The organism is Pseudomonas sp. FP818 (assembly GCF_030687335.1).
Classification (GTDB): domain Bacteria; phylum Pseudomonadota; class Gammaproteobacteria; order Pseudomonadales; family Pseudomonadaceae; genus Aquipseudomonas; species Aquipseudomonas shahriarae.
Genome location: NZ_CP117427.1, coordinates 2505150 through 2620492, shown reverse-complemented (window position 1 = coordinate 2620492; position 115343 = coordinate 2505150). Strand labels below are relative to the sequence as shown.

General features: G+C 60.4%; 98 protein-coding genes, 1 tRNA gene and 12 pseudogenes (2 of these 111 cut by a window edge). 47 read left to right on the top strand and 64 right to left on the bottom strand.

All coding sequences use genetic code 11. The annotated features are described in order from the left end of the window. Positions 1-54: the 5' portion of a hypothetical protein gene (locus tag PSH80_RS11710; RefSeq protein WP_057959584.1), read on the bottom strand. It extends 258 nt beyond the left edge of the window; only the first 54 of its 312 coding nucleotides appear in the window; the start codon lies at positions 52-54; its stop codon lies off the left edge, out of view. Positions 55-166: 112 nt separating this feature from the next. Between PSH80_RS11710 and PSH80_RS11705 the strand changes: the two genes are divergently transcribed. Continuing rightward, the gene (locus PSH80_RS11705) at positions 167-976 is read left to right on the top strand and encodes a helix-turn-helix domain-containing protein (RefSeq protein ID WP_252117815.1); all 810 of its coding nucleotides are present in this window, start codon (positions 167-169) and stop codon (positions 974-976) included. 10 nt (positions 977-986) lie between these two features. Here the strand turns inward: PSH80_RS11705 and PSH80_RS11700 are convergent. The 6 genes and pseudogenes from PSH80_RS11700 to eutH form a co-directional block, all read right to left on the bottom strand. Then, positions 987-3828 (bottom strand): annotated as a pseudogene (locus PSH80_RS11700) (TonB-dependent receptor domain-containing protein). 98 nt (positions 3829-3926) lie between these two features. Next, complete coding sequence (locus PSH80_RS11695; protein WP_057440020.1) at positions 3927-4892, bottom strand: FecR domain-containing protein; 966 nt, start codon at positions 4890-4892, stop codon at positions 3927-3929. After that, positions 4889-5395 carry a sigma-70 family RNA polymerase sigma factor gene (locus PSH80_RS11690; RefSeq protein WP_057959580.1) on the bottom strand — a complete coding sequence of 169 codons (507 nt, stop codon included), beginning with the start codon at positions 5393-5395 and terminating at the stop codon, positions 4889-4891. Before PSH80_RS11690 ends, PSH80_RS11695 begins: the two co-directional genes overlap by 4 nt. 271 nt (positions 5396-5666) lie before the next feature. After that, entirely contained in the window at positions 5667-6512 is an 846-nt protein-coding gene (locus PSH80_RS11685; protein ID WP_057959579.1) for a DUF1989 domain-containing protein, read from the bottom strand. A 191-nt stretch (positions 6513-6703) separates the two neighbouring features. Next, positions 6704-7060: a DUF1937 family protein gene (locus tag PSH80_RS11680; protein ID WP_057959578.1), complete on the bottom strand. Its 357-nt coding sequence runs from the start codon at positions 7058-7060 to the stop codon at positions 6704-6706. Positions 7061-7116: 56 nt separating this feature from the next. Further along, entirely contained in the window at positions 7117-8361 is a 1245-nt protein-coding gene (gene eutH, locus PSH80_RS11675; RefSeq protein ID WP_057440016.1) for an ethanolamine utilization protein EutH, read from the bottom strand. Positions 8362-8747: 386 nt separating this feature from the next. Here eutH and PSH80_RS11670 point away from each other — a divergent pair, with 386 nt between their 5' ends. After that, positions 8748-9527 (top strand): DeoR/GlpR family DNA-binding transcription regulator, encoded by a 780-nt coding sequence (locus PSH80_RS11670; protein WP_057959577.1) that lies wholly within the window; start codon positions 8748-8750, stop codon positions 9525-9527. A 4-nt stretch (positions 9528-9531) separates the two neighbouring features. Here the strand turns inward: PSH80_RS11670 and PSH80_RS11665 are convergent, their stop codons facing one another. The 3 genes from PSH80_RS11665 to PSH80_RS11655 are packed head-to-tail and all read right to left on the bottom strand — an operon-like array spanning position 9532 to position 13607. Then, on the bottom strand, positions 9532-10947 hold the full coding sequence (locus tag PSH80_RS11665; RefSeq protein ID WP_305420288.1) for an FGGY family carbohydrate kinase: 1416 nt from the start codon (positions 10945-10947) through the stop codon (positions 9532-9534). A 25-nt stretch (positions 10948-10972) separates the two neighbouring features. Further along, complete coding sequence (locus PSH80_RS11660) at positions 10973-12211, bottom strand: NAD(P)/FAD-dependent oxidoreductase (RefSeq protein WP_120732853.1); 1239 nt, start codon at positions 12209-12211, stop codon at positions 10973-10975. Then, positions 12198-13607, bottom strand: coding sequence for an NAD(P)/FAD-dependent oxidoreductase (locus tag PSH80_RS11655; RefSeq protein ID WP_305420285.1), 1410 nt, complete (start codon positions 13605-13607; stop codon positions 12198-12200). Before PSH80_RS11655 ends, PSH80_RS11660 begins: the two co-directional genes overlap by 14 nt. Before the next feature lie 811 nt (positions 13608-14418). Here PSH80_RS11655 and PSH80_RS11650 point away from each other — a divergent pair. Continuing rightward, complete coding sequence (locus tag PSH80_RS11650; protein ID WP_305420283.1) at positions 14419-19395, top strand: glycosyltransferase family 32 protein; 4977 nt, start codon at positions 14419-14421, stop codon at positions 19393-19395. 19 nt (positions 19396-19414) lie between these two features. Here PSH80_RS11650 and PSH80_RS11645 read toward each other — a convergent pair whose 3' ends face one another. Next, entirely contained in the window at positions 19415-20737 is a 1323-nt protein-coding gene (locus PSH80_RS11645) for a PLP-dependent aminotransferase family protein (protein ID WP_169960866.1), read from the bottom strand. A 92-nt stretch (positions 20738-20829) separates the two neighbouring features. Between PSH80_RS11645 and PSH80_RS11640 the strand changes: the two genes are divergently transcribed. The 3 genes from PSH80_RS11640 to yghX are packed head-to-tail and all read left to right on the top strand — an operon-like array spanning position 20830 to position 23200. Beyond that, positions 20830-21720, top strand: coding sequence for a DMT family transporter (locus tag PSH80_RS11640; protein ID WP_198792554.1), 891 nt, complete (start codon positions 20830-20832; stop codon positions 21718-21720). 51 nt (positions 21721-21771) lie between these two features. Further along, the gene (locus PSH80_RS11635; protein ID WP_057959571.1) at positions 21772-22266 is read left to right on the top strand and encodes a PaaI family thioesterase; all 495 of its coding nucleotides are present in this window, start codon (positions 21772-21774) and stop codon (positions 22264-22266) included. 46 nt (positions 22267-22312) lie between these two features. Continuing rightward, the gene (gene yghX, locus PSH80_RS11630) at positions 22313-23200 is read left to right on the top strand and encodes a YghX family hydrolase (protein WP_057959570.1); all 888 of its coding nucleotides are present in this window, start codon (positions 22313-22315) and stop codon (positions 23198-23200) included. Between the two features lie 291 nt (positions 23201-23491). Here the strand turns inward: yghX and PSH80_RS11625 are convergent, their stop codons facing one another. Then, entirely contained in the window at positions 23492-24370 is an 879-nt protein-coding gene (locus PSH80_RS11625; RefSeq protein ID WP_057439722.1) for a LysR family transcriptional regulator, read from the bottom strand. A gap of 132 nt (positions 24371-24502) precedes the next feature. Here PSH80_RS11625 and ampC point away from each other — a divergent pair, with 132 nt between their 5' ends. After that, a complete protein-coding gene (gene ampC / locus PSH80_RS11620) occupies positions 24503-25645 on the top strand; it encodes a class C beta-lactamase (RefSeq protein ID WP_169990238.1) in 1143 nt (380 codons plus the stop codon). Positions 25646-25872: 227 nt separating this feature from the next. On the opposite strand, the gene PSH80_RS11615 is transcribed toward ampC, so the two are convergent. From PSH80_RS11615 to norR, 7 genes and pseudogenes are all read right to left on the bottom strand, one after another. Further along, positions 25873-26340, bottom strand: coding sequence for an SCP2 domain-containing protein (locus PSH80_RS11615; protein WP_057439724.1), 468 nt, complete (start codon positions 26338-26340; stop codon positions 25873-25875). Then, positions 26334-27224: a U32 family peptidase gene (locus PSH80_RS11610; RefSeq protein WP_120732840.1), complete on the bottom strand. Its 891-nt coding sequence runs from the start codon at positions 27222-27224 to the stop codon at positions 26334-26336. Before PSH80_RS11610 ends, PSH80_RS11615 begins: the two co-directional genes overlap by 7 nt. A 10-nt stretch (positions 27225-27234) precedes the next feature. After that, positions 27235-28230, bottom strand: coding sequence for a peptidase U32 family protein (locus PSH80_RS11605; protein ID WP_057959567.1), 996 nt, complete (start codon positions 28228-28230; stop codon positions 27235-27237). 64 nt (positions 28231-28294) lie between these two features. Continuing rightward, a pseudogene (gene glp / locus PSH80_RS11600) lies at positions 28295-29531 on the bottom strand (gephyrin-like molybdotransferase Glp). Continuing rightward, a complete protein-coding gene (gene moaB, locus PSH80_RS11595) occupies positions 29528-30082 on the bottom strand; it encodes a molybdenum cofactor biosynthesis protein B (protein WP_057444821.1) in 555 nt (184 codons plus the stop codon). The pseudogene glp and the gene moaB overlap by 4 nt, the downstream one beginning before the upstream one ends. Before the next feature lie 92 nt (positions 30083-30174). Continuing rightward, positions 30175-30822 (bottom strand): pyridoxamine 5'-phosphate oxidase, encoded by a 648-nt coding sequence (gene pdxH, locus PSH80_RS11590; protein ID WP_057439727.1) that lies wholly within the window; start codon positions 30820-30822, stop codon positions 30175-30177. A gap of 99 nt (positions 30823-30921) precedes the next feature. Next, positions 30922-32439: a nitric oxide reductase transcriptional regulator NorR gene (norR, locus tag PSH80_RS11585; protein WP_186626247.1), complete on the bottom strand. Its 1518-nt coding sequence runs from the start codon at positions 32437-32439 to the stop codon at positions 30922-30924. A gap of 178 nt (positions 32440-32617) precedes the next feature. On the opposite strand from norR, the pseudogene PSH80_RS11580 reads away from it, so the two are divergent. Then, positions 32618-33067: pseudogene (locus PSH80_RS11580) on the top strand (hemerythrin domain-containing protein); the annotation flags it as partial. A 40-nt stretch (positions 33068-33107) separates the two neighbouring features. Here the strand turns inward: PSH80_RS11580 and PSH80_RS11575 are convergent. Both PSH80_RS11575 and PSH80_RS11570 read right to left on the bottom strand, forming a co-directional pair. Continuing rightward, a complete protein-coding gene (locus tag PSH80_RS11575; protein WP_057959566.1) occupies positions 33108-33539 on the bottom strand; it encodes a hypothetical protein in 432 nt (143 codons plus the stop codon). 10 nt (positions 33540-33549) lie between these two features. Then, a complete protein-coding gene (locus tag PSH80_RS11570) occupies positions 33550-34737 on the bottom strand; it encodes an NnrS family protein (RefSeq protein ID WP_057959565.1) in 1188 nt (395 codons plus the stop codon). Between the two features lie 513 nt (positions 34738-35250). On the opposite strand from PSH80_RS11570, the gene PSH80_RS11565 reads away from it, so the two are divergent. Continuing rightward, complete coding sequence (locus tag PSH80_RS11565) at positions 35251-35970, top strand: Crp/Fnr family transcriptional regulator (protein WP_120732832.1); 720 nt, start codon at positions 35251-35253, stop codon at positions 35968-35970. Continuing rightward, the gene (locus PSH80_RS11560; RefSeq protein ID WP_198849369.1) at positions 35967-36167 is read left to right on the top strand and encodes a protein DnrP; all 201 of its coding nucleotides are present in this window, start codon (positions 35967-35969) and stop codon (positions 36165-36167) included. The genes PSH80_RS11565 and PSH80_RS11560 overlap by 4 nt, the downstream gene beginning before the upstream one ends. Here PSH80_RS11560 and PSH80_RS11555 read toward each other — a convergent pair. The 3 genes from PSH80_RS11555 to PSH80_RS11545 form a co-directional block, all read right to left on the bottom strand. After that, a complete protein-coding gene (locus PSH80_RS11555; RefSeq protein ID WP_200657143.1) occupies positions 36161-38002 on the bottom strand; it encodes a nitric oxide reductase activation protein NorD in 1842 nt (613 codons plus the stop codon). The genes PSH80_RS11560 and PSH80_RS11555 overlap by 7 nt on opposite strands. A 72-nt stretch (positions 38003-38074) precedes the next feature. Next, positions 38075-39496 carry a cbb3-type cytochrome c oxidase subunit I gene (locus PSH80_RS11550; RefSeq protein ID WP_057959561.1) on the bottom strand — a complete coding sequence of 474 codons (1422 nt, stop codon included), beginning with the start codon at positions 39494-39496 and terminating at the stop codon, positions 38075-38077. 3 nt (positions 39497-39499) lie between these two features. Next, positions 39500-39940, bottom strand: coding sequence for a cytochrome c (locus tag PSH80_RS11545; protein WP_057439734.1), 441 nt, complete (start codon positions 39938-39940; stop codon positions 39500-39502). An 890-nt stretch (positions 39941-40830) separates the two neighbouring features. Here PSH80_RS11545 and PSH80_RS11540 point away from each other — a divergent pair. Next, a protein-coding gene (locus PSH80_RS11540) for an IS3 family transposase (protein ID WP_370693699.1) occupies positions 40831-42359 on the top strand; the annotation gives its coding sequence in 2 pieces (ribosomal slippage) (positions 40831-41272 and positions 41272-42359; 1530 coding nt in all). Between the two features lie 255 nt (positions 42360-42614). On the opposite strand, the gene PSH80_RS11535 is transcribed toward PSH80_RS11540, so the two are convergent. Continuing rightward, positions 42615-43082, bottom strand: coding sequence for a GNAT family N-acetyltransferase (locus PSH80_RS11535; RefSeq protein WP_057439736.1), 468 nt, complete (start codon positions 43080-43082; stop codon positions 42615-42617). A 224-nt stretch (positions 43083-43306) separates the two neighbouring features. Between PSH80_RS11535 and PSH80_RS11530 the strand changes: the two genes are divergently transcribed. Then, positions 43307-44557 (top strand): ribonucleotide-diphosphate reductase subunit beta, encoded by a 1251-nt coding sequence (locus tag PSH80_RS11530; RefSeq protein WP_170045163.1) that lies wholly within the window; start codon positions 43307-43309, stop codon positions 44555-44557. A 52-nt stretch (positions 44558-44609) separates the two neighbouring features. Here PSH80_RS11530 and PSH80_RS11525 read toward each other — a convergent pair whose 3' ends face one another. Together PSH80_RS11525 and PSH80_RS11520 are read right to left on the bottom strand one after the other, a co-directional pair. Continuing rightward, positions 44610-44909: a putative quinol monooxygenase gene (locus PSH80_RS11525; protein WP_057441906.1), complete on the bottom strand. Its 300-nt coding sequence runs from the start codon at positions 44907-44909 to the stop codon at positions 44610-44612. Between the two features lie 83 nt (positions 44910-44992). Further along, positions 44993-46003, bottom strand: a complete 1011-nt coding sequence (locus PSH80_RS11520; RefSeq protein ID WP_282405774.1) for a zinc-binding alcohol dehydrogenase family protein — start codon at positions 46001-46003, stop codon at positions 44993-44995. 112 nt (positions 46004-46115) lie between these two features. Between PSH80_RS11520 and PSH80_RS11515 the strand changes: the two genes are divergently transcribed. Further along, complete coding sequence (locus PSH80_RS11515) at positions 46116-47006, top strand: LysR substrate-binding domain-containing protein (protein WP_057959539.1); 891 nt, start codon at positions 46116-46118, stop codon at positions 47004-47006. 36 nt (positions 47007-47042) lie between these two features. Continuing rightward, positions 47043-47531, top strand: a complete 489-nt coding sequence (locus PSH80_RS11510; RefSeq protein WP_057441896.1) for a DUF1289 domain-containing protein — start codon at positions 47043-47045, stop codon at positions 47529-47531. A gap of 148 nt (positions 47532-47679) precedes the next feature. Here PSH80_RS11510 and mdeB read toward each other — a convergent pair whose 3' ends face one another. After that, the gene (gene mdeB / locus PSH80_RS11505) at positions 47680-50358 is read right to left on the bottom strand and encodes an alpha-ketoglutarate dehydrogenase (RefSeq protein ID WP_057959538.1); all 2679 of its coding nucleotides are present in this window, start codon (positions 50356-50358) and stop codon (positions 47680-47682) included. Between the two features lie 192 nt (positions 50359-50550). On the opposite strand from mdeB, the gene PSH80_RS11500 reads away from it, so the two are divergent. Next, the gene (locus tag PSH80_RS11500) at positions 50551-51489 is read left to right on the top strand and encodes a class I SAM-dependent methyltransferase (RefSeq protein ID WP_305420267.1); all 939 of its coding nucleotides are present in this window, start codon (positions 50551-50553) and stop codon (positions 51487-51489) included. A gap of 150 nt (positions 51490-51639) precedes the next feature. Continuing rightward, positions 51640-52362: a phosphatidylcholine synthase gene (pcsA, locus tag PSH80_RS11495; protein ID WP_057441892.1), complete on the top strand. Its 723-nt coding sequence runs from the start codon at positions 51640-51642 to the stop codon at positions 52360-52362. Between the two features lie 58 nt (positions 52363-52420). Here pcsA and PSH80_RS11490 read toward each other — a convergent pair whose 3' ends face one another. After that, positions 52421-53206 (bottom strand): sulfite exporter TauE/SafE family protein, encoded by a 786-nt coding sequence (locus tag PSH80_RS11490; protein WP_057441891.1) that lies wholly within the window; start codon positions 53204-53206, stop codon positions 52421-52423. Between the two features lie 203 nt (positions 53207-53409). Between PSH80_RS11490 and PSH80_RS11485 the strand changes: the two genes are divergently transcribed. The 6 genes and pseudogenes from PSH80_RS11485 to PSH80_RS11460 all read left to right on the top strand — a co-directional run bounded on the left by PSH80_RS11485 (position 53410) and on the right by PSH80_RS11460 (position 57689). Continuing rightward, complete coding sequence (locus PSH80_RS11485) at positions 53410-53931, top strand: DUF3455 domain-containing protein (protein WP_057959536.1); 522 nt, start codon at positions 53410-53412, stop codon at positions 53929-53931. Positions 53932-54022: 91 nt separating this feature from the next. Then, the gene (locus PSH80_RS11480; RefSeq protein ID WP_120732819.1) at positions 54023-54562 is read left to right on the top strand and encodes a sigma-70 family RNA polymerase sigma factor; all 540 of its coding nucleotides are present in this window, start codon (positions 54023-54025) and stop codon (positions 54560-54562) included. Beyond that, entirely contained in the window at positions 54559-55251 is a 693-nt protein-coding gene (locus PSH80_RS11475) for an anti-sigma factor domain-containing protein (protein WP_057959534.1), read from the top strand. Before PSH80_RS11480 ends, PSH80_RS11475 begins: the two co-directional genes overlap by 4 nt. Before the next feature lie 84 nt (positions 55252-55335). Continuing rightward, positions 55336-55893, top strand: coding sequence for a UPF0149 family protein (locus tag PSH80_RS11470; protein ID WP_057441885.1), 558 nt, complete (start codon positions 55336-55338; stop codon positions 55891-55893). 102 nt (positions 55894-55995) lie between these two features. Further along, a pseudogene (gene aroA / locus PSH80_RS11465) lies at positions 55996-57255 on the top strand (3-phosphoshikimate 1-carboxyvinyltransferase). Positions 57256-57287: 32 nt separating this feature from the next. Beyond that, positions 57288-57689 (top strand): hypothetical protein, encoded by a 402-nt coding sequence (locus PSH80_RS11460; protein WP_057959531.1) that lies wholly within the window; start codon positions 57288-57290, stop codon positions 57687-57689. Between the two features lie 41 nt (positions 57690-57730). On the opposite strand, the gene PSH80_RS11455 is transcribed toward PSH80_RS11460, so the two are convergent. Both PSH80_RS11455 and PSH80_RS11450 read right to left on the bottom strand, forming a co-directional pair. After that, entirely contained in the window at positions 57731-58411 is a 681-nt protein-coding gene (locus PSH80_RS11455; RefSeq protein WP_198831197.1) for a GNAT family N-acetyltransferase, read from the bottom strand. Between the two features lie 27 nt (positions 58412-58438). Beyond that, positions 58439-59344: a LysR family transcriptional regulator gene (locus PSH80_RS11450; RefSeq protein ID WP_057441905.1), complete on the bottom strand. Its 906-nt coding sequence runs from the start codon at positions 59342-59344 to the stop codon at positions 58439-58441. A 119-nt stretch (positions 59345-59463) separates the two neighbouring features. Here PSH80_RS11450 and PSH80_RS11445 point away from each other — a divergent pair, with 119 nt between their 5' ends. The 6 genes from PSH80_RS11445 (at position 59464) to PSH80_RS11420 (ending at position 67399) form a co-directional block, all read left to right on the top strand. Then, entirely contained in the window at positions 59464-60684 is a 1221-nt protein-coding gene (locus tag PSH80_RS11445) for an MFS transporter (RefSeq protein WP_057959529.1), read from the top strand. 54 nt (positions 60685-60738) lie between these two features. After that, positions 60739-61449 carry a FadR/GntR family transcriptional regulator gene (locus tag PSH80_RS11440; RefSeq protein WP_057959528.1) on the top strand — a complete coding sequence of 237 codons (711 nt, stop codon included), beginning with the start codon at positions 60739-60741 and terminating at the stop codon, positions 61447-61449. Between the two features lie 109 nt (positions 61450-61558). Continuing rightward, positions 61559-62752, top strand: a complete 1194-nt coding sequence (gene lhgO, locus PSH80_RS11435) for an L-2-hydroxyglutarate oxidase (protein ID WP_128593569.1) — start codon at positions 61559-61561, stop codon at positions 62750-62752. Between the two features lie 172 nt (positions 62753-62924). Then, positions 62925-64253 carry an MFS transporter gene (locus tag PSH80_RS11430; RefSeq protein WP_169990555.1) on the top strand — a complete coding sequence of 443 codons (1329 nt, stop codon included), beginning with the start codon at positions 62925-62927 and terminating at the stop codon, positions 64251-64253. Between the two features lie 80 nt (positions 64254-64333). After that, a complete protein-coding gene (locus PSH80_RS11425; RefSeq protein WP_186626179.1) occupies positions 64334-65185 on the top strand; it encodes a CAP domain-containing protein in 852 nt (283 codons plus the stop codon). 27 nt (positions 65186-65212) lie between these two features. Then, a complete protein-coding gene (locus PSH80_RS11420) occupies positions 65213-67399 on the top strand; it encodes a response regulator (RefSeq protein ID WP_200661283.1) in 2187 nt (728 codons plus the stop codon). Positions 67400-67402: 3 nt separating this feature from the next. Here the strand turns inward: PSH80_RS11420 and PSH80_RS11415 are convergent, their stop codons facing one another. The 5 genes from PSH80_RS11415 to PSH80_RS11395 all read right to left on the bottom strand — a co-directional run bounded on the left by PSH80_RS11415 (position 67403) and on the right by PSH80_RS11395 (position 73337). After that, positions 67403-68530: a GGDEF domain-containing protein gene (locus PSH80_RS11415; RefSeq protein ID WP_200661285.1), complete on the bottom strand. Its 1128-nt coding sequence runs from the start codon at positions 68528-68530 to the stop codon at positions 67403-67405. A 191-nt stretch (positions 68531-68721) separates the two neighbouring features. Continuing rightward, positions 68722-69285 carry a nucleotidyltransferase family protein gene (locus PSH80_RS11410; RefSeq protein ID WP_186626181.1) on the bottom strand — a complete coding sequence of 188 codons (564 nt, stop codon included), beginning with the start codon at positions 69283-69285 and terminating at the stop codon, positions 68722-68724. A 54-nt stretch (positions 69286-69339) separates the two neighbouring features. Beyond that, on the bottom strand, positions 69340-69819 hold the full coding sequence (locus PSH80_RS11405; protein WP_169961157.1) for a VOC family protein: 480 nt from the start codon (positions 69817-69819) through the stop codon (positions 69340-69342). Between the two features lie 80 nt (positions 69820-69899). Beyond that, positions 69900-71114 carry an EAL domain-containing protein gene (locus PSH80_RS11400; RefSeq protein ID WP_115128063.1) on the bottom strand — a complete coding sequence of 405 codons (1215 nt, stop codon included), beginning with the start codon at positions 71112-71114 and terminating at the stop codon, positions 69900-69902. A gap of 168 nt (positions 71115-71282) precedes the next feature. Then, positions 71283-73337 carry a TonB-dependent receptor gene (locus tag PSH80_RS11395; RefSeq protein WP_057959522.1) on the bottom strand — a complete coding sequence of 685 codons (2055 nt, stop codon included), beginning with the start codon at positions 73335-73337 and terminating at the stop codon, positions 71283-71285. A gap of 252 nt (positions 73338-73589) precedes the next feature. Between PSH80_RS11395 and PSH80_RS11390 the strand changes: the two genes are divergently transcribed. The 3 genes from PSH80_RS11390 (at position 73590) to PSH80_RS11380 (ending at position 75876) form a co-directional block, all read left to right on the top strand. Beyond that, the gene (locus PSH80_RS11390; protein ID WP_120732799.1) at positions 73590-74810 is read left to right on the top strand and encodes a multidrug effflux MFS transporter; all 1221 of its coding nucleotides are present in this window, start codon (positions 73590-73592) and stop codon (positions 74808-74810) included. Positions 74811-74825: 15 nt separating this feature from the next. After that, positions 74826-75437, top strand: coding sequence for a TetR/AcrR family transcriptional regulator (locus tag PSH80_RS11385; RefSeq protein WP_057959520.1), 612 nt, complete (start codon positions 74826-74828; stop codon positions 75435-75437). 352 nt (positions 75438-75789) lie between these two features. After that, positions 75790-75876 (top strand) — tRNA-Leu (locus tag PSH80_RS11380). Positions 75877-76056: 180 nt separating this feature from the next. Here PSH80_RS11380 and PSH80_RS11375 read toward each other — a convergent pair. Further along, positions 76057-76707 (bottom strand): NAD(P)H-dependent oxidoreductase, encoded by a 651-nt coding sequence (locus tag PSH80_RS11375; RefSeq protein WP_057959519.1) that lies wholly within the window; start codon positions 76705-76707, stop codon positions 76057-76059. Positions 76708-76800: 93 nt separating this feature from the next. Between PSH80_RS11375 and PSH80_RS11370 the strand changes: the two genes are divergently transcribed. Continuing rightward, complete coding sequence (locus tag PSH80_RS11370; protein ID WP_057959518.1) at positions 76801-77430, top strand: TetR/AcrR family transcriptional regulator; 630 nt, start codon at positions 76801-76803, stop codon at positions 77428-77430. Positions 77431-77785: 355 nt separating this feature from the next. On the opposite strand, the pseudogene PSH80_RS11365 reads toward PSH80_RS11370, so the two are convergent. Next, positions 77786-77935 (bottom strand): annotated as a pseudogene (locus PSH80_RS11365) (phage holin family protein); the annotation flags it as partial. Positions 77936-78096: 161 nt separating this feature from the next. Between PSH80_RS11365 and PSH80_RS11360 the strand changes: the two are divergent. After that, positions 78097-78438 (top strand): hypothetical protein, encoded by a 342-nt coding sequence (locus PSH80_RS11360; RefSeq protein ID WP_186626183.1) that lies wholly within the window; start codon positions 78097-78099, stop codon positions 78436-78438. Positions 78439-78561: 123 nt separating this feature from the next. Here PSH80_RS11360 and PSH80_RS11355 read toward each other — a convergent pair whose 3' ends face one another. Next, positions 78562-79083, bottom strand: coding sequence for a hypothetical protein (locus PSH80_RS11355; RefSeq protein WP_305420252.1), 522 nt, complete (start codon positions 79081-79083; stop codon positions 78562-78564). Further along, positions 79080-79205: pseudogene (locus PSH80_RS11350) on the bottom strand (recombination protein NinG); the annotation flags it as partial. The gene PSH80_RS11355 and the pseudogene PSH80_RS11350, both read right to left, overlap by 4 nt. A gap of 499 nt (positions 79206-79704) precedes the next feature. Between PSH80_RS11350 and PSH80_RS11345 the strand changes: the two are divergent. Next, the gene (locus PSH80_RS11345; RefSeq protein ID WP_057959515.1) at positions 79705-80268 is read left to right on the top strand and encodes an isochorismatase family protein; all 564 of its coding nucleotides are present in this window, start codon (positions 79705-79707) and stop codon (positions 80266-80268) included. Between the two features lie 595 nt (positions 80269-80863). Here PSH80_RS11345 and PSH80_RS11340 read toward each other — a convergent pair. From PSH80_RS11340 to PSH80_RS11305, 8 genes and pseudogenes are all read right to left on the bottom strand, one after another. Continuing rightward, a complete protein-coding gene (locus PSH80_RS11340; RefSeq protein WP_120732791.1) occupies positions 80864-82693 on the bottom strand; it encodes a hybrid-cluster NAD(P)-dependent oxidoreductase in 1830 nt (609 codons plus the stop codon). A gap of 36 nt (positions 82694-82729) precedes the next feature. Continuing rightward, positions 82730-83491: a chitin disaccharide deacetylase gene (gene chbG, locus PSH80_RS11335; protein ID WP_305420250.1), complete on the bottom strand. Its 762-nt coding sequence runs from the start codon at positions 83489-83491 to the stop codon at positions 82730-82732. Between the two features lie 200 nt (positions 83492-83691). Beyond that, positions 83692-85398 (bottom strand): N-acetylglucosamine-specific PTS transporter subunit IIBC, encoded by a 1707-nt coding sequence (gene nagE, locus PSH80_RS11330; protein WP_305420248.1) that lies wholly within the window; start codon positions 85396-85398, stop codon positions 83692-83694. Between the two features lie 25 nt (positions 85399-85423). Next, positions 85424-87937 carry a phosphoenolpyruvate--protein phosphotransferase gene (ptsP, locus tag PSH80_RS11325; RefSeq protein WP_305420246.1) on the bottom strand — a complete coding sequence of 838 codons (2514 nt, stop codon included), beginning with the start codon at positions 87935-87937 and terminating at the stop codon, positions 85424-85426. Positions 87938-87973: 36 nt separating this feature from the next. After that, positions 87974-88996 carry an SIS domain-containing protein gene (locus PSH80_RS11320; RefSeq protein ID WP_115127493.1) on the bottom strand — a complete coding sequence of 341 codons (1023 nt, stop codon included), beginning with the start codon at positions 88994-88996 and terminating at the stop codon, positions 87974-87976. A gap of 44 nt (positions 88997-89040) precedes the next feature. Next, positions 89041-89112 (bottom strand): annotated as a pseudogene (locus tag PSH80_RS11315) (hypothetical protein); the annotation flags it as partial. A gap of 140 nt (positions 89113-89252) precedes the next feature. Continuing rightward, positions 89253-89375, bottom strand: a pseudogene (locus PSH80_RS11310) (type VI secretion system contractile sheath small subunit); the annotation flags it as partial. Between the two features lie 397 nt (positions 89376-89772). After that, positions 89773-89985 (bottom strand): annotated as a pseudogene (locus PSH80_RS11305) (DUF4113 domain-containing protein); the annotation flags it as partial. A gap of 272 nt (positions 89986-90257) precedes the next feature. Between PSH80_RS11305 and PSH80_RS11300 the strand changes: the two are divergent. Next, positions 90258-90773 (top strand): hypothetical protein, encoded by a 516-nt coding sequence (locus PSH80_RS11300; protein ID WP_169990572.1) that lies wholly within the window; start codon positions 90258-90260, stop codon positions 90771-90773. 21 nt (positions 90774-90794) lie between these two features. Here the strand turns inward: PSH80_RS11300 and PSH80_RS11295 are convergent, their stop codons facing one another. The 3 genes from PSH80_RS11295 to PSH80_RS11285 form a co-directional block, all read right to left on the bottom strand. Then, positions 90795-90962: a hypothetical protein gene (locus PSH80_RS11295; RefSeq protein ID WP_164844858.1), complete on the bottom strand. Its 168-nt coding sequence runs from the start codon at positions 90960-90962 to the stop codon at positions 90795-90797. Positions 90963-91079: 117 nt separating this feature from the next. Beyond that, the gene (locus PSH80_RS11290) at positions 91080-92399 is read right to left on the bottom strand and encodes a HAMP domain-containing sensor histidine kinase (protein WP_120732785.1); all 1320 of its coding nucleotides are present in this window, start codon (positions 92397-92399) and stop codon (positions 91080-91082) included. After that, a complete protein-coding gene (locus PSH80_RS11285) occupies positions 92392-93066 on the bottom strand; it encodes a response regulator transcription factor (RefSeq protein WP_057441969.1) in 675 nt (224 codons plus the stop codon). The genes PSH80_RS11290 and PSH80_RS11285 overlap by 8 nt, the downstream gene beginning before the upstream one ends. Before the next feature lie 171 nt (positions 93067-93237). Here PSH80_RS11285 and PSH80_RS11280 point away from each other — a divergent pair, with 171 nt between their 5' ends. After that, positions 93238-93381 carry a hypothetical protein gene (locus tag PSH80_RS11280; RefSeq protein ID WP_162947681.1) on the top strand — a complete coding sequence of 48 codons (144 nt, stop codon included), beginning with the start codon at positions 93238-93240 and terminating at the stop codon, positions 93379-93381. Next, positions 93368-93967: a hypothetical protein gene (locus tag PSH80_RS11275; protein ID WP_233096897.1), complete on the top strand. Its 600-nt coding sequence runs from the start codon at positions 93368-93370 to the stop codon at positions 93965-93967. The genes PSH80_RS11280 and PSH80_RS11275 overlap by 14 nt, the downstream gene beginning before the upstream one ends. 27 nt (positions 93968-93994) lie before the next feature. On the opposite strand, the gene PSH80_RS11270 is transcribed toward PSH80_RS11275, so the two are convergent. Next, entirely contained in the window at positions 93995-94603 is a 609-nt protein-coding gene (locus PSH80_RS11270; RefSeq protein WP_057959778.1) for a LysE family translocator, read from the bottom strand. Between the two features lie 202 nt (positions 94604-94805). Beyond that, complete coding sequence (locus PSH80_RS11265) at positions 94806-95201, bottom strand: MerR family transcriptional regulator (protein WP_057959779.1); 396 nt, start codon at positions 95199-95201, stop codon at positions 94806-94808. A gap of 73 nt (positions 95202-95274) precedes the next feature. Between PSH80_RS11265 and PSH80_RS11260 the strand changes: the two genes are divergently transcribed. Both PSH80_RS11260 and PSH80_RS11255 read left to right on the top strand, forming a co-directional pair. Further along, complete coding sequence (locus tag PSH80_RS11260; RefSeq protein WP_305420238.1) at positions 95275-96339, top strand: SDR family oxidoreductase; 1065 nt, start codon at positions 95275-95277, stop codon at positions 96337-96339. A gap of 95 nt (positions 96340-96434) precedes the next feature. Further along, the gene (locus PSH80_RS11255; RefSeq protein WP_169990570.1) at positions 96435-97319 is read left to right on the top strand and encodes a LysR family transcriptional regulator; all 885 of its coding nucleotides are present in this window, start codon (positions 96435-96437) and stop codon (positions 97317-97319) included. Between the two features lie 46 nt (positions 97320-97365). Here the strand turns inward: PSH80_RS11255 and PSH80_RS11250 are convergent, their stop codons facing one another. From PSH80_RS11250 to PSH80_RS11240, 3 genes are all read right to left on the bottom strand, one after another. Then, positions 97366-98460 (bottom strand): alkene reductase, encoded by a 1095-nt coding sequence (locus tag PSH80_RS11250; RefSeq protein WP_057959782.1) that lies wholly within the window; start codon positions 98458-98460, stop codon positions 97366-97368. Positions 98461-98621: 161 nt separating this feature from the next. Next, positions 98622-99287 (bottom strand): TIGR02466 family protein, encoded by a 666-nt coding sequence (locus PSH80_RS11245; protein WP_128593615.1) that lies wholly within the window; start codon positions 99285-99287, stop codon positions 98622-98624. A gap of 164 nt (positions 99288-99451) precedes the next feature. Further along, complete coding sequence (locus PSH80_RS11240) at positions 99452-100069, bottom strand: LysE family translocator (RefSeq protein WP_057445077.1); 618 nt, start codon at positions 100067-100069, stop codon at positions 99452-99454. Between the two features lie 66 nt (positions 100070-100135). Between PSH80_RS11240 and PSH80_RS11235 the strand changes: the two genes are divergently transcribed. The 3 genes and pseudogenes from PSH80_RS11235 (at position 100136) to PSH80_RS11225 (ending at position 102291) form a co-directional block, all read left to right on the top strand. Continuing rightward, a complete protein-coding gene (locus tag PSH80_RS11235) occupies positions 100136-101053 on the top strand; it encodes a LysR family transcriptional regulator (RefSeq protein WP_169990569.1) in 918 nt (305 codons plus the stop codon). 35 nt (positions 101054-101088) lie between these two features. After that, positions 101089-101616, top strand: coding sequence for an AAA family ATPase (locus PSH80_RS11230; protein WP_057959786.1), 528 nt, complete (start codon positions 101089-101091; stop codon positions 101614-101616). A 52-nt stretch (positions 101617-101668) separates the two neighbouring features. Next, positions 101669-102291 (top strand): annotated as a pseudogene (locus PSH80_RS11225) (LysE family translocator). Between the two features lie 88 nt (positions 102292-102379). Here PSH80_RS11225 and PSH80_RS11220 read toward each other — a convergent pair. The 3 genes from PSH80_RS11220 to PSH80_RS11210 form a co-directional block, all read right to left on the bottom strand. Further along, complete coding sequence (locus PSH80_RS11220) at positions 102380-102691, bottom strand: GGDEF domain-containing protein (protein WP_305420235.1); 312 nt, start codon at positions 102689-102691, stop codon at positions 102380-102382. 28 nt (positions 102692-102719) lie between these two features. Then, on the bottom strand, positions 102720-102833 hold the full coding sequence (locus PSH80_RS11215; RefSeq protein WP_305420571.1) for a hypothetical protein: 114 nt from the start codon (positions 102831-102833) through the stop codon (positions 102720-102722). A gap of 151 nt (positions 102834-102984) precedes the next feature. Beyond that, entirely contained in the window at positions 102985-103962 is a 978-nt protein-coding gene (locus PSH80_RS11210) for a cache domain-containing protein (protein ID WP_305420233.1), read from the bottom strand. 342 nt (positions 103963-104304) lie between these two features. On the opposite strand from PSH80_RS11210, the gene PSH80_RS11205 reads away from it, so the two are divergent. The 4 genes and pseudogenes from PSH80_RS11205 to PSH80_RS11190 all read left to right on the top strand — a co-directional run bounded on the left by PSH80_RS11205 (position 104305) and on the right by PSH80_RS11190 (position 107279). Then, the gene (locus tag PSH80_RS11205; RefSeq protein WP_305420231.1) at positions 104305-105174 is read left to right on the top strand and encodes a GyrI-like domain-containing protein; all 870 of its coding nucleotides are present in this window, start codon (positions 104305-104307) and stop codon (positions 105172-105174) included. 128 nt (positions 105175-105302) lie between these two features. Then, entirely contained in the window at positions 105303-106388 is a 1086-nt protein-coding gene (locus tag PSH80_RS11200; protein ID WP_289141935.1) for an FAD-binding oxidoreductase, read from the top strand. Positions 106389-106494: 106 nt separating this feature from the next. Continuing rightward, positions 106495-106698, top strand: a pseudogene (locus PSH80_RS11195) (chlorhexidine efflux transporter); the annotation flags it as partial. Positions 106699-106748: 50 nt separating this feature from the next. Further along, the gene (locus PSH80_RS11190) at positions 106749-107279 is read left to right on the top strand and encodes a hypothetical protein (protein WP_057959793.1); all 531 of its coding nucleotides are present in this window, start codon (positions 106749-106751) and stop codon (positions 107277-107279) included. On the opposite strand, the pseudogene PSH80_RS11185 reads toward PSH80_RS11190, so the two are convergent. Both PSH80_RS11185 and PSH80_RS11180 read right to left on the bottom strand, forming a co-directional pair. Continuing rightward, positions 107239-107548 (bottom strand): annotated as a pseudogene (locus tag PSH80_RS11185) (transposase); the annotation flags it as partial. The gene PSH80_RS11190 and the pseudogene PSH80_RS11185 overlap by 41 nt on opposite strands. 270 nt (positions 107549-107818) lie before the next feature. Next, entirely contained in the window at positions 107819-108247 is a 429-nt protein-coding gene (locus PSH80_RS11180; RefSeq protein ID WP_081044259.1) for a hypothetical protein, read from the bottom strand. A 448-nt stretch (positions 108248-108695) separates the two neighbouring features. Between PSH80_RS11180 and PSH80_RS11175 the strand changes: the two genes are divergently transcribed. Continuing rightward, positions 108696-110690 (top strand): methyl-accepting chemotaxis protein, encoded by a 1995-nt coding sequence (locus PSH80_RS11175; protein WP_057959795.1) that lies wholly within the window; start codon positions 108696-108698, stop codon positions 110688-110690. A gap of 406 nt (positions 110691-111096) precedes the next feature. Here the strand turns inward: PSH80_RS11175 and PSH80_RS11170 are convergent, their stop codons facing one another. From PSH80_RS11170 to PSH80_RS11160, 3 genes are all read right to left on the bottom strand, one after another. Then, positions 111097-112842 (bottom strand): ABC transporter ATP-binding protein, encoded by a 1746-nt coding sequence (locus PSH80_RS11170; RefSeq protein WP_305420225.1) that lies wholly within the window; start codon positions 112840-112842, stop codon positions 111097-111099. A gap of 55 nt (positions 112843-112897) precedes the next feature. Further along, positions 112898-113746, bottom strand: a complete 849-nt coding sequence (locus tag PSH80_RS11165; protein WP_370693724.1) for an acetamidase/formamidase family protein — start codon at positions 113744-113746, stop codon at positions 112898-112900. Between the two features lie 174 nt (positions 113747-113920). Further along, a protein-coding gene (locus PSH80_RS11160) for an ABC transporter substrate-binding protein (RefSeq protein WP_057959798.1) crosses the window boundary here: on the bottom strand, positions 113921-115343 show its 3' portion. Its footprint extends 197 nt past the window's final position; only the last 1423 of its 1620 coding nucleotides appear in the window; its start codon lies beyond the right edge, outside the window; its stop codon occupies positions 113921-113923.

Sequence of the window (115343 nt, the reverse complement as noted above, 5' to 3'; positions counted from 1 at the left end):
GGTGTACAGGGAGAACGCCAGCAGGCTGGCGAGGGCGATGTAGGGTCTGTGCATAGGGTCCACCACGCAGGATTGGGCAAGCCGCAGATTAGTGATAACGTCGCCGCCATCTCAATGACCTGCGAGGTCATGGACGCCCCCCGCCCCGCCCTGCCAGAGTCCATCCATGAACCGCCCACCCTTCCCCCGCGCCAACCCCGAGACCGACGCCGGCACCCAACTGCGGCTGTTGCGCCGTCAGGCGAAGTTGAGCCAATTGCAGCTGGCGCTGATCAGTGGCATTTCCCAACGCCACTTGAGCTGTATCGAAACCGGCCGCGCCAAGGCCAGCCCGGGCACCTTGCATAACCTGCTCAGCGCCCTCGAGGTGCCCCTGGAGCAGTGCAACAGCCTGTTCCTGGCCGCCGGCTACGCCCCGCGCTACGAAGCCACGCCGCTCGCAGCGCCGGCAATGGATGCCATTCGGGATGCCATCAGCCATGTACTGAAGGCCAACAATCCGGCGCCGGCGATCGTGCTGGGCAGTCACTGGGAAGTGCTCGCCGCCAATGCCAGCACCCAGGTCTTGTTCGACCTGGTGGGTTTGGCGCCAGACGCTGCACAAGGCCTGAACCTGCTGACCACCCTGCTGCAACCGGGGGGCCTGGGCGACCATCTGCTCAATGCCGACGAGATCCGCAACCTCGCTTGGCAACGGGCTGCCCGTGAAGCACTGGGCAACCCGACCCTGGCCACGCTGCTGCAAAGCCTGCCCGTGCCGCACGGCTCGACACCCCAGGCCAATCAACTGCCGCCGCTGGTGCTGACCCGCGTGAATTCACGGCACGGCGAGCTGGATTTCATGTCCACCTTCACCACGTTCGGCATGCCCCAGGACATCACCGTCACCTCATTGCGCATCGAGCACCTGATCCCGGCCAATCCCCACACTTGGCAGGTCATGACCGCAGCCTACGAACATTCCCTGGACCGCTAGGCGCCGCTGATCAGAACTTGGTCACCACGCCCATGCGCAACGTGCGCCCCGGCGCCGGCATAAAGCTCTGGGCCAGCGGGTCCAGGTAGTAACGGTTCGTCAGGTTGTCCAGCGACACGTTGAACTGGGTGTGGTCTTGCCATTTGTAGTCGAGGAACAGGTCCACCAGCGCCACTTCGCGATAAACCAGCTGCGGCGTGGTGGCGCCGGTCTGCCAGGATTTGTCGGCGGTGACGGTCGGGCCCGAGGTGTAGGTCAGGCGCCCGCCCACGGTCAGGGTCTGGTCAAAGAAGCGCAGGCCCGAGGTCAGGTTACCGGCGACCCGTGGTGGGTTCTGGGTGTTGGTGTACGAGCCCATGAAGCTGCCCGCGGTGCAGTTGGGGGTGTCGTCAAGCTTCCGCCAACGGTTGGAACTGGCCCGCAGGCGCGCGGCGAAGGCCGAGTCACAGGTTTCGGTCTTCAGGTAGTAGGTCGAGGACAGGTCGGCAAAGACCCAGCCGGCATCGTATTTCGATTGCAGTTCCAGGCCGCTGGTCTTGAAGCTGTCGGTATTGCTGAAGTTCATCAGGCCCATCAGGCCAGGGCTTGGGTCGTAGTAGCGGGTCACGTAGTTCTTGATGGTGTTATTGAAGTACGCCAGTTTGATCGCCGCCGTGTCGTTGTCCGCCAGCAGGCCTTTTTGCAGGGTGCTCGCGCCGATTTCCCAGTTGCTCGAACGCTCCGGTTTCAGGCCCTTGCCAGGCATGGTCTGCAGGGTGCCCTGGCTGGTTTCGAACAACGAGGGCATGCGCAGGCCCTGGGTGTACGAGGCATAGATGAAGGTATCCGGAGCGATCTCGTAGTTGATGCCGATGGCCGGCGAAAAGGCGCCCTTGCTGTCGCTCTGCTTGCCCGAATAGGTGTAGCCGGTGACCACTTCGCCCACCTGCGACGGATAGACGAGTGTGGCAACGCCCCCATAGTCGTTGTAGCGCGGGCCATCAAACGGGTTGTTGGTGTCGCTGAACACAATCCCGTTGTTCAGGCGCGGGTCGGTGGCGTCGGTGTATTGGCCGTTGGCGTCGGGGAACCACAGCATATTGCCGTAGCTGCCCGGCTTGATCACGTTCACGTAGCGCAACTCACGCTCCTCGCGCTGGGCGGTCGCGTGCGGTACATGGTCCTTGGTGCGGTAGTAGGTATAGCGCCCGCCGCCCCACACCGTCAGCTCATCCACCGGTTTGTACTCCAGCTTGCCGTTGAGGCTGAATTCCTTGCGCGAACCGTCACGCAGGCTGCGGTTGGCGTTGATATCGTTCTGTGTGGTGACCACGCTCTTTTGCGGCTGCAGTTCCTCGAGCTGGAACGAGCCGCCCAGGTCCAGCTTGAAATCGCCATAGTGCGTATCAAAACGCGAGGTATTGGCCAGTTCACCACCGATGCGTCGGTCATCCTGGCGCGTCCAGTTGCGGTCCGAACGATAGGCCTGGGATTTGGGCGCCAGCACCGAGGTCAACTGGCTGGTCTTGGCATCGGTCATCCACAGGCTGGTCGTCAGGTCCACCAGCATATTGCCCGTGGGCAGGTAGTGATAGCGGGCGGTGTAGGTGTCGATCTTGGTGCTGCCGCGCGGGTACTGGTAGATACCGCCGGTGCCGAAACGGAAGATGTCCGAGGGCATGATCTCGCCTATGCGCCCATCGTAACGGATGTAGCCGAAGTCGAAGGTGTGGTCATCGGCCGGGCGCAGGGTGGTCTTGAGCAGGATCGACTCGGTCTCTGCCGAGGAGTTGAGCACCTCTTCGCCGGCGTTGTAGGTAGTGGCCACCGTCATGTTTTCCTGGCCATAGCGGTCAAAGGTGCGGTAGCGGTCCTGGCCGTGCTTGCCGGAGAAGTAGTTGCCCTGGTTGCGATGGGCGTAGGCGGCCACCACATCAAACAGGTCATGGGTATAGGCAAACGCCGCGCTGCCCGATTCCGAGTCGGAACCGAACAGGCCGCCACGGTTCTGGTGCGGTTCGGAGTACAGGTCCTCGGTGGTCGAATGGCTGTTGCGCGAGGCCGGCTCGACGCCGTTGTTCCACAGATCGCCCTTCAAGCGCAGGCCCACGTTCTTGCCGTCGCGCAGGATGTCATCGACACCCAGGGTGCGGATTGCCACCGTGCCGCCGATGGCGCTGGAGGTCAGGCTGGGGCCTTTGTCGATGGACACGTCGCTGATCAGGTCGGGGTCGATGTAGCTGCGCTGTTGCGTGCCCGCATAGCCGCGATAGACATCCAGCGCCTGCTGCGAACCGTCAACCGTGACCGCGACCCGGCTTTGCCCCTGGATCCCGCGGATATTCACATCCAGGCCACCGCCATTACGGCTGTCACCCACCTGCACCCCCGGCTGGCCCTTGAGCAGGTCGCCGGCGGAGATCACGCCAAAGCGGCGCACTTCTTCGTTGGAGATATACACCAACGAACGTGGCTCGGTGTACACCGCTTTTTTCTCAAGGTCATCGCCAGTGACTTTCTGCGACGGCAGCACCACGGCACTGGTCGCCGGCCGGATGCAGTTCAAAGCTGCCATCGGCCTGGCGCTGAAAACTCAAGCCCGTGCCCGCCAATAACTTTGCCAGGCCGGCTTCGGTGCTGAAATCGCCGTGCAGGCCGTTGCTGCGCTTGCCCGCCGTCAGCGTCGAGCTGCCCGCCATGCTGATACCCGCCTGCACGCCGAAGCGCGAGAGTGCCTGGTCCAGCGGGCCGGCTTCGATGCTGTAGGGCTGGCGCTCGGCCTGGGCGAAAACCGCCGTGCTGTACAGCGGTTGCAGGCTGAGTAACAACAGACCCAATGTGCGGGTGCGCAAGACACTTGCGGGAGAAATCATGCAGGGCTCCTAGAGGTGAAGGCCCACCTGTTTCGGTGGGTTATTCCTAGAGGCCAAGCGAGTCTGGAAAAACTACGGGGGGGAACGTAAAAAAATATTCAGACCGGCACCACAGTCACCCAATAGCGGGTCCGCCGCTCGATACGCACGGGCAATGCATGGGCGACCAACGCCAACGCCGCATCGGTATCGTCCAACTGGAAGCTGCCGGTCACGCGCAACGCCGCGACCTGCTCGCTGCATCGCAAGACGCCCGGCCGGTAACGGGACAGTTCGGCCAGCAGCACATCCAGGCGCATGCGCTCGGCGGGCAAAATCCCGCGCAGCCAGGCCTGGGCCAGAAACCCATCGGTTTGCCGTGGCGTACCCACACCCTGGCGATCGACCTGGGTCTGCCAACCTGCCGCCACTGATACCGGTGCCGGGTGGCGCGGCGAACTCACCTCGACCAGCCCGCGCACTACGGTAATCCACGTACCCTGCTGATCATGGCGCACCAGCAGATTGGCATCCTGGCTACGCAGCAGCGCATCCGGTGTGAGCAGTTGCAGCGGGCGCGATTCAACCCGAGCATCCAGCGCCACTTCGCCCTCGATCAACTGCACGCGCCGCAACTGCGCGCTGAAGTCCAGGCTGACAGCGCTGGCAGTGTTCAACCACAGAGAGCTGCCATCGGCCAGGGTCCAACGGCGGCGCTCGCCGGTGGCCGTGCGGTACGTGGCAAAGGCTGCGCGCACCAGGGTCGATTCCGCGCCCTGCCAGGACAAACCACCGAGCAGGCCCAGGCCCAACAAGCACTTGAGCACCTGCCGGCGCCGTGCCGGGTCAGCCCCGGCCGCCTCCAATGCCCGCCGCGCGGTGACATCGGCCAACAGGTTGGCGCCGGGCTGGAGCATCAGCGGCAAACTGGCGACGCGTTGCCAGGCGTATTCGTGCTCGGCGTTTGCCTGGCGCCAATGCTGCAACGCCTGCTGCTCGGCCGGGCTCATCATTCCGGACTGCACGCGGACGATCCAGTCGATGGCCGTCTCGCGGACTTTCGGTGCAACCGGCTTACCAGTCATTCAAAACGGCTCGCGTAGCACACGCTGAAAGCCTTGCCCATCGCCCGTTGCACCTGGGCCACGCTCAAGCTCAACTGCGTGGCGATCTGCGGGTACGTCAGGCCATCGAGCTGGGACAGGAAGAAGATCTTGCGCACCTGCATCGACAGGCCCACCAGCAGCGAGTCGAGCTGCAGCAGGGTTTCGATCATCAGGTAGCGGGTCTCGGGCGATGGCTCCTCACCTTCCGGGCGGGCGGCGAGTGCTTCCAGGTAAGCCCGCTCAATCGCCTGGCGGCGCCAGCGGTTGATCAGCAAGCCATTGGCAATCGCCGCCAGAAACGCCATGGGCTGGCGCAACTCCCGCACATCCTGCTGCGTGCGCAACACCCGGATAAACGTGTCGTGGGCCAAGTCTTCGGCATCGGCGCAGTGCCCCAGGCGCCGCTGCAACCAGCTGCGCAACCAGGGGTGATGACGGGTATAGAGTTGTTCGACGGGCGAGACGAGACTGTCGTCGTACATGTCAGGTCCAATGAGCAGCGAATGATAATACTTCTCATTTTAGTGTCTGGACCTGATGCTTGTACAGCCTCGACTGCTCCCATAGGGGATCTCTAACCTTACACACATCACACATCAACTGTGTGTGGCTTGCCTGCGATGGCGGTGTGTCAGATACCAGAAGTAGCGCCTGAACCACCGCCATCGCGGGCAAGCCCGCTCCCACAGGGGGGGCGGCTGGGCACGCAATTTCCACCACATAAAGCACTACCGCGCGCCCTTCCCGACTCCATTATTTTTCCCACGCTGCCTTGGGAATCAGCAAACCATGGTTGCCGTTGTACGCCGCGCGCGCAGGCGATTCCCAGCCGTGCAGCAGGGCCGCGTCGAGCCGATAGATCTCCACGCCCAGCGGGCGGCACACGGTCAGCGGATCCTGGGCATCCGGGCCCCACATCGGCAGCGACAGGTCGCCGCCCGGGCAAGTGGACAGTGCGCACAGCAAGTCGATCTCGGCAAAAAACTCCAGATAATCGCCCTGTTTGGCCGGGCATGCCTTCATGAAGTACATGTCGTCGTGGTTCAGGCCGGTGCACTGGAAGATGTTCAACACATCGTGCACATCGAACTCGGTCAGGCCGTGGGGCAAGATGGCGCGGGTCAGGTTGGAGTGGCAATGGTGGTGGAAGTCCTCGCCGGTGAGCATCTTGTTCACGTATGGGTCGCAGCGCGTGCCCAACAGGTCGTGCAGGCGCCCGCCGTGCTCGTCGATACCGTAGCCGGCCAGGCTGTCATCGGTGATGGTGACCATCGGCCGCAGGAACGGCAGGTTCGACCACAAGCGGTCATAGGTGCTGACGTGAGCGCCTTGCAACTGGCGGGTGCGGGCCGCCCACATGCGCTCGCGCGGATCATTGGCATTCCACACATTGAAGTCGCCAACCTGCGGGCCGACCGGGGTGGTCACGCGGAACACATGGCCTGCCGGCACTTTCCAGGCGCGGCCGGTGCGGATCGGCACTTCAAACTGCTCGACCAGGGTGCGCTCGGCCTCGCGCACGCGATCATAAAATGCCTGGTCGACCTGCAAGGCAGCACCTTTGCTGACTTGGTAGGCGGCGGGATAGTCCTTGTACATGGGGGTGCTCCGTTGCAGGGTTTTGCAAGACCATACAACGTGGCATGTGGCGTGCGCCATGCACACAACCCGAAGTGGGAGGGCTTTTGTGGGAGCGGGCTTGCCCGCGATGGCGGTGTGTCAGTCAATTGGTTTTAACCTGACACACTGCTATCGCGGGCAAGCCCGCTCCCACAAGGGGATCTGCGTTGTTAGTTGAACTCGCCAGAAACCTGCGACCACAGGCTGACCTTCTGCCCGCGATTCTTGAAGAATTCAATCTCGCGCTTGATCCCCGAACTCAAGTCCCAGCCCGGCAGATCGAGGATGATCAATTCTTCCATCATGTCCATGAACAACGCATCCACCGGCGCCCACAGCTTGCCGATGGTTGCGTTGTCCTTGCCTTCGAACGCCAGGTTGATCGGGTGCGACATCGACACCTGACTGAACACCCCATGACCCGCCTCGATAATCGTGGCCGCCACCTTGTTGCACTGGATAAAGCGCTCGTGGGTGACGGACGCATCGGCATGGCTGTAGGGGCAGGCCAGAAAGATCTTTCTCATTGTTACCTCAGGGCAATGCAAGGGCTCGCACCCTTGCGATGGTTGAACAGTGGGCGTCAGACCGCCTGGGCAGCGGGCACACCGGGAGCATCGGCCTCTTCGCGCTCGCGTTCCTGCGCTTCATAACGCTGGGCGGCGGGCACCGAGATCTTGATCGCGATCGCCACGGCGAGCAGGCCGCCAAACAGCTTGGCGAGCAGGATCGGCATGATCAGCGTCGGCTGGAAGTTCGCGGTAAAGGCAAGGTGATCGCCAATGGTGGCCTGGGCACAGACACCCAGCGCCACACACAGGACCTTATCCCGGGCATTCATTTTCTTGAACAGGTGGTAAACCGCGATGATGTTGGCAAACACCATGACAAACGCCGCCGCACCATCGGCCGACAGCCCGATGTGCTTGCCCAGCACTTCCATGGGTTTCTTGCAGTAGCGGTTGAACAGGTAGCAGATCGGGAACGTACCGGCGAGCATGATGCCGATATAGCCAGCAATCTCGATGGCACGGAACAACTCCTTCTCGTCGGCGAACATCGGGTCAAAGCCCCACACACCGAAATTCTTCATGAAGAACCCGGTGAAGTGCTCAACGATGGCCAACGCCAGGACGATCTTGATAAAGGCGTCCATCAACTTACCGAACACCAGGAACCCGGCCACCATCCACGCCGCCCGGTAGCGCAGGCCGGCAGCCAGCAGGAAGCAGAACACAAACAATGGCGCGAGCAAGCGCACGCAGTCGACAAAACCCAGGCTCAGGTAATGCAACGCCGGCGACGTGGTGGACACAATGTCCCGCACCGGCAGGTTGAAGGCGGTGATCATCATCAGCGACGCAAGCACCGCGAACGGGATGCTGATCAAGCCCGCCATGGCCCCCAGCGCCAGGTACTTGTGGTCCTTGCGTTCGAGCATCATCAGGCCGACCGGGATCAGGTAGACAATGGTCGCGCCGGAGGTGTAGCCGACGATCATGGCGGTGATCCACATGTCGCGGTTCGCCGCCAGGGCATCGGCCAACTGGTAGCCGCCCATGTCCACGGCAATGATCGACAGCGCCGCAATCGACACGTCTGACCCCATCGCACCAAAGTACGGCCCCAGGGCGACCTCGATGAATTTGGACAAGTACGGGATCGCCACCATGATGCCCGCCTGCGCCAGGAACACCGGGCCGATGGAGTGGATGCCGTTGACAAACTCCTTGCCCAGGCCGCTGTCCGGCTTGATCACGGATGCAAACGCGCCAACCACCGCGCCGATCATGATCAGGTAAATAACGTAGTTGCCAAATTCCGCCATTGCTTTCGCTCCATCTGTACTGAATCAATTATTTTTGTAGGAGTACGCCCCAGTTCGGTCGCTCCATTGGCCAAACGCGTTTACAGCTCCATTTGCGGTGTTTTCACACCCTATTACTAACCACTTCCCATGCCAATCGTGTGTTTTATGTGGTTTTGCGGGTTAAACACACTGGAATCGGTCAATTGTATTGCGTAATCTCTGGTCACACCTTTCAAGGCAGCGGACTTTACGGCCGTGAACGACAAACGCCAATACCACGTTCACCTCCCTGCCGCTGGCGCTCAAACGCCCCAGCGCTAGCGACTGCGGCATCATTTGAGTGCCTCGGTAACAGCGCCGCGCCCCTGTGGCGCATTCACGTAGCATCAAGAGGATGATTACCCATGCGCCCCAATGAAAGACGCCAACATATCCTTGAGTTACTACGCCAACGTGAACGCATTTCGGTCGACGAGTTGGCGCGCACCCTCGGCACTTCGCAAGAAACCATACGCCGCGACCTCACGGCCCTGGCCGAAGACGGCCAGGTCACCAAGTTCCATGGCGGTGCCTCACTGCCCCCCAGCGGAGAGCACGAGAACGCTTTCCAGACCCGAATGAATGAGTTCTCCCACGAGAAACGCGCAGTGGCGCGCTTCGCCGCCGGGCTCTACGCGCCGGGCGACAGTCTACTGATTGATACTGGCACCACTACCCTGTTCTTCGCCCGTGAACTGGCAAAACTCAACCGCATCACAGTGATCACCAACTCCTTGTTGATCGCCGCCGCCATTGGCGCCAGCGGCAATCGCGTGTTCATGATCGGCGGCGAATACCGCCCCGAATCGGAACAGAATATCGGCGCCCTGGCCATGGAGCAGATCGCCCGTTTCAACGCCGAACATGCCGTGGTCACCATTGGCGCCCTGAACACCGACGGCGCCTTCGATTTCTCCATCGAAGAGGCGGAAATCACCCGCGCGATGATCGCCCGCACACGCTACCTCACGGTGATTGCCGACTCTTCGAAGATGGGCAAGCGTGCGCTGTTCCAGGTGTTCCCCCTGGAGCGCATCGACCGACTGATCATCGACCGCGCGCCCCTGGGCGAACTGGCCAAGGCCCTGGCAGAAGCCCAGGTTGAAGTGCTGCAAGCCCCTGCCCTGACCCGCCCGGAGTGGTGACTGGTTAACGCCAGTCGCGGCACCGCGTCACCGCGTCACTGAACGTGGCACGCCACTGCTGGGCCTGGGCGGCACTGACTTTCGGGTGGAAGCTGGTGCTGGTATTGCGCGGCGGCTTGAGCGCCACGTCAAGCCCTTTGGCCGCCAGCGCGGCACAGCCGAACGCGGTCAACTCATCGAAACGCTGAGTGACGATGCAACGCTGCAAGGCATCGGCGAGGAACTGCGCAAAGTACGGGCTGCGCGCCAGGCCGCCATCAATCGACAGGTGATCGGTGACGCTGAGAAACCCGTCCATGGCCGTGATCACTTCAACACTGCGTAACGCCACGCCCTCCAGCACCGCCTGGCACATATCCTGGCGTGTGGTGCTGCCGTTCATACCGACCCATAGGGCGGTCGCGCTGCGGTCCCAATGGGGGCAAGCCAGCCCGGACAGCGCCGGCACAAACGCCAGTTGGCGGCCAATGGCCGGAGGCTCGTCAAACGCCGCCAGCTCCGAAAAATCCGTGAACAAGCCGAGCCGCCCGGCCCACTCCACCGCCGCGCTGGCATCGTAGACACCACCGTCCATGGCATAGGTGGGCTTGCCGTCGATCTGCCAGGCAATGGTTGCCAGCAGGCCCTTTTCCGGCGCGCGGATGATCTGCTCGCCGGTCAAGGTCAGGGCAAACGCGCCGGTACCGTAGGTGATCTTGGCGTCGCCTTCATTGCGGCAACCATGGCCATAGAGCGAGGCCTGCTGGTCGACAATCGACGCGGTGACCGGGGTGGCACCAATCTCGCCAAAGTGCCCAACGGTGTCGCGGATCTGCGGCAGGGTTTCCATCGGCACGCCAAACAGCTCGCAGAGCTGGCTGTCCCACTGCCCGGTCGCCAGGTTCATCAGCGAGGTGCGCGAAGCGGTGGTGACATCGGTGGCAAAGACCCCGGTCAGACGGTCGAGAAAGTACGCATCGGTGGTGCCCAGGCGCAGCCGCCCGGCGCGCAATGCGCTCTGCGCGGCCGGCAGGTTGCGCACGATCCAGGCCAGCTTGCTCGCCGAAAAATACGGGTCGAGCGGCAAACCGGCGCGCTCCAGGGTCAGGGCCTCGCCACCGTCGCCGCGCAACTGGGCGATCTCGGCCGAGGTGCGATTGTCCTGCCAGACGATCACCGGGGATAACGGCTCGCCGGTCTGGGCATCCCACGCCAGGCAACTCTCGCCCTGGTTGGCAAGGCCGATGGCGTCCACCTGGCCGGTGGCCTCCAGGCAACGCTGCAGGTTATTGAGCAATTCCAGTGGATCATGCTCCACCCAACCAGGATGGGGATGGTGTTGCTGATGGCGCAACGAGAGCTGGATATCAGCAGACCCATTGTCACTCACCACCAGCACGCGGGTGCTGGTGGTACCTTGATCGAGCGCGGCAATGCGCATGTTAAAGACTCCTCGGCAGGTCTTGTTATGGGCCGACAAAGTCGACTTCGAGTTGCTGTACGCCCTGGGGCAGGTTCAGGCTGGCGATGGGTATCAAGATCCGCCGCTCGGGCAGCGAACTGTCGGCGCGCGACCAGATCTCCTTACCGTCGGCGCGAACCACCAGGCGCCCTTTCACCCCACGACGAACCCGCAGTTGCAGGTGCTGCAGCCCCGCCACGGCAGACGGGCTCAGGCGCTGCGGTACGCAGAGTTTCAAGTCGCCCCTGCAGGCAATTTCGATACTCGACGCAGCAGACGGTAATTGCCCCTGCAGGTCACGGGCGATCATCGTAGCGATCTTATGGCCTTCGCGAAACGACCAACCTGCCGTCTCGACGGGGCGCAGCAGGTTGCCGGCGGCAAAGTACGCCGGGTCGGAACAGCGCCCGTACTGATCAATATGCGGGCCGCCGCTGTTGGGGTCCAGGCGCAACTCGCTCAAACGCACCAGGCTCGATTCGGGGGTGAACTGGCCGGTGAGCAGCACGCCGTCACAGTCAAACGTCTGGGTCTGCCCGTTGGCCAGGCGCACCGTCGCGCCCTCGACCCGCCCGGTGCCGTGGATTTGCAGGAGTTGCGCGCCAAAATGCATCGGCACCCCGCACAGCCGGGGGAACAGCGACAACGGCCAGCGCGCCGTGGCCCGTGGGTTGACCTCGATCATGGCCACCGGCCGGATCCCGGCACGCCGGCAACTCATGACCGCCGACAGGCTGACCAGCTCGGTACCGACGATCAATGGGCGTTCAAAGGGCTTGAGGTGCTCCAGGTACAGATAGGATTGGAACGCACCGGTATTGATCACCCCCAGCGGGCGGTCGCCACCCACCAGGCGCGCCGAGCGCGGCGTTTCCCGGGCCCCGGTGGCGATCAGCACCCGACGCGCCTGGATCACCTTGGCGCCCTGCGGGCTGACCACCTCCAGGCGTCCGCCCTGGCCCATCTGCGTCACCGAGTGCTTGACGCGGATATCCACGCCCGCCTTCACCGCCTGCGTGACATTTTTGCGCGCATACGCCGGCCCCGTGTAGACCCGGCCATATTCACGCAGACCAAAGGGTGGATGCCCGCAATGGCGCGGAATACCGCCAGCCTCGGGCTCACGCTCGAGCACCACCACCGTGCCCACACCCAGCTTGCGCAGGGTGATCGCCGCCGACAGTCCCGACGGCCCGCCACCGATAATCGCGACATCAATGTTTTCGACTTCAATGGGCTGCATGACAAACACCTGTTGCAAGGGGAATGGCCAGATGGCCAGCGCTCAGCTCGGCCAACCGCGCCCCACAATAAAAACCCTGGCAGCGCCCCATGCAGGCCCGCGTGCGCCGCTTCAACCCGCCCAGGTCACCGGGCGGCAGCGCGCTGGCCAAGGCATTCTGGATTTCCCGCAGGGTCACCATTTCACAGTGGCAGACGATTTCGCCGTAGCCCGGCCGGTGGTAGTCGCGTGGCAAATGTTCGGCGAGGTTAGGCAGCGTCGGCCATTGCAGGATGGACGCGGGGACTGGCGTGTGCTCGCGCTGATATAGGCTGAACACGTGCCGGGCGATGCCCAGCGCCGCCGTCAGGCCGGTGGAACGGATGCCGCCGACGCTGATCCAGTTCTTACCTTCGACCCGCTGCACCCGATACTCTTTCTTTTCCGTGGCCGGGCGCAACGCAGCATAGGTGGCAGTGACCGGCATGCCGTCGAGCGCGGGAATGCGCTCGACGGCAGCGTCCACCAGTTGGCGCAATACCTCGCTGTCGAGCCCCGCGTGCAGGCGGTCTTCCTGTTCTTCGGCGGTAGGCCCCACCAACAGGTTGCCGTAGACCGTGCGCGTCAGGACGATGCCCTTGGTGCGCTCATTGGGCACCGGCAGGATGATATTGCCCAGATAGCGCGCGGCCGCCTTGTCGAACACCACGAACTGGCCTTTGCGCGGGTGAATGGAAAAGCTCGATGCGCCCAGCAACTGTTGCTCCAGCACATCGCCGAACAACCCGGCGCAGTTGATGATCGTACGGCCGCGGATAAACCCGTTGGTGGTCTCCAGGGCCCAGAGATCGCCATCAAAATAGCCGCCGTTGACCTCGGTGTTGAGGCGCACCTGCGCGCCATGCATCATCGCCTGGAGCAGGTACCCCAAGGGCGCCGACCACGGGTCGATAAGGAATTCGCCAGGCACCTCGACCGCGCCCAGGGCATTGTGCGCCAGGTTCGGTTCCAGGCTGCGCAGCCGCTCGCGGCCGATCAGGCTGACATCGGCAATGCCATTGGCGTGTGCCTGCTCGACGATGCCTTGCAGCTTGCCCAGGTCGTCCTCGTTCCAGGCCACCACCATCGCGCCGCTCTTGAGCAGCGGCAGCGACATCTGCTGGTGGATCTCCAGGTATTCCTGGTAGCCATCCTTCATGCACTGCAGCTCCAGGCTGCCGGTGGGCGCATCGAAGCCGGTGTGCAAGATCGCGCTATTGCCTTTGCTCGCCCCAGACAGGATATCCGGGCTCTTTTCCAGCAACAGCACCCGCGCCCCCTCCAGGGTAAAGCGCCGGACCATCGCGCATCCCACCACGCCACCGCCCACAACGATGACGTCGTAGATACCGCTCTGATTCGGGAAGGGTTTCGTCATGATCAAGCCTATGGGTGAAGTGAACGCATGGAATGCCTTGAAGGGGTGCAGGGCATATGCCACTGACCGAACCGGGGTTGGAATGACCGATTGGCCATGGCGTTTCTCGCAGTGCCCAAGGGCTCTGCGCCAGGACAAGCAGTCACAGCCATGCCAGCGCCTAATGTTTATGGGGATCCGAGCTTTAAACACAACGTGGAAAAGGCTGACCGGATCGGTGCGCACAGAGCGGACTCTGTCAAAAAGACGTTACTGTGGATTCGGTCAATACGCGCAAAAGCGCTACCTAAATACACATAAATCTTAAGTATGGTTACTTTTCAACACCTACCAAGCATGACCCAGACCGCTTTCCCACGGCCATATCGCGCTCTACCAGCGCCGATCAGTCAATAAAACCAACAAAAAATGACTGATACCCAAAATTAACCACATGAAATCCGCGTATTAACGACGTGAAGCCATCTTTCTTCGAGTCCTTCTATTAAAGACGTTGAAAGGGGCTGCGCTGAGACCAAGGTGCCCCTCGCCCGAGCAGATTCTGTAGGCGGCACAGGTGCTCAAAGCGATTGACCGGGTGCGCCAACAGCCGAAGGCGACCGCAACAACCAACTGCTGGAGCCCTCCGAAGGCAAGAACCGTGATGCTGACTACCCGCTGGGATTTCTGATCCGTAGCTGATGGAAATAAGAGGTAAATCAACAACTGCAGACGCAAGGGAATCATCCGGCGTTAAACCGCTACACAAGGCTAATGCCACGGTCGCTGTTTAACCCCGGACCCATTTCCAAACCTTCAGGCAGTCGCCCTTATGCTCAGTATTCCCAAGCACGTGAACCCGCAACGTCAGCCAATTCTTGCCTCCAACATCCTCCCCGTACCGCCGCCCTCCCGGCAAAAACGTGAAGCCCCCGACCCCGAAGGCCCCAACGAAAACCCGCGTATCGCAGGTGATCGCGAGCTGGCGATGGAGTACCACTCGGCGCTGTTGCTGGCCGCCAATGGCCAGAGAAACGTCACGATCAACACCCTTGCTCCCGAGTCCACGTTCGGCCAGTGGTGGGCGCAGCTGTCAAATGCCTTCAAATCGCCCGACATCCGTCAATGGATGCAAGACAAAGGCATCAATCCCCGCTCGATCGAACTGCATCCGCAATCCGGCAAAATCTCCTTCAAGCTCCAGCAGCACCTTGATCCCGAGCAGAAGCGACACACCGTCGGGCAAGACGACGCCCGCTGGGCCGCCATCAGCGGGCCCGTGCTCAAGGCCGGCCAAGTCATCGCTGCGGGCGACAGCGATACGGCCTTCTCGCCGCCGGCAAGCGACCTTATCGAGCCCGTTCCCTACTGGTTGGTCGGGCGCTTTTACAATGAGCGGCTGGACCTCACCGCCCCCTCAATGCGCCAGCGTGCTGCGCAAATCGACCAGAACCAAGGCTTCACACCGCTCGATCCAGCCACCTCGGCCCCCTTGATCAAGTCGCGCAGCGAAGATGAACTGCAAAACCAGGAAGCGCATCTGGGCGACATTGACCACCGGCACCAGGCCATCGCCGAGCTTCGTCACCTGGCAACGTCGGTCGAGCACGACATCGACTATGCCGGGCAGATCAGGAACCAACTGCACAAAAGCATGATCGAGCTGTCCCCCAACAGCACCTACCAGGCCAACCACACCGAGCAATCGAACAAGGTCAGCCTCCTGCAATTCATCGAAGACCATGGCTGGGACGTGCCCACCACTCACGAGCAGTTGGCAAACCTTGCAACCGCCCTCGCTACGCCAGCCCCCAAGGCACCGGCCAATGGCAACCTGGGTGGAGCGCTGGCCTGGCCCGAACCCCTTGACCGCGCCAGCCAGGAACAACTGCACTCGGACCTACGCGCCGGCAAGTTCGGCGATACCACGCTGAGTCCGTTTAACCATGTGCTGGATTATTTGCTGAACGGTAGGCAAATCTCGGCCGAGGAACAAAAACACCCACGGCAGTTGATCGATACCTTGCTCCATTCGCCCCGGGGCAAGGCACTGGGTAGCGCCATCCAGGCCACTTTCGAGGCGCGCGGCGTCAAAGGCAGTGCCACGGACTGGCTGTTGGCGGCCTTGAACATCGAGAGCGGCAAGCACCTGCATAACCCGTCACCCGGACAGATCGAGGGCTATCGGCTGGTCTCGGAGAACAATACGGGCAAGCCCGCCTCGGCGATCATCAAGGAACTCGCCGCGCACTTGCTCGCCCAAGGCAGCGCTTCGTCCCCTGAGAGCGCGGCAGTCAAGGCCCATCTTTTGCTGGCCAGCCGGGCACCGGAGTTCCTGGTCAAGGGCATTCCGAATCAGGTGACGCCGGGCACCCATAGCTGGGTCAGCCTGGTCACGGCAACCGCGCGCCTCGAAGCAAAAGCGCCAGGCAGCACGGCGACGATGAGCTACGCGCAAATCATGCTCGACGCCGCAACCGCCCCCATCACTGACGAAGAACGTCGTATTGAGTACACGGCGCAGAGCGAGGCGATCAAAGACTGGGGAGCAGCCAACGGCATGGGTTACCCGGCAACACCCACGGCCATAAATACCGTGCGCGAGGAGTTCAGTGCGCAGATTCGCGAGCTGAAAGAGGCCTCCGAAACCCAACTTGCGCAAATGCCTACCACCAAGGCAATTGCCCTCGAGCAACTGAAGAAAGCCCTGCCGGACATGGACCCGGCACTGTTCGACAAGAAGTGCATTACCTCGCAACCCTCCAGCCGTTATTTCCCGGGCCCCTACTCGATCCTCGACCTGTATATCGATGGTCGCGCGCTCAGCGGGGCTCCCGACTCGGCCGACAATTGGGGGGAGCATGGCCGTGCTTTTGTAAAAGACCTGACGTTTGGGGCGATCACCCTCGAGCCTGATGGCAAACCTGCGGCATGGGTTTCCTCATCTGAGGCGATCAACATCAGTGCTGTCATACCAAAGCTTAAAAACCTGGCGCGCCCGGTGGAGGCCTTCAACGAGACATTTGCGGGCTACGCCAATACGGTCAAGAAAGCCACGGCCACCCAGATCAAGCTGCTTATTTCAAAACTGCCGCCGCAAGACCGGGAGAACCTCGAGTTTGGCAAAATATCCATCAGCAAGGAGGTTCGCTACACCCGGGCCGATCACCCCATTCTCGTTGAACCGGGTGTGCTGCTGGTCAAGACCGAGCGCAACGGTAAGGTCATGACCTATGCCATTGACCGATTGAAAGGCACGGTGACCAGGCGACCGAACCAGAGTTACCAGGAGTACGCCCCCACCAGCGGCTTTTTACACGCATCAGGCGGCAAGAGATTCGATGCAGTAAAACCGGCGGGCCCGCACCCGCCTGGCATAACCGATGAAAACAAGGGGGCACAAGGCGCGCCCAACAGCTTCAACAGTGCCCGGACCCGCTACATTGCTGACGCAGTGATCGAGGCCATGGACCTGCCTGCTGTAGAACGCTACGCCAAGGGCGCCACCACCTTTGACACTGAACTACCGTTCTATAAGGCGCTTGAAGAAATCGCCCTGAACCTCATTCCATTTCGCTCAGCCATAAAGAACTTTATAGACGGCAACGTTGGCGAGGGCATTACCGACCTGGCGTTTGATATCTTCGGTTTTGCAATTGGCCTGGGCACCGCAGCCAAAGGTGCCAAAGCCCTCGCAGCCGGAGCATCGGCCCTTTCAAAACTGGGGCGTGCCGGCAAGATCATCGGGCGCGCGGCGGTTGGCGCACTGAATCCCGTCGGGGGGCTTGATGACCTGGCGCGCTCGGTAGCGAAGCTGGGGCGTACCGCCTACAAGGGGGTCAAATCCTTGCGTGGCTCCTACCGCAGCGTGAACCTGCTGGAGTTGGCGAAAAAACCTGATATCGCCGAAGGCACCTACAAGGCAGCCAATAGCGCACTTGAAAACAAAGCCTTGGCCAAGTTCGATGAGGCGAGCCAAAAATGGTATGCCTTTGACCCGCACACCCAGCGGGCGTACGGCAAAGCCCTGGACAACTTTGTGGTTACCCCCGACAACCCGATTGCTCTCGGCGGCGACACAACCCAGATCGCCAGCCAGCGGCACGGCCTGGCAGCAACCGGCACGTTCAAGGTTGGCCAGGAGACGACCGAAGGTAACGTCGTCATGTTTCAAGGCAATTGGCATCAATACGACCCACTCAAGAAGCGAGCCTTTGGCCCCCCGATAAAGGAGTTCAAGCCGCACCGGGTAGCGGCCAATGGAGAGGTGAAATCCCTGAATGCCGATTTATCCGGGTATGAAGTCAAACATATCGCCCTGTCAGAACTAAAGATCAAGGGCCGACAGGGCAATGTGTATGTCGGGGGCAGCAATAAAGAGTATGTAAAGGTTGACGGAGCGCTGTATGAGTCACGCGTGAAAGATGGCCAGCGCGTGATCGTGCGCGCGGGAGGCGCAAGCCCCGATATCCCCGTCAAGGATCTGGGCGTTGCTGGCTGGGAACCCGTGTCCAGGGGTAACCGTCTGCTGGGCGGTGCCGGGAGCCCGCCCACGCCGTGGCGGCTCGACGAACATACTTATGTCGTGCCGATAGACGATGTCAAAACAACCGGGCGCCCACCCTCCCCCTACACGCTCAATTACATGGGCGTGGAGCATAGCGTCACGTTCAATAGTTCACTCGGTGCCTGGAAGGCAACGAATACCTCTACCGGTGTTGAAGGGGTTACTGACCAGTATTTCTGGAGAACCGGCAAAGGCAAGTGGCAGCGGGGAACCCTACAACAACTCGGCAAAGCCAAGAAAATCGACGCCCATAGATTCCAGTTCGTGGATGTCAGCCCGCCGATCTCCATACATGTCCCGAGAGATGCGAGGCCATTACCCAAACAACTGCATTATTTCTGGGCAGGCCAGGACATCCCCACCAACCTGGTGGAAAACATGGCCAACAATGCCAAGAAAGCCCCAGGCTACCAATCTGTTCTCCACGTAGATGCCGACAACCCAGCCATTTTCCAACAGATAAAAAGCAAGCTGCAGAGCAAGGCTCCCGACCTGACGGTGGTGAATCTCAATGAGGACGAGGTTTTCAAACAGTTGAAAAATGGCGAAATGTACGACTACTTTCGCCAAGGCCAGGGGAAAAACCTGGCCGCCGCATCGGACGTCGCACGCTATCCGATCATGAATAAATACGGCGGCATCTATCTTGATACCGATGATGTGATTCAAGCCGATATCGGCAATGTAGTTTTAAAAGCCGGCGCCAATGACGTTCTTCTTAACAAGCCTGTTGCCCATAGCCTGACCGGCTACAACCCGTTCTATAACACCAGTAACTTTGCAACGCAGCCGGGCAATCCCGTGCTGACGGACATGATCACAGAAATGAACCAACGTTTTTCCGCCAACAAGTCGTATTTCGCCGCCAATCGGCCCACGGTTTCCAGGGGCCCCAATGGACGGGTCCAATTCACCCCCGAATTCAATGCCTATGAGCGCAAGATCTTTGAGACGGTAGGGCCCAACCTGTTCAATGACATACTTAAAGCGAAACGACCCGACATGTACGACCTAGGGTTTGACGGCATTGCCAAAGAATCAAAAGTCGTCGGCAACAAAGTTGTTTCATCCGGACCGAGCGTCAATATCGAAGACGGTCTACGCGAGTTTTACGTGAGCAAGGGCATTGTTCCATCCAACCTGCTGGGTGTGAGGATCAAGGAAATGAAGGAACACTACCTCCCGCTGTTTCACAAATTCAACATCAAGGTGGGTGCTGAGCATTCCTGGATCGACGGCTGAGCCCTCACTCGGCGGATGGTCATTCGACCACCCGCCGCACCTTGAGCAATGCCGCGCGCAACGCCCCCTTATCCACCGAGCCCAGCGCCAGCCGGATCGCATGGGGCACCTGCCCCGACACCGAAAACGGCTCGGCAGTGGACACTGAAATCCCCTCCCGCGCCAGGGCCATGGTGACCTGGTCCGCGCGCACCTCCTCCCCCAGAGGCAACCAGAGAAAGTACGAGGCGGGATGGCTGATGTACGCCAGCCCGGCCAGCACCTCGGTCGCCAGCGCCTGGCGGGCCCGGGCGTCCTGGCGTTTTTGCGCCTCCAGCTGTACGACCGTGCCGTCCTCGATCCAGCCTACCGCGATGGCCGTCATCACCCCGGGGGCATTCCACACCGTGGCCATGAGCGTGCGCTCCAGCGCCGGCACCCATTCCAGGGGCGCTGCGACGAAGCCCACACGCAGGCCGGTGGCGACGCTCTTCGACAGCCCGCCCACATACACGGTGCGTTCCGGCGCCAGCTGCGCCAGCGGGGGCGGCGCGTGTTCGGCGAGGAAGGCATAGGCGGCGTCTTCGATGAGGATCAGCCCATGTTCGCGGGCGATGCGTACCAGTTCCTCACGCTGCTCGAGCCCCAGTACCCAGCCCAGGGGGTTGTGCAGGGTCGGCATGCAGTACACAGCGCGCACCGGGCGCCGGCGACAGACCTGGCGCAGCGCGGCCAGATCCGGCCCGTGCGGCGTAACCGCGATGGCGACGATCTCCAGGTGCAGGGCCTCGGCCAGCACCTTGAAACCGGAATAGGTCAATGCATCCACCGCCACCACATCGCCCGGCTTGAGCAATGCCATCATGCTCACCGCCAAGCCATGCTGGGCCCCGCCGACCACCAGCACCTGCTCGGCCGCCACGCTCAGACCACGGTGCAGCAGATGCCGCGCCATGGCCGCCCGCTCATGGGGGCGCCCGGCATGGGGCTGGTAACGCAGCAGCGCTTCCAGGTCGCCGGACAACGCCAACTGGCGCAAGGCGGTGCGCAGCAGGTCGGCCTGGCCCGGCAAGGACGGGTAGTTGAAGTTCAGATCGAGCATGCCCGCCGCCACCGCCATCTGACCAATGCCCTGCCCGGGCGCCAGGGCAATTTCCCGCACAAAGGTGCCGCGCCCGGTCTCGCCGCTGACCAGGCCCATGGCCTCCAGCTCGCTATACACCCGGCTGGCCGTGACCAGGGCCAGGCCATGGCTGGCCGCCAGTTGGCGGTGGGTGGGCAGGCGGGTGCCGGGCACCAGGGTTCCAGCGCGAATATCCCGGGCAAAGGCATCCACCAACGACTTGTAACGGGCACGGGGCATAGGTGATGTATCCATGACAATTTTTTGATTGTCACAATCTTCAGCCCTAGGATGCGCCAAACGCAACCCCGCCCCCTACGAGCACACCCTGCATGGAACAGACCTCTCGGATTATCACCCCTGCGCACAGTCGCAGCGGTTGGATCAATGGCTTGATTGGCGTGCTGATTTTCAGCGGCTCGCTGCCCGCCACCCGCGTGGCGGTGCTGGAGTTCGAGCCGGTATTTCTCACCGTGGCCAGGGCGAGTATCGCCGCCGTGCTGGGCCTGTGCCTGTTGTGGCTGTTCCGGGAACAACGCCCCGCGCGCCACCAGTGGCGGCCGTTGCTGATTGTTGCCCTCGGTGTGGTGATCGGTTTTCCGCTGCTGACCGCACTGGCCTTGCAGTACGTGACGTCGGCCCATTCCATCGTATTCATCGGCCTGCTGCCCCTGGCCACCGCAGTGTTTGGCGTACTGCGCGGCGGCGAGCGACCGCGCCCGGTGTTCTGGCTGTTTTCGATCCTCGGCAGCCTGCTGGTGATGGGCTATGCCCTGACCCAGGGCCTGAGCGCCGCCCCCGCCGGCGACCTGCTGATGCTGTTGGCGGTGCTGGTGTGCGGGCTCGGTTATGCCGAAGGAGCCACGCTGTCACGCACCCTCGGCGGCTGGCAGGTGATCTGCTGGGCGCTGGTGGTGTCGCTGCCGGTGGTGGCGCCCCTGACCTTGCTCCTGGCCCCCGCCTCCTTCAGCGGGATCAGCCTGCCGGCGTGGCTGAGCCTGGGTTATGTGGCGCTGTTCAGCATGTTGATCGGCTTTGTGTTCTGGTATCGCGGCTTGGCCCAGGGCGGTATCGCGGCGGTCGGTCAGTTGCAGTTGCTGCAACCTTTTTTCGGCTTGGCGCTGGCGGCCAGCCTGCTGCATGAACAGGTGAGCCTGGGCATGCTGGCGGTGACTGGCGCGGTGATTGCCTGTGTGGCCGGGGCGAAGAAGTTTGCGCGGTAGGGGGCTGCGCCATTAGGCTCATGGATTGGCCAAAAACAATAAGGATCCACGATGCACAGCCCTTCCCTGCAAGACACCACGGCGCCAGACGGCGTCTGTTACGGCTGCGGCCCACGCAATGCCCACGGGCTGCAGATCAAAAGCCGCTGGGATGAAGACGGCGTGCATATCGTCGCCGAGCACCTGCCCGACGCCCAGTATTGCGGCTGGCCCGACCTGGTCTACGGTGGCCTGATCGCGATGCTGGTGGATTGCCACTCCAACTGGACCGCCATGGCCTATCACTACCGTGCCGAGCAGCGCGAACCTGGGGAGGCGCCGCGTATCGACTGCGTGACCGGCAACCTGGGCATCAAATTTATCAAGCCCACCCCCATGGGCGTGCCACTGACCCTGCGCGCCAGGGTCGAGGGCGAGGTCGGGCGCAAAAGCCGCGTGGTCTGTGAGGTGTACGCAGGCGATGTGCTGACGGCGATTGGCGACTCGATCTTCGTGCGCGTCGATACCGGGCAGTTGGCGGCGTCGGCCCATGGCCGGCCCGCCTGAGAATGGTCTACATTCAACGCCACGTGCCGAAAAAAGGAACCTGACGATGACGCGCCTGACCGCCAAAGACTTTGCCCCCGAACTGCTGGAACTCTACGACGGCTATGCCCACGGCAAGATCAACCGTCGCGAGTTTCTCGACCGCGCGGCCCTGTTCACCTTTGGCGGCCTGACCGCCTCGGCGCTGCTGGCCTCCCTGAGCCCCAACTACGCCCTGGCCGAACAGGTGAAGTTCACCGACCCGGACATCGTTGCCGACTACGTCACCTACCCTTCGCCCAAGGGCAACGGCCAGGTGCGTGGTTACCTGGTGCGTCCGGCAAAGGCCAGCGGCAAGCTCCCGGCGGTGGTGGTGGTCCACGAAAACCGTGGGCTCAACCCCTATATCGAAGATGTCGCACGGCGCCTGGGCAAGGCCGGGTTTATCGCCCTGGCACCCGATGGCCTGACCTCGGTGGGCGGCTATCCCGGCAATGATGAAAAAGGCGTGGCACTGCAACAGACCGTCGATCCGACCAAGCTGATGAATGACTTCTTTGCCGCCATTGAGTGGCTGATGAACCATGACGCCAGCACCGGCAAGGTGGGCATCACCGGCTTCTGCTATGGCGGAGGCGTGACCAATGCGGCGGCCGTGGCCTACCCGGAACTGGGCGCGGCGGTGTCGTTCTATGGACGCCAACCCGAGGCCAAGGATGTACCGAAGATCAAGGCACCGATCATGTTGCATTTCGGCGAGTTGGACACGCGGATCAACGAAGGCTGGCCGGCCTATGAGGCGGCGTTGAAGGCCGCTGGCACGACCTATGAAGCGTATATCTACAAAGGTGCCAACCACGGTTTCCACAACGACTCGACCCCGCGCTACGACGATGCTGCGGCGAACCTGGCCTGGGAGCGTACCTTGGGCTGGTTCCGTAAATACCTCGTGTAATTGCGGCGGTGGTTTCTCGGACGCCATCGCGGGCAAGCCCGCTCCCACAAGGGATCTTTGCCGGGCACACATTTGCGCCGCATCACAATTCAAATGTGGGAGCTGGCTTGCCTGCGATGGCGGTATACCAGCCACCAAAAATAGCGCCTGAACCATCGCCATCGCGGGCAAGCCCGCTCCCACAGGGGACTTTTGCCGGACACACATTTGCGTCGCATCGCAATTCAAATGTGGGAGCTGGCTTGCCTGCGATGGCGTCCGAGAAGCCACCGACACCAGCAAGCCAGGCGCCTACAGGCCCTTCACCTGCTCCAACAGCCATTGCTTGAATGCCAGCATCGCCGGGGTTTCGGCGCGTGACTGCAGGCGCGTCAGCCAGTAGCTGCCGGTGCTGATGCCTACATCGAAGGGCTGGCGGATCACGTCCTGGGCCAATTGCCGCGAGAACATCATCGCCGGCGCCAGCGCCACGCCACTGCCCTGCAACGCCGCTTCCATCATCGCCAGGGACGAATCGAACACGATACTGCGCGGCACCAGGGTGTCGGCGGGCAAGCCTGCGGCCTGGAACCAGAGGTTCCATTCATCCGCCCGGTAAGAGCGCAGCAATGTGTGCTTCAACACATCGTCCGGGCCTTGCAACTGGCGGGCAATCGCCGGCACGCACAACACCGTCAGCGGCGCCTCCAGCAACTCACAGGCATGGGTGCCATGCCAGGCGCCAGCGCCGAAGCGGATCGCGTAATCCAGGCCCTCGGCCGCCACGTCCACGCGGTTGTTATGGGTCGACAACCGCAGATCGATAAACGGGCAGCGCGCCTGGAAATCCGCCAGGCGCGGTAGCAGCCAGCCCACCGCAAACGTGCCCACCGCCCCCACCGTGAGCACCTCACGGTAATGCCCGGCCTGGAACTGGCCGAGGGTCTGGGCGATACGGTCAAAGGACTCGCGCAGCACCGGCAGCAGCGTCTCGCCCTCGCGGGTGAGCATCAGGCCACGGGGCAGGCGCTTGAACAGGATGACGTTGAGTTGTACCTCCAGGCTCTTGACCTGATGGCTGACCGCCGCCTGGGTCACGCACAGCTCGATGGCCGCCCGGGTAAAGCTCAAATGCCGGGCGGAGGCTTCGAAAGCACGCAATGCATTAAGGGGTAAATGGGAACGCAGCATGGTCTAAGGCCAAATTTTTCTAATGACTGGGGCGAGATATCATCGGTTGTCCGGGGCCGGCAAACTGCCTATCTTGGCGGCGCCTGCGCAGGCAGTGATTAACCCGACCCTCCTCAAGGAAGCGACCACATCATGTACCAACATGTGCGCAACGTCACGATTCTCAGCCTATTGCTCGGTGCCGGCAACTGCATGGCCGCTGCCGACCTGCGTCAGGTGGTAGACGCCACCGTCAAGCCGCTGATGCAGCAGCAGGCAATTCCCGGCCTGGCGGTCGCCATCGTGCAAGATGGCAAGGCCCGATACTTTAACTACGGTATTGCCGCCAAAGACAACCAGCAACCCGTCAGCGAGAACACCCTGTTCGAGATCGGCTCGGTGAGCAAGACCTTCACCGCTACCCTGGCCGGCTATGCCCAGGCCACTGGCAAGCTGCAGCTCGCGGAGCCGGCCAGCCACTACCTGCCAGCCTTGCGCGGCAGCCTGTTCGATCACATCAGCGTGCTCAACCTGGGCACCTACACCGCTGGCGGGCTGCCGTTGCAGTTCCCCAGCAAGGCGGACAATGCACAGCAAATGATCGGCTACTTCCAGCACTGGAAAGCCACTTTTCCCCCTGGCACCCACCGCCAGTACTCCAACCCCAGCCTGGGCCTGTTCGGCTACCTGGCGGCGCAGAGCCTTCAGCAACCGTTCGATGTGGCCATGGAAAAGACCCTGTTGCCCAAGCTCGGCCTCCAGCACACCTATCTCACAGTGCCCAAGGCGCAAATGGGTCTGTATGCCCAGGGCTACGACAAGGCCGGCAAGCCGTTGCGTGTCAGCCCGGGGGCGCTGGACAGCGAAGCCTACGGGGTGAAGACCAGCCCGGCGGACCTGGCCCGCTACATGGCGCTGAACATGGACCCGACGCCGTTGGAACAACCGCTGCAACAGGCCATCGCCGCCACCCATACCGGCTATTACACCGTGGGCAACACCACCCAGGGCCTGGGATGGGAGATGTACCCTTACCCGCTGAGTGTTGACGAACTGCTCGCCGGTAATTCGACGCTCATGGCCACGGAGCCGCACCCGGTCACCTGGCTGAAACCCGCCCAGCCGCTGCGCGCCAACACCCTGGTAAACAAAACCGGCTCGACCGGTGGCTTTGGCGCCTATATCGCTTATGTGCCGAGCAGAGGCATCGGCGTAGTGATCCTGGCGAACAAGAACTACCCCAATGCCGAGCGGGTGAAAGCGGCCCATGCGATCCTGCAGGCCATGGAGCAATAGCCCAGCTTTTTTGAACCCGGCATGTTCCCAATGTGGGAGTGGGCTTGCCCTAAAGCCGGTCAGTTAAGCGAACGCAATGCTCAAAGCAGTGAAGATCAAATGTGGGAGCGGGCTTGTCGGATCGCCGCATCGCCGCGAAGACGTCGGCCCAGCCAACATTGATGTTGACTGACCCACCGCTTTCGCGAGCAAGCCCGCTCCCACAGGGGATCTGCGCCAGCGCTATCTCACGCCGCCAAGCCTTTACCGGCCCGCTCCAGATTGCGCCACAACCAGGGCGGCAGCACATCCGGGTCGAGGCTGTCGATCAGGTTCTTCAGGCCCAGCCCCAACTCCGTATCCCCTTCGATCACCAACCGCCGACGAAAGAACAAGGTGTCCGGATCTTCCTGACGGCTGGCCAATAACAGGAACTCGCGCCAGTTGCCGCTGATGGTCACCTGCGCCTCGGCCTTTTCGGCAATGCGCAGTCCGTCCCGGCCCAGGGTCAGGTACCAGCGCAAGCCCAGGTCGGGAATGCGCAGGCACATCCAGCGCCCACGCAGCAGTTCAAAACCGCCATCGCGCAAAGGTTCGGCCAGGCAGCGATTCAGCGCCTGTTGCAACGCCAGGCGCTGCACCACAAAGGGCACCTTGCGCATCAGCGGCAGTAAGCGGTCGGCGCCCTTGAGCAGCCATTGTTTGCGATTCAGCACAGCCCCACCTCCTCGACCCGCAACATCCCGGCCTGGCCGTGCCAGTAGCCATTGCAACCTTCGACAAACAACGGCGGCGTGGCCCCCTGGCGGACCCGGTCAAAGGCTTCGACGATGCCCACCATGCCCTGGGCCCGTGGGCTCAGGCGCAGCAGGTCGGCGCCGCAACTGACCAGCCCCGGATAGTCGGCCAACAGGTTGGTGACATCCGCCGACATGGTCTGGATGCCATTTAACGTAAACAGCGCCTGCCCTTCCTGGCTGGTCAAGGCCATGCCATCCGGGTAGTTGAGGCAGCAGAACTGGCAGTCATCCTTGGGCCGGTTTTCCGCCCGTGCCGTAAAGCAGCGCGCCGAATAGGCCAGGGGCAGATGCCCATAGGCGAACACTTCGACTTCAGGCAACGGCCGGCCCAGTTCACGCACCTGCTCCAGCACATCGCCAATCAGTGCGGCCGAACATTCCACCGGCGGCACCCAGCGCATCATCCCCGCATCCAGCAATTGCACGAGAGCGTGGCCGTTATACAGATTCAGCGCCGGGCCGCCGACAAAGGGCAGCTTGCGTTCGGCGAGCAGTTGCACGGCGCCCATGTCATTGGCTTCCACCAACACCTCGCCGTTGTCACACAGGCGACGCAGGCTCGACAGCTCCGACGCGGCCTCGATCAGGGTCAGGCTCGACAGCACGATTTGCGCGTTACCCGCCGAGCGCAATTCGCGACCCAGGCCCAACCATTGATCGAGGTTGAACGCGCGGCGTTTGGAGCACACGGTTTCCCCCAGGTAGATCACATCCAGCGCCCGGCTGGCCATCTCGGAGTAGAACTGCCCCAGTTGTTGCTTATCCCAGTAAAACAGCACCGGTCCCAGGCTGAGTTTCATGTACGGCTCCTCATTGCCACGAACGATGGTAGGCGCCCAGGGTGGTCTGGCTGCCTTCGGATAGACCGGCCAGCACACTGCGCCACTGGTCCTTGACCACAAAGCGTTCCGGCGCGCTGCGGTGGGCGTCCAGCGCGGCGCGCCAGACCCCGGTGACTTGCTCGACATACGCCGGGCTGCGCTGGCGGCCTTCGATTTTTACCGCAGCGACGCCCATGGCGATCAACTCGGGGATCAGGTCCAGGGTGTCGAGGCTGGTGGGTTCTTCGAGGGCATGGAAGCGCTTGCCATCGACCATGAAGCGGCCCTTGCACAGGGTCGGGTAGCCTGCCGGTTCGTCAGGGGTGTAGCGGTCGATCAGCACTTCGCTCAGGCGCGCACTCAGGCCGTCGGCGTCTTCACTCCAGCGCACCGCCTTGGCCGGTGAGCACACGCCACACAGGTTCGGCGATTCGCCAGTGATGTACGAAGACAGGTGGCAACGGCCCTCGGCCATGATGCACAGGCTGCCAAAGCCAAACACCTCAATCGGCACCGAGCTGCTGGCGGCCACATGCTTGACCTGGGCCAGGGACAACACCCGGGGCAAAACCGCACGACGGATACCGTAGCGCTCGGCGTAGAACTGCAACGCTGCCGCATGGGTTGCCGAGCCCTGAACGGAAAGGTGCAAGGCCATTTGCGGATGGCGGCTGCTGGCGTACTGCAGCACCCCCGGATCACCTGCGATCAGGGCATCCACGCCATGGTCGGCAGCGCGGTCCACCGCCCGTTGCCAGCGCTCCCAGCCCTTGGGCTGCGGGTAGGTATTGACCGCCACATACAGCTTGCGCTGGTGCTGGCGGATATGGGCGACGGCACCGTCGAACTGCTTGTCGTCCATATTCAGCCCGGCAAAATGCCGGGCATTGGTGTCATCGCGAAACCCCACGTACACCGCATCGGCACCTTGGCGCACGGCGGCTTTAAGCGCAGGCAGATTGCCTGCCGGGCAGACCAGTTGCATGGTTGATCCTCATCAGAAAATTCATCACCAACACCGCCCCCACAGTGATTTCCATCAAAGGGGGTTACTGCATCAGTTCGGCAAAAGACACGAACCGCACCAGCCCGCCCTTCTCCACTAGCTGATCACGCTCCACAATCGCCAGGCCATCGGCCCAGCATGCGGCGCTGAGCATCGCCGAGCTTTGCCGGGGGTGCAGCGTGACCCGCGCCTGGCCGTCGAGACCCGGGGTCAGACGTGCGCGCAGGTATTGGCGACGGCGGTTGCGCTGGGCCCAGATAAAATCGGCCGGCACCAGCAGCGGCACTGACGTGACCTCGGTCACACCCTGAGCGCGCAACAGAAACGGACGCACCACCACCAACGCGGTAATCAGTGCGGCCGAAGGGTTGCCGGGCAAACCGATCCATGGTTTGCCGGCTACATCGCCAAACGCCAGGGGCTTGCCCGGCTGAATCGCCAGGCGCCAGAAATCAACGTGGCCCAGTTCCTTGATGGCTTGCTTGAGGTGATCTTCCTCGCCCACCGACACTCCGCCGGAGGTCAGCAGCAGGTCGCATTCCGAGGACGCCAGGCTCAATGCATCGCGGCTGACGGCCAATTCGTCGGCCATCACCCCATAGTCATGCACCTCCACGCCCCAGCCTTGCAGCAAGGCCGCCAGGCAGTGGCGATTGCTGTTGTAGATCTGCCCTGGAGCCAGGTGATCGCCCGGCTCGCGCAGTTCATCACCACTGCTCAACAGGCACACCCGCAACGGTCGATAGACTTTGACCTGGGCCAGCCCGGCAGCCGCCAGCAGGCCCAGTTCCTGGGCGCGCAGGCGCTTGCCGGCCGGCAGCAGCAAGGCGCCCTGGGGTCACTTCTTCGCCTTGCTTGCGCACATGCTCACCCGTGCGCATCGGCGGGCACCAGATGCGTTGGCCATAGACCCGGCAACGCTCCTGGGGCACCACGGTGTCGGCCCCGGCCGGCAAGGGTGCGCCGGTAAAAATGCGCATGGTCTGCCCGCTGCCCAACGCCGTCGCGGCCTCCTCGCCAGCGGCAATCCGCCCGGCCAGGCGCAGGTAACCGCCCTCGGCCGGCAGGTCGGCAGCGCGCAAGGCGTAGCCGTCCATGGCGCTGTTGTCCCAGGCCGGCAGGTTTACCGGGGAAAAGATGTCGCCGGCCAACACCCGGCCCAGGGCCTGGGCGGTTTTCACCTGCTGCGTGGACGGCGGTGGCGGTGCCTGGGCCAACAGGCGTTCGATGGCCTCATCCACCGGGATCAGTTCGCCGCTTTCACACACCGATGTAGTCATGGCCGAGCCTCACAAGGTTCCAGCACTTGCGCGGCCTGGGGCTTGAGGTGCGGGGCGAAGTTACAGGGCCCGGTGCGGCTGTCCAGTTGCCCCAGGAGGATCTTGTCCCAACCGGTGCGGCAGGCGCCGGGCGAACCGGGCATGCAGCACACCAGCACGCCATTGCTCATGCCGGCCAGGGCGCGCGATTGCAGGGTCGACATGCCAATCTCTTGCAGGGACACCTGGCGGAACAGTTCGCCAAAGCCTTCGACATGCTTGTCCAGCAGTGGCAATACCGCTTGCGGGGTGTTGTCCCGCGCGGTAAAGCCGGTGCCGCCGGTGGTGAGGATCACTTGCACCTGGGGGTCGGCGATCCATTGCGAAATCTGTGCGCGGATCTGGTAGATATCGTCCACCACCAAGGCCCGGTCAATCAGCGCGTGACCAGCGGCTTGCACGCGGTCGCACAGGGTTTGCCCCGAGGTGTCGCTGTCAAAATTGCGCGTATCGCTGATGGTCAGTACGGCGATATTCAGTGAGACGAAATTGCGTTGAGTCAGATGTGCCATGGTGAAAATCCCGGAATAAATGAGCAATGGCGCCAGCCTGCACCGCAAACGCCGGCGGGCCTATTCCTCCGAGGAGGTACCTCTAGGTGAATTCAGGGGGCCAGGCGGCTGCGCTGCCAGGTGCCGTCGTGCAGGCGGTAATCGAGGCGGTCGTGCAGGCGATCGGCGCGGCCCTGCCAGAACTCCACACGCTCGGGTTGCAGGCAGTAACCGCCCCACTCCGCCGGGCGCGGCGGTGGTTGCCCGGCAAAGCGTTGGGTGGCATCGCGCAGACGGCCTTCCAGCTCGGCGCGATGGGCCAGGGGCTGGCTTTGCGGCGACGCCCAGGCGCCGACCTGGCTGGCCAGGGGCCGTGAGTTGAAGTACTCATCGGACAGCTGCGGCGCCAAACGCACGACCGTGCCTTCGATGCGCACCTGGCGTTCCAGGCCCGGCCAGAAAAAGGTCATGGCCGCGCTGGGATTGCTCGCCAGCTCCTGGCCCTTGGCGCTCTGGTAGTGGCCGAAAAAGGTGAAGCCTTCAGCGCTGAAGCCCTTGAGCAAGAGGATCCGGCAATGGGCACGGCCCTGGGCATCGACGGTGGCCAGGGCCATGCTGTTGGCCTCCACCGGCGCCACTTCAGTCTTGCGCGCCTGCTCCAGCCACTGGCCGAACAATACGAGGGGATCGTCCTGTACCAGGTCATCCCGCAAACCGTACAGGGTGTAGTTGCGGCGCATCTGCGCCAGGGAAAGGGGCATGGGGCGAACCTCCGGTCAATTCGCCACAGTCTGATCAGCCGCCGCCCTGCGCACCTTGATCGCGATCAACTGCGCGCCGCGGCATGGCGTCGCAGGCCGTTACTTGAGCCCCAGGCGCCGCGCCAGTTTGTGCAGGTTGCTGGAGTCCAGGCCAAGCATGCGCGCAGCGCTGGCCCAGTTATCGCCGGACAGGCTCAACGCCTGGCGCACCTTCTGGCGCTGGCAGTCGTCCACCGCATCGCTCAAGCTCTGGAACGCCGGCGCCGGCACTTCAGGCACAGGGGCCTGGGCCAAGGTGGCGCTGTCGAGATCCAGCAGCTCGGCTTCCAGGGTCATGATCTGGTTGCGATTGCCACCCCGGCTCAACTGCTTCAGAGCGGCGCGGCTGATCACGTGTTCCAGCTCGCGGACATTGCCCGGCCAGGCATAACCGAGCAGGGTCTGCTCGGCCGCCGGAGACAGACGCAAACCGCGCAGGCCCAGGCGCGCCCGGTTGAGCTCCAGGAAATGCCCGGCCAGCAGCAGCACATCGTGGCCACGCTCGCGCAGCGCCGGGATCGGTACCGGGTACACCGACAGTCGGTGGTACAGATCGGCGCGAAACAATCCTTGGCGAATGCTCTCGGGCAGGTGGCGGTTGGTCGCGGCGATAATCCGTACATCCACATGCAACGGCTTGTCGGCACCCAGGCGCTGGATCTCGCCGTTCTGCAAGGTGCGCAGCAGTTTGGCCTGCACACTCAACGGCAACTCGCCCACTTCATCGAGGAACAGCGTGCCGCCGTTGGCCGCATCAAAACGCCCGGCACGGTCGCTGGTGGCGCCGGAAAACGCACCTTTGACATGCCCGAACAACTCGCTCTCGGCCAACGACTCCGGCAGCGCCGCGCAGTTGACCTGGATCAGCGGCTTTTTACTGCGCCGCGACAGGCGATGCAGACGGCGCGCAAACAACTCCTTGCCCACCCCGGTTTCGCCGAGCAGCAGCACCGGCAGGTCCGAATCGGCGAGCACATCCAGCTCGTTGAGCAGTTGATGCAGCACCGGGCTCTGGCCGAGGATTTCGCCATCTTCGACGCTGGGCAAACCCGCCAGTGGTTCATTGCGCGACAGGCGCAGGCTGCGGTTTTCCTGCTCCAGGCGTGTGACCCGCACCGCGGCCTCGATCTGCAAGGTGCAGCGCTTGAGTTGCTCGCGGGCATTGGCGTCGAAGGTCCCGGCATGCAGCGCGTCCAGGGTGATCGCGCCCCAGGGCCGGCCTTCGACGAACAGGCTCACGCCCATGCAGTCATGCACCGGCAGCGGTTCGCCGACCTGGGTATCGAGTAACCCGTCATACGGGTCCGGCAGGCGGCTGTCGGGTTCGAACCAGGTCGGCTCGCGGGACGCCATGATCGCCGCCAGCCGCGGGTGCTGGGCAATCACAAAGCGTCGGCCAAGGGCCTCATGCACCAGCCCCACCGTGGCCACCGGGCGCAGGCTGTCGTCGCCGTCCAGGCGCAACAGGCCCACGGCGCCGCTATGGAAATATTCACGCAGGGTCTGCACCAGGCGTTGCAGGCGCACAGCATTGGGCAGTTCGACAATCAGATCGGCCGACAGACTTTCACGCAACATGGTCATTACTACCCTTGTATGGTCGGTTCTACCGTGCAGCATCAGGGTGTTCCTGACCACTACAAAAAATTAATCGCGTTTTTTCAATGACTTGCCGGTGGCACAAGGCATGCAATCACCGGCTTATCTGTTCACTTGATGAGGAAACCCGATGAACGCCATCGCCCCGGACAGCCTGCCCCAAGCGCAATTGATCGAGCATTTGCTGCAGCGTTACCACGCCCGCCACCGCGAACAACTGCCGGAACTGATCCGCCTGGCCAGCCGCGTCGAGCAGGTCCACGGCCATCACCTGGCCTGCCCCAATGGCCTGGCCGACTTGTTGCGGGATATCGAGCAGGAACTGGAGGGCCATATGCTCAAGGAGGAACAGGTGCTGTTCCCGATGCTGCAAATGGGCATGGGCCCCCAGGCCGCGCCGCCGATCCAGGTCATGCGCTATGAGCATGAACAACACGGCCAGGCCCTGGAGCAGTTGCTGGCGCTGACCCATCGCATCCAGCCGCCGGCTGACGCGTGCAATACCTGGCGCACCCTGTATCAAGGGCTGGAAGCGTTTCATGCAGACTTGCTGGAGCATATTCATCTGGAAAATGACGTGTTGTTTGTTCGTGCGCTAACAGCCTGACCCCTCTCCGTAGGAGCGAGCTTGCTCGCGCCTACAGGACTCAGCGCAGCATCAGCTTGGCCAGGATCACGATCAGCACCATATGCCCAAGGATGCTGCGGCGAATCCATACCGCTCGCAACGGGCTCAGGCGCTTTTGCGTCAGCCAGTACGCGAGCAACAGGTAATGCCCGATGATGCTCAGCGCCAATACGATCTTCAGGCTCAACATCGCCGAAAAATGACTGGCCCAGGGCGCGCCCAGCACGCCGCGGTAATGCCAGGCCAGGCCGACGCCCGCGCCATACAACAGCACCACCACCCCATGCAGCACCTGCCGCGAACGCCGGGCAATGGCTTGCTCGCTGGTGAACTGCGCCGACCAGGCCAACTCTTCGCGGGCGCGGTGCCAGATGAAAACCTCGAAGAACAGCGTGCCGATAAAGGCGATGGCCGCCAGCAGATGCACAATCAATAACCACGAATAGAGCATTGCCGTTCTCCTAGCCCGGATGGCCGTCAACCCGCGCACGCCACAGCATTGGGGCATAGCGCCATAGATACAGGCCCAGGCCCAGGGTCCAGCACAGGCCCGCCAGCCACAGCGCGGCATACGGCCAGATCAGCACCAGCAGCACCCGGCTCAGGCAGGCCAGGTTCAACAGCGCGAAAGCCAGGGTCATGCCCTTGGGCGGCGTCAGAGGCCGGCCGGTATGACCGAGGCTGACCCGCGCGATCATCGCCAGGATCAACCCGCCCATTGCCCCGACCGTCAGCGCATGCACCGCCAGGCTCGGGCTCAGTGGCACGCCCACGTGCCACAGCGCCATACCCAGGCAGGCCACAGCCAGCCAGGCATAGGCCAGGTGCAGCGACCACAGCAGCGGCACGCGCCACAAGCCTGGGTCGTGCCAGCGCACCAGGCGCAGCAGATGACCGAGCCCCAGCAGGGCAAACAACAGGCCGACCCAAAGGCTGGGCATCAGCGCCACGCCGCTGGCATACAGCAGCGCCACCAGCGCCGAGCCTGCCAACAGCAGGTAATCCAGCCACGGCCAGGGCTTCACTGCTTCAGTGCGCCCCAGGCCTCGCTGAGTGAAGAACGGAATCACCCGCCCGCCGATCAAGCCCATCATCGCCGCCACCAGCCACAACCCGGTCAACACCGCCTGGCGCTGCCAGCCTTCGTCAGCGCGCAGCAGGCCATACAGGGACAGGCCATCGGCCAGGGCCAACAACAGCAGGACCAGCACAATCGGGTAGTTGCGTTGTTGCCGCACTTTCCACAGGGTCCAGCCCATCAGCCCGGCGACCGCCAGGGGAAAGCTCAGCTCCAGCACCGCCAGCAGCGGCCACGGCAGGTTGAACAGCCAGGCCAGGCGTGCGGCCAGCCATACCCCGGCCAGCACCGCCAGGGGCATGCCGCTGATGCCGGGGCGGCCGGTCCAGGTCTGCACCGCCGTCAGCAGGAACCCGCCGATGATTGCCAGGGCAAAACCGAACAGCAGCTCATGGCGATGCCACGCCAGCCAACCGCCCGCCGGCTGCCAGCCCGCATCGCCGGCCAGGGCCAGCAGCCACAGGGGGATCGCCAGCAGCGCCAACAGGCAGCCACCGAGGAAAAATGGCCGGAAAGCCAGGCGAAACAACGGGGTAATCGACATAGCCTTGCGTCGATCCAGCACTTGCATACCACCACTCCTCAAGTCATTGCCGGCCCGATCATCCGGGATTGCCCGCCCCTGGCCCTTGTCGCAGATCAAGCGGGGTCCAGAGGCGGCGCACTATCCTTGGGGCCGTCGCGCAATCAGTGTTGCAAGGGCCGGGCCGAATTCCCCGGTGCGCCGCCCCACCCCTGTGGGAGCTGGCTTGCCTGGGATGCAAACACCTCGGTCTGGCGGTTACACCGCAGCGATGCCATCGCAGGCAAGCCAGCTCCCACAGGGGGGCGGTGTTGTATATGAGGGTTTAAATAACCATTAGAGGGTTAAAAGAACCCTTATAGGCCAGGTCATTTTGACCCTCAAGGCGCTACAGCCCAGGTTTTACAAGGCCCGTGCCTTGGCCCAGCTCTTGCTCTACTCGGTTATCCCTTATTACCGCCCCCACGGAGTCACCATGAAAAAAGTCATCCAGCCCCTCGCCTGGTTCGTGATCCTCGGTTCGATGATGGCGGCGGCCAGCGGCCTGTCGTTGTGGCTTGTATGATCCCGTCCCTGAGCTGTTCCAAGGATGCACCCCGGGTTTTGCACCGCGTGCATCATCAGATCCTGCGCAGCCATCACCTGTTCGAGCCGCTCAACGAAGAGCAGATGGATGAGTTGATGGCCAGCAGTCAACTGCTGAGTGTCGACAAGGGCGAGCCGTTGTTCCGCCAGGGCGAACCGGCCGATGCGTTTTACTTCGTGATTGCCGGCGCGGTGAAGATCTACCGCCTGACCCCGGACGGCCAGGAAAAAGTCTTTGAGGTGATCGGCGAACGACAGACCTTCGCCGAGGCGATGATGCTGATGGACACCCCCAACTACGTGGCCTGCGCCGAAGCGGTGTGCCCCACGCAGTTGTATCGCCTGTCCAACGCCACCTATATGCGCCTACTTCACAGCAACAGCCGCCTGACTTTCGCCCTGCTGGGCAAGTTGTGTGTGCGCCTGCACCAACGGGTCAACGAGATCGAGACCCTGTCGCTGAAAAACGCCACCCACCGGGTGGTGCGCTACCTGATGACGCAACTGGTGCGCCTGCACAGCGTCGACAGTTCATTCGAACTGCCCATGGCCAAGCAGTTGATCGCCGGGCACCTGTCGATCCAACCGGAGACGTTTTCGCGGATCATTCGCCGCTTGATCGACGAAAAAATCATCACCCAGGACGGGCGCCAGATCGCCATTCTTGACCGCCTGCGCCTGGAGCAATTCGAATGAACGCCGTGCGGGCCTGCCTGTATTGCCAACATGCCAACCCGCCGACGCAGACGGCCTGCGAACGCTGCGCCATGCCCCTGCCCGCCTCCACCGCATACCTTGAGGCGCGGCGGCTCAAGCGCTTCCAATGGTTCTGCCTGGGGCTGGCCGTGTTCTGCATCGTGATGTTTTTCTGGCTGCCCCGGGACTTCTACTGATCTTCGGTCAACTGCCGGTAGAGCTGCGGCAAGCGTAACGGCAGTTGCTCCGGCTGACGGATCAGGGTGTAGCCGTGGGCGCCGAACATGTACGGCAGGTAATCCCCGGCCTGTTTGTCGATGGTGATGCAGAACGGCACCAGGCCCTGACGCCGCGCTTCCATTACGGCCTGGCGGGTGTCCTCCACGCCATAGCGCCCCTCATACAAGTCCAGGTCGTTGGGCTTGCCATCGGTCACAATCAACAGCAGTTTGCGCCGTTGCTTGCAGGCCCCCAGGGTCTGGGTGGCGTGGCGGATGGCTGCGCCCATGCGCGTGTAGTAACCCGGTTTCAGGCCCTGAATGCAGCCACGGGTATGGTCGTCGTAGGGTTGCTGGAATGACTTGAGCTGTTGCAGGCGCACCTGCTGGCGACGCAAAGACGAGAAGCCATACAAGGCAAACGCATCGCCCAGGCCCGCCAGGCTTTCGCCAAACAGCAACAGGCTGTCGCGGATCACGTCGATGACCTTTTGCGTATCGTTCAAATGGGCATCGGTGGACATCGACAAATCGGCCAGCAGCAAACAGGCCAGGTCCCGCCGGGTGCGGCGCTGCTCCTTGAACAGGCCACGTTCGGCGCACGCTCCGTGTTGGCGTTCGACATGGAAGTCCAACCACGCCTGCAGGTCCAGCTCTGCGCCCTGGGGCTGTTGGCGCAGCCATTGGCGGTCGGTGCGCAGTAGCTGGAACTGGCGGCGCAAGCGCGCGGCCTGGGGCAACAGGCGCGCCGGCAACGGCTGGGGCGCACTGTCCCGGGGTTGCATCAGTTGCAGGTTGACGAAATTCGCTTGCAGGCACTGTTGGCGGTAGTCCCACTCGGGCAGTTTGATGCCTTCGCCCAGGGGGATATCGTCGACGTCGGCCGGGGGCAGATCCAGGTGCAGCTTGAGCCCGCCGCTCTTGCGCACGCGCTGGCGCGACAGGCTCAACTGGTCGAGGTCTTCGGCGACTCGCGCGGCATCTTCGTCCTCGGAATCGTCGGCCCAGCGGTCCAGATCGACATGCTCGGTCCAACTGAACAGGTTTTCCAGGCGCACCACCAACAGGCCGCCGTCGCGGCTGTTGTCGTCGACCCGGTTGGCCTGTTTAGGCGCGCCCTGCTGTTCGCCGGGCCGGGTTGCCAGGTCGTCGCCCTCTTCGTCCTGATCTGCGGCCTGCGGGCTGTGCAGGTGCAAGGGTGGATACAGCCACAGCGGCAACGGCCAGGCGGCACGCTCGCTGCGGGGTAACTGGCGGATGCTGCCGGGTTCGCGCAGAGCCTTGCGCAAGGCTTTTTCTACGGCAGCTTCGGCGGGGTTGAGGGTGGCGGGATCGGGGCGCAATTGCAGGTGGGCGTCCACCAGGCGCTGATAACTGGGGAGCATGGCCGGGTAGCGCTGCAACAGCAGCCAGGTCCAGCGCTGGTTGTCCCGGGCCCAGTGGGTCATCGGCCCGGCGTGCGCGGCCAGCAGCGCCAGCCAGCGGTACAGTTCCAGGTTCAGGGCGGCCGAGGGAAACACCGCCAGGCTTGCCGGCAGGCGCAAGCGATGACCATCGCACGAGGCCAGGGGAGCCTGCCGGCAGGTGCCGGCGATGCGCATCAACAGGTTGCGCCGCAGCAGCAGATCGCGCTCGCTGGCGGCTTCCACGGCTATCCCATGGGCGCCGCCCAGGGCGCGAAACAACAGGGCCAGGCTGCGCTGGCGGTCGACCAGATCGACCCGCGCCTCGGGGAAGTCGGCACTGGCGCGGCGGGTGATAAAGCGGTGCCAGACACTGCCGACCCACTCTTCCAACTCAAGGGTAAAGGCCATGTGAAGTGCTCCAGACGTAAAACGGCCCGCAGAACCTGCCGGGCCGCCCTCTTGGGGATTGACGTTTACCGGTTAAGCCGTCACGGGAGCGGCAGAGTTCAAGCCCTTGCCCCGCTGCCGGAAGCTCCACAGGTAGCAGAGCAGGCCGAGCAGGAACACCACGCCACTGGCCAGGCGTGCCCAGAACAGCACCGTCAGGTGGTCCATGGTGGCCATGAACGGCAGCGCCACACCGTCCACTTGCCAGCGTTGCAGCCAGACCTGCACGGCACCGGCAGCGGTGAGGAACAGGGTGATCATCACCATCGACAGGACCATCATCCAGAAGCCCCAGATCTCCAGGGTCTGCGAGCGTGCATCCGGTGCTTCACCAATACCGCGCAGGCGGGGCATGGCGTAGCTGATCAGGGTCATGACGATCATCGCGTAGGCACCGAAGAACGCCAGGTGGCCGTGGGCGGCGGTCAGTTGGGTGCCGTGGGTGTAGAAGTTGACCGGTGCCAGGGTGTGCAGGAACCCCCAGACCCCGGCGCCGAAGAACGCCGTGACCGTGGTGCCCTTGGCCCACAACGTGGCTGCCCGGTTCGGGTGCTGGCGGCGACGCTGTTTGACCATGGTGAAGGCAAACATCACCATCGCCAGGAAAGGCAGGGGCTCCAGGGCCGAGAAGATCGAGCCGACCCACAGCCACACCTCAGGCGCGCCGATCCAGAAGAAGTGGTGACCGGTGCCGATGATCCCGGTGATCAGGGCCATGGCGATGATCACGTACAGCCATTTTTCCACGACCTCACGGTCGACGCCGGTGACCTTGATCAGCACAAAGGCGAGCATCGAGCCCATGATCAGCTCCCACACGCCTTCCACCCAAAGATGCACCACCCACCACCAGTAGAACTTGTCCCGCGCCAGGTTGCCCGGGTTGTAGAACGAGAACAGGAAGAACACCGCCAGGCCGATCAGCCCGGTCATCATCACCATGCTCACGGTGGTCTTGCGGCCCTTGAGCAGGGTCATGCCGATGTTGTAGAGAAAGCCCAGGCAGACAACCACGATGCCCATTTTGGTGATGGTCGGCTGTTCCAGGAACTCACGGCCCATGGTCGGCAGCAGTTCGTTATGGGTCAACTTGGCCAGGGCCGCATAGGGCACCAGCAAGTAACCGAGAATGGTCAACACGCCGGCGGCGGCAAACACCCAGAACAACAGGATCGCCAGCTTGGGACTGTGCAACTCGCGGTCGGCCTCTTCCGGCACCAGGTAGTAGGCGGCGCCCATAAACCCGAACAGCAGCCAGACAATCAGCAGGTTGGTGTGGACCATGCGGGCCACGTTGAACGGGATCAGCGGGAACAGGAAGTCGCCGATCACGTATTGCAGGCCCATGATCAAACCGAACAGCACCTGGCCCAGGAACAGGATCAGCGCGAATACAAAGTAGGGTTTGGCGACGGCCTGGGATTGGAATTTCAGATATGGATTGACGGTACGCATCCCTCAGCCCTCCTTGTTTGGCGGCCAGCCATTGGTGTTGATCTTCGAGCTCCATTTGAGGAACTCGGCCATATCGTCCACCTCCTGATCGCTGAGGTTGAATTGCGGCATCGCGCGCCGGCCCGGAACGCCCAAGGGTTGCATCTTCATCCAGGCGTGCAGGAATGGCTTGAACGCTTCATCGCCGCCACGGCGGTTGAACACATTGCCCAGTTCCGGCGCAAAGTACGCGCCCTCGCCCAGCAAGGTGTGGCAGCCGACGCAGTTGTTGCGCTCCCAGACGCCCTTGCCGCGGACCACGGATTCGGTGAGTAGCTCCTGATTACTGCGAGAGGGAAAGGTTTGTTCGGTGTGGTAGGTCAGGGCCAGGAATATCAGGAAGAAGAACACGCTTCCTCCGAAGTAGATATTCCTGGCCATGCCCTTGGTGAAGGTCTCTGACATGGTCGCTTCCTCATTGCTTGGCAGGGACCATGATAGGAAGTGAGGGGGTAAAAGCTGCTTGATGGCGATCAAGAAATGCTGATGGTTTTGGTCGGGTATTGGGTGGGGTTGGGGTTGGGTACATATCCGTTGCTGCGGTAACGGCGGCTATTGGTTCCGCTCTTACAGCGGGTCACTTTTGGAAAAGAGCCCGGAGTGCCGGCCCAGCCAAAAGTAACCAAAAGGGCTCTTGCCCCACCACTCGGCACCTCGCCCAGGCTCGGTGTGCCCGTCATCCGACATTGATTTGGGGGGCCGCCGCGATGGGCCATCCATGGCCCAGCGCGGCTAAACCGGCGTCCTGCCGGTTTACCCCCCAAATCAATATCGGATGACGGCCAGCGTGGTTTAACGGGGCGCCTCAGATCAAAAGCAAAGCGAGGCGGCCTGACAGCCGACCTGATCGTCGAAGCGTGCGCGGACTCCTGTGGGAGCGGGCTTGCCTGCGATGGCGATGTATCAGTCGATAAATGTATTGGCTGATGAACCGCCATCGCAGGCAAGCCAGCTCCCACAGGGGAAGGCAGCTTCGCACCCCGGCTTTGCTGTTGCTCTGCTTTTGATCTGGCTTTTGATCTTAGGCGCCCCGTTAAACCACGATGGCCGCAGGCAGGTATTGCGCAGTGGGCACCCCGGCATGGATGCCGGGGTAGCCGCGACACGGCCATGGATGGCCGATCGCGGCGGGCCCACGGAGCAATGCCTGACTGCGGGCATGCCGAGCCTAGGCGAGGCACCGAGTGGTGGGGCAAGAGCCCTTTTGGTTACTTTTGGGGCTCTCCCTCCGTGTCAGGCTACCTGTCGCGCTTGTTGATTGACTCAATTATTCAAGAGGGCGAAGGTGTGTAGCAATGTCCAAGCGTTATGACGACGAATTCAAAGACTGGGCCGTTCTGCAAATGATGCCGCCCCTCAATCGCTCAGTGGCAGACCTTGCCGTTGCGCTCAACCTCACGCCACAGTCACTGCGTAACTGGAGACAAATGGCTAGAGATAAAGGTTTGATCGTGCCGGGAAACGGCAAAACCAGTGATCAATGGTCCAGCGCCGATAAATTCAATGCTGTCATGGAAACCGCTCCGTTGAGCGAGGTGGAAATCTCCCAATACTGCCGAATCAAGGGCGTTTATCCGGAGCAAATCCAGCAGTGGCGCGAAGCCTGTCAAAACGCCAATACCCTGGCTGACCTGAAGCCCAGCGCAGAGAAAACTGCCGAACAACGACGAATCAAAGAGCTGGAACGTCAGTTGATCCAATCCGATGCTGGACGTGCTGAGGCGGAGGCTTTGCTGGAACTCAGAAAAAAAGCCAATGCGATCTGGGGCAAGGACAAGGAAGACTGATCAGCGCCTCTGATCGTACGCAAGCCATGCAGTTGATTGCCGAGGCGGTGCTCGGTGGGGCTCGTCGATATCGGGCGTGCAACGAGCTGGGACTGAGCCTGCGCACGGTTCAACGTTGGCGATACGCCGCCTGCGACAAGCGCCTGCTGGCTCAGCGGGCAGCGCCGTCAAACAAACTCAGCGAAGCGGAGCGCCAAGCGGTGCTTGATGCGGCCAGTCAGGCTGGCTACGCCAGCCTCACACCGCACCAAATCGTTCCTAAGCTGGCGGATGAGGGTATCTATCTGGCTTCGGAGTCGACGTTTTATCGCGTGTTAAAAGCGGCTAATCAAAACGTGCGCCGTGGTCGTGCCAAAGCTCCGAAACGCAGGGCGCTGACAACGCATTGTGCTGACGGCCCCAATCAAGTGTGGTGCTGGGATATCACCTGGTTACCCAGCACCGTCAAGGGCCGTTTTTTCTACTGGTACATGGTCAAGGACATCTACAGCCGTAAATTGGTCGCCAATGAGGTGCATGAGGTGGAGTGCGCTGAGCATGCGTGCGAACTGCTCGAAAAGGGCTGCTTACGCGAACACACGGCCGGTCGTCCATTGGTGCTGCACTCGGATAATGGTCACGTTATGAGAGGCTCTTTGCTGCGTGAAAGCATGGTTTCGCTAGGCGTAGAGCCGTCATTTAGCCGACCGCGCGTGAGCAACGACAATGCATACGCCGAAGCACTTTTTCGTACCGCAAAGTACTGCCCACTCTGGCCGGACCAACCGTTTGATACCCTCACAGAAGCAAGACTTTGGGTACAAAAATTTATCGAGTGGTACAACGAAGATCATCGTCACAGCGCCTTGAAATACGTGACGCCGAACGAGCGCCACGAAGGCAAGGCGACAGCTCTATTACAAGCCCGAGTGGCGCTATATGAAGATGCCAGAGAAGCTAATCCGAGCCGCTGGAGTACCAGGACACGCAACTGGAAGTTGGCAGATGCGGTGTATTTGAACCCAGAACGCCCTGAAGTTAAGGGCGCAATGGGTTAGCCGCAGCAGTACTAAGGCGACAGGTACCTTGACACGTACCGCTCTTTTCCAAAAGTGACCCGCTGTAAAAGCGGAACCCTAAGTGGCCGTGACCGCAGCAACGGATATGTACCCAACCCCACCCCTGAAGAACCCCACATTACTGATAGCGAACGTTGCACACACTGGCCTTTGCCTGGATCACAACTCCCGTCTTCCAGAGCAGACGCAGGCAGTCTTGCAGGACCAGCAAGAAGCAACTGGTAGAGCACCGAACTACAAAGCCCGCTCCATCTTGATGATCTCAATGGACACCGGGCTATTGCCCCGGCTGAATGTTCCCTCGCCAATCTTGCGGAAGCCATGCGAGGCATAGAATTTTTCGGCGGTCAGGGTCGCCTCCAGATAGGCCCTGTCATGCCCAGCTGCGGCGATCCGCTGCAAAGCCTCGGCCAGCAGACGCGCACCAAGCCCCTGCCCGGCTGCCTCTCCACGAATAAACAACTTGCTGACTTCATGGCCGTCGATCTCCACGAAGCCCTGGAGCCTGTCGTTGCAAGCCAACCACAGGTTGCCCGCGTCGATGGCCGAGCGGTAGGTCTCAGGTGAGCGACCGTCGAGCCACATGGCGATCTGCTCGGGACCGTAGTCGGCATTGCACAGGTTTTCGACGGAGTTTTTATGCACCAGGAAGATGCTCTCGGCGTCTTCTGGGGTCGCTGGGCGGATCAGTAGATTTTTCATTCCCTTGAGATTCCGAGTGTGGCCAGTAAACCCAGGCGTTATAGCCGATCTTGCGCCGGGCAGCGACCGAAGACCGCACATGTTGTGCGTTGACCAACTTTCCGACACACCATATAGTGTGCCCACCCAGGCAGCCGACCACTACATAGTGTGCGAAGCCGGTAATCATCGAGTTTTCTGGACGGTTTCATACGCCGCCAGAACAGACCAGGAAGGAGTATTTCATGCTGAGTTGGGACGAAGTCGACAACGAAGACACCGGTGCAGCGGTCATCCGTGGCACCAACGCCGGCCACGCCACCGAAGCCAACATGGACCGCCTCGACGGTGCCGGCGCTGCCGCCGCCATCGAAGCCCGCGCCGTCACCGCCAACGACTCCGCCGCCATCGTGCGCGCCAAGGCTGCCCTGGACAAACTCGACGTCGCCGAAGGCCTCGCCGAACTCGAAGGCGCTTCCGCCCGTGTCGCCGTTGACGAAAAGCGCATGATCAACTGCCGCGCCGACCTCAACCAACTCGTACCCTTCAAGTACGACTGGGCCTGGCAGAAGTACCTCGACGGCTGCGCCAACCACTGGATGCCGCAAGAGGTCAACATGACCGCCGACATCGCCCTGTGGAAAAACCCCGAAGGCCTGACCGACGACGAACGTCGCATCGTCATGCGCAACCTGGGCTTCTTCTCCACTGCGGATTCGTTGGTAGCGAACAACCTGGTGCTGGCCGTGTACCGCCTGATCACCAACCCGGAGTGCCGCCAGTACATCCTGCGCCAGGCCTTCGAAGAAGCGATCCACACCCACGCCTACCAGTACTGCATCGAATCGCTGGCCATGGATGAAGGCGAGATCTTCAACATGTACCACGAGATTCCATCGGTCGCCAAAAAGGCAGCCTGGGGCCTGAAATACACCCGTTCGATCTCCGATCCGAAGTTCGAAACCGGCACCGTCGACACCGACAAAGAGCTGCTGCGCAACCTGGTCGCCTACTACTGCGTGCTGGAAGGCATCTTCTTCTACTGCGGTTTCACCCAGATCCTGTCCATGGGCCGCCGCAACAAAATGACCGGCGTGGCCGAGCAGTTCCAGTACATCCTGCGCGATGAGTCGATGCACCTGAACTTTGGCATCGACGTGATCAACCAGATCAAAATCGAAAACCCACACCTGTGGGATGCCGACATGAAGGAAGAAGCGACCCAGATGATCCTGCAAGGGACCCAGCTGGAGATCGAATACGCACGCGACACCATGCCGCGCGGCGTGTTGGGCATGAACGCGGCGATGATGGAGGACTACCTCAAGTTCATCGCCAACCGTCGCCTGTCGCAGATCGGCTTGAAGGAAGAATACCCAGGGACCACTAACCCGTTCCCGTGGATGAGCGAGATCATGGACTTGAAGAAAGAGAAGAACTTCTTTGAGACCCGCGTGATCGAGTATCAGACTGGTGGGGCGTTGAGCTGGGATTGATCCAATGCTATCGCCGGTTTGCCGGCGATAGCGATCTATCAGGCGCCACGCATCAGTTCGAGACTTGCTCAAGAAAGATCAGTTTCAGGGGTTCCTGGAGCAAGTCATCCGCCGTGGCGGCAAAGCGCTGGAAGTACGGCATTGCGAAATGCGCATCGAGGGCCGCCTGGTTTTTGAACGCTTCACGCATATAGAACGTGCCCGGCTCATCACGCAGTTCGAACAACACGTAATCCAGGTTGCCAGGCTCGGTGCGGGTTGGCTCGACCAAGGCCAGCAGGCCTGCCTTGAGTGCTTGTTCCTGGCCTGGCTTGGCCTTGAGTACGGCGATGGATATCAAAGGTTTGGTCATGCTGGCGACTCCGTTGGTAGGTTGGCTGGCACATGCAGCGAGCATCATACACAGCGATAAGCCCATGGCTTTGATCAGGGTGTTCATTGGAAATCCTCAAGCACAATCTTGCCCCGCGCCTTGCCGCTTTCGACCAGGGCATGGGCGCTGCGCATATTGGCCGCGTTGATCGCACCGAAATGTGCGCCCAGGGTGGTGTGCAACACGCCCTGGTCGATCAGTTGTGCAACCCGGTTGAGCAGGTGGTGTTGCTGGATCATATCCACCGTTTCAAACAACGAGCGGGTGAACATCAGTTCCCAGTGCAAGGACAAGGATTTGAGCTTGAGCGGCATCACATCCAGGCTGGCGGGATCGTCGATCAACCCCAGCCGCCCTTGTGGGCGAAGCACTTCGACCAGTTGCGGCAGGTACTCCTCGGTATGCGTGAGGCTGGCGACATGGCTGACCGCGTCAATGCCCAACGCTTGGAGCTGGGCCAGCATCGGCCGGCGATGGTCGATCACATGATGGGCCCCCATGCGCTGGACCCACCCAATGGTTTCCGGGCGCGAAGCCGTGCCGATCACCGTCATGTTGGTGAGTTGACGGGCCAGTTGCACCAGGATCGAACCCACGCCGCCGCCAGCACCGACCACCAGCAGCACATCCCCCTCGCCGCCGCCTTCGGTCACGCCCAGGCGGTCGAACAGCAGCTCCCAGGCGGTGATCGAGGTCAGCGGCAAGGCGGCGGCGTGCGCCGCATCCAGTGTGCGCGGATGATGGCCGACGATGCGCTCATCAACTACCTGGAACTCGCTGTAGCTGCCGGAGCGGATCAGGGAGCCGGCGTAGTACACCGCGTCGCCCGGTTTGAACAGGGTCACGTCGGCGCCCACCTGGCGCACGATGCCCGCCGCGTCCCAGCCGAGGATTTTCGGCTCCTTGGCAAAGGTGCCGGAACGCACCTTGGTATCGACCGGGTTGACCGCCACGGCCTGCACTTCCACCAGCAGGTCCCGAGGGCCCGGCTGCGGGGCTTCGATATTCACATCAATCAGCGAGCGCGGGTCGTCGATGGGCAGGCCATGCTCGGTAAAGGTAATTGCTTTCATGGGAACTCACGAGTGATGAGGGGCGATGGCCCTCGATGGCTTGCATCTTTACCGTTCCCAGGGAGAAGAAAAATCGACAAAATGCAGCAACACTTTCATTGTTGGAGTGAAAATGATCCGCATCGATGATCTCGGGCTGTTTCTGCGCAGCGCCGCCCTGGGCAGTTTCACCGCCGCGGCCGTGGAGGCCAACCTGTTGCCGGGCCAGGTCGCGGCGGCGATCAAGCGCCTGGAGCGGGAGCTGGAGGTGCGCCTGTTTACCCGCACCACCCGCAGCCTGCGCCTGAGCGCCGAGGGCGAACAGTACCTGCCCACCGCCCGTGGCGTGCTGGAGCAATTGGAGCTGGGCCGCGAACGCTTGCGCGGCGATGACGCGCCACTGCGTGGCACCTTGCAGATCGCCGCGCCGTCGGACCTGGGGCGCAATATCCTGCTGCCGATGCTCACCGAGTTTCGCCGCCAGCACCCTGAGTTGAGCTTGCGCTTTCTGGTGTCGGACCAGGTCACCAACCTGTTTCGCGACCCGGTGGACGTAGCCCTGCGTTATGGCTGGAACGAGGACGCCAATTACATCGCCCTGCCCCTGGCGCCCTGGAACCGCCGGGTGCTGGTGGCATCACCGGACTACGTGGCGCGCCACGGCACACCGACATCCGTCGACGACCTGAGCCGCCACCCGTGCCTGCTCTACCTGCAAAACGGCCGCCTGCATGACCGCTGGGAGCTAGGCGAACAGACCGTGCAAGTCACCGGCCCCCTGTTCAGTGACGACGCCGATGTGGTGCGGCGCTGGGCCGTCGCCGGTGAAGGCATCGCCTACAAGACCTGGCTGGATGTGTATGCCGATGTGCAGGCCCAGCGCCTGGTGGTGCTGTTGCCGGAGATTCCCGGGGATGTGTACCCCTTGAGCTTCGCCTGCCCCCATCGCGGGCAGATGTCGCGGGCGGTCACCCAGTTGTATCAGTGGTTGAACCAGCAGTTCAGCGCTCTGCAGCGCCTGTGAACCCTTTTGTAGTGGATTAGGAAAGACGCGGTTTTTATGCCCAATCAAACCATCAAGACGCCGTGCGTCGGCCTGTGTTCCACCGTGTATGGCGACCTGGTGTGCCGTGGCTGCAAGCGCTATCACCATGAAGTCATTCAGTGGAATGGCTACAGCGCCGAGGAAAAACAAGCGGTCTGGCTGCGCCTTGAGCAGTTGCTGGTGCAGGTCATGACCAGCAAGCTGGAGGTGTTTGACCCGGCGCGCCTGCGCCAGCAACTGGAAGAGCGCAAGATCCGTTTTATGCCGCACCAGTCGCCTTATTGCTGGGCCTATCAACTGATTGCCCGGGGCGCGCGGGTGATTTCCAGGCTGGATGCGTATGGCTTGGCGTTGCTACCGGAGTTTCGCGAGCGGCACCTGGCGGATTTGCGTGATGCGATTGATCGGGAGTTTTTCCTGTTGTCGCAGGCGCATTACCAGCGCTACATCGCGCCGGATTTTTTGCGCGAGGCGTTTGGGCCGGCGTTGATTGCTACCCTCTAAAGCACACCCAACCCCCCCTGTGGGAACGGGCTTGTGTGGGAGCGGGCTTGCTCGCGAAGGCGGTGGATCAGTCACCTATGCACCAACCGACACTACGCCTTCGCGAGCAAGCCCGCTCCCACAATTGGTCCTCATTTACCTTAAGGTGTCAGTGAGTCCACGACGCCGCACGCTCGGTGTGCAGGCCGTATCGCTCAATCGCCCGCTGACACACCTGCGCCTCCAGGCTGCCCTGTTCCACCAGGGCGGCCAGCGCGGCGAGCACGATGTGGTGGCGGTCCACCTCGAAGAAATCGCGCAACGCCGCACGGGTGTCGCTGCGCCCGAAGCCATCGGTGCCGAGCACGGTGTAGTGGGCCCCCAGGTAGGAACCGATCATCTGCGGCACCGCCCGCACGTAGTCCGAGACGGCAATCACCGGCGCGCCGTCGGGCAGGCAGGTCGCCAGGTGGCTGCGCTGCGGGATTTGCAGTGGATGCAGGCGGTTCCAGCGCTCCACCTCACGCGCATCGCGGGCCAGTTCGCTGAAGCTGGTCACGCTGAATACCTCGCTGTCGATCTGCCAATCGTCCGCCAGTAACTGCGCGGCGGCCTGGGCCTCGCGCACCAGGGTGCCGGAGCCGAGCAGGCGCACCTTGGCCCCGGCACTGCCCTCAAGGCGGTACATGCCCTTGATAATCGCCGCCTCGACGCCTTCGGGCAGGGTCGGTTGCGGGTAGTTTTCGTTCATCAGGGTCACGTAGTAGAACTCGTCCACATCGTGCTCAAGCATCTGGCGCATGCCGTGGTCGAGAATCACCGCAAATTCGCCGGCAAACGCCGGGTCGTAAGCACGGCAGTTGGGCACGGTCGCGGCCATCAGGTGGCTGCTGCCGTCCTGGTGCTGCAGGCCCTCGCCGCCCAAGGTGGTACGCCCCGCCGTGGCGCCGAGCAAAAAGCCCCGGGCGCGCTGGTCGGCGGCGGCCCAGATCAGGTCGCCCACGCGCTGGAAACCGAACATCGAGTAGTAGATGTAGAACGGCAGCATGCGCAAGCCATGCACCGAGTAGCTGGTGGCCGCCGCGACCCAGGAACTGATAGCGCTGGCTTCACTGATGCCTTCCTCAAGGATCTGCCCGTCGGTGGCTTCGCGATAGCTGAGGATCGAACCGATATCTTCCGGCTCGTAGCGCTGACCGACGCTGGAATAAATGCCGATCTGCTTGAACAGGTTGGCCATGCCGAAGGTGCGTGCCTCGTCGGCGACAATCGGCACGATGCGCGGGCCCAGGGCCTTGTCTTTGAGCAGGTTGCTGAGCATGCGCACAAAGGCCATGGTGGTGGACATTTCCTTGCCTTCGGCCTGGGTCGCAAAACCGCCGTAGCCACTCACTGGCGGCACAGGCACCGGTTCAGCGCTCTGGCTGCGGCTGGGCACATAACCGCCCAAGGCTGCGCGGCGCTGGTGCAGGTAGCGCATTTCGGCGCTGTCGGCGGCGGGTTTGTAGAAGCTCAGGGATTCGGTCTGCTCGTCGCTCAGGGGCAACTGGAAGCGGTTGCGAAAGCCGATCAGCGCGTCGCGATCGAGTTTTTTCTGCTGGTGGGTGGTCATCTTGCCCTGCCCGGCCTCGCCCATGCCAAAGCCTTTCTTGGTCTGGGCCAGGATTACCGTAGGGCGCCCCTTGACCCGCCGCGCGGCGTGATAGGCAGCATGGATTTTCAGCATGTCGTGGCCGCCGCGCTTGAGACGGTCGATCTGCTCATCGCTCAAGCCGGCCGCCAGCTTGGCCAGGGATTCATTTTGGCCAAAGAAGTGCTCGCGGTTATAGGCACCGTCCTTGGCGGCAAAGGTCTGGAACTGCCCGTCCACGGTCTGGGACAAGGTGCGCACCAACGCGCCGTCCTCATCCTTGGCCAGCAAGGCGTCCCAGTCCGACCCCCACACCAGCTTGATCACGTTCCAACCGGCACCGGCAAACAGTGCCTCCAGCTCGTCGATGATCCGCCCATTACCGCGCACCGGGCCATCGAGGCGTTGCAGGTTGCAGTTGACCACCCAGGTCAGGTTGTCCAGGCCTTCGCGGGCGGCCAGGGTCAGGGCTGACATGCTTTCCGGCTCGTCCATCTCGCCATCGCCGAACACACCCCAGACGTGCCGGTCGGTGGTGTCCTGCAAGCCGCGATGGTGCAGGTAACGCATAAAGCGCGCCTGGAAAATCGAGCTGATCGGGCCTATGCCCATGGAGCCGGTGGGGAACTGCCAGAAGTCCGGCATCAACCACGGGTGCGGATAGCTCGACAGGCCACGGGCGCCGGCCTTGACCGCGCCCAGCTCCTGGCGATAGTGGGCCAGGTCCTGCTCGCTCAGGCGCCCCTCAAGAAAGGCCCGCGCGTAAATACCGGGCGCGGAATGCGGCTGGTAGAACACCAGGTCGCCGCCAACGTTGTCGTGACGGGCACGGAAAAAATGGTTGAAACCCACCTCGAACAGGTCCGCCGCGCTGGCATAGCTGGCGATATGGCCGCCAAGTTCGCCATAGGCCTGGTTGGCACGCACCACCATGGCCAGGGCGTTCCAGCGCACCAGCGAGGCCAGGCGCTCTTCGGTCGCCAGGTCGCCGGGAAAGTGTGGCTGCTGGTCTACGGCGATGCTGTTGATGTAGGGCGTGCCGTGGCGCGGTTTCCAACCGATGGCTGGCGTATTGCCGGCATCGGCCAGCATATCGAGGATCTCCCGCGCGCGCTCCGAGCCGGCATGCCGTACCAGGGAGTCCAGGGCGTCGCGCCACTCGGTGAGCTCCTGCTGGTCAATGGCTGTTTGATTGACTGTCTTTACGAAACCGTTCATGGGCACCTCCGAGCTGTTTTTTCCAGTTTATGTCTGCCCAAAAGGATTTTTTAACTGTTCTGGGTAGGTCAAAGGGCGATTTGCAGCACAAAACGCTTAAACATGGCTGATTAAAAGCACGTTGTGCTTCCTTCACCTGAGTCAACGCAATTGTGTTTAAAATGCCGCCCGTTTAATGATCGACGCTGCCCGATGACCCCAGACGCCCTCGCCCTGCTCCACACTCACTTGCTGACCGCCCTGCGTGACGTGCCCGTGGAAACCCGTCGCCTGTTCCACGGCCGGGGTCGTTGCTGGCCGGGACTGGAGCAGTTGACCGTGGATTGGCTGCAAGGCGTGGTGCTGGTTTCGTTGTTCAAGGAGCCTGAGCCCGCGCAACTGCAAGCCTTGCAACACCAACTGCGCGAGCTCTGCGAAAGCCGCGAATGGCAACAGGCCGGCGCCCACACTCTGGCCCTGCAACATCGCTACTTGCCGCAAAGCACCACCGAATGGCTGTGGGGCGAGAGGGTCGAGGAATTGACCATCACCGAAGGCGGCCTGCGTTATCGCATCGACCTGGGCAAAAAGCAGAACAGTGGGCTGTTTCTGGATATGCGCTACGGCCGCAACTGGGTGCGCGAACACGCCCGTGGCTTGCGAGTGCTGAACCTGTTTGCCTATACCTGCGGGTTTTCCGTGGCCGCCATCGAGGGCGGGGCCGAGCATGTGGTCAACCTGGATATGGCCCGTGGCGCCCTGAGCCGGGGTCGCGACAATCACCGGCTCAATGGCCATGACCTGGGCAAGGTGAGCTTCCTGGGGCATGACTTGTTCAAGTCCTGGGCGAAAGTCACCAGCAGCGGCCCCTATGACCTGGTGATCATCGACCCGCCGTCGTTTCAGAAAGGCAGCTTCCTGCTGACCAAGGACTACCAGCGCGTGCTGCGTCGCCTGCCCGACCTGCTGACACCCCAAGGCACGGTCTTGGCCTGCATGAATGACCCGGCGCTGGGCGAAGGCTTCCTGATCGAGGGCGTCACCCGCGAAGCGCCGGGGCTGCGTTTTGAGCTGCGCCTGGCAAACCCGCCGGAATTTCCCGACATTGATCCGCAAAGTGGTCTGAAGGCCCTGGTGTTCCGTCAGGGCTGATGCCGAATCCTTCTGCGCTTGCTACGCTCAACCCAAGGCCTTGGTGGTGAACCTTATCCCCTCCTTCCCGGTCGATACCTGCATACCTTGGCCAGATTCGACGCTCAACCGCCGTCGGCTGCCCCGTTTCACCTTTTGGAGAACGCCCCTGTGATATCGACCCTGCATGTAGCCAGACTCAAAGCCTGGGGCGCCCATGGCTTTACCGCCACCGGCGTGGTGCTGGCCTTCCTTGCGACGCTGGCGCTGCTGGAGAACCAACCCAAGGCCTGCCTGCTGTGGCTGGGCCTGGCGTTGATTGTGGATGGCGTGGACGGGTCGCTGGCGCGGCGGGTCAATGTGCAGACCGTGCTGCCAAGCTTCGATGGCTCGGTACTGGACCTGGTGATTGACTACCTGACGTATGTGTTTATCCCGGCACTGTTTATCTACCGCTATATCGACCTGCCGGACTTCACCCACCTGTTCACCGTCTCGGTGATCCTGGTGTCGTCGTTGTTCTGCTTCTGCAACGTCAATATGAAGAGCAAGGACAACTACTTCCAGGGCTTCCCCGCGGCCTGGAATGTGGTGGCGCTGTGTGTCTACATTATCGACCCGGACGCCTGGATAACCTTGGCCACGGTGATCGGCCTGGCGCTGCTGACGGTGACGCCGATGAAGTTCCTGCACCCGTTCCGGGTCAAGCGCTTTATGCCGATCAATATTGCGGTGACCACGGTGTGGCTGCTGTGCAGCCTGTTGCTGGTGATCGACCAGCCGTACACCAACAAGCTGACCATGGGCTTGTGGTTGTTGATGTCGGCGTATTTCCTGGGGATTTGTATCTGGCGTACGGCGATGGAGTGGTTGGATAAATCGCGCAAGGCATAACCCGTGAAATGTTGTGGCGAGCCGCCCTCGCCACAGCAACCCAGCGCGAGACCGGCAGTCAAAACGCCAGCTTGAAACCAATCAACCCCAGCATCACCGCCAGGCACGGACGCAGCAGCTCATCCGGCACCCGGCCGGACATATGGCTGCCGAAGTAGATACCCGGCAGCGAGCCCATCAGCAAGAACCCCAGCAAATGCCAGTCCATATTACCCATGCTCGCATGCCCAAGGCCCGCGACCAGGGTCAGGGGGACTGCGTGGGCGATTTCGGTGCCCACCAGGCGCTTGGTGGCCAAAAACGGGTACAGGATAAACAGCGCCACGGTGCCCAGGGCGCCGGCACCGATGGAGGTCAGGGCAACCATGGTGCCGAGGATCGCCCCAGTGAATACCGTCAACCCATTCAGGTTGCGCGGGCTCATATGGTAGTTGTCGCCCGCATGGCGCTGGGCAAAGGCCAGCAATCGCTTCTTGAACAGAATCGCCAGGGCCGTCAGTAACAGCACCACTCCCAGGGCTTGCTTGATCACTTCGTTCATCGCGCTGGGATCGGTATGCAGGCTCTTGAGGAACCACAGCGTCAGCAACACCGCCGGCACACTGCCCAGGGTCAGCCAGCCGGTGATGGTCCAGTCGATGTTCTTGTTCTTGCCATGCACCAGCACCCCACCGGATTTGGTGATGGCGGCATACAGCAGGTCGGTACCCACGGCGGTCGCCGGGTTGATGCCGAACCACAGCAGGATCGGGGTCATCAACGACCCTCCACCGACGCCGGTCATGCCGACGATAAAACCAACAATCAGGCCCGCCACCACAAAACCAAAATTACCCACATCCATTACAGCTACCTGCGGCCTTATAAAATTCTGGCGGCAGCATAGCGATTTTTCTTATAACTACTTATATCAATACGATCTGACTTTATTCCTTTTGTGTTTTGCAGATTTATTTGCCGCGCCGTGCATCCAATCGGCCACGCCGTGAGTAGTACAGGAAGCAGCCGCAGCGCTGCTCAGCTGTTCACCCTTACGGAGACACACCGATGAACGCTAAACCCCTGCTCTGCCTGACCTGCCTGCTGATTGCCGCACCGGCGGCCTTTGCCCAGACCAGCCTGCCCGACAGCATCAAGGTGCCGGACGGGCACAAGCTGATCCTGGAAACCACCGGTGTCGGCGAAATCACCTACGAATGCCGCGACAAGGCCAACGCTGCCGGCCAGACCGAATGGGTCTTTGTCGGCCCCAAGGCGGTGCTCAACGATCGTAGCGGTAAGCAAGTGGGTACCTACTTCGGCCCGCCTGCCACCTGGCAGGCCAAGGACGGTTCGAAAGTCACCGGCACCCAACTGGCCGTGGCGCCGTCCAGCGCCGGCAACCTGCCCTATCAGTTGGTCAAGGCCAATCCGGCTGAAGGCCAGGGTGCCATGACCGGCGTCAGCTATATCCAGCGCGTGGCGCTCAAGGGTGGCGTGGCGCCGAGTGCCGAATGCAGCACCGCCACCAAGGGCCAGCAGCAAGTGGTGAAGTACCAGGCGGACTACCTCTTCTGGGCGGCCAAATGATCCGCCCGGCCAGAAAACTCGTCTAAGCTGCTGCGATAGCACCCCGGCCACTCTGGGCCGGGGGTTGACCCTGAAATGGCGGCCCCAGTCCTTGCCCGAACTTCTCTTTGACTATGAAGCCTGCCTGTTGGCCTGCGCCCGTGGCGAACAGCAAGCCTTGCGTCAGTTGTATGAACACGATTGCGCCCGTCTGCTCGGCGTGGCCAAGCGCATCGCACGGGACACGGCCCTGGCAGAGGACATCGTGCATGAGGCATTTATCAACATCTGGAACGGCGCCAGCGGGTTCGACCCGCGCCGGGGTTCGGCCCGTGGCTGGGTGTACAGCGTGACCCGGCATATGGCGCTCAACGTTATGCGTAAAAGTCAGCGTGAGGTCGCGCTCAGTGATGAGCACGAACGCACACTGGTGGCTGAGCCCACAGCCGAGCACTTCGAGTACCGCGCCCGCAGCGGCAAGGTTTATCAGTGCCTGGAGCATCTGGAACCGTCGCGTCGCAGTTGCCTGTTGCATGCGTATGTCGATGGCCTGTCCCACAGTGAAATCGCACAGAAACTGGACACCCCGCTGGGGACTGTCAAAGCCTGGATCAAACGCAGCCTCGCGGCCTTGCGTGAGTGCATGGCATGACACCCGACGAATTGGACGAACTGGCCAGCGAATACGTGCTGGGGACCTTGGCCGCAGATCAACGTTTGCAGGTGCAGCAACGCCTGGAACACGACGCGCCCTTGCGCGCGGCGGTGGATGCCTGGGAACAGCGCCTGCTGCCCCTGACCGAACTGGCCGAGCCGCTGGCGCCGTCGCCCTACCTGTGGCGACGCATTGAACGCAGCCTGGGCCATCACACCCTGGGCGATGCGCGGTCAGTGCCGTGGTGGAACCTGCTCGCCCTGTGGCGTGGCCTGGCCGGTGCAGGCTTGTTGGCCAGTCTGGTGCTGGCCACACTGCTGCTGACCCGCCCCGCCGCCGTCAACCCGACCGCCTACGTGGTGGTGCTGATGGCGCCACAGAGCCAGGCGCCGGGCTGGGTGATCCAGGCCAGCAACGATCAGCAAATCCAGCTGATCCCCCTGGGCGTGGTGCAGATACCGGCGGACAAGGCGCTGGAGTTCTGGACCAAGGGTGATGACTGGCAAGGCCCGGTTTCGCTTGGGTTGGTCAAGCCGGGGCAAAGCCTGTCGATCCCCCTGGATAAACTGCCGCCGCTGGCACCCAACCAACTGTTCGAGCTGACCCTGGAAGGCCCCAATGGCTCGCCGACCGGCAAGCCGACCGGGCCGATCCAGGCGATTGGCCGTGCGGTAAAGGTGATCTAGCACTGGATTAAAACGCCGACTCGCGCCATCCTCCGCGTTTTACGCCGCCTTATCTGCGGCGCTTGACGCTCAAAGGATATGTTCATGCACGACCACGCCCTCGCCCCTGCCGATTTCGAGTTCATCGAAGACATTCTGCTCAAATACGGCGACGACAACTCGGTGTTGAACCTGGCCGAGCTCGACGGCTACTTCACGGCCCTGGTGTCCGGCCCGGCGCCGGTGGACGTTGCCATCTGGTTCCCGGCCATCTGGGGTGGGCAGGTCCCGGCCTGGGAAAGCAAGGAAGAACTCGGGCAGTTTATCGACCTGTGCACGCGCCATCTCAACAGCCTTGCCCTGCAGTTGGCCAGCGATGCCCAGGGTTTTGAGGCACGCTTTGAACAAACCGAACACCAGGACCAGCCGCTGACCCTCGCCGAGGAGTGGTGCTTTGGCTATATCCGTGGCGCCGCGATCAGCGAATGGCCGCCGCTGCCGAGCGAACAGGCGGCACAGTTGGAAGCCATCTCCTGGTGCGCCGAGCAGGACAACTTCGAATTGCCGGCCGACCTGGATGTCGCCGCCCATCAGCAGCAGGTGGCGCGCATCGAACCGGCCGCCAGGGCCTTGCATGCCTATTGGCTGAGCCAGCGCGGTTAAACCTGCGCCACGATTTGACCCTGCCGTGCCGGATGGTCGATTATTCGTCTCCGCCAGCCGGCCACTCCCAGCCACCGCGCCTTGAATCAGGAGCCTTGTACCTTGAGTTCGCAGAAAACCGTGACCGTGACACCGCCCAACTTTCCATTGCACGGCAAGGTAGCGCCTCCCGGCTCCAAATCCATTACCAACCGTGCCCTGTTGCTGGCGGCCCTGGCCAAGGGCACCAGCCGCCTGAGCGGCGCGCTGAAAAGCGACGACACCCGACATATGTCCGTGGCCTTGCGCCAGATGGGCGTAACCATTGATGAGCCGGATGACGTGACCTTTGTCGTCACCGGCCACGGCAAGCTGCAACTGCCGGCGCAACCCCTGTTCCTGGGCAACGCCGGCACCGCAATGCGCTTTCTTACGGCCGCCGTGGCGACCGTGGAAGGCAGCGTGGTACTGGATGGCGACGCGTACATGCAAAAGCGCCCGATCGGCCCGCTGCTGGCGACCCTGAACCAGAACGGCATCCAGGTTGAAAGCCCCACCGGCTGCCCGCCCGTGACCGTGCATGGGGCGCAGCAAGGTGCAGGCCAAGCGCTTCGAGATCGACGGCGGCCTGTCCAGCCAGTACGTGTCGGCGCTGTTGATGCTCGCGGCGTGCGGCGAGGCCCCTATCGAGGTGGCCCTGACCGGCAAGGACATCGGCGCCCGTGGCTATGTCGACCTGACCCTGGATTGCATGCGCGCGTTCGGCGCCCAGGTGGACGTGGTCAACGACAGCACCTGGCGCGTGGCCCCCACCGGCTACACCGCCAACGATTATCTGATCGAACCCGACGCTTCGGCGGCCACCTACCTGTGTGGGCGGCTGAAGTACTCACGGGCGGCAGCATCGACCTGGGCGTCGCGGCCCAGGACTTCACCCAGCCCGACGCCAAGGCCCAGGCCGTGATCGCGCAATTCCCGCAGATGCCGGCCACAGTGGTCGGCTCGCAGATGCAGGACGCCATCCCGACCCTCGCAGTGCTGGCGGCGTTCAACAACACCCCGGTGCGTTTCACCGAACTGGCCAACCTGCGGGTCAAGGAATGCGACCGCGTCCAGGCCCTGCATGACGGCCTCAACGAGATCCGCCCGGGGCTGGCGACCATCATCGGTGACGACTTGCTGGTGGCCAGCGATCCGGCGTTGGCGGGCACTGCGTGCACCGCACTGATCGACACCCACGCCGACCACCGCATCGCCATGTGCTTTGCGCTGGCGGGCCTGAAAGTCTCGGGCATCAAGATTCAGGACCCGGACTGCGTGGGCAAGACCTATCCTGAGTACTGGAACGCCCTGGGCAGCCTGGGCGTGCAACTGACCTACTAAGCCGTCAGCACCAGCGTGGGGAGGGAGTGATCATGACAATTCGCCAACCCTGCCCACCGGCTGTGTGTGACTGCGAGCGCGAGCAACTGCTCGAGGCCCCCGGTGCCGACCAGCGCATCCTGCAACTGACCCGCCAGGAAGAAAAAAAGCTGCTCGAACGCCTGGAAAACCTGCAAAGCCTGGCCGACCTGGAACGCATGCAACACCTGATGCACCAGCAACTGGGCATCCGCGTGCATATCGCCCCGGGGCATACCGAAGTCAAAAGCATGCGCGGGATCCAGATCGTCATCGACGACCTGCCGGGGCTGTGTCGCAAGACGCGGCAGTCGATTCCGGCAGCCATTCGCAAAGGGATGGAGAAACGGCCGGAGATTGCTTATCGGTTGCTGGATGCCCATGACCTGTTTCGCGACAGCCCGCCGTTGTTGTGAGCAACGGGCTTGATCAGACCCGTTGCCACAACAGCCGCCGGTCAGGCCAAGCGGTTTTGCACAAACACCTGGGCCTTGCGCGCCATCTGATCGAAATGCCGGTCCCGCTGTTTCTCGGCGTCGATCATCGCGCGCTTGCCGTGTTTGTTTAGCAAATAGGTGTGAATCTGCCGCACTTCCAGGGAGCTGTAGATCGACGCCACATCCAACACGCCCATCAGGCCATCGGTGCTGTAGTCACGGGTATTCATCAATACCTGAGTGCCACGCACGCCGCGCACCTGAAAGCCCATGGCTTCGAACGCCGGGACTTTTTCCACCGCGCAGGTCAGTTCGCCGTGGGGGTAACGGCCGAGCATGTCATCCATCATCGCCCGCGCCACGCCCTGGCGGCGGTGGCTGGCATGCACGGCCATATAGGTCGCGCCACAGGCCTCGGGGTCATCCTTGACCGGCAGGTACAGCAGGAAGCCAATGACCTTGGCCGGATCCTGCTCATCCATCGCGACAATCAGCTCAACCGCAATGCCCTTGCCCCCGCCCAGCGCTTCCAGGTACAGGTGCACTTCGTAGCCGATTGCATATTGGTAGATGTTGTACAGCAGGTTGCTCGGCGGGATGGCGACCATGCTGATATCGGTCAGGTAGTCGACCACCATCTGCAGAATCTGGCTGTTGACCGGCTCGGGGCATGGGCTTGCGTAGTGGGTAAGGGTGAACATCGAATTCCTGTTTCCTGGTATTTCGCATCAAGGCTGGCGGGATTGTACCCGTTCTGCGCCACACACCTCGCGCAAACAGCCACGCAACCAACGATGCGCGAGGTCGGCATCCAGGCGTGGATGCCAGAGCATCGCCACGCTGAACTCCGGGACGTCGACCGGCAGGGCAAAGCTGAACAGACCATCGCGCAGGCCATGGGTATAACGCTCTGGGACGCTGGCGATCAGGTCGGTCCTTTGCGCCAGTGCCACGGCGGTGGAGAACCCGGTGACGATAGTCGCCACGTCACGCGTGAGGTGCAAGGCCTCAAGGGCATCGTCGATCTGCCCGCGCTCGCGCCCGCGCCGGGACACGTAGATATGCCGGCCGGCGGCGTAGCGCGCAGGGGTGATGGGCCCCTGGCTCAGTGGATGGCCGGCGCGGACCACGCCGATAAAACGGTCGCGAAACAGTAACTGGGTCAGCACTTCGGGGTTGGCCGTGCTATCGACCACGCCGGTTTCCAGGTCCACGCCGCTGTCGCGCAGCGGTGTGCCGGGCTTATGCACAAAGTGCAGGCGTACGCCGGGCGCCTGCGCGGCGATATGGGCCAGCAGCGCCGGGCCAAAACTCTCGACAAACCCTTCGCTGGTGCGCAGCACAAAGGTTCGCTGCAGGCTCTTGAGGTCCAGGACCTGCAGCGGACGCAGCAGTGCTTCGGCGTCCTGTACCAGTTGGCTGACCCGTTCGCGCAGTTCCAGGGCGCGTGGCGTCGGCACCAGGCCTCGGCCGGCGCGCACCAGCAACGGGTCACCGGTGGTTTCACGCAGCCGCGCCAACGCCCGGCTCATGGCCGAGGGGCTCAGGCCCAGGCGCTGGGCGGCACGGGCGACGCTGCCTTCGGCGAGCAGCACGTCCAGGGTGACCAGCAGATTGAAATCGGGAAGCGACACGGCAGCAATCCTCATCAGGCGTTTGACGCAGGTATAGAGTGCAACTGCTGCGTCTTCCGCCATGCTAGGCGAGACCATAGAGTGCAGGCAACGACTAGGTGCAGCACAAGGAAAATCCCATGACGTCCCCTACCCCACGCGGCGCGCTCGCCGGTTTATCGTTGTGCATGCTCCTGGCTGCACTGGGCACCAGCATTGCCAATGTCGGCCTGCCGCAGATGGCCGAGGGCTTTACGGCAGCCTTTGCAGCGGTGCAATGGGTGGTGCTGAGTTATCTGCTGGCGATCACGGCCGTGCTGGTGGGTGTGGGCCGCCTGGGGGATCGGTTCGGCCATCGACGCCTGCTGCTGGCGGGTGTGGCGGTCTTCGCCGTGGCATGCGCCCTGTGCAGCGCCGCGCCCTCCCTCGGTGCCTTGGTCGCGGCGCGGGCGCTGCAAGGGCTCGGCGCAGCGACCATGATGGCAATGACCATGGCGCTGGTCACCGCCACCGTGCCCAAGGAGCAGACCGGGCGCGTCATGGGTTTGCTGGGAACGATGTCGGCGGTGGGTACCGGCTTGGGGCCGGCCATCGGTGGCGCACTGATTGCGGCGTCGGGCTGGCGCGCGCTGTTCCTGGTGATGCTGCCGTTGGCCGCCCTGGCGTTCGTGCTGGTGCAGCGCACACAGGCCGACAGAGATCCGCCACCACCCGCTGGCGGCCGCGTCAGTGTCTTCTCGGCACTCCATGACCGAGCCCTGGGCGCCGGGCTTGGCATGAGTACGCTGGTGGCGGCCGTGATGATGACCACCCTGGTCGCCGGGCCGTTTTACCTGAGCCATGGCCTAGGGCTGGATCCCACGCCAATGGGCCTGGCCATGGCTGTCGGCCCTTGCGTCGCGGCGCTCGCGGGCATACCGGCCGGGCGCCTGACCGACCGCTGGGGCAGCTATGCCACGACGCTTGGCGGCCTGTTGTGCATGCTCGCCGGCTGCTTGATGTTGGTGTTGCTGCCCTTGGGCGCTGCAGGTTATATCGGCGCGCTGGTGATCCTCACCCTGGGCTACGCGCACTTTCAGGCGGCCAACAACACAGCGGTGATGAGCAATCTGTCGGCGGACCGACGCGGCGTGATCGCGGGCTGGCTGAACCTGTCGCGCAATCTGGGCCTGATTATCGGCGCCTGGGCCCTGGGCGCGGTGTTTGCCTGGGGCACTGGCGATCTCCAGTCAGCCCTCCCCGCAGCAGTCGGCCAAGGCTTGCGCGTGACCTTTGCGGTGGCCGCAGGGCTGGTTGTGCTGGCGCTGCTGCTGGCCTTGGGGCGCCAGGTAAAAACGCTGCAAGCCACAGCGGCGCCTTGACAAGGGAAAATCGTAACAGCTATTGTCTGACAACCTGATCACCTAGGTTTTGCCATGCTTGAGCTTCAGCGTCCAGATTCCCTCGTTGTGCGTGTTGTCAGCGCCATACGGGCCGAGATTGACTCCGGACAACTGGCGCCCGAGTCGCGCCTGCCCACCGAGCAGCAATTGGCGGAACAGTTGAATGTCAGCCGTTCGGTGGTGCGCGAGGCGATTGCCCAGCTCAAGGCCGATGGCGTGCTGACCGCCCGCCGTGGCCTGGGCTCGTTTATTTCGCAGACCCCGGCCGGTACGGTGTTCCGCTTTCCGGAAAAAAATGGCCGACGCCCTGACCTCGCGCAAATGTTCGAAGTGCGCCTGTGGATCGAAACCCAGGCGGCCTCCATTGCCGCCCAACGCCGCGACGCCGACGACCTGCAACGCATGAAACGTGCCCTGCAGGAAATGCACGATAAGCGCGCCGACTTTGAGGCCGCTGCACTGGCCGACGTGGAGTTTCACCGGGCCATCGCCGACGCCAGCAAAAACGAGTATTTCGTCGCCTTCCACGACTTTCTGCGCAGCCAGTTGGCCAGCGCACGCAAGACCGCCTGGGAAAACTCGGCGTCGCGCTTTGCCAGCGGCTCGGCGGACGCCACCCAGGAACACCAGGCGCTGTACCAGGCCATCGTCGACGCCGACCCCCAGGGTGCCGCCGCCGCCGCCGAGGCGCATTTGCGTGCCGCCGCCAAACGCTTGCAACTGGAGCTGCCGGCCACCCATTGATCCATCGAACACCTATAAAGCGTGCCCGCGGGCACGCTGTTTTTTTAACAAAAACATTAGTCTGACAACCTGATAAGCAGACTGAAATGTACTGATTTAGGTAGCCCACATGATTTATGACTTTTGCATCATCGGTGGCGGCATTGTCGGCCTGGCCACCGCGATGGAGTTGCTCAAGCGCCAGCCCAACGCGTCCCTGGTGATCCTGGAAAAGGAACCAGTGCTGGCCAAGCACCAGACCGGCCACAACAGCGGCGTGATCCATGCCGGCATCTACTACGCACCCGGCAGCCTCAAGGCCGAGTTGTGCAAGCGTGGCGCCGAGGCCACCAAACAGTTCTGCAGCGAGCATGGGATCAAGTTCGAGGTGTGCGGCAAATTGCTGGTGGCCTCCACGGCCCTGGAAGTGCAGCGCATGGAAGCGCTGTATGCGCGCTCGCAGCTCAACGGGATGAAGGTCGAGCGCCTGGACGCCGAGCAACTGCGGGCCCGCGAGCCGAACATTGTCGGCCTGGGCGGGTTGTTCCTCGATGCCACCGGGATAGTCGACTACCGCCAGGTCTGCGAAACCATGGCTACAGTGATTCGCCGCAACGGGGGTGAGATCTGCCTGGAAAAAACCGTCACGGCGATTGCCGAAGACACCGACAAAGTCACCGTCAGCACCCACGACGGCGCCTGGCAAGCGCGGCACCTGGTGGTGTGCGCAGGCCTGCAATCGGACCGCCTGGCGACCCTGGCCGGGATTGATATCGACCACCAGATCATCCCCTTCCGTGGCGAGTATTTCCGCTTGCCCGCGTCGAAGAACAACATCGTCAACCACTTGATCTACCCGATCCCGGATCCGGAGCTGCCGTTTCTGGGGGTGCACCTGACCCGCATGATTGATGGCAGCGTCACCGTCGGCCCCAATGCGGTGCTGGGCCTGGGCCGGGAGAACTACAAGAAGTTTTCCGTCAACTGGAAGGATGTGGCCGAGTACGCGCGCTTCCCCGGCTTCTGGAAAACCATCTGGCAGAACCTCGGCTCCGGCAGCGTGGAAATGAAGAATTCGTTGTTCAAGTCCGGCTACCTGGAGCAATGCCGCAAGTACTGCCCGTCCCTGGAACTCGAAGACCTGCTGCCCTACGAAGCCGGGATCCGCGCCCAGGCGGTGATGCGCGACGGCAGCCTGGTGCACGATTTCCTGTTCGCCCAGACGCCGCGCATGTTGCACGTGTGTAACGCGCCGTCACCGGCGGCCACCTCGGCGATTCCGATTGGCGAAATGATCGCCGACCGCATGTTCACCCCCAACTAAACACCCCCTGTAGGAGCTGTCTCGCCCCGCGAGGCTGCGATGACGGCGGCGCAGGCAACCAATGTATCGCCTGACCCGGCGCTATCGCAGCCTCGCCAAGGCTCGACAGCTCCCACATTTGATCGCGTTCGCAACACCCTAATAAATATAATGACTGAGAAGGAAGTACAGCATGACGGCAAAAGCCCACACCCCGGCCACGGTGGAAACCCCGGCACAAACCAAGAAGCGCCTGCGCAAGGTGGCTGCTGCCACCATCTTCGGTTCGATGCTGGAGTGGTATGACTTCTACCTCTACGCAACCATGGCGGCGATTGTCTTTTCGAAGATCTTCTTTGATAACAGTGACCCGAAAACCGCGACCCTGATGGCGTTCTCCACCTTTGCCATCGGCTTTATCGCCCGCCCCTTCGGCGGCATCCTGTTCGGCTACCTGGGCGACAAGTTCGGCCGCAAACATGTGCTGGTGTTGACCTTCTGCATGATGGGCGTGTGCACCACGCTGATCGGCCTGATCCCCAGCTATGCCTCGATTGGCATCTGGGCGCCGATCATTCTGGTGTTTATCCGCATCATCCAGGGCCTGGGCGCCGGTGCCGAGCTGTCGGGCGCGGCGGTCACTTCCTACGAGCATGCTTCAGAAGGCAAGCGCGGCAGCCAGGGGGCCTGGCCGGCGCTGGGCTTGAACCTGGGCCTGCTGCTGTCGTCGCTGACCGTGTACCTGCTGACCATCAATGGCAATGAGTTCCTGTTGGCCGGCGGCTGGCGCATCCCGTTTATCTGCAGTATCGCCCTGGTGGGTGTGGGCCTGTGGGTGCGTAACAGCATCCCGGAAACCCCCGAGTTCAAAGAACTGAGCCAGGAGCCGGCCAAGGCCAAGGTCTCGCCGCTCAAGGCCCTGTTCAAGAATGACCTCAAGGGCCTGGCGGTGGTGTTCTTCGTGGCCATTGGCTACAACGCCCTGAGCTACATCTTCAAGACCTTCTCCCTGGCCTATCTGACGCAGTTCAAGGGCGTTGATGTGCACGTCACTTCGCTGTCGGTGACCATCGCCAGCCTGGTGGCGATTGTCGCCGTGCCATGCTTCGGTTGGCTGTGTGACAAGTGGAGCAGCAAGTCGGTGCTGGTGCTGGGCGGCGTGCTGTCGCTGATGTTCGCCTACCCGTTCCTGGCGCTGTTGAACACCGGCGAAAGCCTGATGATCTACCTGGCCATCGGGATCGGCACCGGGATCCTCGCGCCGATGATGTTCGCGCCACAGGGCTCGTTCCTCAGCCGTCAGTTCCCGACCCAGACCCGTTCTTCGGGTTTCGGTACCGGCCGTGAAATCGGCACGGCTATCGCCGGTGGCCTGGCGCCTTTGGGGGCCTTGTCGATGGTGGCTGCCTCGGCCACTCACTCGACAGACGGCGTGGTGATCATTCTGGCCATCGCGTCAGTGCTGGTGGTGGTGTTTGCCCTGTGTGACCAGGGTCGCAAGCACTCGGCATTCAAGAACTAAGGGCAAAATATCGCCCAAGGGGTGCATCTGCGCCCCTTGATCGCGCATCATGGGCACTTTCATGCTCAAGGGAAACGTCCATGCGCGTTCTGTCATTGATGATGGGTGTTACCACGCTGGCCGCCAGTCTGGTGTTTTGCGCCACCGCGTCGGCGAGCGAAGAGAGTCAATTGATCGACTCGATCAACCAGTACCGCAGCCAGGTGCAGCGCTGTGGCGACCAGGGCTCCCAGGAGTTGCCGCCGCTGGCGGTCGACCCACGCCTGGTGTTGCCGGTCAATAATGTCGGCGATTTGCAGCAGGCCCTGGCCCAGGTGGCCTACCCGATGGTCAACGTGCAGGCGATCAGCCTGTCCGGGCCTCGCGACTCGCAATCGGCGATGAAAGCGGTGCGCGAGAGCTTCTGCCGGGTGGTGCTCGACCCGCAATTCGTCGATATTGGCGTCAGCAACAGTGGCCAGGACTGGCGCATTGTCCTCGCCCGCCCACTGTTGAGCCGTGGCTTGGCCAGCTCCCAGGACGCCGGCCCGCAGTTGCTGGAGATGGTCAACGCCGCCCGCAAACAACCGCGCCAGTGTGGCGAGCAAGCCTTCGCGGCCACCACGCCGCTGGCCTGGAACGCCCAGTTGGCGAGCGCCGCCGACAGTCATGCACGCAATATGGCCAACCACAACTTCTTCGACCACCTGGACCGCGACGGTCGGACCCCGGGCGACCGCGCGGAACTGGCCGGTTATGTGGCGCAACAGGTCGGCGAGAACATCGCGGCCGGCCTGGATACGCCGCGCAAGGTGGTTGACGGCTGGCTCGCCAGCCCCGGGCATTGCGCCAACCTGATGAACCCACAATTTCGCGAATTGGGCGCCGCCTATGGGCTGGATCCGAAAAGCGATGCGGGGATTTACTGGACGGCATTGTTGGGCACGCAATAGCGTCGAAACGAACAAGGTATTGAGTCGATGACAGACTGGCTGCAAGGCGGCGGTGAGATGGCCGAACGGGTTCGCCGCCATGACTGGGCCAACTCGCCCCTGGGGCCAATAGAGCAATGGCCGGACGTGCTCAAGACCACGGTGTCCCTGAGCCTTGCTTCCCGTTTCCCTCAGGCGGTGGTGTGGGGGCCCGAATTGATCACGCTGTATAACGACGCGTTCATTCCGGTGCTGGGCAACAAACCAGAGGCACTGGGCCAACCCTTCAGCACGATCTGGCAGGAAGCCTGGAGCCAGATCCGCCCGATCGCCGATGCTGCATTCGACGGCCAGGCAACGTTTATCGAAGACTTCCCACTGATCGTCGAGCGTGGCGCGGCGCCGGAACAGGCTTATTTCACGTTCTGCTATAGCCCGATCCGCGACTCCACAGGCAAGGTGGTGGGGATGCTCGACACCGTGACCGAGACCACCAATACGGTGTTTATGACGCGCCGCCTGGCCGTGCTGGATGCCATCAGCCTCGGTGTGGCCAACGCCACCGATCCGGCGGCGATCATGGCGGCCACCACGCGGGTGCTGGCGACCCACCTGAACCTGTCCAACTGCGCCTATGCCGACATGGAGGCCGACGAAGACGGTTTTACCATCCGCGGCAACTGGGCCGCAGAAGGCTCGCCCAGCATCGTCGGGCATTATCGCCTGACGGACTTCGGCCAATTGGCGGTCGAGCGCCTGCAGGCCGGCGAGCCGTTGATCATCAATGACAACCTGACGGAGCTGACGCCCGAGGAGGCCGCGACCTTCCAGGCCATTGGCGTGACGGCGACGATTTGCATGCCGCTGATCAAGTCCGGGCGTCTGACCGCGCTGATGGCCATTCACGACCGCGTCCCGCGGCGCTGGTCTTCCTACGACCTGGCGCTGCTGGGTGAGGTCACGGAGCGCTCCTGGGCCCATATCGAACGGGTGCGGGCCGATGCCATTGTGCGTGAGGGCCTGTCGGCGCTGGCCGATTTGAATGCGACCCTGGAGCAACGGGTCATGGAGCGCACCACCCTGCTCAACCAGACTGAAGCGGCGTTGCGCCAGTCGCAGAAGCTCGAAGCCATTGGCCAGTTGACCGGCGGCGTTGCCCACGACTTCAACAACCTGCTGACAATCATCCGCTCGTCGGTGGACTTCCTGCGCATGCCCAACCTGCCCGAAGAGCGCCGCGAGCGATACATGAGTGCGGTGACCGATACCGTAGAACGCGCCAGCAAGCTGACCAGCCAATTGCTCGCCTTCGCCCGGCGCCAGCCGCTGAACCCACAAGTGTTCAATGTGGGCCAGCGCGTGCAAAACATCGGCGACATGCTGGAGACGCTTACCGGTGCGCGGATTCACGTCCGCGTCCAATTGCCGGAACAGGCGTGTTACGTCTGCGCGGATTCCAGCCAGTTTGAAACCGCGCTGATCAACATCGCCCTCAACGCGCGGGATGCAATGAATGGCCAGGGTACGCTGGTGTTACGCCTGGACCGGGACCAGCCGTTGCCATGCATTCGCGGGCATGGCGGCTCCGGCAAACCCTTCGTCGCGATCTCCCTGGCGGACACCGGCAGCGGGATTGCCTCGAGTACCTTTGAACGCATCTTCGAACCGTTCTTCACCACCAAGGAAGTCGGCAAAGGCACCGGACTTGGGCTGTCGCAGGTATTCGGGTTCGCCAAGCAATCGGGAGGTAATGTCGATGTCGCCAGTGTGCTCGGCCAGGGCACCGTGTTTACCCTGTACCTGCCGCAAGTGGAGCCGGAGACGATCCTCGACAACGTGGTCGAGGCGCCGCTTGAACTGGCCCCGGACGCCGGGCGACGGCGCATCTTGATCGTGGAGGACAACCTCGAAGTGGGCCGCTTCGCCAACCAGATTCTGCAGGACCTGGGCTACCAGACAGTGTGGGCCACCCATGCCGAAGAAGCCCTGGAAATGATCGGCCCGGATGCCCGGGCATTCGATGGGGTGTTCTCCGACGTGGTGATGCCCGGCATCGGTGGCGTGGCGCTGGCCCGGGAGTTGCGCCGGCGCCGGCCCGATCTGCCGGTGATCCTCACCTCCGGCTACAGCGAGGAACTGGCCAAGTCCGGTTATGACGGCTTTGAGTTTCTCGCCAAACCCTACTCCGCCGACCAGGTCTCACGGGTGCTGGCCAAGGCTATGGGCAAGGACTGAAGCCTAGGACGCGACCACCACCTGGTTGCGCCCCAAGGCCTTGGCGCGGTACAGGGCTTTGTCGGCCGTGTTCATCAGGTGCTGCAAGTCGTCGCCCACGGCATGCGTCGAGGCCACCCCCAGGCTCGCACTCAACACCTGTACCGGGTCAATGGTCAAACCGGCAATGGCGCGGATCAGTTGTTCGCCGATATCCCGTGCTACCTCAAGCGTGGTGTCAGGCAACAACACCGCAAACTCCTCGCCCCCCAGGCGGCCGTAGATATCCGTCTGGCGAAAGGAGGCGCTGATCACCTGGCCAATCTGCTGCAACACCCGGTCACCCGTCTGGTGGCCGTAGGTGTCGTTGATGGCCTTGAAGTGATCCATGTCCAGCATCAGCGCACACAGGGGCTGGTGAGTGCGTTTGCATTGGTCATACAGCACCTGGGCCTTTTCGAAAAATGCCCGGCGGTTCATCAGCCCGGTGAGTTCGTCGGTCTCGGCAGCGCGCGTGGAAATACTGTGGGCCCGCTCTATTTCGCGGGTCAGGCGAAAGGCCTTCTCCAGGGCCTCGGACAATTTCCGTGAGGCGCCTACGACAAAGGATGAGAACACCAGCACTGCGATAGCCATGCCCATTTGCATCTTGGAAGGTTGAAACAGCAACCACAGGGTGCACGGCAACAGCACCAGGGCCATGGACACCATGGTCATGTAGCGGTAGGCCGAGTAACACGACACCGCGCTGACGGACATCCCCACGGTAAAGAGGATGACCAGCGCCTGGGTCAAGCGGTCATCGGTGGGCATTATGGCAAGGGCACCGGCGCCCCAGATCCCCGCAGAAAGCACCAGCGTAAGCCAATAATGGAGCTCCCAGCGGCGCGGCGTGCGCTCACTTCTGGGGCTGCGAAAATACTGGAAAAACATCAAAAAGCGCAGGAGCGACGAGCCGGACAACAAGATCAGCCAGCCGATCATCAGGTCGCGATCAAGGCGGTCCCAACACAACCAGCACAACATGCCGGCGGCCAGATAGCTGCCGAAAACCGCAGAAAAGGATTGGCGAAACAACTGATGCAGGCAATCACTCCGCACCTGCGCTTCGATGAAAAAATCCTGGTCCTGCTCACGCCCAAGGCCATTCATTTGATTCGCCTGATCAGTAGTGCCGCGACAAAATGGCATTGTGGCACCCTGCCAGTATCCAGAACAGCGAAATCCGCTGTAGGTACCGCGTAAACGCCCATGTTAAAGCCATCGCGCCTCTGTAGGAGCCAGCTTGCTGGCAATGGCGATATGACTGTGAGCTGCAACGCCACGTCGCCCGGCGTCGACAGCTACTGCGGGTTTTCAATCCTGAGCCACGACCAGCGGGCCTGATAGCTTCTGGCCTTCTGCTGAAACAGATCCGGCTGCGGGGTGATGGGGTTGAGCCGAAGTATTCCCTGCTCGATGTCGGCCAAACCGAAAGGCGCATAAATTTCGCCCGTGTCTACGGCCAAGGCGATGCAGGTGCCCGCCACCAAATAGCGATCCACCCCATCCATGGCCGAGTGCAACTGGGGATAAGGCATGCCGAACCGCTGCGGGTACCAGAGGTGCACACGCGCCTGATTCTTCACTTCAATGTTCGCATGCAGGTCGCGGAAAAGTTCGGCGGTGCGCTCAATCACCGCATTCTCGGCTTCCCAGGACAGATCGGGATCGAAGTAGAACACGTCGTAATCCTTCACGCCCCAATCGGCGCTCAAACCGGCCTGATGATTCCACACCGCCTGGAACAGGCAACCGGCCGTCAGCAGGCATTGATCCAGGCCAAGGGCTGGCAGGCGCGCGGTCATTTCAGCATTGATGGGGTTGGTCATCGCCAACTCAACCAGCCTCTGGGTCGTCAGTCTCATGTGCAGTCCGTTGCCATTGCTCGTGTTGAGGGCAAAGGTTATACCAGGGTTTCGTTACCCCTTGAGCGCCGCCTCGATGGCCGCGATGTCGATTTTCACCATGCCCATCATCGCCTCGAACGCACGCTTGGCTGCGGCCGGATCGGGGTCGGTGATCGCCGCCGTGAGCACCCGCGGGGTGATTTGCCAGGAAAGCCCCCACTTGTCCCGGCACCAACCGCACGCAACCTCCTCGCCACCATTGCCGACAATCGCCTGCCACAGGCGATCCGTCTCGGCTTGGTCGTCAGTGGCGACCTGGAATGAAAACGCCTGGTTGTGCTGGATACCCGGCCCGCCATTGAGGCCCAGGCACGGGATGCCCATGACGGTGAATTCCACGGTCAGGACATCGCCCTGCTTACCCGCCGGATAGTCACCCGGGGCTGTATGTACGGCCTCTACGCTGCTGTCCGGGAATGTCGCGGCATAGAACCTGGCAGCGTCCAGGGCGGCGCCGTCGAACCAGAGGCAGATGGTGTTTTTGTGGGTCATCTGGATACTCCAAAAAAGGCCATTGACCGCTACAGTCTAGCCACGCCCGGAGCGGGCGTCGCAGGCCCGGTGACGAGCAATCAGAGCGTACCGCACGACACCGACTTCATGCCCAGCCAGGCCAGCGCACGCGTGGCACTCATGGGCCGCGCGCAGAGGTAGCCCTGGCCCAGCTCGCAACCGAGCTTGAGCAAGCCCTGGCGCTGGCTTTCGTGCTCGACGCCCTCGACCACCACCGCCATATCCAGCGCTTGAGCCAATGCCAGGGTGCTGCTGATCACTGCACGGTTACGGCTGCTGGTTTCAAGGTCGCGGGCGAAACGGGCATCGAGTTTGATTTCGGTAAAAGGCAGTTGGCACAGACGCTCCAACGACGAATAGCCGATACCAAAATCATCAATGGACAGGCCGGCGCCCATCATCCGCAAGCGAATCAAGGTTTGCAGCACCCCGGGCGAGACCTCCAGTAATCCGCTTTCAGTGATCTCGAAGGTCAGGCGCGAAGGCGGGATGGCGTAACGCTCCAGCGCTGCGCACAGACGCGGGAGCAAGGACTTACAAGCCAGTTGCCCGGCCTCCAGATTAAACGCCAGAGAGAGCACATGCCCCTGCTCCTGAGCCGTCTGCAGGAACGCCAACGCCTGTTCCAGCAGGCTGAAAAACAGTTCATCCATCAAACCGAAACGCCCTGCCTGGGCGAGGAAATCAGCCGGGGGTAACACGCCAAACTGAGGGTGTTCCCAGCGCGCCAGCACTTCAAGACTGTCGCTTTTACCGGTCATCAGATTGAACTTGGGCTGGAAGAAAGACTTGAGCTCATCCCGTGCAATGGCGTGCTCCAAACGTGCTTTGCTCGCGCGGGTATGGCGCGCCTGCCGAGAGACGGGATGCCCGTTAGCGACCGTGGTTTCCAGGTATCGGGTCAACAGCGCCGCAATCGCCGCCGCTCGCACCGGAGCATCGACATATCCCAGGAAACTTACGCCCAGCAGGCCGAGCATCCGTTCGATGGCGTCATGCAGATCCTGGGCATGGCTACTGCAAATGATCATGGACCTGACCCACCGGGTGCGGCTGAGTGCTTCGAGGGTCGTCAGCCCTTGCAGTCCTTCCTCCTTAAGGGTGCACAGCACGATATCCACCGGCCCTGTGCGGTCGAGCAGTTCCAGGGCCGCGGCCACGTCGGCCACGCCCATCACCCACTCACACCCCGAGTCCTTGAAGACCTGAGTGGCAACGAGCTGCTTGAAGGGGTGCTCTTCGACGACCAGAACACGAATTGGTAGAAAGGACATGACAAATCACAGACGACAGGGAAGTACGGCCATTCTCGTCACGCTTCCTACCGGCGTATTTAGGAAAAGTCTTAAATGGAAAACGAAAACTCCATGGTTTGAATACGTCGCAAATCAACTGAGAGCGCTGGCTTACCTGCTCCCTCAGTTGATTTGCGCATCACTGCCCTACATCTCGTAACGCAACGCCAGGCCCACCGTGCGCGGTGCGCCTACATCGACGATATCGCCACTGCGGTTGTTGGTGATGTATTCCTTGTCAAAAGCGTTTTTCACGAAGCCGGAGACCGCGATATTTTTGCTGACTTTGTACTCGGTGTTGAAGTTCATCAGCCAGTAGTTGTCGCTCCGGCGCTCGCCCGTGACGTTGCCTGCGGTATCAAACCTGTATTCCGAGGGCGCGGTGCTTTGATACACCAGGTCGGTGTTCAGGGTCAGGCGATCATTCCAGCGGTAGGTACCGCCCAAGGACAGTTTGTACTTGGGCGAGTTGAGGAAGCTCTCGCCGCTCATATTGCGGCCGTCGCCGGTCACGAAGTCCTTGTACTTGCCCGCAGTGATCGAGCCGCCTGCCGTCAGGGTCAGTTGTTGGCCGAGGTCTTTCTCGACAAACACTTCCAAGCCCTTGATATCGCTGCTACCGGCGTTGAACACCTGGACGAAATCGGTGTGGCGCTCCAGCACACTGACCTGCTGGTCTTTCCAGTCGGTGTAGTACAGGTTGGCGCGGGTACGCAGAGTCTTGTCGAAGAACGAGCCACGGTAGGACAGCTCGTAATTGGTGGTGTATTCCGGGTCGTAGCCCTCGTGGCCGCCACCGGCGCGGACGTTGACGCCGCCACCGCGATAGCCCTTCTGCACCATCACGCCAAGGTATTGGTTGGCAGCCAACTCATAGTCGAGGCCCAGTTTCGGCAGGAGCGCATCAAACGATTTGCTGACTTTTCCAGGGCTGGAGAAATCGTCCTGCTTGATGTTGGTGTCGTTGGTTTCGTGGTCGTAGCGCAGCCCGGTGATCAAGGTCCACTGCGGGGCGAATGTCCAGTTGATTTCACCGAACACGGCCTTGCTTTCAACGGTGGTATCGCCCTTGGCGGTACCAAACAGGACGTTGTCGAACAACAGGCGGTCGTGGAAGTTGTTGGTGTTGTGGCCGTAGTAGGCGCCGACAAAACTCTTCAGCGTGTCGCCACTGTAGTTCAGGCGCAGTTCCTGGCTGAACAGGTCGCCGTCCTGGGTGCGCAACACTACCTCGTTGGCGTCGGCTGACTGGTCGAAATCCAGGCGTGCGTCGTAATCGGAGCGAGTATTGGCAGTCAGGCTGGTCAGCGACCAGTTGTCGTCCAGGCGATAGTCCACCTTGGCGCTGAGCGTGTCCTGCTCAAGCTTGTCGTAGGCCCTGGTGTTGGACGTGATCTTGTAATAACGGATCTTGTCGTTCTGGCGCATGGCAGCGTTGTCGCCCTTGCGGCTTTCGCCATGGGCGTAGGTCAGCAACACATCCAGATCGTCGTTGGGCAGGATCAGTAGCTTGCCCCGGGCATTGCCGGTACGGGTCGGGTTGGCGTCGTCATGCAGGGCAACGTTGTCGATGTAGCCGTCGCCGTCCTGGTAATCCACGGCGATACGCGCGGCGATCTTGTCATCGACCAACGCGCCCCCACCGGCCACCGCTGCACCGCGCTCGCCATAAGTGCCCATGTTGGTGCGCGCGGAAAAACTCGGCTCGAACGTTGGGTTGCGGGTCTGGATCACCACTGCGCCGGCCAGCGAGTTGCGGCCCTGGGTGGTGGATTGCGGGCCGAGGAACACTTCGACCTGGTCGACGTCCCACAGCGGCATCGGGCTGAGGGTCAGGGCACGATTCGGTTGCACGGCGCCATCGACGAAGACCGACACCGCACCGTTGAGCGTGGCAGGGCCCTGATCATCGAAACCGGATACGGGCACGCCGCGAATCCCCCAGTTTTCATTGCCGGACTGGTTGTACACACCTGGCGTACGCGCAAATACGTCCACCAGATCACGGTCCTGCTTTTCACGCAGTTGCTGGTCGGTCACCACCACCACGCTCGACTGGGTCTGTTCCAAGCTGCGGTTGATCTTTTCACCGGTGACGGTGATCGGCGCGATCTCCAGAGCGCTTGCCGGTTCCGCGGCCCACGCACCGTTGCACAGGCAGATAGCCGAACCCACCGCCATTGTCGTTTTCTTTAAATTCACGCCCTGCTCCCCTACGCCTGTTTTTTGTTTTTTCTCGTGCCCGGAACGCTGTTTGTGCCCAGCCGGCGGGAGTCTAATTCAATCTTGATGTTAAAGAAATACAATTGATAACACATCTCATTCGTGGAATTTAGTGTCATGTAACGATGCTGATATCCCCGAACGTTTGCCGTACGTTGACCATTTCTGGAGCAGTGGTTATTATTCGAAAACCTACCGACCGGTAGGCAGTTTTTTTACGTTGGAGGCTGTATGAATTCGCAACCCACCCACAGGGTTCCCCTGAGGCTGGCTATTGGTCTGGGACTGATCGGCGCCCTCGGCCCGTCGGCGGTCGATATGTACTTGTCGAGCCTCCCGCAGATTGCCCACGAGTATCAGAGCAGCTTCGCCAGCGTGCAGTTGACCTTGACGTTCTTCCTCCTGGCCATGGGTGCAGGCCAGTTGATCTTCGGGCCCATCGTCGATGCCTATGGCCGGCGCCGCCCCCTGCTGGCCGGCCTGCTGTTGTTTACCCTGTGCTCATTAGGCGCGGCGTGGGCACCGACCCTTGAGACATTGATCGCTCTGCGTTTCGTCCAGGGACTTGGCAGCGCACTGACGCTGGTGGTGATCATGAGCATGGTCCGGGATGTCAGCGAAGGCGTGGCCGCAACCAAGCTCTTTGCGTTGCTGATGACCATCGAAGGGGTTGCGCCCATCTTCGCCCCGGCACTGGGTGGGATTATCGACACCCATTACGGATGGCGCGCGGTGATGCTGGTCCTCGCCGGGTTTGGCCTGGCCGTGCTCGGCAACAGTTGGCTGTCGCTGCCGGAAACCCTGGCCCCCAGCCAACGGGAACCGCTGCGCCTGGGCGCGGCGTGCCGGACTTACCTGACCATCGCCAGGGACCCGCACTTCCTGCGCCCGACCCTCGCCGTGGCCGCGGTGTTCTTCTTTCTGTTTGCCTACATCGGCGGTGCAACCCTGGTGTATCAGCAAACCTATGGCCTGAGCCCGCAAGCGTTTGGCATGCTGTTCGGCGTCACGGGCGTGGCCATCCTGATCGGGGCCATGAGCGCCGGGAAACTGGTCAGCCGCCTTGGCTTGAACCGTCTTTCCTTGATTGGCGTGTCGTGCATGGCGGGTGGCTCGGCAATCGCCCTGGTTTCCAGCGTTACCCTCCTGAGCCTGCCCGGTATAGTGGCGGGCATGGCGGTTGCCCTGTTTGGCCTGGGCATCGCGGAGTCCACGCTAATGTCGCTGGTAATGTCCTCGCAAAAACGCGCGCTGGGCTCCACCGCCGCACTGTTGGGGGCATTTCAACTGTCGATCTCCGCCAGTGCGACGCCGATCTCGGCCTTGGCGCTGACCTATGGACCAGTAGCTTGGGCCGCGTTGCTGCTGGCCAGCGCGTTGCTGACTTGCCTGCTGACCACCACCAGCCTCCCCCGGGGTGCTGGGCAAACCTATGACCTGACCGGGCACTGATCAAGGAGCAGCACCATGACATCCACCATCCTGACCTCGGCCGCCGAACGCATCGCACAACTGGCCGTGGAGCAATTTGCCGAGCATGGTTACGACGCCGCCTCACTGAATGACATCGCCGTTCGCGCAGGCATCAAGAAGGCTTCGCTATACGCCCACTTTGCGAGCAAGGACGCGCTCTACGTGGTCGCACTCGAACTCGCCCTACGGGCCGAGCTCGATTACGTGCAAAGCCAATTTGCCAGGAACTCGCGGTCGATCAAGGCCCCCGGCGAGGTCTATATCAACAACCTGCAACGCCGCCACAGCGCCAATCAATCCCTGCGGTTCTTGTTACGGGCCGCGTTCTACCCGCCGACGCCGCTGAGGGACGTGGTCATGTCCGGGTTCAATGACTATATGGCGACGATCCGCGGCCATTTCCAACAGGCGCTGCTTAAGGCCTATCCGGACGTAGACGAACAGGCCATGCAAGTGTTGGCAGAGGCTTACCTGGTGATGATCGACAGCCTGCATGTAGAACTGACCTACGGTGATGCGCCGGCCTACGCACGCCGTCTGGAGGCGCTGCAACGGTTGTCGCGGGCGGTGGGTTACGATGAGATTATTCTTCGGTTACGGGGGTAAATACCTGAACGGCCTTGGCAGATTCAAGTTCCGTTTTGGTTCTCATCGGAATGACGCCCAGGCCACTTCCCGAATCGAACATAGGTGATCGCAATGCCATGTGTTAAACAGCGACTACAAGGCCGGTGGAGTGCCCGCCGTGGTGACGTGCCGCCGAGTCGCATGCCCCCCCAGGAAAATGTAGATCACTGATATGGCGGGCTTTTTTTCAAAGCTGGCGCACGCATTCCAGCAGAAAAAGAGCGCATGCAAACTTGCGCCAAGGTGCCTGGATCTATATATTCCCTAGCCTGCTGCACCGCTCAAGCGCTTTGTTCGACAACGCCCCCTTGAGCAGCTTCATCGCGCTGCCGCCCGAATGGCGAAACTGGTAGACGCATGGGACTTAAAATCCCCCGCTCGTAAGGGCGTCCCGGTTCGATTCCGGGTTCGGGCACCATAGATATCAAGGGCTTGCATGATGAACTTCGTGCAGGCCCTTATCTTTTCTGCTCCGCAATTTTAGACTCTGCTCCGCAATTATCCCTCCCTCGGCGTCCTGCCGACCGAACACGAACTACCAAATTGCCCACGATTCGTGGTGCTTGTCGTATGGCCGCGTTCGGCCAGAAGCGAGAATTCAGGTCATGGAAAATAAATCTGTCCCGTTATGACTGGTTCCGTTATTACTGCATCGCTTAGATACAGTGAAAAGTTCGCGACCGAGAGCTCGTGCAGTGTCCATATGAACCTTCGGATCCTGCATTTCTGACTCGAGTAGGAGTTCGGACGTCACTACGCATGCGCCGCAATAGTCGAAGATCCCATGGTCAATCTGCGTCTTCATGGCGTCGGCATAGCCGTGCCGCTCATAGGTTCCCCCATCGGCACCGCCGACACCGACAAGATGAACGCGCAGGTGACGAAGCTTCTTCACCAGCTTGGCATCCGAACTGTAATCAAACGCCCAGCCATTGGCGAACACGCGATCGATCCATCCCTTGAGAAGCGCTGGCATCGACCACCAGTAGATGGGATAGACCAGCACAAGGGCATCGGCGCGATCGATCCGCGCCTGCTCGGCGGCAACATCAGCGGGAGGCGGTTCCTCCCTGTGATGGACAGCGAGATCAGCCGCAGTGAACCTTGGATCGAACGCTTGCGCCGAGAGGTCCGCGATTTCGAAGGAGTTGCCGGGATCTGCCAGGGATACGCCTTCGGCGATTTGCGAAGCGAGGCTATGGGTGAGGGACTGGGGATCGTGATGGGCAACAACGATAAGCGCGTGCATGTCGAAAACTCCTGCTACTGATTGAGGGCGAAAGGGCGAACCCTATATACTATTGGTAAGTTACGCACAGTAAGTTACTTTTGGTATATAGCCATGTCAAGCATCGAGACAAGAGAGCAGGGTTCCAGACCGCAGCCGCGTCGGCGCATGTCAAGGGAAGAAAGGCAACGACAGTTGCTGGACGTCGCCTGGCGGCTAGTCCGGGAGGAAGGCACGGAAGCCTTGACGCTTGGACGGCTCGCCGAACAAGCTGGCGTGACAAAACCCGTGGTTTACGATCATTTCAGCACGCGGCCCGGGTTGCTGGCGGCGCTCTATCAGGAGTTCGATGCTCGCCAGACCGCACTCATGGACGCCGCGCTTCAGACGAGCGAACCCACCTTGCAGGACACGGCGACGGTCATCGCATCGTCTTACGTCAACTGCGTGCTTCTTCAGGGCAACGAGATACCCGGTGTGATCGCGGCGTTGGCCAGCTCACCAGAGCTCGAAAAGATCAAGCGCGAATACGAAGCGATCTTCATGAACAAGTGCCGGATGGCCCTCTCCCCATTTACCAGAGAGGGTTCTATCGCGCCCGCGAGTCTTCGAGCGATGCTCGGTGCGGCCGAGGCCCTATCCCATGCCGCCGCAACCGGAGAAATCACACCCGAGCAGGCGCAGGGCGAACTCTTCGAAACGATCATCGCAATGGTCGACAGAAGCGCGCGCGGTGGCACGTAAAGTGTCGACGAGAGCGGTGAGCTGAGCGTTTAGTGAATCGGAGGGCCAAACACGAATCTATCGGACGTTGCACCGGACGTCCGAAAAGGGTCGATTGTAGCCGGTCGCGAAAGACCGGAACTGGCCGATTCTGTTGAAAAAGTCGGTTCTTCCAGCCTGCCGGAATATTGACCGCTGAAAACGCCTTTCTTGCGCGCTGCTACGCGAAATCTGAGCCCGGGATCCCTCTACTCAAAGTAGAGATTTCAATCTCAAGCGCGTACTTTTCTGCCGTGGAAACCATAGCCGACTTTTTCAACAGAATCGGCCAGAAGCGAACACTCAACATAACTCCTAGTCACCATGGTGCAGAATGCCCTTCCAAAGAGCGGCGGCCTCGATTACCGCCGCCATAGATGATCCTGATACCAGCCATCAAGGCAGATAGCCCGGCAGCATAAAGCGTTGGCGAATGCTGACTCAGCCATGCAAGCACGATGAGCCAGGTGTCTGGTTTGTCTGGCATGTTGGGCGTCGTAGCTGCGCTGATTAAAGGTAAGTCGCTGATAAAGTTCAGGCTCGGAGAAGAGCATATGGCCACGTGTTACGATCGGCTGCGTTAAACGGATATGTCCCCCAGGGGAACCTGGTACACGATCTAATGAGCTGCAAAATGAGAGGCGAAATATGCAATTTAGAAAACACTACCCAATACTGATCGCTATGAGCTGTCTTCTCTTAACAGCGTGTGACACGAGGAAAGATCAGATTTATCAGGTCGTCCGTTGCGTTATGGCAACAGAGACTGTGGCCGGCGGCGCCCCTGGTGAAGTGGGGATCAAAACCGGGCAGGCGGTTGCTCAATATCAGAAGGACCATGGCCTAGATATGAACTACGAAGAAATTAAAGATCTCGCAGAAAAAGCACGAATAGAAATAACAGGAAATCCGGAGTTGCCAATGCCTGCTCAGATTGATCGAGCAAAAAAAATCATGGCTTCGGATCAATGCAAAAATAGTCATCCCTGATTAATTTGCTTCGCAAAATAATTTCGCAAATAAAAAAACCGACTATGTGGTCGGGCCTCTATCAAACTCGCCGTAGGCAAAATATTAACTATGGGGAAATAATGTTCTCAGCCGTGCGGGAATTCAAGCGGCCTCATTCATCTTGTAAGTTATCCCACCAATTGGGCGTAATGCCTTGGCGTCAATGTCATAGCAGGCATCGAAGCAGAGCTGCACAAAAGGCTCCCAGTCCCTCCCCCAAGCTGCCGGTGGGAGCTTGATGCCGTACTCCCCTTCCAACCAGGCACGAAAGATCTCTGGCTTGATGAATGGATCAGGGTTCGAAGACTGCCCGCCCTGGTGCATGTATCGATAGCGGCGAAATACACCCTTAGCGACGTACGCAGCACGATCACGCTTGCTGGCAGTCATGCGCTCTACTCGGGAGCAAGCCTGGTTGAAAACTGCCTCTTCCGCATCCTCCCGATCATCATCGATCGCCGACTGGATGTGACCAGCAAGCGCTCCGTGCACCGCGTGATTTGCAGTAGGTCCTCGCTGGGTACTCTGCACCACTACTCCAAGCTCTGCGGCATCTGAGGATTGGCCAGGCGCTGGGTTGTCGTTGCAGTCATGCCATGCCTGGCGCGCTGAATTAATCTTCATGCGACAGCCCTCTTCAGCTCTCTAGTCTTCGCTCGGTAGTCGGCGGTCATCGCCTTTAACTTTTCGACCGTGTACTTCTTGGCCTCATGAGGTCCCTCCAACCACTCAACTGCCTCAGCGCCTAGCGCTATTGATATGTGGCTGATCGAGAGCGAAACGCTCGAACCGTGCGAATGACCTGGCAAGCAATGCGCCCCGCGAATCCCAGCGGAAGAAGGGAGATTCAACTGAACAGAATTAGCGGTCCCGATAGCCTCGGCTGGGAACACCGGACCTCATGCACCCTGCCCCACTCAACCAGGGCATTCAGAGCTGTAGCGTGCATTTTGTAAGGGCCTTTTGCCCAGGGATTCACCTCGAAAGAGATCGCCCGGGAGGCAGGCATTGAGGGAGGCATGAGTGTTGACGAATACAGGTGAACATCCGGGACAACCGGCTGGCCGTCAAGCAGGGTAAAACCATCAACCATCACGGGGCTTACGAACTGGGTTGAGCAGCAAGGCGGCACAGAAATAGCCGACAACGTTCGCGGCGCGTTGGATTCATGTTCGACCAGTTGCTGGGAGCAGATTGTTACAGCAAACTCAATCCGCTCGCCCCACCTAAAGGAACTGAAATCACATGAAGGATCAACCCAGCCCTATCCCCCTGGTTATCCTTGACGTTCAGGACGCCATTGATCGCCCGAACTGGGACGGAAAAAATAATCCTGGGTACGTGGCGGTAATCCAACGCCTTCTTGATCTATGGCGATCAAACGACTGGCCAGTTCTGCACGTGAAGCACGATGAACGAACTCCTACATCTAGTTATTACGTCCATGGCCCGTGGAATGGCATCAAGGAAGTCGTTGCCCCGATAAAGGGAGAAGTCGTCATCATCAAACATGAAAACTGCGCCTTCATTGGCACCGAGTTGGACGCCACTCTCAAAGGGATGAAAGCAAAGCAGTTGGTGCTAACGGGGGTCGTCATTCATAACAGCATGGACGCCACGGTCCGTGCGGGGAAAGCACTCGGATACAGCATCATTCTTCCCTCAGACGCCACAACTGCTGTGCCCGTCGTCGGGGCGAATGGAAAGACCTGGGACGCCAAAACTGTTTACGACCTGACCTTGGCAATACTTGGTGATGAATATGCCGATGTTATGTCATCGGACGAAGTGATCGCACAGTTCACGTAAGGCTAAGAGGCTTCCTCAACCGCCCTGCCTCAGTATGAAGGCACCTATTGATGCGATAACAGTCGCTAGCGCCAGATGCAAAAAGCCCAGCGCTGGTTGGGCGGTTGGCTACCACAGAGCAACTCGAAAGCTACTGATATCTCGAATGCTCGCACGCTGCCTTCAGTCGTTGCATCGCATCCGGCGCCATAGGCGCGGTCATCATTGACCTGTAGGTCATGCACTCTTGAGTTTCATGGGGCTTTGGAATATCAACGTGACTCGAAGCGCACCCCGCCAGCAGCACCACCGCTACCGCCGCTATAAAAATCCGCATGTCGTTCCCTCTGTGGTTTGGCGGGACTGTAGCACTTATAGGACTGCGCAAAAGCTCGGCCCCTAGTCGTGTTTTACCAATCACATGAATGTTCAGTAAGCGGCTCATCAAACTGGACAAGGACGACTCGCGTGTAGCTACGGGCATTCATCACCCCCAGCAAAAACAGCGTCCTTTCTGCTGAGCCGCACGGGGTGTTTCCCGGCAGTCGAACCTCGATGTGCGCAGAGAGCAGCATTTTTTCCATAAGCTGGAAGTTTGAAACCTCTATACCTCAAGTCACGCAGATTCCACTACCAAGTCTGTTAATGGAACCGCACAGCAGGTCAAGACATGATTGCTCATTTGCTCTTCTGCAGATACCGCTGATGCACTTTGTTGGTCAACGCACCCAGAAACGACTCTCACTTTACATTGACCACAAAACCCTGCACGACATCCATAAGGTAATTGCACACCCGCTTGCTCAGCCTGACGCAATAAAGGCTGCTGATTATCGCCTAAGAAGGCGACTCCATTGACTATCAGGTTAACAGGCCTAAACTCAGCCTGAGGGATAATAGCAACATTGAAGGTTTCTTGATGATAATGTGACTTAGGCACACCGAGCTTCAATAACTCACACCGAGCATATTTCATGAACTCATCAGGACCACAGGCAAATACCTGCCGTTCGCTTACCTTAGGAATCCCCTTGAGCAACTGAGTATCTAAGCGTCGCTTTGGCCCGCCCCATAATTCATCAGGCCGAGTTAATGCGACAATAACTTTCAGATTAGGGTTAACGCTCTTAAGATAATCAATCTCTGACTTAAAAGCTATGTCTTCCCGAGTGCGGCATTGATAGTAGAGATAAATATCAATATGCCTTTTATTATCATAGAGGTAACGCAGCATAGAAATCATTGGTGTGATACCGCTGCCCGCAGCAAGCAATAGAAGCTTATCAGCAGTAATATCGAGATAAAATTCACCGACAGGTGATTCCATAGCTAACTTGTGCCCCACCTGCAAGCGATCATGTAACCAGTTCGAGACACGCCCACCGGGTGCTCGTTTTACCGATATTGCATATAGCCCCGCGCGCGAAGGCGTTGACGATAGCGTATAGCGACGCGTGAAATACTGACCGTCTATTTTAAGCGTTATAGGAAGATGTTGCCCTGGAAGGTATGAGGGAAGTAAATTGCCGTTTCCAGATTCAAACCAGAAAGTACAAATATCGTGAGAGACGTTCTCCCGCTTAACACAAATCAGACTTAGGCGTTGAGTGGCACTGACGTTAAATACCTCCCGGGGCTTCTCTTCTAAAACCTCGATAAAATCCCCTACTCTAATCACTCCCTCGTTGAGGGCAACAAGATTATGCCCGAATTTAATATTTCCTTGTTCATCGCTTCTGAATTCAGACAGTGTTTTTAACGGCTCTTTTTTTGCATCGAAGATTGTGCTTTTCGGATCAATCGTTGTCAGAATACATCGCGTGCAGGGTTTAACTCCCTCAAAGATAACGTCACCAATACGAATTCGCTTCCAGCTATCCTCATCGAAAGCATTCGTTCCACTGACCACTAGATTAGGTCTAAAATGGGTCATTGAGACATTCTCGATGCTGCGCTCATTCAGCGCGGCCAGAGAGGCCTCACTGATAATAAGCAAAGGGTAACCGTCAGCGAAACTGATGTTAAATGGAATAGCCTCACGCGTTCTATTCGATTGTTCACCGGTATAAAGCAGTTGCACCGGGGCACTCAAAATAGCCGAAAACCATTGATTCGCCTCATCGGTGGTAGTAAAGGCAATAAAGTTATCCTTGAACACATTGGTGCCAGCCTCAAGCATCATAAAATCCGAATACTTTAATACGAGACGTTTGCATTGCGCATAGGTTAAATATAATCCTTCCGCAAATAGCGCAGCGGTTATATTAAGTAACTGCGGGAACTCACGGGCCGTTATCATCTCGCCATCTTCACGCGCCACCATAAAGCGGCGATCGAACGCAATCCCCTGCTTCTCAACCCACACCTGTGACTGGCTGATTCCACCCGTCGATTTAACAGGATAAAATGTTATCTCAGTTAAATAAGGTTTATTCGTCAAGGTCACCTGATCCTCCGGATATTTTTAGACCGAATTAAATTATCAGATCGAAGAGTAGTTTTCCAAGCTATATCCGCGGGATATTATTTCTTTCCTGAGCGCCAGGGAGGTCAAAACATCAATCTCTTTAACCCGAGGGTAGCAATATGAACTCCTTAGAATGACATCATCTAAAAATGCGGGATGACACATTATCTCAAGACTCATACAACCTCGCTTATCGGCATTCTCTAGTATTTGCAGGATAAGCGCCTCTGAAACGGCCTCTCCATAAAAACTGGAATCGAAATAATTGGTGGCACGGGAAGTATTTACTTGAATATTAAATTTTTTAGCTTCAGTGCGGTCTATCCGCAAAGGCAATGATTTACTGCTTGCGAAGCTCTCAACCACGGGATAAATTTCTGGCAGCATATGCACAAAATGATGGCTGTCCAAATGTGTAGGGACCCTCCCAAAAACCTCTATAAACTTCTCAAATTGCGCATTTAATTCGACTGCTATCTCTGCGGGCTCCAGCATTCCCTTTTCTGCATATCCCCACAACCATTTACCTAGCTCCCCGGTTTCATTAACCAGACTTTTCATAGCCGTTAACGGACGTCCATAGGTCAAAACAAGGTGAAGCCCGACACCTAAACCTGGGTTTTTCTGACTCAGTTCAGCTGCGTGTAACGCATAAGGAGAGGTAACCATGGCGGTTGTCGACGTGACGATGCCGTTATTGTAGGACTCAACTATCCCGTAGTTCTGGCCTTTGCTCATGCCAAAGTCATCGGCATTAACAATTAAGATTTTTTTCATTTTGCTCCTCTCGTCATGTTCAATACTCCTCTGAATAGCGGGCTAAAGCAGAGAAGCGGAGCCTAGGGGAGATCTGAAGTAGCCAGCGTTTTTGATGCCGTCGTTGATTGGGGTCAAAAAAACGCTGCAACGCCATCCGGTCTCAAAACACGCATTTATAGGCCCGACGGAAATTTCGGCGGTTTGGGCATACCACCCCTTTAAGCGCCCGCCCCGGTCTGTTGAGCACCGACCAAGCACTCAAGCGCCTCACCCAAGCCTGTGGCCTTGTCACCAATCAACAAGTGCCAAACACCGCTTTCCAGCTGGCTGAGACCTTGGCAACCCAGCGCAGTGAGATCAGCTTCGGACAACCCCGACTCATCCCCCAACTCCACCCGCAACCGCGTCATCGCCACCGCTTCCAACTGCCGCACATTCCCCCTGCCACCCAACGCGCTCAGCCATTTCTCGGCTTCCTGCACATCCACCGCCATCGGCTTATCCAAGGGCGCACCCGTCACAGGTGCTCTGACAACAAACGAAGGCATGGCCAACCGAATTTCATCAGCAATGCAATCCGCCATCGGCCCGACCACCACCTGCAAACTCCCGCCGCTCCCTGGCCGCACAACAGCTATCGCGCCGAGTGCTTTCAGCTCCGCGTCCACCGCCTTGTTGCGGTCGACCATGTCCAGGCGCAGACGGGTGGTGCAGGCGCCGACACTGAGCAGGTTGTCGGCGCCGCCCAGGGCGCGGATATAGGCACTGGCCCGCTGGCTATCACTCATTGCTTGGGCCTGTACCACCTGGATATCTTCACGGCCAGGGGTCTTCAGGTTGAACCGACGAATGCAGTAGTTGAACACGCTGTAGTAGATCACCGCGTAAGCCAACCCCACAGGAAACACCAACCAACCATTGCTGGACTTGCCCCAACCCAGCACCATGTCGATAACCCCTGCGGCGAAGGTAAAGCCCAGGTGGATATCCAGCATATTGGTGACAGCCATCGACAGGCCAGTCAGCACCGCATGGATCAGATACAGGAATGGCGCCAGGAACATAAACGCGAATTCAACCGGCTCAGTCACTCCGGTCAAGAACGAGGTCAGCGCCATCGACAGGAAAATCCCGCCCATCACTTTGCGGCGTTCAGGCAGCGCATTCCGATACATCGCCAAGCACGCAGCGGGCAGGCCGAACAGCATCACCGGGAACATGCCGGTCATGAATTGGCCGCCTTTGGGGTCGCCCGCGAAGTAGCGAGCGAGGTCGCCAGTGACCACGGCGCCGGTCACCGGATCGGTAAAGGTGCCGAACACAAACCACGCCATATTGTTGAGGATGTGGTGCAGGCCAGTGACGATCAGCAGGCGGTTGACCACCCCAAACACAAACGCGCCGAGGCTGCCGCTTTCCATCAGCAGCACGCCGAAACTGTCGATACCGTGCTGGATCGGCGCCCAGATCAAACCAAAGATCACCCCCAGTCCAATCGCGCTGAACCCCGTGATAATCGGCACAAACCGCCGCCCGCCAAAGAACGCCAGGTACTCCGGCAACTTGATGTCCTTGAAGCGGTTATACAGCGCGCCTGCCATCAAGCCACTGGCGATACCCGCAAGCATGCCCATGTTGATGGAGGTGTCCATCCCCTTGAGCGTGGAGACCATCACCAGGTAACCAATCGCACCGGCCAAACCCGCCGTGCCGTTGTTGTCACGGGCGAACCCCACGGCGATGCCGATGGCGAAGATCAGCGCGAGGTTGGCGAAAATTGCCTGCCCGGCGTCGTGCATCACCGCGATGTTCAGCAGGTCGGTGTCGCCCAGGCGTAGCAGCAGGCCGGCGATCGGCAGGATAGCGATTGGCAGCATGAGTGCCCGGCCCAGGCGTTGCAGGCCTTCGATGAAATGTTGATACATGGTATGTCTCCTTTTGTTGTTGTTATCAGCTCAGCGGCCAGTGGTGTTGACAGGCTTGGCGGACGGTTTTGGCACTGCTCAGGTCGAGCAGGCCTTGGCTCAGTTGCCGGCATTGCGCCGCGTCCAGGTGGCGGACGCGGTCCTTGATTTCACCGATCTGCGGCGGGCTCACCGACAGCTCGCTGACGCCCAGACCGACCAGCACCGGCGTAGCCAGCGGGTCGGAAGCGAGGGCTCCGCACACGCCGACCCAACGCCCGTGTTTAGCCGCGCCGCTGCAGGTCTGGGCGATCAGGCGCAGCAGCGCCGGGTGCAACGCATCGACCCGCGCGGCGAGGCCGGCGTGGTCGCGGTCCATGGCCAGGGTGTACTGGGACAGGTCATTGGTGCCAATGGACAGGAAGTCCGCGTGCCTGGCCAGTTGCTCGGCCATCAACGCAGCGGCGGGCACTTCGATCATCACTCCCAGTTCGGGGCGCAGGGTCAGTTCCAGCTCTGCGCACAGCTCATCGAAGCGCTGGCGGATGTGCAGCAGCTCGTCGACTTCGCTGACCATCGGCAGCAGGATGCGGCAACGCGCCAGCGGGCTTACCTGCAGCAGGGCACACAGTTGCTGGTCGAGCACCTCAGGGCGGACCTGAGCCAGGCGAATACCGCGCAAGCCCAGCACCGGGTTGGTTTCAATCGGCAGCGGCAGATAATCAAGCTGCTTATCGCCGCCCACATCGATGGTGCGGATAATCACGGACTTGTCGCCCATGGCATCCAGCACGGCTTGGTAGGCCTGGCGCTGTTCCTGCTCATCCGGCGCGGTGCGGCGGTCGACGAAGAGGAATTCGGTGCGCAGCAGGCCGACACCATCGGCGCCGCTTTCAAAAGCAACCTGGGCTTCGGCGCTGGAGGCGACGTTGGCGGCCACTTCGATGGTCGTGCCATCAATGGTGTTCGCCGGCTGTTGGGCCTGGGCCTGTTGCTGTTGGCGACGCAGCTTCTGTGCGTCGCGAATCTGGTGCACTTCGGCGCGGCGCGCTTCGGTGGGTTCCAGTTCCAGGCGACCGTTGACGGCGTCGAGTACCACCCATTGGCCTTGGGGAACATCGAGTACTTCGGCGCCCAGCGCTACCACACACGGCAAGCCTTTGCCACGAGCCAGAATCGCCACATGGGAAGTCGCACCGCCTTCGGCCATGCAGAGGCCGGCAGCCTGCTGGGCACTCAATTGCAGCAGGTCAGACGGCGTCAACTCGTGGGCGCTGACGATCGCGCCGGCAGGCAATCCGAAGTGCCAGGCTTCACCTTGCAAAGCTCGCAATACGCGTTGTTGCAGATCCCTTAGATCATTTGAACGCTCGGCGAACAGTGGCTTGCCCAAGGCCAGCAATACCCCGCATTGCGCCTGGATCGCATCGTGCCAGGCGTGGGTAGCGGCGCTGCCGTTTTCGATGGCGCCGGTAGCCGCCTCCAGCAGTGTTGGGTCTTCCAGCAAGGCGAGATGCGCCGCGAAGATATCCTCTTCCTGGACGCTCTTACGCTGGCGGGCATGCTTCAGTGTCGTGCGGATTTCGCTGCGCACTTGCTCCAACGCTGCGTCCAGGCGTTGCAGTTGTTCGTCGGCGGAATGGTTGCCGGTGTCGGCCGGCAGTTCGATACCGGTCAGGTGAAACAACGGCCCGTAGACCAGTCCCGGCGCAGCACACACACCTTGCAGCACACCGGCTTCACTGTTTGCCCGGCGTGGAGCGACGATGGCCGGGGCGTGGTGTTCTTCTTTAATGACGACGGATAAGGCCGCGACCAACGCCTGCAGCGCCGCGTCGGCATCCTTTCCGACACAGTTCACACGGACTTCATCACCTTCGCCAATGCCCAGCCCCATCAAGCCGATCAGGCTGGCGCACGACGCCGATTTGCCGGCGAAATGCAGCTGCGACAGGCTGCTGAAACCCTGGGCGGTCTTGCGGATCAGCGCTGCGGGCCGCGCATGCAGGCCGCCGCGATGGGTGATGCGCACGCTGGCACTGGCGTGCGCCTCGGCGGTGTCGGCCATCACAGGCTGCACGACGCCAGCCTGACGCGCAACGATGCGCAGCAGGGCTTCGCCGACCTTGACGGCGTTCACGGCCACGGGGCGCAGTTCGAACTGCTCGCCGTTAGTGAGGATGATCAGGCTGACCAGGCTTTTGCACTGGCGGGCGATGCGATCCAGGTCAAAGCGCACCAGGGGCTGCCCATTGCTGACCCGTGCGCCTTGCTGGACCAGCAAGGCAAAGCCTTCGCCTTGCAGTTCGACGGTGTCGATGCCCACATGCAGCAGCACCTCGGCGCCATTGTCGGCGCGGATAGTCAGGGCGTGGCCGGTACGGGCAACGTGGATCACGACCCCGGCACACGGCGCATGCAGGCAATCGTTGAGGGGGTCGATGGCAATCCCGTCGCCCATGGCGCCACTGGCGAACACGTCGTCAGGCACATTGCCCAGGGTCAGCACTGGCCCGCTGAGGGGGGCGCTGAGGGTGAGGTCATTATTATTGTCGGGCATGGGCACGGTACTCATCAGGAAACGACAGAAATCAACTCAGTGGGTGCGAGTGACTTTGCTCAGGTGGCGGGGCTGGTCCGGGTCCATGCCCCGGGCCTGCGCCAGGCCGGCGGCCATCACGTAGAAGCTCTGGATTGCCAGGATCGGGTCCAGGGCCGGGTGTTCGGCGCGGCTGAGGGTCAGGTCGCGTTCGGCGATATCGTCGGGCGCGGCCAGCAGCACCCGAGCCCCGCGCTGGCGCATTTCTGTGGCCAGGCTCAGCAGTCCCGGCTGTTCGGCGCCGCGTGGGGCGAACACCAGCAACGGGTAGTTATCGTCGATCAAGGCCATCGGCCCGTGGCGCACTTCGGCGCTGCTGAAGGCTTCGGCCTGGATCGCCGAGGTTTCCTTGAGCTTGAGCGCGGCTTCCTGGGCGATGGCAAACCCGGCGCCACGGCCGATGACCATCAGGCGCTGGCAGTCGCGCAGGGCGTCGATGGCCAGGCTCCAATCCTGGGTCGCCGCTTCGCGCAGGCCGGCAGGCAGGGCGTGGCAGGCTTCGAGCAGGCCGTCTTCCTGGTTCCAGTGCCCGACCAGCTGGGCGCTGGCGCTCAAGGTGGCGATAAAACTCTTGGTCGCGGCCACGCTACGCTCGGGCCCGGCGCACAGCGGCACATGGAATTCGCAGGCGGCTTCCAGGGGCGAGTCTTCGGCGTTGACCATCGACACACTCAAGGCCCCGCGCTTGCGCAGCAGGCGCAGGCTGTTGACCAGGTCCGGGCTCTGCCCCGACTGAGAGAAGCCGAAGGCCGCCTGGCCGCTGACTTTCAGCGGCGCCTGCGCCAGGGTCACCACCGACATCGGCAGCGACGCCACGGGAACGCCCACATGCTGCATGGTCAGGTAGGCGAAGTAGCTGGCGGCGTGGTCCGAACTGCCACGGGCGACGGTCATCGCCACTTGCGGCGGCTGGCGGCGCAGGCGGCCGGCGACCTCGGCCAGCAGCGGGTCGAGGCATTGCAGTTGGGCCGCGACGGCCTCACAGGAGGACAGGGCCTCTTCAAGCATTTTTGAAGTCAATGGTTTCTCCTTCGACCATCGTCGGTGAGGTGCAGGGAGCGGTCCAGGCGCACGCCGCCCAGGCATTTGGACACGGTGTGGCTGCCCAGCTTGTATTCGCCGTCGGGCATGCTGGCGGTGCCGGGAGCGAAGCCCACCAGCTTGGCGGACTCATCTGAGGCGTTGATTGCCTGGATGTGCTGCGGGGCACGCACCACGGAGGACGCTGTCAAAGTTGGTTTTGTGAGGATTAACTTTTCGCTATTCCTCACCATTAATCACCCATGACCATTAGTTTCAGTGGCAATTCGACTTTCTTCTGAGCACTACCGGCGTGCAGGTCTAGCGTTATATTGATCCGAGTCTTTGGCACTTCATTTTGGAAACTATTTGAAGCCATACCCCCCTCCCCTCCAGGCTTTTTTGCAGCAGCAAGTGCTGAAGCGAAACCAATACTGAAACCAGTGCATATAGCCGACGCGTCAAATAGCACACCCGCCATAACACATAAGTTCCATTCCTAAAGAGGGCATAAAGCGCTTACACGTTGCTCGCTTTTGCCCGGCCAAGACCATGGTGAATAATTTCAAATGGTGATTACCTAGCCTTCACAGCGCGCCAGGGATCATTCAGAACAAAAATTAGGAATTATCCTACAAACAAACTGATTAACATTCGGAACCCGCTCCGTACTTGTAGGAGGGGTATGACTCACTCACATGGGTTACAAATCAGTTCACGCACATAGGTAACAGTTACTGACTGGCAGGCAATTACTGATCGTCGGGTACCTTCAACTACCTACAAGACACCGACCAAAGCTGATCAAGTCTTGTCGTATAGCTCTGACTCATAAGCTCCCGCCGCATCGCCCCGTCAGGATTCGCCGGCACTCTGGCTGAACGCAACGAGCCCCGGCCCCAACAACCATTAATCTGATCCAGCACGCTCATCACCCTGGACACGTTTACAGGTTGCGACACTGCAAACAAATCTTCAGTGTACTGGCCTCAGTCATTGAGGCAGGCTGTCCTCGTGCCGGCTCATTTGATTTTCTCGGTATCCGGCGCACGGGAAAGGCTAGACCCGGTCACGCTCAAGAAGCGTGCCGAGCAGAGGGTGTTGCGCCAGGGTAAGCAGGTCGTGGGCAACGTCAGGAACAAAGGGCCGGTTCTGAAGCCCTGACATACGCCTGGCACGCCCGCAGCGCGATCAATCCTTGGTCGTAGGTGTTGATATTGCCTATACTCGGCGACCTCAAGATAAAGACAAAGGAGCAAATTTGAACAAGAACTCGTATCGTTATCTGGTGCCTTTGATTTTTGGAACGCTGCTCTCTGCTTCCTTGCTTGTTACATGGCATAGCCATATTTACTCCAGAACCTTCTTCAAGCCAGATCTACAACAAAGCTTCCTTATCGCCTCATCAGTACTAGCAATCATCACTTCGCTGGGCATGTTATTATTTAAATCAAACATCACACCAGGCAACACTCTCAAAAATATAAAAATCATTATCTGCACTCCAATAGCCGCACTTATAGTATGCATGCTTATACTGGTCATTCCATTTTCACTTTCAATCTACCTTTCCACTGGAACTCAAAGCAGCTACACGACTGCCTATAAAAAAACCTCAGGCGGCAGAAGAAGCTGTAGTGGGATTGAATTCTTCGAGCCAGAACTAAATAAGGAAATCAAAATATGCCGATCAAACGTTATCGACAATACTGGACAGGTAAGCGTTTACAAAACCAGTACTCATAACGGCATAGTCATAATAGGCACAAAAATTTAATGGCGTTCTTAGGCAGAGGGTTCATATTTTAGGGAGCTGTAAACTATCCCCTCCCCTATCCGACAGGGTGAACACCTGACCCTGGGCCCAGTCAGTCATGCCCCGGTAGATCGCCGAGATGTCACGCAGCAGCGACCAGGCATCAGCCTTGTTCTGCAGGTTCAGGTTGCAGATGAAACGCAGCTCCAAAGGCCGAGACTTTGACCGGCCTGCCATCACCCGCAATGACAGGAAAACTGCACGAAAAACCGAGCATGGGTACAACAATCAGTTTGCGCAAAACGCCACCTGTCGACCCAATACTGTTCACCCTCCTCCTCCCGGAGCCCCAACACCCTGCAAGCTGGTGAACTCCAGAGCGACGGTAAAACGCTGCTGCTCAAGAATTACATCAATCTGCCAGCCCAATTTTGCACATAACTGACGCATCAACTGCAGCCCCAGGCCGTAGCCATAATCGCTGGATTCCTCCCTCGGCTTGGCCTCCCTGATGTGGTTGGCAATTACCAGGCGCGGGTAGTTGAAGCTGATTTCTACCTGGCCCTCTTCCGCGTATTGCAGGGCGTTGCGCAGAAAGTTACCGATCACGATGCGGCACGCGGTGGGGGGTAGTCGGCAGGGTTCGCTGTGGATGTCGACAAGCAGCTCGATATCCCGATTGCCGATCAGGTAGCGATGTTTGTCAATCAGCTCGCCGACCAACGCGCTCAGGTCTATATCTTCCTCAGGCAATGGTTCGGGGCGTTCGCGGCTCATCCACAGCAAGGTCTCGGCGATAAGTTGCATGTTCAACACCGAGCGCTCAATGCGCTGCAGGGAAGATGGCAAGACACCGCCGGCCTGCAGGGTCAACAGTTCTATATTGGCCTTGAGCACCGCCAATGGGGTTCGCAGTTCATGGCTGGTGTAGCGCAACAGGCGGCCTTCACGCTGGCTGGCAGCTTGTACTTGCTCAACACTCTGGGCCAGGGCATCGGCCAGGGTATTGAACTCCTTGAAGCTGAAATCCGGGCGCTCGCCGGCCCGGGCATCCGGGTTGTTCAGGGTACTGGACCATTGGGCCAGGCGTCCGAGCGGCCGCACCAGCCACCAGACCAACAGGGCGATGATAATCAGCGCCGGCACGAACACCGCCAGGCTGACAAACACGACGCCCTGCAGTACCTGGTCAAAGTAGGCATCGGACAGCGGCGTCTCGACCTCACCGCCCTCTTCGTGATCATGGTCAATGTCATACATATAAAGGGTCTTGCCGTCACCCAGGGGCTGGGTGAGGACTGCCCGGATCTCAGCATCGTCATCATCGGAGTCTGTATCACCGAAGACCTGAACGGCACCGAAGGACATGCTCGGCGGAGCCTCGAGCAGTTGGCGCACGCTCGCCGGCAAGGCTTCCTTGCCGATGACGGCCTCGAAGAAGTAGTTGCGCGGCGGTGGCGTGGTCGGATCCTTCTTGTAATGCCTGACGAAATACTGAGCCTCTTCTTCCATCATCGCGCTGGCGGTGTAGAGCAGGCCACGCACGGTGTATACCGGCAGCAGTTGGCTGTAGATCAGTAACACCACAGCAATCAGGAACAGGAAGCTGCCACTGATCACCCACTTCAGACTCAGGCGGTTACGCATGGGGCTTCACCTGAACACCGACCCCAGGCAGGGTGTGGATCAGCGGTCGGTCAAAGGGTTTGTCTACCGCCTTGCGCAGCCGGTGCATATGGACTTTAAGCGTGTTGCTGTCCGGTGGTTCATCGCCCCAGATCGTGGTTTCCAGGCGCTCCCGGGGCACGAGCTCAGGGCTGGCGCGCATCAGGTACTCCAGCAGGGTCCAGCAAATGGGTGACAAATGCAGCTCCTGCCCGGCGCGGCTGACTTTGCGGGTGGTCAGCTCCATGACCAGGTCGTCCACCTGCAGGCGGCTGGTCTGGCCACTGCGGCGCACGCTCAGGGCGCGAATCCTGGCGACCAGTTCGGCCAGCTCGAAGGGTTTGACCAGATAGTCGTCGGCCCCCGCCGCAAAGCTGGCGAGCTTGTCAGGGAGCGCGTCCAGTGAAGTGAGCATCAGGATCGGCGTCTGGCTGCCTTGCTGGCGTAGCCGTTCGCACACTTGCTGGCCGTCCAGGCGCGGCAACATGATGTCCAGGAGAATCACGTCGTAATGCTGGTCGAGTGCCAGGTTAAGGCCGGCCTGGCCGTTAGTGACGTGGTCGCAGACCATGCCGCTGATTTCCAGGTACTCGATGATGGTCGTGGCCAGGTCAAGGTTGTCCTCGACCAGCAGCAGGTGAATATGCACGGAAAAGTCCCCTCGGACAGGTGTTGCGCAGAGGGTTGAAGGATAACGGAAGTCGGGCGATTTCCCGTGGATGTTTACCTCGCGTTAACCCGGCACTCTCTAAGCTGGGGCTCTTCCTATCCTGAGCTCATCACCGTCATGAACCTTTACTCGATGGTTAAAAGAGTCCTGTTGGCTTTGATTCTATTCGGCCTGATGGCCAGCGTCCTGCCGTCTCGCGGGCAATTGGTCAACCTGGGAGGCGGCAGCCGGTTTCTGGTGGGCGAGCATCTCGAGCAGGCAGCTGCGTGCTGTGTCGCCAGTGCGTTCCGATAACGTAGGCGCCAGTTACAGCTGGCAGGTGCTGATATGCCTGGGGCTGATTGTGGGTGTGTCGATTGCGATGGGTAGCTACATCGTTCATTTGAATGCGCGCATTGATAAGCAGCGAGAACTGTCGCCGGTGTATCTGCACCAATGTGGCAACGGGCGCGGGGGGTTTATTGTGTACCCCGACGGCAGGCGCAGCAGTGATGACTGCTACCCCGCCGATGACCTTGAATCGACGAGCACTGATCAGCCGCAGGACGTACCAGGCACACCCCGCGAGCAATGGCTCAAATACATCCTGCCTGCCGTTGAAGGCCTGCGCAGAATGACCTCCAACAGTCTGATCAGCACCTCCATGCCCCGGCCGAAACCCCGGCACGCCAGCCTGCCAGGCACATCTGATATGCTTTTTTCTTTAACACCTGCATCTGTACCGAACAGTGCACAACCCGGACAATGGCTCATCGGCAGGAACTCCCCGGCCGCCCTTCTTCCTTTTGGAGGCCCCATGGCTAAGATGGCATTTTTTCTTTTAGGGTTTCTGGCACTGACCGTTGGCATTGGCCTGCTGGCCACGATCTCACCGGTCTGAGCCCCGGCCCGTAAAGGCCTGGACTCTTTAGCCGGCAAAAAACATCGGGTACAACGACAGCACCAACAGCCCCGCCATCGACCCGTTGAACAGCTTCAACCAGCGGGGCTCACGCAGGACATTGCGCAAGCCGGTGCCACACCCCGCCCACACGCACACACTCGGCAGGTTGACCACGGCAAACACCACGGCGATGACCAGCACGTTAGTGAAGTAGCCTTCAGCCGGCGTATAGGTGGTGATCGCGCCCAATGCCATGACCCAGGCCTTGGGGTTGACCCACTGGAACACCGCAGCGGCGAGAAAGGTCATGGGTTTGCGCTTGCCGTCGGTGTCGTCCGACATTGCGCTGGAGGTCGCTATCTTCCACGCCAGGTACAGCAAGTAAGCCGCCCCGATATAGCGCAACGCGGTGTACGCCCATGGCAACGCCTTGAACACCTCCCCCAGGCCCAGGCCGACCGAAATCACCAACAACATAAAGCCCACGCTGATCCCCAGGGCATGGGGAATCGAGCGGCGAAAACCGAAGTTCACCCCCGACGCCAACAGCATGGTGTTATTGGGGCCAGGGGTGATCGAAGACACGAAGGCAAACAGCGCGAAGGCCGATAGCAAGCTGGTGGACATGAACATGGTGCGTCATCCGGCGAATTATTGTCGCCTTGACAGTAGAGGGTTATGCCGCGCCTCGCCCCGTACAGCTAGGGGCAGATCGAGAGATACAATTCATCAAGGGTGGGAGCTGTCGAGCCCGGCGAGGCTGCGATGGCGGCACAGCCCCCAGCACGATGACAACTTCGCCAAAGCCTGACAGCAAATACGAAACAATTGACGCTTAAACCGGACTTGGCACCTGCCGATAGGTGACTGTTTGCCCCAGCGCGATGGCACTGGCCTCAAGCCGCAGACGCTCGGCGTCAAGAAAGCCATGCAACGTTTTGAGATGACCGATCTTGAGTTGAATCTCAGCCATTTTGTCGGCCACCAACGCAGCGCCCTGGGCACAGTCAATCGTACTTTGCCGCTTGGCTTCGAGGATTTCGCCGACTTCAGCCAGGGAAAACCCCATCTTCTGCGCCATCTGAATAAACGCCAGGTCCAGTGCCGTCTGCTCACTGTAAACGCGGTAGTTATTGGCTCCCCGCTGCACGGTGATCAGCCCCAGCGCCTCGTAATACCGCAAGGTATGGCGCCCAAGGCCGCTCCTACGCTCAAGCTCTGCGACTTTCACGGTAAATTTTCCTTGACTGTAGAGGTAGCTCCACAGTTTAGCCTGCGCACCTTATCCAACCAAGGAATGCGCCATGCGTACTCAATGTTTTGTCACCGGCGGCAGCGGATTTATCGGGCAGCATTTGCTGGCCCACCTGAGCGCTACAGGGCACGAGGCCTGGGTGCTGATGCGCCACGCCGCAAACCTTGAATCGCTCAGGGAGCAGGTGCGTCTACTGGGGGGAGAACCCTCGCGCATTCAGGCCGTTCAAGGCGACCTCAATCACCCGAACCTGGGGCTGAGCGCGACTGACCGCCAGCGTATTGCCTCAGCCCGCGTGGTATTCCACGTCGCCGCCCAGTTCGCCTGGGGCCTGTCTATGGAGCAAGCCCGCGCGGTCAACGTCAAAGGTGCTCTGGAGGTTGCCCGGTTATCGGCAAGCCAACACAGTCGGCTGCTGATGGTGGGAGGCTACATGCTGCAAAACAGCGCGCACTTGACCAGCATTGGCATTGATCAGCAACGTCCAGAACACAGCGATTGGCCCGCCGTGTACAGGCGTGTGGGTGGGTACGAGGCAAGTAAGCTGGAAGCGCATTTTGCGGTCATTCGCTACATGCAGGCGCAACGGGCCGACTACACCATCGTGCACCCGGCAACGGTCTGCGGGCATAGCGAGAGCGGGCATATCCTGGCTGGTCAGCCGGTAGCAGAGCTGATTCGCAACCTGGCGACGGGCAAGTTGACGGCGATTCCTGGATCAACCCGCCACTGGCTGCCATTGGTCAGTGTCGATTACCTGGTGGCGTTGATGGTCGCGGCGGCATTCGACCCGGCAATGGCAAATCAGCAGGCCCTGGCACTGGACGAGCTCAGCCCCAATCTGCAAGGACTGGTCACACACATCGCCCACACCCTGGAAGTGCAGACTCCCCGCCACCACCTACCACTGGGCCCACTCAGATGGCTGCTGAAAATACCGGGCGTGGCTAAGCACTTTGGCACTAGCCCGGAATCCCTGAACTTCATCCGCACCGAGCGATTCGACATGACTCATAGCCGCAAGCTGGAAAGCCGATATCAGCTCAAGCATGCTGATTTGGCATTAACGCTGGAGAAAACTGCGCGATTCGTCAGGCATGGACTTCTGAACTGAAGGAAGTTTTGCCCCCCAACAAATGACATGAGCACTGTTGAGTGCTGGCGTAGAATCCAGCCCAAAGCACAATCATATTCAGGGAAATCCGGATAATGCTCTTCGAGAACCTCGCGCTGTTTTTGTTGATTGTCGAGAAAGGCGGATTGTCGGCGGCAGGCCGCGAGGTCGGGCTTTCGCCCACGTCTGTGTCGGAGCGGCTCGGGGCCTTGGAAAGGCACTACGGCGCGACACTACTGACCCGTACGACCCGCTCAATCAGCCTGACGGACGAAGGGCGGACGCTGATGGAGGGCGCCCGGCGCCTGCTCGCAGAAGCTGAAGACATCGAGAGCACTATCAAACTGGGCACCGAACGAATCTCGGGGCTGATACGCCTGAGCGCTCCCGTCGACCTGGGCCGCAACCGCATCGTGCCCATCCTCGATGATTTTCTGCAGAAGCATCCCAACGTCAGCCTCGACCTGAACCTGACCGATGGCTACCTGGATCTCGCGGGGCAAGGGGTTGATTTCGCCATTCGATATGGCGCCCTGTCCGACAGCACCCTGCGCGTCAGAAAACTCAGCGAGGGCCGTAGGGTCGTGTGTGCATCCCCCGCCTATCTCAAGGCCCATGGCACGCCCCAACACCCATCGGACCTGGCGCAGCAACAGTGCATCCTGATGCGCTTTGGCAGCAGCATCCACCGTGAATGGCAGTTCCGCGCCGCTGGCCGTACGTTCAAGGTGCTGGTGTCGGGCAGGCGTATTGCCAATGATGGCGATCAGGTGCGCCAGTGGTGCCTGGCCGGCCACGGCATCTGTATCAAGTCCTACATCGATGTACGTGATGACTTGGACGCCGGCCGACTGGTCGAGGTGCTGGAGACCTACTCCCTGCCGGGCGTGGACTTGCAGATTGTCTACCCTTCCGGCCACGCAATGCCGCGCCGGGTCAAACTGCTGATGGACGAAATCTCCTTGAAGCTGGCGACCTGAGCGCGCCCCAAGGAGATTCTTTGGACCTGACCTACCGCTTTCAGCCCTACTGAGCCCAGGCGGCAAAGTCCGAGTAACCACGTTCGGTACCGCCAAACAACTCAGCGCCTTCCAGACCGGCTAACGGGTAACCCTTCTCCAGCCGCAGTGGCAGATCCGGGTTGGCCACAAACTTGCGTCCAAAGGCGATAAAGTCTGCGTAGCCTTTTTCCAGGACCCACTCAGCAAGTTCCAGGTCGTACTTACCGGCCACCACAATCGCATTACGAAAGCGCTCGCGCACGGCCTGGCGGAAGTCTTCGGGAAACTTGGGGGCATCATCCCAGTCCGCTTCGACCAGGTGCAGATACGCAATATTTTTGCCCTGCAAATAGCGGGTCGCTTCCAGCAACGTCGGCAGAATGTCCGGGCAAGCCATGCCACGCGCCGTAAGAAACGGCGCAACCCGGATGGCTGTGCGATCGGCCCCCACTTCATCAATTACCGCATCCATGACTTCCCTGAGAAAGCGCAGACGGTTCTCGCGCGATCCGCCGTACTCATCCGTACGCGTGTTCGACGTGGTGCGCAGGAACTGGTCGATCAGGTAGCCGTTGGCCCCATGCACTTCGACACCGTCGAAACCTGCCGTCATGGCATTACGCGCAGCCTTACGATAATCGTCGACGATGGCGTGGATTTCGGCGCGCTCCAGTGCCCGTGGTGTCGGGCACGGGGCCATACTGCCGACACCCGACGCAGAATCTACTTTCCAGATGCTGCCATCAAACGCAATTGCAGACGGCGCGACCGGTAATTCGCCATTGTGGAAGTCGGGGTGCGACATGCGCCCTACATGCCACAACTGCAGGAAAATTCGTCCGCCAGCGGCATGCACCGCATCGGTCACCAGGCGCCAGCCGGCGACCTGTTCGTCACTGTAAATCCCTGGGGTGAATGAATAACCCTTGCCCTGGGGCGAGATCTGCGTGGCTTCAGTCACAATGAACGCAGCCGACGCCCGCTGCGCGTAGTACACCGCGTTCATAGCGTTCGGCACATCGCCAGGCTGGGTGCTGCGCGAGCGAGTCATGGGCGCCATGACGACACGGTTGGGCGTGCTCAGTTGACCAACAACGCCTGGGGTAAAGAGTGTGGACATCGGTGTCTCCTCGTAGATAGTCGGTGGTGCCAATGACCACAGCGTATCTGCGAGGGGATTTCTTGATAATCGACTCAGTTCGGGAAACATATTCCGGTTAATCCGGATAATGCGATGGTAGGCAGACGCAAAGCCCGCATGATCAAAAGACGGTCGGCAACTCAGGCGCCAAAATTAAAGGCAATAGAAATGCGCGGACGCGCGCCTTCAAAACGTCTTACGGAATGCATCAGCCACGACGGAAACATAATGAACGTTCCACTGGTAGCGGCATAAGTCGTACTAAAGCCAGCAGTAACACAATCTTCCACCCTCATGCGCAGCGCAGGATTGTAGATCGATGCAACCATCCCGCGGGGGTCGATAAACTCAAGGTCACCGCCAACAGCCGGATCTTCCTCTCGCCCGCCGGCATCCACCCAATAAACCCCCGACCAGAATGCCCCCGGGTGGCCATGCAACGCATTGCTGTGCCCTGCCTGGTTAACGTTTGCCCAGGCATTGAGTTTCCATGCAAAACTCGGCTCAGTTAAGCCGTACTGCTCGCTATGCACCGCCGTCAGTTGAGTGGCGAACTCGGTGGCAAAGCCAACCAACGCATCGCAGGCCTGCCCGCCCCATTCCGGGAAGTCGCTCGCCGACTGCCAGCCGCCGTCATTACTGCGCTGCGTGCCGCCCAGATCGTCCGCCATGCGACAAGTGATCAGGGTTTTCAGCTCTGTATTGAGTTTTTCTGCATCGGGGTACTGGAGACTGGCCAGGGGAGTTGCAAACAGCCGTCTGATGTTTATCAGTTCAGGGTTTAGCGGGTTATTACTGGAGTGCATTGCGATGCTGACCAAGTTGCGCTAGTTGCAAAAACCTTACCGGACGAACTAAATAACAGCTGTAAACCTTTGTTAAAATTTACTGGGCATTAGTTAACCACACCCTATCAAGTTGCCGAAAAGTCGAATTCAACCTCAGTCCATATAAGCCCCCACCGACACACTCAAGCTGAATACTGAGTGATTACCAGCAGTATCCCGAAGCTCACCAGCAAGGCGCCAAAAGCCCGGTCAATCCATTGTCGTGCAGCCATCAGTTTTTCGCGCACCCTCCCAGCGGAAAAGCACAGCGCAATAAGGCTGAACCACAGCACATGCGCCCCCGCGATAAATAGCCCATAGGCCATTTGCACGGTCAACGCGGTGTCCGGTCGTACTACCCCCATAAACAGACTGACGATAAAAATCGATGTCTTGGGGTTCAACGCATTCGTGAGAAACCCGGTACGCAACGCTTCCAGGTCAGACATCGCGGCAGGTGGCGCGTCCAGCTGTTCAGTCGCAGGCCGGGAACGCAGCATCTTGATCCCCAAGTAGACCAGATATGCCGCTCCAGCCAGCTTCAACGCATTGAACAACCAAGGAGTCTGTTGCAGCACCAACCCTAATCCGAGCAGCGTGTAGCCCACATGAACCAGCACCCCCAGGCCGATTCCCACAGCGGTGAGCACACCTGCCCGCCGGGACAGGAGCAAGCCGTTACGAGACACCATGGCGAAGTCCGGCCCTGGACTGATGCATGCAAGGAGTGTGATGGTGATTACTGCTATCCATTCGCCCATGTTGTAGCCTTTGAATTATTGGTTGTGTAAGGCAATATTTGCAGATCCTCTGCTTGGGTAATAACGATGATTTCTGAAGAAAATAGTGACTACAACTCACTGATTTCTGAGACGCGCATGCCCTCCCTGCTTGCATTGCGCTGCTTCGAATCCGCCGCACGCCTGGAAAACTTCGCCCGTGCGGCTGACGAACTGCACCTGACACCCGGCGCCATTAGCCGCTCAGTGCGCCTGCTGGAAGAGGATTTGGGCGTTGACCTGTTCGAGCGACGCAGCCGAAGGGTGTTTTTAACGGAGCCCGGAAGACGCCTGGCAAAAGCCGTCAGTGAAGGGCTCGGGTTGATGAACCAGGCCGTGCGCGCGATACGCAGCGACGCCCGTCGAGCGCGCCGGCTTGTCTTATCCTGCGAGCCAACGCTGCTGATGCGTTGGTTGATCCCTCGCTGGAGCGACTTCCAAACACATCATCAAGGGCTGGACATTCACCTGGTTGCCGGCGGTGGCCCCTTCTCATTCAACCAGGGCATCGACCTGGCCATACGGCGGGACGATTTCCCACGGCCTCCCGGCTACCATGCCGAGACACTATTCCCAGAGAGGGTCGGCCCTGTATGCCGGCCAGACAAAGTAGCTGAGTGGTTTGGTAAAAACGGCAAATCCCTGCTCGCCTCGGCCCCGCGCCTACAGACGACTAGCCGGCCTACGGCTTGGCAAGAGTGGGCCAACGCAAAAGGCCTGCCCACTCCGACCATGGAAATGCAATCCTTTGAGCACTTTTACTTCAGCATCCAGGCAGCGGTTGCAGGCCTTGGAGTAGCCATTGGTCCGTGGCACCTGGTGCGCGACGATATCGAAAGCGGTGTATTAGCCGCGCCATTGGGGTTTGTTGAAGATGGCTCGCGGTACTGCCTGCTATCGCCGGCAGCCCCCAAGCCAGGCAGCATGGAAATGGCGTTACTTAACTGGTTGCAGGAGCGATCCTAAATGCCAGGCAACATTCACCCAGCGAAGGACAGACAGTGCTTATCGTATTCAGCGGCCTTCCCGGCACCGGAAAAACCACTCTCGCCAAGGACCTCGCCGCGACGACAGGCGCCGTCTACCTGCGCATCGATACCATTGAGCAAGCAATCCGAAACTCCGGAACGCTTGCCCAAGACGTGGGACGCAGTGGTTACGTGGTCGCTAATGAGCTTGCACTGAGCAATCTCCTGCTAGGCCGCACCGTCATCGCCGACTGTGTAAACCCGGTAAGCGAAAGTCGAGTAGCCTGGAGCGAAACCGCCTCAAAGGCCGGTGTTCGGCTAGTCAATATCCAAGTGATTTGCTCTGATAAAAATGAACATCAGCGACGGGTAGAAACACGGAGGGTGGATATTCCGGGGCTGACGCCACCCACCTGGCAGTCGGTACTCAATCATGAATATGAAGCGTGGGACCCCGCCCCGTTTTGCATAGACACTGCCCTGGCTTCGCCGGCGCAAGCGGTGTCGATGATCACAAACCAATTCCTGCCCAGGGGAGAAGGTGTGATTAGCGAGCAATGACATCGACAGGGCTGTAAATGTGGGATTTATGCAAAATGGTCTGGAGAGGCATATGGACGTTGCAACACTCGCATTATTCCTGCCCGCCTGCTTTGCACTGAATATGGCGCCGGGGCCCAACAACCTGCTGTCCATCAGCAATGCAACGCGCTACGGATATCGCACAGCCTGCATCGCAGGCGTGGGGCGCTTGCTGGCATTCGCCATCATGATCGCACTTGCTTCGGCGGGCCTGGCGGTGGTGTTGCAAACGTCAGAGCTGATCTTCTACGGGGATCAAAATAGTCGGCGCGGCGTACCTTTTCTACCTGGCGTATCAGCTGTGGAACGCCGCACCGCAAGCAGCAGCCGAATCAGAAACCTCTGGGACGGGGTTGTGGGGGCTGGCCAGGCAGGAGTTCCTCGTCGCTGCCGGCAACCCCAAAGCCATCCTGATCTTTACCGCGTTCCTACCTCAATTCGTTGACCCAACGGCAGACGTTGGCGCTCAGTTCCTATTGCTCGGATTGCTGTTTCTGATACTGGAGTGGATCGCCATTTGGCGCCTATGCCTATATCGGGCTGCATATGCGCCGCTGGTTTACGCAGCCTCGCGGCAAGAAGATTTTTAATCGTTGCTGTGCCGGTTTGTTGTCTGCGGCTGCCTCGGCTCTATTGATGGCGCGGCGTACCTGATCCTAAAAACAGGAGCGTTTTATTTTCGAAGCAACTGCACCAGTGCCCCGAACGCATTGTGTTTAGCACACTAGGGCGAGTGCCTGTGTCAGGACGCTGGCCCGATGGCAATGGATTCTTGCTCTGCCACAACCTGGTTACGCCCCTGTTGCTTGGCGCGGTACAGCAATTGATCTGCCTTATGGAACACATCACCCATCGAGTCGCCGGATCGCCAGAGCGCAACCCCCAGCGAGACAGTAATGTGACCAACAGTCTCCAGGGCGGTGGATGCGATCGAGAGTCGCAAACGCTCTGCGATGTCTACAGCGGCAGCGATTGAGCTATCGGGAAGCAGCAAAACGAACTCCTCCCCCCCTACACGGCAAAGCAGATCGCTCGGCCGAGAGTTCTGTTTCATCAGTCCTGCTACCGATCTGAGCGTCTCGTCACCTACGTCGTGGCCAAAAGGTATCGTTCACTCGTTTGAAATGATCAATATCCACGGAAATCACAGCAATCGTCTTCTTCGACTCCAACCACACCGTGAGCGCGTCTTGCATTGCGCGACGGTTTGCCAGCCCGGTGAGTGGATCACTTTGAGCCTGGTGGTTGAGCCTGCCGATTTTTTCCTGCAGTAGGCTCACGCTAAGCAAAAGTGCCCGACGTAACTGCCAGCTTTCCAGGTAGTCCACAGGGATGGCGCTGATGCGCTCATAGCTTTCCGGGCACGTCCAGGCGTCCGGCGCTGTCCGCCAAGCGGGACAACGGGTTGGAGATTCTCGACCCCGCCCACCATATTAGTAGCAAACCCAGCAGGCCCAGTGGCACGATCCCTTTAGCCACCTTCAGCGCGGTAACGCTCAAAGTTTCCTGAACAACGGCCATTGGCTGTTGCGAGACAATGCCCCAACGGCTGCTGGGTATGCCCGCGTAACCCGCAAGCATTTCATTCCCATCCCGGTCGACCGCCTGGAGTGAACCATTAGCCTGACTCAGTGCAGCATCTACAATCCGATCATGGTCAATGAGCCTGCCGATTTGTTGCGGGTCAGGGTGGTAGAGCACACGTCGCTGACTGTCTACGAGATAGACATATGCCCCATTTTGTCGACGGTTCAAATCCATCAGCGCTTGAAGCGTATTCTGCTGCTCCAACCTGAGAGTCCCGCCCACCAGCCCGAGGTACTGCCCACTTGCATCGAAGACCGGCTGGGATACGAAAACCACCAGATTGCCAGTGATAGAGTGAAATGCATTACTGACCATTGGCTTACGCCGCTCGAGCGGTTCACGGCGTTGAAGAGATTGGCCGTTTAGCTGCAACCGCTCTGGCGCAGATGCGACGATAGTGCCGTCGGCGTTGGCAATCAGCACTGAGTTGAAGCTGTTGTCTTGCTCAAGCAGCCGTCGAGCCTCGACAGCCAGCAGCTGGCGGTCAGAGAAGTTCTTTGAAAGGATGGCCGAGCCATATTCAAGGCGGTCTAGATCAGAACTCAACACCCCTTCTACCGCTGCTGCGATACGAGCAGCGTAAGCTCGGTTGCCTTCCAGCGCGTTTTCAATGAGCTCTCGCTTTTGGATCTTGAACATTACCCAGAATGTATTGGCAAGAGTGACTGCGGCACTGAACAGCGCAAAGGTGAGCAGTACGATGCGTAGGTTCAGTCTGGGTTTCGGCTGAGAAGGCATTCGGTGTTCCAAGGATATGCAGGTGTAATTTGCTGAAGTCTCAGCCATCGGGTAGAGAATGCACGTCCGAGTGCTTCTAGCTATTGGACAACACCTGCAGGATCTTAAATGGTGCAACGTCAATGGTTAGTGTCTCATGCAAAAGCCCCAGTCACCAACGGCTAGTCCCTGATGAACAGGCCTGCCAGCAACTAAGCACCGTGGTTGAGGCGATTGAAGGCGTCGCCCTCGAGCCAATCGCCAACCGACCTAGAAGCCTCATGCCTTGAGCAAACTCGGCTAGGCGCGTTCACGTCGGTATAGCGGACTCTACTGGCGACCGTACTTCCAGGAGCTTTTCCAGTGTCTGACATGCCGACCCATTTTGCTTACACACAACGCTTCAACGCCGTGCTCGCCTACATTGATGCCAATCTCGAAGGCGACCTGTCGGTGAAGACGTTAAGCGGTATAGCAAACTTTTCGGCATTTCACTTCCACCGACAGTTCACCGCGTTCGTTGGCGTGCCGGTCTCACGATATGTGCAACTGATGCGCCTACGCCGTGCGGCACATCGCCTGGCGGCCGTCGCTGATCATTCGGTACTGGACGCCGCACTCGACGCCGGCTTTGAAAGTCCCGAGGCATTCTGCAGGGCGTTCAAGCGGGCGATCGGTATGACGCCGAGTGCGTTCAGCAAGGAACCGAACTGGCAAGTCTGGAATACGGTGTTCGCAATCCCTCACTTTTCCAGGACTATCATCATGCAAGTAAGGATCGTAGATTTCCCTGAGGTCAAGGTAGCAGCGCTTGAGCACCGCGGGCCAGCAGGGCTCGTCAGCGAGAGCGTACGCAAGTTCATCGAGTGGCGTATGCACAGCGGACAGTCACCGCAGGCATCGAGTCGCACCTTTGGCATTCCCTATAACAACCCCGATACGACACCTCCACAAGCGTTCCGCTTTGCGATCTGCGGTGAGATTCATGAGGCTGTGGCGCCAAATGAGTTTGGCGTGCACGCCCTCGTCATTCCTGGCGGCCGCTGCGTCGTGGTGCGCCATACGGGCTCACCGGATCATATTGGCGAAACGATCTATCCGATTTACCGCGACTGGCTTCCCACCAGTGGAGAAGAACTTCGTGACCAGCCGCTGTTCTTCAATTACCTGAGCGCCTACCCCCAGACACCGATGGATCAATGGCAAACAGATATTTATGTTCCACTGCAGTAGGGGAATAAGCTGCCTTCGACCTTGAGTTGACGGTAGCGAGCGAAAATCGGGGCAGATGTATTTTTAGAGGTAAATCTGCCCCTTTTCACTCACATATCCCCCAACGCTCTCGCAATCAGATCGACAAAATGGAGGTTGATGTGGAGGATCGTAAGCAAAGCCGAGTCGTCGTCATAGGCGCGGGCATAGTGGGCGCGTCCCTGGCTTATCACCTGGCAGGCAAAGGTGCAGATGTTACGTTGGTAGACGCCGGAGATATTGCGTGCGGCGTGACGGGGACCTCATTTGCATGGATCAACGTTTCTCACAGCGGGTTCGACCCTATTGCGCAACTGCGCAGCTTGGTCATCAATGAGTTTCGTCGACTCGACATGGAATTACCCGACCTGAACGTTCGATGGACAGGTGCCCTAACTTACGGCACGAACCTGGATGAAACGCTGCAAAGGGCAGGCAATACAACTGCAGAACATTTAGTGTCCCGCCCCCAGATTGTCGATATTGAACCCAATCTCAAGCATCCCCCTGAACAGGCCTTATACGAAACCCAAGCAGGTGCCTTGGATGCGGTACGAGCAACCCACGCCTTGATTGCAGGCGCCAAAGCGCATGGGGCCAATGTATTAACCCATACACGGGTTCTCGGATTTAGAATGCTGAATACTCGAGTTACAGGGCTCGAAACCACAGCGGGAATAATTGACGCCGATATCGTTGTAATCGCAGCGGGGATTGGTACCAAGAAACTCACCGACATGCTTAACGTTTCTCTTCCTATAGAAGAATCTCCAGCCATTTTTATTCGTTACAAGGCACCCGCCAACCTGGTGCAGACCATAATTTCCAGCCCCGCAATGGAAGTCAGACAAGAACAGGATGGGACGTTGCTAGCCGCAGAGGATTATCTGGGTGATGCCCTGGACAACCAGGCAGAAGCGATTGCGCTACGAACAGCCCAGGCCATCCGGGACGAACTTCATGGGGCTGATTCCATTGAGCCGGAATTGGCATGTGTCGGGCTAAGACCATTTCCCGCTGATGGCATTCCCATTGTCGGTTACTTGCCCACAGTCAGCGGTGTATATGTTTGCACAATGCACCCTGGCGTTATCCTTGCCCCGATAGTAGGCCGTCTGGCCAGCGAAGAGATAATGGACGCCACTCTGGCCCCTGCCCTCGGCCCTTGCCGCCCTGACAGGTTCATTCAACCTTAGTCCGTGCTGGTTGACACCACCATGGCCACTAACTTTCCATGCCTGAGGCTGTCGGCTACCAGTACATTGTTTGCCAGCAGCAGCCCATGACCGGTGATCGCAGCGCTCACTGGGTTTTGAGGGTGGGCTAGTTCTACTGTGGGTGCCACTGGTGGCATGGTGGCTGGAAATTTCCTGGTGGGCTGCACTGGTCACCGATCTGGGGCTGTTCGTTTTCTTCTTCTTTTACGCGCTGGCGTTTCAGTGGGTCTTTGATAGGGTGTTTGATGTACCAGAGTCCGCGAAGGAGCAGGTTTCGGTTAACCCGTAATCCGCCCGGAATCCCGATTGGCCCACCTGTAGCAGCACTAGGATTTGTGCATGAAAAACGCCACCAAAGCGATTGAGAACTACATCTTCGGCAAGGACGGAAATCGGCCTGACTTGTTGCGGCATGCTTTCAGTCCAGACGCAACTCTTACCATGCTGGTGCAGACAAGCACCATCCAATTTCCCCCCAACGTCCAGGGGCGCGAAGATATTGCTGAAGTACTGGTACGCAGCTTTAGCCTGCAATATGAGAACGTTTATACATTCTGCTTCGGTGCCCCTCCAAAGCCCGAAGCACATGCTCATAGGTGCAAATGGCTGGTTGGCATGTCAACAAAAGCAACTGGAGAGTTGCGCGTAGGCTGTGGGGAATATCATTGGGTCTTTTCACCGCAAAGCGGCCTGGCCATGCAACTGTCCATTACTATCGAACACATGTTGGAGTGCCCTTCCCAGCATATGCAGAAAATAATGGATTGGCTTCAAGGTCGCAGCTATCCATGGTGTGAACCTGCCGACATGCTCGATTCGGCACCGCCACTCACTTGCCTCCAGCCGGTTCTTGTCTACGTTGCTGCATGACCCCTATGGTTGTAAACGTTCGCGAGCGTACGCGTTCTTTCGTGTAGCCAAACTGGCGCTTGATCACACGAAAGGCATGTTCAACCTTGGCCCGCACCTACGCTTTGGCGTATTCAATCTTGCGTCGCATACAGCCCGATCAAGCTCTTTTTTCCGCGCCTTCTATAGCTGCTAGGACGCGCGGCGATCGCCCACATCATCGCGCGGTTCTGATGCTCGGCACGCTTCTCCTCACCGGTACAACCCGCATCGCCGCACACATACGTTTGCCGGCATACTCGGCATCGGCGAAGGACATCTGTTTCTCGGTGCAAAAGCGCCTCGCATAATGGACGTTATGGCTAAATTCAGCGCCGATACTTCGCTATTATCCCAGCGCTAAATGCCTCGATTCCGACGGCATAGCGACCATAACGTCACAGACATTATGCTTAACACCGATAGCGACCTGGAACACCGCGCGCCAGATTCAAAAGCAGCCACCGTAGTCCTCGGCTGACCGGCCTTCGTTTGGCCTTTGGGCCATCGGACTTTTACGGCTAGTCAGCACACCGTTCACCAACACTATGGTGAACTCGATAACTTTGCCCGTCGTAACGCAGCACTGGAAAACACAAGCCCGGGCCACCGACCTCAACATCAGGCCAACCATTACTGCCTTTGCTAGCGAGAAACTCAGCGACACCGCTTTCTTTGAGCATGAGTTTCCAGTGGCCGTCAGGCTGCTGACTTACCAGATAAAATCCAGTACCTGCTTGCCCATAACAGTAAGTGCTGCCTTCGGTAATCAACGCATCCGGTCGGCCGTCACCGTTCAGGTCCTCAACCAATTCCATGGTTACCGGCCTGTAGCTACCAGTTTCCTGAATTTCACACTCCGACGTCTCTTGGTTAAATCCAGCAGCGTGGAATGCTTTTATCTGCTCGCTACGCGGTAGTTCATCTGCCTGCGCCGTAACACTGCTCACGAAACATGCCACCCATAGACCTAACGTAAAACTTCCCTTCATATCGACCGTCCCTTTATGATGCTCAACGTTATTAAGTATCGTGCATGTACCCACACAAGCATCTTGGATAAGTTGGCCGTTTCACATGGGTGCGCGTGCGGTACAGCATGCCTTCCGCAGTACCAGCGACGCTAACGACACCCTCAGGAAAAACAAGACCACGGACTGCATTTTTACAGGTGCCAATGATCATTTCGACCGCACCCAAGGCTCGGCCTTCACGGAGGTAAAACCGGCGATTAAGCCACCCTCCAATGGGTAACCTCGCAGCTGATGCGCGCAAGGTCACGGTCAAGCCGATTAACTCAGCACCGTCGTACCTAAAGCTCTTCCTTGCCAAGCCGATAGCCCGACGAAGCTCTAATAAAGCCGCGTCGATAATAAACGCTTCGTAAGGACGACCTCCATGCCCACACTGCGCTCCATCCAGACCCGCTACACCCTGTTCCTGGTGCTGTTCGTCCTGGTGTTATCGGTACTAACCGTCGTCGGCATCGGCCAATTGGTCGCCCCCACGTTAAAACACACTGAAGAACAGGTGGTGCTCAACCGCATCGCCGAGGTAGCTGTGCAGATCCAGGGCGAACTCAACAAGGTTCAAGCCCAGCAACGCAGCATCACCCAAACCATCCCGCTGCTCGACAGTGACGCCATCGACAAGGTGCTGCCCGGCCTGGTGGATCAGTATGGCGAGCTGAAAGTCTTCGGCGGCGGTATCTGGCCGCTGCCCAACCAGCGCACGCCGGGGCGCAACAAGCACAGCACGTTCTGGCACCGCGATGCCTCGGGCAAGCTGGCGGTGAATACGTTCTGGAACAGCGACGCCGCACCCAATTATTACGACCAGAGCTGGTACAAAGGCGGCCTCGCCTCGCCCCGTGGCCAATGCGCCTGGGCCGCCGCCTACAAGGACGACGCCAGCCAGGAGCCGCGCACCAACTGCGCCATGGCCATCCAGCGGGACGGCGCGGCCTACGGCGTCGCCACCATCGACGTGACCCTGGGCTTTTTCAATGAGCTGGTGGCCAGCAAGGAAAAAGACATCGGCGGCCAGATGCTGATCGTCGAAGGCGACGGCAAGATCATCAGCAACAGCACGCGCATCAGTAGCCCGGTGGTGCTCAAGAACATCAGCGAACTGACCGGCACCTCGGCGTTTGCCGCCCAGGTCAGCAAGGCCCTTGCCCATCGCGACCAGGCCCTGCAGCGCGGTGAATTCGACAACCAGGGAGTGGCCAGCACCTTTTACATGCGCCCAATCGAGGGCACCCCGTGGTTCCTCGCCACTGCCCTGCCCACCTCGCTGATCACCGCCCAGCGTGACGATGTGCTCGGCAGCCTGGCGCTGCTGCAAATCCCGATGGTACTGCTGCTGGTGCTGCTGGCGTTCTATGCGATTCGCAATCTGGTGCAACGCATGAAGTCGCTGCGCACCAATATCGACTCGCTGTCTGCCGGAGATGCCGACCTGACCAAGCGCATCACCATCCGTGCTGAGGATGAAATGGGCGCCATCGGCCACTCGGTAAACCGCTTTATCATCTACCTGCAGAACATGATCGGCGAAGTGACCCAGGCCACGGGCGCCATGGCCTCGGGGCTTGAGCAATTGCAGCAGACCTCGGCGCAGACCAACCGGATTCTGGTGCGGCACGCCTCGGAAACCGATCAGACGGTCACGGCCATCACCGAAATGAGCTCCACCGCCGACACCGTCGCGCAAAACGCCGCTGAAACCGCCTCGTTCACCCAGCGCGCCAACGAACACGCCGACCGCTCCCGCGTGGTGGTGGGCGAAGCCTCGACCAGCGTCAGCGCGCTGATCGGCGAAGTGGCCAGCGCCACCCACACCGTAGAAAACATGCGCCAGGACGCCGCACGTATCACCGAAACCCTCGGCGTGATCGGCGCGATTGCCGGCCAGACCAACCTGTTGGCACTCAACGCGGCCATTGAAGCGGCGCGTGCTGGCGAACAAGGCCGTGGGTTTGCGGTGGTCGCCGACGAAGTCCGGGCGTTGGCCGCACGCACCCAGGCCAGCACCTCGCAGATCAACGAGATGTTGGCGCGCCTGACCACTGGCGTGAGTTCGTCGGTGACGGCAATGGAAAACACCCAGGCCAGCTGCCAGTCAGCGGCGGATGCCACGGCACGCGTCAACACTGGGTTGGACGAAATGGCCGGCTCTGTCAGCCATATCAACAACCTCAGCACGCAGATCGCCACCGCGGCCGAGCAGCAAAGTGCGGTGACCGAAGAGATCAACCGCAGCATGGTGCAGATCCGACATATGGTCGAAGAGCTGGTGGAAAGTGGCCATGCCACTGAAACCAATACGCAAAGCCTGCTGGATGCCAATGGCCGGGTGATTACGTTGATGAGCCGCTTCAAAGTGCGCTGATAAATGAGTGAAACACTCCCGTGCAAACCACGGGAGTGGGACTATTCTGGCAGATCCCAGTGCGAGATTTCGCCACATAGGCGGTGTGTCATGCATGCTGCTGGGCATTCTGTCCATGTGGAGCGGTCAGTCGACTAAAGCGATCAGAGAGCTTGAGCTTGGGCTCCCCAAGCTACACCGCGTAACGATGCAAGCCTCGTCATTGAACCTGGAAATCGAAGGGCTGATTTTTATTCCAGACCAGAATCCACTGAGGGGCCAGAACTGCCGGGGCGCAACAACCGCCCCCATCACAAAGCCGGAGGTGTGCGCCACAGCAGCGCGCGCCATTCCTGCCGATAACGCAAAGATCGTTTGCCTCTGCTCCGCTGTCAGGTCGTTATTGCTCACCTCTCCCTACAGCTGGTTAGCCTACCGCTACCCAATGCTCGTTCCCCAAGTCCTGAAACTTCTGCGCCGGCGCTTCAAAGCCTTTTGACTTGATCGGGCTTGGTTGCTCGAACTCATGCAAGAGCGCCTTGAAATCGCGCTTACGGTCAACGTCCGGCATTGGGACGGCGCTGAGCAGGCGCTTGGTGTAAGGATGTTGAGGGTTGCCCAGGACCTGATCGCGGCGGCCAATCTCGACGATCTGACCGCCGTACATGACGGCCACACGATGACAAATGCGCTCGACCACCGCCATGTCATGGGAAATGAACAAGTAACTGAGCCGATGCACCTCACGCAAATGCTCAAGCAATTCCAGCACCTGAGCCTGAACCGAAACATCAAGGGCCGAAACGGATTCGTCGGCGATGATGACTTTCGGGTTGAGCGCCAGCGCCCGTGCGATACAGATGCGCTGGCGCTGGCCACCGGAGAACTGGTGGGGGTAGCGATACATCGTGTCGACTGGCATGTCGACTTGGCGAAGCAGTTCAGCGACCCGTTCCTGGCGTTGCGCCAGGGGCAACTGGTGGTGAATCAACAAAGGCTCGCCCACCAGTTCCAGGATGTTCTTGCGTGGGTTCAAGGCCGCATAGGGGTCCTGAAACACCATCTGGATATCCCGCCGCACCGCATGAAGGTCGGCGCCTTGCAGGCCGTTGAGCTCTTTGCCGAACAACTTCACGCTGCCCTGGTAAGCCTGCATGTTCATCAGGGCCTTGCCCGTACTGGACTTGCCGCAACCGCTCTCCCCCACCAGCCCCAGCGTTTCGCCCTGGCGCAACTCGAAGTTGACGCCCTCGACCGCATGCACTTGCCGGTTCTCCTCAAACCAGCCGGTACGCACGGGAAAACGTACGGACAAATCGCGAACCTGCAAAATCACCGGCTGCTGGCTGATGTTCTCCGGTTGACCCACGGTGCCCAACACCGGAACGGCTGCGAGCAATTTACGCGTGTAGTCTGCCTGCGGCTCTGTAAACAGTTGACGCACCGGTGCCTGTTCTTCGGTACGGCCATGATTCATGACGACCACTTGGTCGGCCATTTCCGCGACCACGCCCATGTCGTGAGTGATCATCAGCAAGCTGGTGCCGTACACCTGCTGCAACTCGCGCATCAATTCCAGAATCTGCGCCTGAATAGTGACGTCGAGTGCTGTGGTCGGTTCATCAGCAATCAACACCTTGGGCCGGCAAAGCATGGCCATCGCGATCATCACACGCTGGCGCATGCCACCGGAGAGTTCATGGGGGTACTGCTGTAGACGTTTTTCGACCTGCGGCATGCGTACCGACGCCAGCATTTCCTTGACTCGCAGGCGTAGGGTCTGACGCCCCAGCGGTTCGTGGCGCAGCAGCGTTTCCTCCAACTGCTGACCAACGGTCATCAGCGGATTCAGCGAGGTCATCGGTTCCTGGAAAATCATGCCAATCTCTTTGCCACGCAACTGCTGAAGTTCGCGCTCAGGCATCCCGATCAGGTTGCGCTCGGCAAACCTGATAGCACCCTCCGCCACCCGCACGGCCTTAGGCAACAGCCCCATGATCGCCAACGACGACAGTGATTTTCCGCTACCGGACTCTCCGGCGATACACAGCGTCTGTCCCGGATACAGGTCGAAATTAAGGTTATCGACCACCCGCCGGGGCGTGGCCCCCAGGCCGACATCAATGGATAAATGCTGCACCGACAGAATCGGCTTGGAGATCCCGTTACTCATCAAAGCTCCTCGCGATTGAAGCGGCATACATCAAGCCGCTCGCAATGAAAACGCATCAGGCAAACACGACTTTCGGGAAGTAGAACGACACCACCCAGTTGGGCAGGTCGACAACTTCACTGATACGCAGATCGCCGCATACCGAACACAACATATAGGCCTGCTCTGCCGGCATAGCGTGTTCACGGCACAGCCAGTCGATGGTATTGCTCACGGCTTGACGCGCCGCTTGCATCAGGTCCGGGCCGATCCCGGTGAACGCTTCGTAGCCGGCAGAATCGAGGTGGCGTGTGACCGGGCCAGGTGTGCTGAAGCGCGGGGTTGCCAGCGGGGTATCCTTGATCAGGTCGATTTTCACCACCACGTCCATGGCGCTTTCAATCGCGGTGCCACACACCTCTCCATCACCTTGTGCCGCGTGGGTATCACCGATCGACAGCAATGCGCCACTGACCTCCACCGGCAAGTACAACGTGGTGCCAGCGGACAGGTCCCGAATGTCCAGATTGCCGCCGACCCGGCGTGGTGGAACCACCGAATGTAACCCTGCCTGCGCTGGGGCCAGGCCGATGGTGCCAGCGAAAGGTTTGAGCGGAACACGGGCAAAATCACTGAACGCCGCAGGGGCCAGGTTGACCTTGTCGTAATGCCACAGGGCCAGGGCCGGGTCCTTGAACTGGTCGGCCAGCAGGCCGAAGCCCGGAATATTCGCCGTCCAGCCAAAGCCGCTGGGCTTGAAACTGTCGAGGGTAATTTTGAGCACATCTCCTGGTTCAGCCCCTTCGACGAAAATAGGCCCGGTAACCGGGTTGATTTTGTCGAACGGTACCTTGCCCACGTCACTCACCACCGAGTTGGGCGTAAAGAACCCGTTGGACGAATCAAGGCAGCAGAATTCAAGCATAGAGCCCGGCGTTACCTGTGCGGTTGGTTCGAAGCGGTTGTCCCAGCCAAAATGGCTGTTGACACTATGAATGGTCTTGACCAGGCAGTTCTGGCACATAAGGGAAGGTCTCCGCGTTGAAGGCCACGCCTTTTGGCAGGCGTGGCAAAGGCTGATCGTCAGGTCGACCGCGCGTTACTTGAGGTAGATGTAGTCGTAGTTGACCGGCACGTGAACCGGGTCGACGTACAGCGAATCGGAGCCGCCCATGCGCGCAGAACGCACGGTGAAGCGCTGCTCGTTGAAGATTGGCACCCACGGCGCGTCAGCCATCACGTCGATGAAGATTTTCTTCCACAGCGCGATGCGCTCGGCTTGTTGCTCCGGCTTGGCCATGCTGTCGGCTTTGGCCGCCAGTGCATCCAGCGTCTTGTTGCAATACAGTGCCCAGTTCCAGCCGCCGTCAATCGCACCGCCGCAGCCCAGGATCGGCCCGTAGAAGTTCGACGGGTCCGGGAAGTCGGCAATCCAGGCCATGCCACCTGACCACACCATCGGTGCCTGATCCTTGGAACTGCCGGCTGCAATCACGTTGGCTTGTGCCAGGGATTTGATCTGCGCCCGGATACCGACCTTGGCCAGGTCTTGCTGGATGGCTTGGGCGATACGCGGTTGCGGATCGGTGTTCATCACGTACAGTTCGGTGTCAAAGCCCTTGGCGAAACCGGCGTCTGCCAGCAGTTTTTTCGCCGCCTCGACGTCGTAGGCATAGCCTTTATAGTCCTTGTCGTAGCCCGGCATGGCCGGCGGCAGCGGCTGGTTGGCCGGGACCGCACGACCATTGATGATGCGCACGATACGATCCTTGCTGATCGCCATGTTCACTGCCTGGCGTACCTTGAGGTTGTCGAACGGCGGCATCGTGGTTTTCAGGGTCAGGTAGCCGGTTTGCAACTGGTCACCGGTCACCACCAGGTGCTTGAACTTTGGATCGTTCTTGAATTCCAGGAACTTGGCGGGCGGCACACCGTCACCGGCGATGTCGACTTCACCCTTTTGCAAGCGCAGCAGGGCGACCATCGGGTCCTGGCCCACTTCAAAGGTGATGCTGTCCAGGTGCGGCAGGCCAGCCTTGAAATAGTTGGGGTTTTTCTTGAAGACAATCTGTTGTCCAAGCTTCCACTGCTCCAGGCTGTAGGCACCCGTACCGACCGGATGCTTGCCGAAATCGGCGCCCCACTTCTCGACTTCTTCCTTGGGCACCACAGAGGAGAAGTTGATCGCCATCACATGCAGGAACGTCGCACTCGCCTCCTTGAGGGTGATCTTGACGGTGTAGTCGTCCACCACTTCAATGCCCGACAAGTGTTCGGCCTTTTGGGTGCTCATTTCGTCATAGCCCACGATCGGGCTGAAGAAGCCGGCGCCCGGGCTCTGGGTTTTCGGGTTGACGGTGCGCTCCAGGGAGTACTTGACGTCGCTGGCCTTGAGCTCGCGACCGTTCTGGAACTTCACGCCTTTACGCAAGGTGAAGGTGTAGACCGTGCCGTCATCGGAGATGGTGTAGTCCGATGCCAGGTCCTTGACCAGCTCCGTGGTTCCGGGCTTGTAGTCCATC

Excerpts from the sequence above, each read along its gene's own strand:
- PSH80_RS11705 (WP_252117815.1), top strand. The coding sequence starts at position 167 with ATGAACCGCCCACCCTTCCCCCGCGCCAACCCCGAGACCGACGCCGGC.
- PSH80_RS11695 (WP_057440020.1), bottom strand. The coding sequence starts at position 4,892 with ATGACTGGTAAGCCGGTTGCACCGAAAGTCCGCGAGACGGCCATCGAC.
- PSH80_RS11690 (WP_057959580.1), bottom strand. The coding sequence starts at position 5,395 with ATGTACGACGACAGTCTCGTCTCGCCCGTCGAACAACTCTATACCCGT.
- PSH80_RS11685 (WP_057959579.1), bottom strand. The coding sequence starts at position 6,512 with ATGTACAAGGACTATCCCGCCGCCTACCAAGTCAGCAAAGGTGCTGCC.
- PSH80_RS11680 (WP_057959578.1), bottom strand. The coding sequence starts at position 7,060 with ATGAGAAAGATCTTTCTGGCCTGCCCCTACAGCCATGCCGATGCGTCC.
- eutH (WP_057440016.1), bottom strand. The coding sequence starts at position 8,361 with ATGGCGGAATTTGGCAACTACGTTATTTACCTGATCATGATCGGCGCG.
- PSH80_RS11670 (WP_057959577.1), top strand. The coding sequence starts at position 8,748 with ATGCGCCCCAATGAAAGACGCCAACATATCCTTGAGTTACTACGCCAA.
- PSH80_RS11665 (WP_305420288.1), bottom strand. The coding sequence starts at position 10,947 with ATGCGCATTGCCGCGCTCGATCAAGGTACCACCAGCACCCGCGTGCTG.
- PSH80_RS11660 (WP_120732853.1), bottom strand. The coding sequence starts at position 12,211 with ATGCAGCCCATTGAAGTCGAAAACATTGATGTCGCGATTATCGGTGGC.
- PSH80_RS11655 (WP_305420285.1), bottom strand. The coding sequence starts at position 13,607 with ATGACGAAACCCTTCCCGAATCAGAGCGGTATCTACGACGTCATCGTT.
- PSH80_RS11650 (WP_305420283.1), top strand. The coding sequence starts at position 14,419 with ATGCTCAGTATTCCCAAGCACGTGAACCCGCAACGTCAGCCAATTCTT.
- PSH80_RS11645 (WP_169960866.1), bottom strand. The coding sequence starts at position 20,737 with ATGCCCCGTGCCCGTTACAAGTCGTTGGTGGATGCCTTTGCCCGGGAT.
- PSH80_RS11640 (WP_198792554.1), top strand. The coding sequence starts at position 20,830 with ATGGAACAGACCTCTCGGATTATCACCCCTGCGCACAGTCGCAGCGGT.
- PSH80_RS11635 (WP_057959571.1), top strand. The coding sequence starts at position 21,772 with ATGCACAGCCCTTCCCTGCAAGACACCACGGCGCCAGACGGCGTCTGT.
- yghX (WP_057959570.1), top strand. The coding sequence starts at position 22,313 with ATGACGCGCCTGACCGCCAAAGACTTTGCCCCCGAACTGCTGGAACTC.
- PSH80_RS11625 (WP_057439722.1), bottom strand. The coding sequence starts at position 24,370 with ATGCTGCGTTCCCATTTACCCCTTAATGCATTGCGTGCTTTCGAAGCC.
- ampC (WP_169990238.1), top strand. The coding sequence starts at position 24,503 with ATGTACCAACATGTGCGCAACGTCACGATTCTCAGCCTATTGCTCGGT.
- PSH80_RS11610 (WP_120732840.1), bottom strand. The coding sequence starts at position 27,224 with ATGAAACTCAGCCTGGGACCGGTGCTGTTTTACTGGGATAAGCAACAA.
- PSH80_RS11605 (WP_057959567.1), bottom strand. The coding sequence starts at position 28,230 with ATGCAACTGGTCTGCCCGGCAGGCAATCTGCCTGCGCTTAAAGCCGCC.
- moaB (WP_057444821.1), bottom strand. The coding sequence starts at position 30,082 with ATGGCACATCTGACTCAACGCAATTTCGTCTCACTGAATATCGCCGTA.
- pdxH (WP_057439727.1), bottom strand. The coding sequence starts at position 30,822 with ATGCCCCTTTCCCTGGCGCAGATGCGCCGCAACTACACCCTGTACGGT.
- norR (WP_186626247.1), bottom strand. The coding sequence starts at position 32,439 with ATGTTGCGTGAAAGTCTGTCGGCCGATCTGATTGTCGAACTGCCCAAT.
- PSH80_RS11575 (WP_057959566.1), bottom strand. The coding sequence starts at position 33,539 with ATGCTCTATTCGTGGTTATTGATTGTGCATCTGCTGGCGGCCATCGCC.
- PSH80_RS11570 (WP_057959565.1), bottom strand. The coding sequence starts at position 34,737 with ATGCAAGTGCTGGATCGACGCAAGGCTATGTCGATTACCCCGTTGTTT.
- PSH80_RS11565 (WP_120732832.1), top strand. The coding sequence starts at position 35,251 with ATGATCCCGTCCCTGAGCTGTTCCAAGGATGCACCCCGGGTTTTGCAC.
- PSH80_RS11560 (WP_198849369.1), top strand. The coding sequence starts at position 35,967 with ATGAACGCCGTGCGGGCCTGCCTGTATTGCCAACATGCCAACCCGCCG.
- PSH80_RS11555 (WP_200657143.1), bottom strand. The coding sequence starts at position 38,002 with ATGGCCTTTACCCTTGAGTTGGAAGAGTGGGTCGGCAGTGTCTGGCAC.
- PSH80_RS11550 (WP_057959561.1), bottom strand. The coding sequence starts at position 39,496 with ATGCGTACCGTCAATCCATATCTGAAATTCCAATCCCAGGCCGTCGCC.
- PSH80_RS11545 (WP_057439734.1), bottom strand. The coding sequence starts at position 39,940 with ATGTCAGAGACCTTCACCAAGGGCATGGCCAGGAATATCTACTTCGGA.
- PSH80_RS11535 (WP_057439736.1), bottom strand. The coding sequence starts at position 43,082 with ATGAAAAATCTACTGATCCGCCCAGCGACCCCAGAAGACGCCGAGAGC.
- PSH80_RS11530 (WP_170045163.1), top strand. The coding sequence starts at position 43,307 with ATGCTGAGTTGGGACGAAGTCGACAACGAAGACACCGGTGCAGCGGTC.
- PSH80_RS11525 (WP_057441906.1), bottom strand. The coding sequence starts at position 44,909 with ATGACCAAACCTTTGATATCCATCGCCGTACTCAAGGCCAAGCCAGGC.
- PSH80_RS11520 (WP_282405774.1), bottom strand. The coding sequence starts at position 46,003 with ATGAAAGCAATTACCTTTACCGAGCATGGCCTGCCCATCGACGACCCG.
- PSH80_RS11515 (WP_057959539.1), top strand. The coding sequence starts at position 46,116 with ATGATCCGCATCGATGATCTCGGGCTGTTTCTGCGCAGCGCCGCCCTG.
- PSH80_RS11510 (WP_057441896.1), top strand. The coding sequence starts at position 47,043 with ATGCCCAATCAAACCATCAAGACGCCGTGCGTCGGCCTGTGTTCCACC.
- mdeB (WP_057959538.1), bottom strand. The coding sequence starts at position 50,358 with ATGAACGGTTTCGTAAAGACAGTCAATCAAACAGCCATTGACCAGCAG.
- PSH80_RS11500 (WP_305420267.1), top strand. The coding sequence starts at position 50,551 with ATGACCCCAGACGCCCTCGCCCTGCTCCACACTCACTTGCTGACCGCC.
- PSH80_RS11490 (WP_057441891.1), bottom strand. The coding sequence starts at position 53,206 with ATGGATGTGGGTAATTTTGGTTTTGTGGTGGCGGGCCTGATTGTTGGT.
- PSH80_RS11485 (WP_057959536.1), top strand. The coding sequence starts at position 53,410 with ATGAACGCTAAACCCCTGCTCTGCCTGACCTGCCTGCTGATTGCCGCA.
- PSH80_RS11475 (WP_057959534.1), top strand. The coding sequence starts at position 54,559 with ATGACACCCGACGAATTGGACGAACTGGCCAGCGAATACGTGCTGGGG.
- PSH80_RS11470 (WP_057441885.1), top strand. The coding sequence starts at position 55,336 with ATGCACGACCACGCCCTCGCCCCTGCCGATTTCGAGTTCATCGAAGAC.
- PSH80_RS11460 (WP_057959531.1), top strand. The coding sequence starts at position 57,288 with ATGACAATTCGCCAACCCTGCCCACCGGCTGTGTGTGACTGCGAGCGC.
- PSH80_RS11455 (WP_198831197.1), bottom strand. The coding sequence starts at position 58,411 with ATGTTCACCCTTACCCACTACGCAAGCCCATGCCCCGAGCCGGTCAAC.
- PSH80_RS11445 (WP_057959529.1), top strand. The coding sequence starts at position 59,464 with ATGACGTCCCCTACCCCACGCGGCGCGCTCGCCGGTTTATCGTTGTGC.
- PSH80_RS11440 (WP_057959528.1), top strand. The coding sequence starts at position 60,739 with ATGCTTGAGCTTCAGCGTCCAGATTCCCTCGTTGTGCGTGTTGTCAGC.
- lhgO (WP_128593569.1), top strand. The coding sequence starts at position 61,559 with ATGATTTATGACTTTTGCATCATCGGTGGCGGCATTGTCGGCCTGGCC.
- PSH80_RS11430 (WP_169990555.1), top strand. The coding sequence starts at position 62,925 with ATGACGGCAAAAGCCCACACCCCGGCCACGGTGGAAACCCCGGCACAA.
- PSH80_RS11425 (WP_186626179.1), top strand. The coding sequence starts at position 64,334 with ATGCGCGTTCTGTCATTGATGATGGGTGTTACCACGCTGGCCGCCAGT.
- PSH80_RS11420 (WP_200661283.1), top strand. The coding sequence starts at position 65,213 with ATGACAGACTGGCTGCAAGGCGGCGGTGAGATGGCCGAACGGGTTCGC.
- PSH80_RS11415 (WP_200661285.1), bottom strand. The coding sequence starts at position 68,530 with ATGAATGGCCTTGGGCGTGAGCAGGACCAGGATTTTTTCATCGAAGCG.
- PSH80_RS11410 (WP_186626181.1), bottom strand. The coding sequence starts at position 69,285 with ATGAGACTGACGACCCAGAGGCTGGTTGAGTTGGCGATGACCAACCCC.
- PSH80_RS11405 (WP_169961157.1), bottom strand. The coding sequence starts at position 69,819 with ATGACCCACAAAAACACCATCTGCCTCTGGTTCGACGGCGCCGCCCTG.
- PSH80_RS11400 (WP_115128063.1), bottom strand. The coding sequence starts at position 71,114 with ATGTCCTTTCTACCAATTCGTGTTCTGGTCGTCGAAGAGCACCCCTTC.
- PSH80_RS11390 (WP_120732799.1), top strand. The coding sequence starts at position 73,590 with ATGAATTCGCAACCCACCCACAGGGTTCCCCTGAGGCTGGCTATTGGT.
- PSH80_RS11385 (WP_057959520.1), top strand. The coding sequence starts at position 74,826 with ATGACATCCACCATCCTGACCTCGGCCGCCGAACGCATCGCACAACTG.
- PSH80_RS11375 (WP_057959519.1), bottom strand. The coding sequence starts at position 76,707 with ATGCACGCGCTTATCGTTGTTGCCCATCACGATCCCCAGTCCCTCACC.
- PSH80_RS11370 (WP_057959518.1), top strand. The coding sequence starts at position 76,801 with ATGTCAAGCATCGAGACAAGAGAGCAGGGTTCCAGACCGCAGCCGCGT.
- PSH80_RS11360 (WP_186626183.1), top strand. The coding sequence starts at position 78,097 with ATGCAATTTAGAAAACACTACCCAATACTGATCGCTATGAGCTGTCTT.
- PSH80_RS11355 (WP_305420252.1), bottom strand. The coding sequence starts at position 79,083 with ATGAAGATTAATTCAGCGCGCCAGGCATGGCATGACTGCAACGACAAC.
- PSH80_RS11345 (WP_057959515.1), top strand. The coding sequence starts at position 79,705 with ATGAAGGATCAACCCAGCCCTATCCCCCTGGTTATCCTTGACGTTCAG.
- chbG (WP_305420250.1), bottom strand. The coding sequence starts at position 83,491 with ATGAAAAAAATCTTAATTGTTAATGCCGATGACTTTGGCATGAGCAAA.
- nagE (WP_305420248.1), bottom strand. The coding sequence starts at position 85,398 with ATGTATCAACATTTCATCGAAGGCCTGCAACGCCTGGGCCGGGCACTC.
- ptsP (WP_305420246.1), bottom strand. The coding sequence starts at position 87,937 with ATGCCCGACAATAATAATGACCTCACCCTCAGCGCCCCCCTCAGCGGG.
- PSH80_RS11290 (WP_120732785.1), bottom strand. The coding sequence starts at position 92,399 with ATGCGTAACCGCCTGAGTCTGAAGTGGGTGATCAGTGGCAGCTTCCTG.
- PSH80_RS11270 (WP_057959778.1), bottom strand. The coding sequence starts at position 94,603 with ATGTTCATGTCCACCAGCTTGCTATCGGCCTTCGCGCTGTTTGCCTTC.
- PSH80_RS11260 (WP_305420238.1), top strand. The coding sequence starts at position 95,275 with ATGCGTACTCAATGTTTTGTCACCGGCGGCAGCGGATTTATCGGGCAG.
- PSH80_RS11255 (WP_169990570.1), top strand. The coding sequence starts at position 96,435 with ATGCTCTTCGAGAACCTCGCGCTGTTTTTGTTGATTGTCGAGAAAGGC.
- PSH80_RS11250 (WP_057959782.1), bottom strand. The coding sequence starts at position 98,460 with ATGTCCACACTCTTTACCCCAGGCGTTGTTGGTCAACTGAGCACGCCC.
- PSH80_RS11245 (WP_128593615.1), bottom strand. The coding sequence starts at position 99,287 with ATGCACTCCAGTAATAACCCGCTAAACCCTGAACTGATAAACATCAGA.
- PSH80_RS11240 (WP_057445077.1), bottom strand. The coding sequence starts at position 100,069 with ATGGGCGAATGGATAGCAGTAATCACCATCACACTCCTTGCATGCATC.
- PSH80_RS11235 (WP_169990569.1), top strand. The coding sequence starts at position 100,136 with ATGATTTCTGAAGAAAATAGTGACTACAACTCACTGATTTCTGAGACG.
- PSH80_RS11220 (WP_305420235.1), bottom strand. The coding sequence starts at position 102,691 with ATGAAACAGAACTCTCGGCCGAGCGATCTGCTTTGCCGTGTAGGGGGG.
- PSH80_RS11215 (WP_305420571.1), bottom strand. The coding sequence starts at position 102,833 with ATGCAAGACGCGCTCACGGTGTGGTTGGAGTCGAAGAAGACGATTGCT.
- PSH80_RS11210 (WP_305420233.1), bottom strand. The coding sequence starts at position 103,962 with ATGCCTTCTCAGCCGAAACCCAGACTGAACCTACGCATCGTACTGCTC.
- PSH80_RS11200 (WP_289141935.1), top strand. The coding sequence starts at position 105,303 with ATGGAGGTTGATGTGGAGGATCGTAAGCAAAGCCGAGTCGTCGTCATA.
- PSH80_RS11190 (WP_057959793.1), top strand. The coding sequence starts at position 106,749 with ATGAAAAACGCCACCAAAGCGATTGAGAACTACATCTTCGGCAAGGAC.
- PSH80_RS11175 (WP_057959795.1), top strand. The coding sequence starts at position 108,696 with ATGCCCACACTGCGCTCCATCCAGACCCGCTACACCCTGTTCCTGGTG.
- PSH80_RS11170 (WP_305420225.1), bottom strand. The coding sequence starts at position 112,842 with ATGAGTAACGGGATCTCCAAGCCGATTCTGTCGGTGCAGCATTTATCC.
- PSH80_RS11165 (WP_370693724.1), bottom strand. The coding sequence starts at position 113,746 with ATGCTTGAATTCTGCTGCCTTGATTCGTCCAACGGGTTCTTTACGCCC.